The sequence below is a fragment of the Pseudomonas sp. JV414 genome (assembly GCF_032424305.1).
Lineage (GTDB): Bacteria > Pseudomonadota > Gammaproteobacteria > Pseudomonadales > Pseudomonadaceae > Aquipseudomonas > Aquipseudomonas lini.
Genome location: NZ_VYKC01000002.1, coordinates 343,671 through 459,013, shown reverse-complemented (window position 1 = coordinate 459,013; position 115,343 = coordinate 343,671). Strand labels below are relative to the sequence as shown.

The window sequence follows — 115,343 nt, the reverse complement described above, 5'->3', positions numbered from 1 at the left end:
CCAAATCGAAGCCGTGGGTAGCTAGGTCCAAAGGATGGTCGCTGATCTCTAGCTGAATCTCCACTTCCGGGTACAGGGCGTAGAAGGCGGCCAAGGCGGGTCCGATGTGGCGACGGCCGAAACCGAGCGATGCATTCACCCGTATCAGGCCCTTGGGCGTAGCGCGACGGCTGCTGACGAGCTGTTCTACCTCGTCGATCTGGGTCAGGATGCGGGCGATGTGGGTGTAATACAGTTCACCTTCTGCGGTAAGGCTCATCGAGCGGGTAGTTCGATTAACCAGCCTCACCCCTAACCTTTTCTCCAGCGCGGAAAGTCTTTTACTAATTGCGGGAGGGGTAACGCCAAGCTCTCTGGCGGTTGCGACAAGGCTGCCTTGTTTGGCTAGCAAGTGAAAAAAAGCCAAGTCTTGAGCATTGTTCATGCTTGATTCCAAAGTGTTTTCTGATAAAGAACGGCCGCCACGTTGCCAGGTCGCGGCCGATCTACCAGGTCACTTGATGAAGCGAACCTGAGCGTTGATTTTATCGATGATTGCACCTTTGCGTTCGTTAAATCGCGCTTTGTTTTGTTCGAAAAGGTTATTGCCTTTGGTGTCGATGGAGATGATCAGCGGACCGAACTCCCGGACCCGGTTAACCCAAAGGGTTTCCGGCATTCCAAGATCCTGCCATTCAGCGCGTTCGATCTCCTCCACCTTGGTGGCCGCAAGGACCGCACAACCGCCAGGGAATACGGCATGTACGGCCTTGTTCTCCAGGCAGCCTGCGGTGGTTTCGGGCCCCATGCCACCTTTGCCAATAATCATCTTGACGCCGGTTTCCTCGATGAACTGCTTTTCGAATTTCTCCATTCGCATGCTGGTAGTTGGGCCAATGGACACCATCTCAAAGCTGCCATCATCTTTTTTACGCACAATGGGGCCCGCATGGAAGATTGCCCCGCCGCGCAAATCTACCGGTAGTTCACGTTTGAGCTCGATGAGGCGTCGGTGAGCCACGTCGCGGCAGGTGACCAATTGCCCAGTCAGGTAAACCACGTCGCCGACATTGAGCTCTGCGAGATCTTCGTCCTTGATAGGTGTGTTGAGGACTTTAATCACAGGACTACTCCTTCATGGGAGAGGATGTCGTAGGACAGGTCGGCATTGATGCGGATTTTGCCGCGGCGATGTGCCCAGCAACCGGTGGAGACGGCAACGCCGATGGTCGATGGATGGCGCGCTGAAGACTCGATGTTCACACCCATCACACTGCTGTTGCCGGTCAGGCCCTGTGGGCCGATGCCGACCTCATTGAGGCCTTCCTCAAGAAGCCGTTCCATCAAGGCTGCATTTTCGTTGGGATGGCTGGAGTCGACTGGTCGCAGGATGGCCCGCTTGGATAAACGGGCGGCTGTCTCTACGGAGGTGGACACGCCGACGCCCACCAGCAACGGCGGACAAGCGTTCACGCCGCGGGAGGTAATGACGTCGAAAACAAATTCCGTTACGCCCTCGTAGCCTTGACCAGGCATCAAAACCTTAGCGGAGCCCGGTAGTGTGCAACCGCCGCCAGCCATGTAAACATCGATCATTGCGTAATCGGCGTCCGGGATAATCTCCCAGTCAAGCCACGGAATTTTGGAGCCCGTGTTGGTCCCTGTGTTCTTTTCGACGAAGGTCTCTACGGCGTTATGACGTAGCGGGCCTTTGATGGTTGCTTCCAGAGTTGCATTTTCCAGAATGTTTTCAAGTTCCCCCAATAGCGGGAACTTAGCACCTGCTGCGATGAAGTACTGAATCACGCCGGTGTCCTGGCAGCTCGGTCTGTCGAGCTTGTCAGCATAGTCCTGGTTTTCCGCCATGGAGTCGTAGACGGCGATGGCCAGCGGATTGGTTTCCGCTGCGCGCAGTTGGGCGGTCTTCTTTTTTACGTCGGTCGGCAAGCGCTTACCAATATAGGCAGTAAACTTGGCCATGACGTCAGTCAACGATTCAACGGCTGCTTCTTTATCCACTTCTATTTTCCTCATCGCATCACTAGGCTTATTGGTTTGTATGGCTGGTGGGCCTGTTGAAGAATTTCTAATTATCGTCGGCTGCCTAATCGAGAGTTAAACCAGCGCGTTGTGCTGGTTTAACTCTTTCATCTGGGTTCAGATTTGGATTACAAGCTGGTCTCAAACTTCAAACCTGCGACCCACGCGTCCTTGACTTCACTGACACCGCCGGGGTTACCAACAAACTGGATGTTGGGGCGCACGGTCAGCCATTTGGTGACGCCGAACCCGTAGTAGATTTCCATGTTGGTTTCCGAACCTTGCGTCGGCGTGTAGCGAGGATCGTCATAGTCGCTGACGCCCGCCAGGTCGTTCATTTGTTGCTGGTTATCCTTGTAACGTTCATTTACATGGATATTGGAGATGGCGACGCCGATCTCGTCATTTGGACGGGATTTGAACGGCGCGGTATAGAAGACGCCTGCTTGCACAGAGCGATCAATCATACTGGCGGCTTTGTCATGCACTGTGGCATAGGCAAACACCGACACCCCGCGAGCGGCGAAGTCTGGGTCTTTCCAGACTTGCTGTTGCGCAGCAATCCATGCGCCGTGTTTGCTATCGCGGGATTTGGGCGCGCCATTTTCTTCAGTGTTGACGTCGTTTGCGTTACGGCTGCTGTAATAGGCCCCCACGCGGTATTCCCCTGGCAGCCGCCCGGCCCCCAGCGACGTGGTATGGACCAGCTCGATGGGTATCAGGGCTCCTTCGTTGCCGCTACTGTTGAGTTTGAAACCGTTGCCTATTTCCAGATAGGACGGGTTTTGCTCGTATGCACCAATTTGCGCATAAGTGTTATCGCTCAATGCAACCTTGACCCGGCCCGCCCATTGAGTGATTGGCCAGTTGTAAATGATATCGCCGGCCCAGTTACCCGGCTGCGCGCCGCAGAACGCCAAGTTCTGGAACTTGCAGGGAAAGCTGCCGAAGTCCTCGCCAAAGTTCATGCGGCCCAGTTTGATATCCAGCCCGCCGTCAAAGAATTTCTGACGATACCAGAGTTGCGTGAGGCGCCAGGTCTGGCCGCGTCCGTATACCTCTTGAACCTGACTGATGCCGCCTACCCGAGGATCGGTGATGACATCATTGGTGAGATTGCGCCCGTTACGATCCGATATCGTGAATTGAAAATCAGCGCCTTCCCAACCGAGTATTTTCTCAAGGTCAAAATTGCTCATCAGTGCAAGTTGGTCGGTATACCGCGCCGTGGTGTGCGAGTCGTAGCCACCGGCCAGATTCGTCGCGGCGTCGCCCGTGTAGAGCACGTTAAAGGTATAACCCTTTTCCAGTAATTCTGAGCGTAGGCCGCCCCAGTCTCCCAACATCCAGGGGGACTCGGGATTGAAGGCTTCTTGCGCCTGACTGCTGGTCGCTCCGCAAAGCAGCAGCAGTGCCATTGATATCTTGTTCCGGGTAATGCGGTTCGAGTGGGTAATCATCTTGATCTCTGCTTTTGTTTTTGTTGGTCAGATAATTGAGCGCACCCCGCTGTCGACCGAATACTGAGTATCGGCCTAAGGGTGTTGTGCAATGGCATTGAGTGGTACGACGCGTCTAGTGTTTTTCGGCGATAGCGACCTCTAGGGTTATTAATTGGATATTTGGGGGGCGAAACGCTTAGCTAAGCGGGCTTGGGAAGACAGGCAGAAGATTTTAGAAGTGGCTTTGATGGGGCTGGGCGCAACAGCTCATAGGGGGCAAGAGAACGTGTGCTCATATTTACCTTGGCCATGGAGCGACTCTCCGATTCTGATTGTTATGGAGAAGATTCATTCGTGACTTCGTTATAAATACCTATGAACTTTCACGCTGTGCTGGCTAGCGTTATCGAAAATTCTCAGGTCGGCGTCCTACAGCCGAGTTCTGCTGGATTCGCGCTCATGGGCCCTTGATGGTCGGTCAAGAACGGAATTGATCAGTCAGCATTGGGCATGCGCCCAAGCAGCAATGCTTGCTTTGCTCGACATCAGGCTGTCACCTGCCATTCGCTTGCGTCGTTGTGGCAAATATGCACATGGTGGGATTTTTAGTCAACAGGCTGTTTTTTGTCTGGTTTCCGTTTTTAGCGAAGAGTCTGATGTTTTTACTGACCATATAGACAAATAAATCTCTTAAATTATTGAATTAGTTATATATTTTATAATATGTAAAATATCTGGCTGATGCCTAAAAGCTAATGCTTGTGCATTTATTTTTTTGAAAAAATCTTATTGTGGGATTTATTTGATGAAATTGAAGTATGAATTCATGAGCTGGACCACAGTGAGCTCGTCGTGGCGCGTCTAACCCAAGGCGCTCATTCGTTGGAGATGCGTTGTCAGCGCAGAGCGCAGCCTGGCATGCAGTGGCTGACACCTGGCCGAAACGGATTTTTCAATGATGCGCAAGAGTGCTAGATGTGCGGCAGCCATACGCTGCCGCCTCTTGGAGAAGGGAAGGGGAGGAGCAGAGCCGCGGACGCTGGCTTCTGCGCTGGAGATCGTTGCGGTGAGGCTCAAGCCTATAACGTTATCCGACGGTAACTGCCCAAGCGAATAATCAGTCGCGCCACAAAAGCTCCCGTCAGGATGACCGCAAACAGTCGTAGGGTCTGCATGGCCAATACCAGTCCTACATCGGAGTGCGTGTCCACCGCGATGATTGCCATCGTATCGAGCCCTCCTGGGCTCGTGGCCAGGTAAATCGAGAGGAAGTCCTTGTTCAACACTGCTGCCAACAGCCATGCGGACAATGCGCACAAAGCGATCATCAGGAGCGCTCCCAGTATCATTGCCGGCAATCGCCGCCAGACGTATTTGACGGTCATTCGATCAAAGCGCAAGCCAACGTAGCAACCAATAGCGCCGTAGGCGATAGCGAGTAACCAACTGGGCAGGGTGATATGCAACAGGCCACTGATCTGTAACGCTCCGCCCAACATTAGCGGCATCAGCAGCGCACCGGCCGGCAATCGATTTCCCAACGCCACACCGATTAGTAGAGTGACGATTGTGAGGCCCAGATGCAGCAGGCCGAAGCTTTGCAACGCGACGTCTGCAGCATGCACCTCGCTTCCTCCGACCGGTGCTTCCAGCAAGTTGCTCACCAACGCACCGATCATTACCACGCACACCACGCGCACATATTGCATAGTGGCGACTACTCGGGAATCGGCACCGTATTCGTCAGCCATCAAGACTATGGCAGAAGCTGCGCCTGGCGATGTACCCCAAGCTGCGGTACTGGCCGGGATGCCCATCCACACCAACGCAAGCCCCACCAGCGCGCTAAGGCTGACCGTCACCACGGTCGCAAACAGCATCATTGGCCAGGACTGTGCTATCGAAACGAGTACGGCGAGTGTCATCGAATGAGCGACAAGAATGCCGATGCAGCCCTGGCCAAGCTTGAAGGCGTAGCGGTGCAGTCGAATGCTCGCACCGCATACGCCGAACATGATGGCAACCAGCATAGGCCCCAGGAATTGGCCTGCGGGCACCTCTAGAAACCTCAGCAACTGACCGCCCGCTCCAGCCAACAGTGCAAGCGCCAACCATTGAAGCGGCGCGGGGTAGATATGCAGGGAAAATCTGGCAGAAGAAGACAAGAGTCGTACTCCAAAACGCTGGTCGCCGCGGGGGCGTGGCATCGCTATCGATGTGCTGATAATTATTGATACCTGGTTTGATAAAGTCTATTTTCTAATATCGATTGATTGATAACTTTGGTTGATGGATATGGATCTGCGTGATCTTGCCTATTTTGAAATCATCGCCGAGTTGGGGCACCTGGGCCGGGCTGCGCAAAAGCTCAACCGCAGTCAGCCTGCGCTGTCTAAAAGCATCCAGCGGCTTGAGGAGTCTCTAGGGACCCGGCTGTTCGAGCGCGATGGGCGGCGGATTAAGCTCACCCCAGTGGGAGAGTTGCTAAAAGTGCGTGGCAAACAGCTGCAGCAGAGCGTTGCCGAAACCCAGCGAGAAATACGTGATTTTGCAAACGGTGTGATGGGAAACATTCGCTTGGGCTGCGCTGCCTCCATGGCTGATCACCTGCTCCCACACCTGACCGCGACACTGCTTTCGCGTGCGCCGCAGATCACCTTGAACTTGGTGATCGGCCAAGACGATTTACTGCGCGAATCACTGTTCTCCGGGAGGCTGGATATGGTGATTTGCCCACAATACGAAGCGGATCCGCTATTGCAGTTTCATGCCTTGTTTGACGACGAGGCGGTGGTGGTCGCCAGCCGTCATCATCCATTATTCAGCGCCGGCTATGAGTTACGCGATTTGTGTCAGTACCAATGGGTGTTGCCGGCCTCCACTGTGCCGGCGCGGCGCTGGATAGACAATGCGTTCCAGTCCAGGGATCTGCCTTTACCTCAGGTACAGATCGAAACCACCTCAATCTCTTTGTTACCACGCCTGATTGGCGAAACCAACCTGCTGAGCTTTCTAGCCAGGGAGACCCTCGAAGACGTCAAGGGGGTCACGCACCTTCGTGAGGTGAGACTGAAGGAAACCACGATGAAACGTACTATCGTCGTGTTCGTCCGCGCGGGCGCCTATTTATCGCCGGCCGCACAAATGTTGCTGAGCGTCCTTAAAGACGATGGAACCATTTTATTGGGCTAGCGGATGCTCTTGGCAGCCGCTTGCATCGATCGGGCCTATCAAGCCGGCGAGGACTGGGTGAGCCGCTCACCGTTTCCAACCACCAGTGCTGCCAGGATGAGCAGTGCGCTGCCGCCGATTAGAGGGGCAGCCACCGACACATGATCCAATAGGCTCCCGCCGAACGCGCCGCCGATCATGATCGCCATCTGAATAGCTGCAACCATCAACCCACCGCCGGTTTCTGGCTCATCGCTCACTTCTTTGGCCAGCCAGGTCGACCAGCATACCGGGATGGCTGAGTACAGCATCCCCCAGCCAAACATCATGATGGCGGCGGCAGCGAAGATGTATCCGAGCTCGGCCAAAGCTACCGTCATGACAGCCAGGGCCACTGGCAACCAGCGCAACAGTTGAAAGAGAAACTGTTTTTCCAGCAGCCGACTGACGAGGTATGTACCTCCGAAACCGGCGATACCCAGGCTTAAGAGCAAAACCGACAGTTGGGTCGAGTCAACGCCAGTGACTTGTTCCAGAAATGGGCGCAAGTAGGTGAAGGCGGTAAACGTACCACCGAAAGTCAGCATGGCGGCCAGCAGACCGAACATTACATTTCTGCGTTTCAGTACGCCGAACAGCCTGGAAAGGGGAATGGTTTTTTCTGGCTGCATCTTGGGCAAGCTTTTGTATTGCCAGATCACGTTAATGATGACAATCGGCACCAGCGCAGCGAACACGAAGCGCCATCCCAAATGGCCTCCCACGTAAGCCCCAATCGGCGCGGCAAATGCAGCGGCCACCGAATGCCCCATGTAAATCATGCCTAAGGCTTTAGGCACCGAATCCTCGGGGACTATTCGCAGGACAGTGGCAGTGGATAAAGCCCAGAAGCCGCCGATGGCGACCCCCAAGAAGGCTCGGGCAATCATCAACCAAGTGAAGCCAGGCGCCAGAGCGATGACTACCAGCGAAACAAGCATCAGCACGGTCATTGAAATCAGGACATGACGTCTATCGAAGCGTCCGGCGATAGAGGCGATGCAGAGGCTTGCCACCACCGCAAAGAAACCGGAAATGGAAATCGCCTGTCCAGCCATCCCTTGAGAAGTATGAAGGTCGTTGGCGATTGGAGTCAGCAGACTCACGGGCATGAACTCTGCCGCGATCAACAGAGCGACGCAGAGTGTCAAAGACCCCACGGCGCTCCAGATCCGGCTATCGGCCTGGGCCGAAGTAAAAGTTGAGGTAGTCATCGTTGTTCCCATGAAATAGCCAATACACAACGCCCCCAAACGTTTGGGGCACTGCGCAAATGGACGAATGAATGCAAGGAAATTGAGAACGCCAGGGATTGACCCGGCGGGCGATGGGTCACTGCCTCATCGCGAATTGTTTGAGGTGGAATGATAGGGTGCTAAGGATGATCTGTAATGATCTGAAATCCGAAAGCACCTATGAATGCTGGCGAATAATTCAGCTGCGTAAAGGACGCATATTCAGCAATCAGTTCGGCTTCGATTTCCCTCTGTCGGGGTTCTACAGATTGAAGCAGACGTTCCCAGTCTCTGTGATGGAAACACTGCGGTTCGTTCGTGTGAGAAGGCGAACGCTAACCCAGGCTTCCTTCTCTGGATGCTACGACTGAGCGCCGACTGAGTTATTCCTGTGATTATCGCGTTGGGCATTTCGGGAGGTTGTTCAAGACACTTCCAGGATTGGGAGCATCACTTGCACCTACCGGAACCCAGTTAAGATTCTGATTCGTAACTCAAGGTTATGTATGTAGTGATTTTGAGTCGACTCTGCTTCTTTTTGCGCTCCATATAATTGGCTCACGACCCCGCCTGGCCAGTCCGGTATGGCGGGTTGCAAGAGCCAAAACAAGAGCGGAGATGAAAATGAGCGCGTACAAAATTGCTGCAGTTCCCGGTGATGGCATTGGTGTTGAAGTCATTGCAGCGGGCGTCGAGGTGCTCGAGGCACTGTCAAAAAAATCCGGTTTCGATTTGCAGTTCAAACACTTCGATTGGAATTCGGACAATTACCTGAAAAACGGTTACTACATCCCTGAGAACGGCCTTGAGGAACTGAAAACATTCGACGCCATCTTCTTTGGCGCTGTCGGTGCGCTTAATGTGCCTGACCACATTTCTCTCTGGGGCCTGCGCCTGCCGATTTGCCAGGGCTTTGACCAATACGCCAATGTGCGTCCAGCCCGTGTGTTGCCAGGGGTAAAAAGCCCGCTGATCAACGGCGACCAAATTGATTGGGTGGTGGTCCGGGAAAATTCCGAAGGCGAGTACTCCGGCAATGGCGGTCGTGTCCACCGTGGTCTGCCAGAAGAAGTGGCGACTGAAGTGTCTGTCTTCACGCGGGCCGGTGTTGAGCGTATCCATCGCTTTGCTTTTCAGTTGGCCCAGAGCCGTCCACGCAAGCACCTGACGATGGTCACCAAGTCGAATGCCCAACGCCACGGTATGGTGTTGTGGGACGAGATTTTTTACGAAGTGGCCAAGGATTTTCCGGACGTAAAAATCGACAAAGAGTTGGTCGATGCGGTGACGACTCGCATGGTTCTCAAACCTTCGACCTTGGACGTCATCGTGGCGACCAATCTGCACGCCGACATCCTGTCCGATCTGGCTGCGGCGTTGTCCGGTAGCCTGGGCATCGCTCCGACGGCTAACCTTAATCCTTCACGCAAGTTTCCATCGATGTTCGAGCCGATCCATGGCTCTGCCTTCGACATCACTGGCAAAGGCGTGGCCAACCCGATTGCAACGTTCTGGACGGCAGCGATGATGCTCGAACATCTGGGTGAAGTGGACGCCGCAAACCGCTTGATGTCGGCCATCGAAGCGGTGACTGAAAGCGGCCTGCATACACCTGATCTCGGTGGTAAAGCCACTACTCGGCAGATCACCGACGCGGTACTTGAACTGATCAATCGCTGATTTCACTACTGGTAAAACTGCAGCCGGAAGCCAAGGGCGGATCATCGATCCGCCCTTGGCTTATCCGCAGTTTGATTTATATGCTCCTCGCTCAAGTCTCCACTCGCGTCCCTCTTCAGACAAAACGCAAATGCGAAGTCAGCCCGTGGCATCGACGAGTTCTATATCGGCAAAAACCGCTGGGACGCGTTGATAAGCTCAGAGATATATGCGGCGGTTTCGGTTTCGGTTTCGGTTTCGGTTTCGGACGAAACGGGGCGGCGGCCAGGGGCGGTTTGGGGCGGGCGTCATTTGGGTTCTGGCGAACGTGACGCTGGGCCATGAATGGCGTCGCTGCCGAACCATAAGGCCCGGCAGCGAAATCTCAATGCGACGATGTGTGGGCTTCAGATTCCCGCAGTCTGACCACCGTCAATGACCATGGCATGGCCGGTGACGAAACCTGCCTGTTCGGAGCAGAGCCACAGGACGGTATTGGCAATTTCCTCGGGGCGACCCATACGACCAATCGGTTCCTGTGCAATCACGCGAGCGCGGCCTTGTTCGGTATCACCAGTGAAGCGAGAGATCATATCGGTATCGATAATTCCAGGGCACAGGGCATTCACTCGAATACCTTGGGAGGCATGTTCCAGAGCTGCGCATTTACTGATGGCGGTGACGCCGTACTTTGAAGCGCAGTAAGCCGATTGCCCTTGGATCGCCAATACTCCGGCCCCAGAGGAGGTGTTAACGATCGCACCGCCTCCATTCGTCAACATGATATCGATCTGGTGCTTCATGCACAGATAGACACTCTTCAGGTTGACCGCGAGCACGCGGTCCCAGAGGTCTTCGTCGATGTCTTTGAGCTTGTTCACGGGTTGCTCGATGCCGGCGTTATTGAAAGCGCAGTCGAGCCCTCCAAAAGTCGCCACGGTTTTATCCAGAGCCGCTTTGATACCCTTGCTGCTCGTCACATCGCAGGGGATGGTGAGGACCCGACCACCAAACGCTTCGATGAGTGCGGCGGTTTCTTGTAGACCTTTTTCTGAAATGTCTACAGCCGTAACGCTGGCACCGGCTTTGGCGAATGCGATGGCCGTGGCGCGGCCGATGCCGCTACCGGCGCCGGTAACAAATGCAACTTTGCCGGTATAGGTCCCTGCGGTAGATAGGGTCATGGTGCTGTCCTCTTGATTTGTTTTTTACTGAAGGGTTCGAGCAGAGATTGGGGCCAGTGCCTCGCCTTCTGTTACAGCGGCGGGGCTCCGGTCTCGGTCATAGGGTCACTTGGATTTGGCTTTGCTTCGGCTGTTGCCAACGGTGTATAGCGCGGCAGCACCAATGAGCACGATGCCCTCGATCAACCCCTGATAATTCGCCCCCAGATTCAAGATGTTGAAGCCGTTGGTGAGCGAGTAAAGCAGCAGTGCCCCAGCCAGGGTTTTAATAACACTGCCGGCGCCGCCAAACAGCGAAGTGCCGCCCAGAATTGCCGCCGCGATAACAGCCAATTCAGCACCACTCAGGGCTGCGGGGTTGATGGAGCGCAGGCGGCTCGCAAAAAGGATCCCGGCAAAGCCCGCCGCGGCGCTGCACAACACGAAGGCAACCAACTTGTAACGGACAACATTGATACCGGAGAGGCGGGCGGCTTCGGCATTGCCGCCGACGGCGTAAAGGCGACGGCCTACCATGGTGAAACTCAGCGTCACCCAAACGATGGTGGTGAAAATCGCCATGTAGATGACCGGTTTCGGCAGCATGATTTTGCCCCCGGCGCCCCAGCTCATTGCTAGCAGGCAGAGGCCGCCCAGAGCCATTCCGAGCATGGCTGGTGTCAAGGGTCTCGCCGCTTTTCGTGCCCGCACCGCTTGCAGGGTGCTGATGCCGAGCAGTACCGCACCCAGGAGGATTGCAACCACGCCAGCGTCCAGGCGACCCGACTCGAACGCTTTCATGGCTTCGATGACTTCGGGTTTTTGCACAGACAGAGATTGGCCGTCAGTGAAAATCAAAACCGCGCCGCGTAGCGCAGTCATGGTGCCGAGGGTAACAATAAAAGCATTGATACCCACGAATTGCACGATGGACCCGTTCAGCAAGCCGGCGCAAATGGCGACCGTCATCGAAAAGGCGCATGCGGGCCAGAAGCCCAGCTGATCGGCGAAACCGATAAGAATCGCGGCCGAAAGCGCCGCGACCGACGCGACTGACAAATCGAAATTACCGCTGATCAATATGACCGTCATGGCCACGGCCATAATGGCGATGAGTGAGGACTGATAGACGATATTGGTAATGTTCAAAACGCTGAGATAGTTGGATTTCCCCAGGTAAGTCGTGATACACGATAGGCCAACCAGCAATAGCAGCAATGCATAATAGACACCCATTTCACGCAGGCTGAAGAGGCGTCGCCAATCAACCTGACGATAGACAGGCGCGGGCGGTGGCGGTGTTACATTTTGACTGGCGAGCCGCACCGGTTCGATTTTTGGTTGAGTTGTTGTACTCATTGTTTTTATCTCTATAGCTAGATTGTCCATTGCTCAGTGACCTCTGCTTTCAGGAGTAACGCATTTACCGCCAGCGAGCAGGAGCAGTTCATGTTCCGATGTTTCATGGACGGGGCGCTCCGCGACACAGCATCCATCGCGCATGACGATGATGCGATCACTGACGGCGAGCAGTTCTTCAAACTCTGACGACACGACGATGATGGCTTTGCCTTCTGCGGCAAGCCGACGGATCAGGAAGATGATCTCGGTCTTTGCACCGATATCGATGCCGGCGGTTGGCTCGTCCAAAAGAAGCACCTTGACGTCGCTGAATAACCACTTCGCGATCGTCACCTTCTGGGCATTGCCGCCACTGAGTTCGCTGACGAGAATGTCAGGCGAACTGGCCTTGATGGAGAGTTGTTGGATGGCATCCCAGCCACGGTTCAGTTCACGTTGCTCGTTGGGAAGGCAATTGAATGCCGACACGGAATTCAAGGCGGGCAGGGAAGTGTTACGCCAGATCTCGAAATCCGGTACCAGGCCCTGCTTTATACGATCTTCCGGCACCAGGCCTATGCCTGCTTTCACGGAAGCCCCGGTGCTGCGCCCAATCTCCCGGCCATTGAGTATGACCTTGCCTGAGGCATGCGGGTCGGCGCCGAATGCTGCGTGCAGCAGTTCGCTTCGACCTGAGCCCAGAAGACCAGCTATCCCTATGACCTCGCCTGCTGCGAGTTTCAGCGATATCGGGTGCAGCTTGCCCGAGGAAGAGACGTTCTGCAGTTCCAGCACGGTTCGGGATGGATCGGCGCAACTGTTGCGTTGAGCGGTCGCACGCGCTTGTTTGGCAATGGGTTTGCCGACAATGGCTTCGGCTAAAAGATTTTCGTCCAGATCGCAGGTGTTGGCTCGCATGGCTGCGACCCCATCACGCAGGACCGTGACGCAGTCTGTCAGAGCTATGACTTCGTCCAGGAAGTGCGAGACGAAGAGAATCGCTTTGTTTTCTACTTTTGACAGGCGGCGGACAGTGTCATAGACAATTTCCCGCTCCTCTGTAGCCAGAGAGGCGGTTGGCTCGTCCATGACAATCAAGTCCGCACCCGTGGCAAAGGCTTGGTAAATCGCTGCCATCTGGCGCTGACCTATCGAGAGGTCGCACACCTTGCTATCGGCATCCAGTCTGTAGCCGACGCGCTGGCAGAGCTCATCAAAGCGCTCGCGCATCGAATTGGGATAGCGCCACGTGCCGTTCTTTCCGAGAAAGACGTTTTCGATCACGGAGAGGGTGGGCACGAGCGGTATATGTTGGTGGATGGTGGCTACGCCCATGTCGTTGGCCACCTTTGGACTCGCCCACGTCACTGGCTTGCCGCGCCAGACAATTTCACCGCTCGTGGGAGCATTCGCGCCGGACAGGATCTTTATCAGGGTCGACTTGCCAGCGCCGTTGGCGCCAAGCAATCCGTGAACCTTGCCCCTCGCAATGTCGAGATCGACGCCGCGCAGTGCGACAGTCCCGTTTGGGTATTCTTTCGCAACCCCTTGGAGCCGCATGAGAAGCGTTTCTTGATGAGTCATCTCGATAATCCGTTTTTGTTCTTTGTTATCGGCTTATATAAAGCGGCTTACCACTTGTCGGGGCAGGCGTTGAGCGTGTCTTTGGTCAGCAATGGCAGGTCGTAGGTCACGTACTTGCCTTTCGGTGTTTCCGGATGGGTCACAGACTCATAAAGAGACTTGAAGAGAAGTTCGCCGAGCAGCTTGGGACGCACACAGACCGATGCATTGATTTCGCCAGCCGCGATCCCGGTAGACCCGACCTTGGAACCGCCCCCTGTTGCGACCAGGGCGATTTCTGAACCTTGGGCAGCCAAGGCGCGTGCGCAACCAATGGCCATGTCCTCGGCCTGACTAAAGATGAGGTCGAGGTCTGGATGGGCAGTCAGCATGTTCTGGCAAACGCGCTCGCCCTGCTCAGGCGTCCAGTCGGTGGGCTGAGACGCAACAATTTCATATTTCGCGCCGGCTTTTTTCAGGCCCGTCTTGAAGCCCTCGGTGAGCTGCTTGACCACGGCGTAGCCAGGTACGCCTTCGACGACTGCGATTTTTGCGACACGGTCTTTAGGCAACAGCGTCGCTGCGTGCTCACCGGCCACTTCGCCAGCGCGGATGTCATCGGTGGTAACCAAGGCAACAAGTTGTTCGTAGGGCTTGTTGATCGCCCGTTCCTGAGGGTCACCTACCATCACGGCAACCGCAGCCACGGGAATGTCGTGGTCTACGATCTTGTCGACGAAAGATTGCGCCACCACCGAATCCAGGGGCAGAAAACCGATAGCGTCGACGCGCTGCGCGATCATGTCGTCGAGCGCATTGCCCTGCTTCTCGACGCTGCCTCGCGGGTCGATGATGACTGCTTTTACGCCGGCAGCTTTGGCTGCGGCTTCGAAGCCCTTAGCGGTCGCTACGTTGTAGGGATAGGCGAGGTTGCCTGGAACATAGCCGAAGGTCAGCTCGGCAGCGTTACTGACGGTGGCAGTCACTGCCAGGACGGCGGGGATCATGTGTTTGAAAAGCGCACGGATAGCGTGGTTTTGGCGCACGCTGAAATTCTTATTCGGCATTTATAGCTCCCTGAAACTTGTCGAAACGTTGTTGTTTTTGTGTTTTGCGTCAGGTCTTTCTTGGTTTTGCCTTGGTAAAGCACGCATTTCCAATCACGAAACTCAGAGGGCGAACCGCCGTGATGCGCACGACACATTCATCCGATCTGCAGGCGCTTTTGCGTGAATACCTGCCCTACCGGTTGGAGGGTGGATTTCTCGCTAGGCACATTCGAGTCAATTTTGCGTTGCTCAAAATCAACATATCCCTGATTGTGGGATTGCGCAACAGATTTTGATTCGATCATTTCCTGGTTCGGGTCTACCGTCTGGCGGGGCACAGCGCCGCGCCGAATCGCTGCACCATCGGAGCGCTCGCTATTTGTAAGAGGCGGTTGGCGTCGGGAGTCCTACAGTCATTCCCAACGATTAAGGTGCCAAGCCTTGGGAACAGGCAACCCAATCATGTTTTACGATCACACCGAAGCACGAGTGATGTGTGGCTTCAGGCGTCTCGCCGGGCCTTTGAGGACAATGATAATGAGCCGTCCACGATGCCGATAACCTACGCAGAACTCACCTGTTTGCCGGATTTACAGGCCAGCTTTGGATGTCTGTAAATTAATTAATCCCATTTATTGACACAATTTTTATTGTTCGATAGGGTTTGTGACAGCAGGTGGTTTTCATTGGGCTTCGCTCGGTGGTCTGCACAGATCGCATTCGCTCTACCGTTTTTCATCTAAAAATAAAAGAAAGGGCAGGCAGAACATGCAAGAGCTAAAGGCGCATCGCTTCGCTGATGATTTCGTCTTCCTTGAGGCTCCTCGGTGGTACGACGGTTGCCTGTGGGTGCCAGACGTCTTTGACTCGATTCTCTACCAAGTCGACGTGAGCGGGCGCCGGCTTGTGCTGAAAGACAATTTGCCACCGCGGCCTAATAGTCTCGGATTCCTGTCTGATGGAACTCCTCTTATCGTGTCATCCGTCGCTCGCCAGATATTGAAGCTGGTGGATGGAGAGTTGCTTGTACACGCTGACCTCTCGAAGTGGGCCACTGGTGATTTGAATGATTTCGCGGTGGCCGACAATGGCTGTCTCTATGTCGGCAATTTTGGCTATGACCTGTTCATGGGCGAAGAGAAGCGCGAAACCTCTCTCCATATCGTCGAGCTGGATGGCACCGTCAGCCACGGTAGCGATGGCGTCGAATTCCCCAATGGCGCGGTAATTCTTAATCATGGGCGAACGCTGGTGGTCGCAGAAACCTGGCGCGGCCGGCTGACGGCATTTGATCGTGCGCTGGATGGATCTTTGTCCAATCGCCGGCTATTTGCCGACATCGCAGGACGAGAGCCGGACGGTATGTGCGCCGATGCAGAAGGCGGTGTTTGGGTTTGCTCGTTCAATACAGGGGAAGTTTTGCGGGTCTTGGAGGGAGGGGAAATCACACATCGTTTGCATTTCCCAGGTAGCGCCGTTGCCTGCGAACTGGGCGGTGAGGACGGCCATACCCTCTTTATTACTACCTATGATGGCACGATCCCTGACCAGCAAGCGCGCAAGCGACTTGGGGCGCTTAACCAAGTGCAAGTCGACATTCCTCGTGCTGGATCCTGAACAACGAAGCCAGATCGGCTGCTGATAACAACGGTTTGCGGTTAGGGCATCCCATGGTTGAGCCCGGGCAGGCATCGCCTGTTCGTTGCTACCAGGTTTGAAAGAGCGAGGAATAGGGTCAATGCAGATTTATGATTACATCGTTGTCGGTGCTGGATCTTCCGGCTGTCCGGTTGCGCGCGGCTTGTCTGACGACCCACAGAACAGCGTCCTGCTAATCGAGGCGGGTCCCGCGGCAGATCGTTTCTGGGTCAACACGCCGGCAGGAATGGGCAAGCTGTATTTTAACAAGCTGTTGAACTGGAACTTTCGCACCGCGCCGATGGACAAGCTCCAAGGGCGCGAAATGTACTGGCCTCGAGGCAAATTGCTCGGTGGATCCAGCTCCATCAACGGCATGGTATTCATTCGCGGGCATCAGAAAGATTTTGACGGCTGGCGTGCCCTGGGCAACCCAGGCTGGGGCTATGAAGATGTTTTGCCCTACTTCAAAAAAATGGAGAATTTCGAGCGGGGCGGCGACCGATACCGGGGAGCGAATGGTCCGCTATGGATCAGCGATCCGATCGTCAAGGAAAAGAGTAGCTACGACTTTATAGAGGCCGCGAACCGTATCGGCATCCCGGTGACCGAGGACATGAACGGCGCTGTGCATGATGGCGTGGGTTTCATGCAGCATAACATCCAGGACGGACAGCGGATGTCGACTTACCGGGCATTTATCGAGCCGGTCATTGAACGACCGAACCTGACGGTTCGAACCGGATGCGAACTGCAGCGCGTTTTATTCGATGGACGCACCGCCGTCGGCGTAGAGGTTTTGAAGGGCGGTCGTTTGGAAAGGATCTATGCGGCGCGTGAGGTGATCTTGTCAGCGGGTTCACTGAAGACTCCGCAGATGCTCATGCTATCGGGTGTTGGCCCACGGGCTGAACTGGAAAAGCACGCGATACCTGTGGTCCTGGATTCCCCGGGGGTGGGGCAGAACCTGCAGGATCACTTCTATATTCACACAGGTTGGCGTTGCACCCCAGACAGTTCGTACAACGCCAACCTCGTAGGCCTGCGAAAGTACTGGGAAGGCTTTCGTTACCTGATGACCCGCAAAGGTTATCTTGCCCTCGGCTCTTCCCAGGTAGCGGCGTTCGTTAAAAGTAGCCCGGACGAGGACTATGCTGATCTCCAAATCAGCTTCAGGCCCATGACCTTTCAATACTTCCCTGACGGCACGGTTGACGTTGAAAAGCATCCTGGCCTCGGGGTGTCGGTCTATCAGTTGCGTCCCAGCACCACGGGAACAGTGACGTTGCGTTCGACCAACCCGTCGGACCCGGCCGATTACACACCCAATTTCCTGAGCAGCGATTACGACGTCAATGCCGTGATCAGTGGTGTGCGCTGGATACGCAAAATCATGAACAGCGAGCCCATCAAGTCCCGGGTGGTCGCCGAAGAACTGCCGGGGCCCCATGTCCGTACGGATGAAGATATTTATAACTACCTGGTCGAAACCGGCAACTCGGCCCACCACCAGGGCGGCACCTGCAAGATGGGTAACGACGCCATGGCGGTGGTGGACGAACGACTGCGTGTCCGTGGTATCGAGCGACTGCGGGTGGTAGATGCTTCGATCATGCCATTCATCACGTCGGGCAACACCAATGCGCCGTCCATCATGATAGGTGTGAAAGCCGCCGACCTGATTCGTGAAGATGCGCTGGCGCGCCGCGCAAGCAGCTCCCTGGCCGAAACTAATTGAGCGAGTCGGTGAACACCGTGTCGCCACTTGCAGAGGAAAATCCCATGTCCACAGAAACTCAAAGTCACGTCGCCGATGCTACGCATCCGCAAGTTGGCTTGTTCATCGATGGTGAATGGATTTTTGATCGTCCATCATGTTTCGAAGTCCGCAATCCAAGCACCGAAGCCGTGCTCACTACGGTACCCGGCGCCAACTCCGAAGATTTGAAGCGCGTATTGGTCGCTGCGGAGCGGGGGTTTAAGGTATGGCGAGCGACGCCACCGGTTGAGCGCAACCTTATTATTGCTCGTGCCATCGCTGGCGTGCGTGAGCGCGCCGAGGAAATCGCACAGATCATTACCCGTGAGAATGGCAAGTTGATCGCAGATGCGCGGGCCGAAGTTGAACGCTCGGCGAGCTTCTTTGATTGGGACATGGCGCAGGCGTTACGTGCTTACGGCACCATTGTTCCGGGCGAAGCGCAGATGCAAAAGCTGATTCTACGCCAACCGATCGGGCCGGTAGCTGCCTTCACCCCTTGGAATGTGCCGCTTAGCGCGCCAGGTCGAAAAATCAGCGGCGCGTTATGTTCGGGTTGCTCGATTATCCTGAAGGCTCCGGAAGAAACGCCTGGGGCGGCTGTCGCCATGGTTCAATGTTTCGAGCAGGCCGGCTTGCCCAAGGGAGTCCTGAATCTGGTGTTTGGTAACCCCGCCGAGGTTTCCCTGGCGCTGATTGACTCTCCAGTGACTCGCATGGTCACGCTGACTGGCTCGGTCGGCGTGGGGAAACACCTCAGCGCCTTGGCGGGAGCCGCTATGAAACCGGTGCTGATGGAGCTTGGTGGTCATGCGCCGGTGATTGTCTGTGCTGGGGTTGATGCGAGCGAAATCGGCAAGATGGCGCTCAAAAGCAAGATCCGTATCAATTCTCAGTGGTGCGCCGCGCCGGGACGTTTCCTGGTTCACGAAAGTCTTTACGAGGAATTTGTCGCTGGGTTCGTTGCAGCGGCGCAGCAGGTGCGTGTCGCTGATGGGCTAGACCTCAAGGCAGATATGGGACCCGTCACCAGCGGGCGACGGCTGGCGGCAATGCAGCATTTCGTCGATGACGCGCTCGAGCGCGGTGGCAAGGCTGCCGTGGGTGGTCATCGCGTCGGTGATCGTGGCTACTTTTTTGCGCCAACGCTGCTGGTCGATACCCCGCTCGATTGCGAAATCATGCGCGAAGAGCCGTTTGGTCCGGTCGCGGTGGCCGTCCCGTTCAAGACCCTTGATGAGGCGATCGAAATCTCCAACAGCCTTTCCGTGGGCTTAGCCGCGTTTGCTTTCACCAATACTCTCGAGGAGGCCGAGCGGCTGAGTCGCGAATTGGACCTGGGAGTTCTGTCGATCAACCATTTCGGTGCGCCGGATCCCGATACGCCGTTCGGGGGTATGAGGGACAGTGGGATTGGTCGAGAAGGGGGGCCGTGGAGTCTTGAGTCCTACATGGTCAGCAAGACAGTGCTGCAAAAGACGGTCCGCGTCTAAGCAAGGGGCCCCAGCTTGTGATCAGCGTACGGGGCCGTGATTTTGGTTGCAGCGACGGGAGACCGTTTCATGTCAGAACAGATATTCAATGCGAAACACGTGGCCATAAGCGCCGACATCGTCCATCACTTCTCTGCATTGGCGGCCGGGCTGCGTTACGAAGACTTGCCTGAGGCCGCACGCGAAGCCGCGAAGAAAAGCATTCTCGATACCTTTGGGGTAATGCTCGCCGCGAGCGGGATGGAGCCTGCGGTATTGGGGGTCATCGAGGTGGTCAAGGAGTCTGCAGGTACCCCCCAGGCGTCGATTCTGGGCTTTGGGGGGCGCGTCCCAGCGACGATGGCGGCCCTGGCCAACGGGGCGCTGGCGCACTGCCTGGACTACGACGATCAAACACCTTGGGGGCAGCACGCGGCGAGCTCGATCATTCCAGCGGTGTTTGCCTTGGCCGAACGTAAGGGGGGCGTGACTGGCAAGGACATGATTGCCGCCGTGGCTGCCGGGCAGGACATCTTTGCGCGACTGCGGTGCAATGTCGGTTGGAAGAAAGACTGGAACCTGTCCACTGTTATGGGGGTGTTTGCTGCCACCGCGGCTGCCGGGCGCGTCATGGGCTTCAATGCGAAGCAGACCGCCAACGCCCTGGGCATCGCCAGTATGCAGTGTTCGGGCATCATGGAGATGGTGTGTGGTACGGGTAGCGACCTGCGCGGCTTATATGCCGGCTTTTCGGCCAAAGGCGCAGTGCTAGCAGCGCTCATGGCGGAAAAAGGCGTGCCTGGTATCGATTGTCTTTTTGAAGGCGGGTACGGGTTTTTCAACACCTATTTCGACGGCCGTTACGATCGAGACAAAATCCTTGAGGATATCGGTGTCGACTACAAGGGTAGCGTCACCTTGTACAAGCGCTGGCCCTCGGTGGGTACCGCGCACAGTCATATGAAAGCAATTATCGACATTGTTTCGGACAACGATCTTGCGCCCGACGATATCGCCGAAATCCGGTTGTTCGTGGGCGACTATCACGCGCTCATGTGCGAGCCGCTGGACGTACGCAAGGCGCCGGCGACGTTGGCGGATGCGAAGTTCAGCCTACCTTTTCTCGTCGCGGTTGCAGCTGTGCGTCGTGGCATGAGTGTGCTGGATTTCACCGAGTCGGGCCTGCGTGATACGAAGGTCCTGGCCACCGCCAACAAAATTTCCTTGGTCGCCGATGCGTCACTGGACTGGAAGCTGGAACTGCCACTAGGGCGTGTCGAAGTGGTAGCAGCGGATGGTCGTCGCTGGGAAAGGTCCGGTACCCATATTCCCGGTAATGCGGACAACCCAATGACCTGGGCCGATCTCTGTTCGAAATTCGCCGAATGCGCAGCGGTGGCGGTGAGTCCGTTGAGCTCTCACAGGATTGCAGAAGTCCAGCGGCTGGTGCAGTTACTGGAAGACGTCGAGGATGTTGCCGAGTTGATGCGCACGTTGCAATGACGGGTTGATACCTGCGCAGCCTATTTTGAAGAACCACAAAAATGAGGTCCGTACGATGGAAAGAGTGCACTGCGTAGCTGTAACGCTGGCCAAGCCTGAACATCTGGATGCGGTAAAGGCGGCGCTTGAAGCGTTGATCGAGCCTGTTCATCAGGAAAAGGGCATGATCCAGTATGAAATGTACTGTGATCGCACTGAGCCGAGACGCTTCGTGTTCATCGAGGAATGGGAAACCTACGAGGATTTCGAGGCTCATGTGCACGCACCGCATGTGAAAGAGTTTCTGCGAAAAACAGAAGGTTTGATCGAAGAAAACTTCTTTCATCCTTTGTCCTTCCACAAATAGGCAACAGGTCAAACGAGCCGTTAAGGGCAAGCCCGATGACGTTCAATCGTCACTTCGGGCTTTTCCTGTGTATCTCGAATTTTATTCATATTATGGGATTAAAGTTTTTGTTGTTTGTCTGTTTCTTGCTCGATCCTACAATTTGAGACTATGATCAAAAGCCAGCGCACTCCGAATTGCGCGCAACGCAATCATGGTTTTCACGGGGGCCTGAGGTATTCCGAGGGACCCTTTAACGTAGGATAGAGTGGGTAATGGACATAGAAGCGCTTCAGGGGGAAAACCCGGCCATTGAAGACGAGAGAGAAGAGCATGCTCGCGACGGCGCGAGCAGTCTTACAAAGATGCTCAGCATCCTCGATCTGTTCAGTTCCAATCAGGCTGTGTTATCGACCACTGCCATCATCGAAGCACTCGAAACCTCTCGGTCTACAGGGTATCGCTACATCAAGGCGCTGCACTCTGCAGGTTTGCTAAGTACCGTTGGAAATGGCAACTACGTATTGGGTTCGCGCATTATCGAGCTGGACTTACAAATCCGTAATACCGATCCGCTGCTGCAGGCCAGTAAGGGTGTGCTGGAGGAATTGGTCGATACGATCGGTCACTCGGCGCTCTTGTGTACGGCGTTCAGGGACTCGGTGCTATGTATTCGGGAGCATCGTGCGCCTCTGAGTCCCGAAAATCGCTTTCGACGTGGGCAGCGCAGGCCACTGTTCCAAGGCGCCGTGTCCAAGGTCATCCTTGCTTATTTCCCTCATCATCGGCTCAAAAGCCTTTATAGCCGTGCGCAACCCGATATACAGCGAGCGGGCCTAGGCGACACATGGGAGGAGTTCCGGAGCACGCTCAGCAAAATCAAAAAAGACGGCTATCTCATCACCAAGGGCGAATTCAATCCCGGTGTCTATGGTGTGGCGGCGCCTATTATCAATGAGAGCAATATCGTCTTGGGCAGTATTGGCGTTGCTTGGGATGAAAAGGAGCGGCGCGATGTCGACGTCAAGCGTGCGGTGGTATCTGTCAAGCGCGCGGCGCGAGAGATCTCCAGTCGCCTTGCCCAGGCAGAAGTAAACATCTAGCCGTTCCAACTCAGAGTGAATGGTCTCTCCGACCAGCCAAGGTCATCCTTCTTACGTGAATCCAGGCGCCTGATTCTGGCCGCCTGGATGGGTCGTTACCACTAAGAGAGTTTTGCTCGTAAGCCACCGTCTATCGGTTTACTTCCCTCCCACTGATCGCTTTTCCCGCCCTCCGGAACACCGAGTCTTCGGTGCGCCATTGCGTGCTTGCACCTGTTTTTAACGTAGTCAGACAGGATCGTTCCTGTCTGATCCTACGATATTGAACTCGACGGCAATAAAGTCAGCTATAGATTTATTGTTGATTTATCCCACTATGCGAGATAGTTTTATTTTGCTGTGCGGCATTTTCGCGCACCTTTGCAAGGGCGCAAACCAGCAGAAAGGAGAATGGCAGTTGAAGACCTACGCACATTGGATTGATGGAGCTTACCAAGAGCCGGCGGGGCGCGAATGGATGGACACCCTGGACCCTTATCTGGGCGAGGCATGGGCAAGAATTCCCCTGGGAGTGGCAGTTGATGCCGACGCGGCGGTGTCTGCGGCCAAACGCGCGATGACGTCCGGGCCCTGGGCAAGCATGAGCGCAACCCAGCGTGGAAAAATCATGCGGCGTATCGGTGACCTGACCTTGGAGAATGCTGATCGTCTGGCCGAACTTGAGGTGCGCGACAACGGCAAGTTGCTGGCGGAAATGCGCGGCGCGATCAGCAACGTGGCGGAGATTTGGTATTACTACGCGGGCCTTGCCGACAAGATCCAAGGCTCCGTGATGCCGATCGAGAAAGAAGGCATCGTTGCGATGACTACCCGGGAACCGGTTGGGGTGGTGCTTGCGTTGACTGCTTGGAATGCGCCCTTGAATTTTTTGGCGCTTAAGTGTGCCCCCGCATTAGCCGCAGGTTGCGCAGTGGTGGTTAAACCCTCGGAGTTTTCTTCGGTCAGTTCGCTGGAGTTCGCAGCGCTGACCAAGGAAGCCGGTCTGCCGGACGGCGTCCTGAATGTGGTCACAGGCTTGGGCCTTGGCATTGGCGCTCCGCTCGTTGAGCACCCCGACGTTGCGATGGTCACCTTTACCGGATCTGACGCAACGGGCGCCAAAGTTTACGAAACCGCGGCTCGCCACATGAAACGAGTCGCTCTGGAGCTGGGCGGCAAATCACCCAATATCGTTTTCGCCGATGCGGACCTGGAGCTAGCTGTGGCCGGAGCTGTCTCCGGTATCTTCGGCGGCGGCGGCCAGATGTGCACGGCCGGCTCCCGGCTATTGGTTCAAAATTCTATCTTGGAGGCTTTTACCGAGCAGTTAATTGCCGGTGCGCGTTCGGTAAAATTGGGCAATCCGATGGACCCGGCCACCCAGATGGGACCCATGTCCACCGCTCCGCAATATCAGAAAGTGCTCAATTACATCGAGATAGCCAAGGCAGAAGGAGCGCGCTGCGTATTCGGCGGTCAGCCTGCCAGTGGGCCGGGCATTCGCGGCGGTCAGTTCGTCGAACCGACGATTTTTACCCACGTATCCAATTCGATGCGCATTGCTCAGGAAGAGGTATTCGGCCCGGTGCTGTCCGTCATCGGCTTTGAGGACGAGGCTGAAGCTGTCTCCATCGCCAATGACATTGCTTATGGGCTGACAGCTGGGGTGTGGACCCGTGACATTGGTCGCGTGTTTCGCATGGCCAAGGCGCTCGAGGTCGGAACGGTCTGGGGCAACACATACCGCACCTACAGCTACACGATGCCCTTCGGCGGCATGAAAAAGTCCGGCATAGGACGGGAGATGGGCATCGAGGCGGTGGATGAGTTCCTCGAAACCAAAAGCCTGATGATTTCCATCGCAGATGCACGCCCGCAAAACAACTTCATTCCGCGTTGAGCCGGCTGATAGCAGCATGAGCGAGTGACGACATCAGCGCTCATGACTGTTTGTCCTTACAGAACAAAAAAGGAAAACAAGAAAATGACCGATAAGGCTTCTCATCAATCCAGCCACGCCCGTCTGGACGGACGGCGAATCGTAATCACTGGCGCTGCATCGGGTATCGGGCGAGCGACAGCGGAGCGCTTTCTAGTGGAAGGGGCCAGCGTCGCGTTGCTTGACAGGAATGGCGAGGCATTGAACTCGGCGTTCAAGGGCAGGGGCCATTGCTTCGCTGTCGATATCAGCGACGAGAAGGCTGTAGCGCAAGTCACTGAGCAAGCGGCGCGGGACATGGGCGGTATCGACGGCGTCGTCAACGCCGCCGGGATCATGGGCAAGGGCTCCATCCTTGAAGTACCTGCCGATGAGTTTCGTCAACAGATCGAGATCAACCTGGTGGGCACCTACATCGTTTCGCGCAACTGTCTGCGATGGATGACGGATGAGCCCTTTGCAACGATCGTGAACATTGCCTCAGCGGCGGGCCTGCTACCCAATGCGCCGGGCCTTACCGCCTATGCGGCATCCAAAGGTGGAGTGATCAACCTGACACGATGCATGGCAGCGGAGTTGGCGCCACGGGTGCGGGTCAACAGCGTCTGCCCAGGCATGGTGGACACGCCGATGGCGGACGGCTACCGGGCCAACGTCAGCAATTACGCACTCAAGCGTTTGGCCGATGCATCGGAGATCGCCGCGGCCATCCTCTTCTTGACCTCTACGGAATCTTCCTACGTCACCGGTACGGCGTTGGCCGTTGACGGTGGTCGTTCCTTTCATTGAGAGGTAGCGACATCAGGGCACGTGGGTGCCGGCTGGCAACGTGCCCGCCAGCTGGATCGATCATCAGTGAGTGAAGTATCCCTGGATGCCGTCTTTCGCGATGGAAGGCGGCCGTCTTACGGTCATCACAAGGACAATAAAAATGGCAGGTACAGACTCCTTTGGCCAGACGGCCGACTCATCTCCGCGTTACGCAAAACCTATTGAAGAACAACATCCGATCCGCCCCTCGGACGCAACCTTGTCGGCTGAAAAGGCTCGTCGAAAATCGCTGATTCGAGGCGTGCTGGGGGTTTCGTTCGAGTATTACGATTTCGTCGTCTATGCGACGTTCGCTCCTTATTTTTCCAGGTTGTTTTTCCCTCAGGACAGCGCGCTTGCCGCGTCGCTCAATGTGCTCGGCATTTTCGCCATCGGCTTTCTCGCGCGGCCGGTTGGAGCGATGCTGGCCGGCAGACTGGCGGACCGTTTCGGACGCAAGCCGATCATGCTGTGCGCCTTGATGCTTGCCACCCTGGGCAGCTTGGTCATCGCCTGCGCCCCGACCTACGGTTCCATCGGGGCCACTGCGGCGTTTGTGCTTGTGGCGGCTCGGCTGATGCAGGGGCTTGCCCATGGGATGGAGAGTATCTCGGCGTTCGTCTATGTGGGCGAAATGGCCGACCCTAAATGGCGAACGCTGCAGAGCTGCGCTTATCCGATCGGACTGATTCTTGGCATCATCCAAGGAACGCTGTTCGGCGCGATCCTCAGCTCGGTCCTCAGTGCAGAAGACATGCAGGGCTGGGGCTGGCGCATTCCCTTCGCGATTGGCGTTCTGTATGGGCTTTTGACGGTATTCCTGCGCCACGGAATGGACGAATCGTCCACCTACGAGGATGCCAAGCACCAGGCGAATCTCGAGGATAACGGCTATTGGCGAAATGTCTGGCGATACAGAAAGACGGTGCTGATCTTGTTCCTGATCTGGCCCGCCAATTATGTCGCTTCATACACCATGCTCGTAACCTTTGGCGATTACGCCATCACCATGCTTGGGGCCAAGCCAAAGGATGCCTATTGGGCGGTCCTCGTCGCGCAGGTCATGTACCTGTTCATGTTGCCCGTCTGGGCTTATATCTCTGACCGTCGCGGGCGGCGCTTCAACTACACAGTTGGATTCGGGGCCATTTTCCTGCTCGTTTACCCGCTACAACATTTTTTACTGGGTCCAAGCTTTCTGCAGATTCTGCTGCCCATGGCGATCGGCTTGTTCTTCTTCGCGGCGGTGGCCTCCACTGAGGTCGCCTTTATGAGTGAACTGGTCCCCAACCGGGTCCGGGCCCAGGTGATCAGCATTCCCTCGTCTGTTTCAGCCGTCATATTCGGCGGAACCGCGCCCTACATGAAGTCATGGCTGACGGCATATGTTTCGCCCAATGCCTTTATTTTCTACTTCATGACGCTGGCACTTATCGCGGTGTTGGCTGTGCGGTTTCTGGTGAAAGAAACCCGCGGGCGGGATTTGGCAAGCTGAACGAAGAGGAAAATTCTTGGGACCGTGGTGTATGTCAAAAGCGCTTACGTCCCTGTGTTTTATTCACTCATATCCAAAGTACGCAGGCCCAGGCACTCCACTCCAAAAATAAGTACAGAGGTGTTGTTCCATGCAGAAATCGACCTTAGTAGCCCTTGCCATAGCGCTGACTTCCAGATTGTCACTGGCAGATAATTCGGACACCTTACCCACGTTGAACTACCCGACCCAGGGCCAACAGTTCTACGCCACAGCCGCAGCAGAAAAGGATCTGCTTACAATCACCGCGCAGCCTTGGTTCAAAGTGACGGACGAGGCATGGCAACTGGAAGGACCCGCCTTCGATCGCCAAGGCAATCTGTTATTTGTGGAAGTATTAGGCGGACAGGTACTGAAGGTCGACACTCAAGGCCAGCTTCAGGTGGTGGTGGCGAAAAACGCGCGTGGTTCTGCGGGCCTCGCCATACACAAGGACGGGCGCTTGTTTGTCGCCGGGCTGGGGAATTACGTCGATACAGGCAATCTTACGGTCTACGATGCCAACGGTAAAAAACCTGAGGTGATTATCGACGCGAATAAGGGTTTCCTGGTCGATGATCTGGTATTCGATGCTCACGGCGGCTTCTACTTTACCGACCTTAAGGGCACCTCCACGGAGCCCACTGGCGGCGTATATTACGTGCCAGCCGATCACAAGAGCATTGTGCCAATCCTGCCTAATATGGCGAACGCCAACGGCATAGCTCTCTCTCCGGATGGGAAGAGATTGTGGGTCACAGAGTTTGGTACGGGGTTGCTGCACCGCGTTGAGCTAAAGGACGCACAGTCAATTGCGCCGTTCGGGGCGGTGGTGGTTTACCGCTTCCATGGGCCGTCGCCTGACTCGATGAGGGTGGATGCAGACGGCAACGTCTATGTCGCGCAATACAGTCAGGGGCGCGTACTGGTACTTAATCCCAACGGTCTACCAATCGGACAGATTCTGCTACCGGGTAGAGAAACGGGGCATTTCCTGTTCTCTACCAGCATGGCTCTCAAGCCAGGCACCCGGGAAGTGTATCTTGTGGCGAACGACGGTGATCGGGGGCAAGGGTCGATGATTTTCCGGGCGCGAGGGTTTGCGCAGGCACTTCCACTGTTTTCCCATCAGTAAAGGGGGGCATGAGCTGGAAGCGGCTTTGTTGAGTGCCCGCTTCCAGTTTGACTAGCGCCCAAGTGAGTGGGTAAACAGCAACTTGGTCATGCTTTAGCGTGGGATGAAATTGTTACCCGGACGCGCATCTGCAATCGAGATCATGAGACTTTTCGTCTCCAGGAACTCGTCGACGGCTTCGATCCCCATTTCGCGACCGATGCCTGAACGCTTCATGCCTCCAAACGGCATCATGTAGCTGTAGGTGCGGTAAGTGTTACCCCAGACGGTTCCAACCTCCAGTGCTTTGGACATCCTGAACAATCGTCCAGTATCGCGCGTCCAAACGCCTGCAGCCAATCCGTAAGGGATGTCGTTCGCGATCGAAATAGCTTCGGCTTCGTCTTCGAAGGCAATGACGGACAAGACTGGACCGAATACTTCTTCCTGGGCGATACGCATACCGTTTGAAACGCCGACAAATATTGTGGGCTCGACAAATTGGCCGCCCGTGAGGCCGGGTCCGGTTGCGGGCTTGCCACCCAGAATGCAATGCGCCCCTTCGCCCAGGGCGATCTCGATGTATTCCAGTACTTTTCGGTATTGTGGTGCGGTGGACATGGGACCCATTTGGGTGGCTGGATCCATGGGGTTACCGAGCCTCACGGACCGAGCGCTTTCGAGCAACCGCTCAGTGAAGGTTTCAAGAATCGAACTCTGCACCAACAGGCGTGAGCCTGCCGTGCACATTTGACCTCCGCCACCGAAGATACCGGAAACCGCCCCGGCAACGGCCAGCTCCAGGTCAGCGTCTTCGAAGACAATATTAGGCGATTTACCGCCCAGCTCCAGGGCGACTCGTTTCATATGGCGAGCAGCAGTTTCGTATACCTTTGTCCCGGTCAGATCAGAGCCGGTGAAGGTGACCATCGCAACGTCCGGGTGCTCGACGAGGGGCGCGCCGATATCCGAACCAAGTCCGGTTACCACATTGAGGACGCCATCCGGCAATTAAGGCACGGCAGAAATTAATCCGGTCTGCAGATCGCCAAGGCCAAATTCCTTGATGATCCTGGGAAGGAAAAAGCTTACGCCATAGGCGCCTACGACGATCGCGAAGTTGGCCAGCCCCAGCAGCAGAACCCGTGCGCTGGTCAATGCACGAAACAGGCTGTCATGGGGCAAAGGAGGGCAGGCGTCGGCATCCTCGGCCAGACGTGCAGCCAACGCTTGTTTCTCTTGAGGAGATAGCCAGGTTGCGTCGTGGGGGCGATCGGTCAAATACCGAAGAACGACGAACGAAAGAACAATCGCCGGCAGCGCCTCGAGAAAGAACATCCAGCGCCAGCCTGGAATGCCGAGGGTTCCGTCGAGCTCCAGAAGCACACCGGAGACCGGCCCCCCGAGTGATAGCGATATTGGAGCTGCGCACAGAAACGTTCCCATAACCCGGGCGCGATAACGGGCGGGGAACCAGAGTGTCACGAAGTAAGTGATTCCTGGGAAAAATCCTGCCTCTGCTGCGCCTAATAACAGGCGCAGAGCATAGAACTCCGTATCCGTGGTAACGAAGGCCATGGCCCCGGACATCAGGCCCCAGGTAAATAATATTCTCGCTATCCAACGTCGTGCACCATAGCGGGCCAGCATCAGATTGGAGGGGATCTCGAATAAAAAATAAGTCAGGAAAAACAGCCCGGCACCCAGCCCAAACGCGGCAGCGGTGAGGCCGATGTCTTTGCTCATGTGAAGTGCGGCGAATCCTACGTTTGCGCGATCCAGATAAGCGACGAAATAGCAGACAATCATTAACGGCATCAGTCGCCGAAATGCCTTTTTTGCCGCGGTGTCATCGGCAGTTGTCATGGTGTTCTCCCTTATTATTATTCAGCGTTGTTCTGCGCAGCGCCTGGATTGCTTAGGTCTTCTAAGGCTCTTTTTGGGGCCGCGATTCGCATGCGTATTGTTCGCCGGGCTGACGGCACTCTCCCTGCGTTTCTGATAGATAAACGCCATCGGGAGGTGCCGGTTTTAGCCCGGCGTTACACCGGCGGAATGCAGGCGGTCTGGCCTCCGTCGACGCTGACCACCGCTCCAGTCATGAAGCTTGCGTCATCGGTCAGCAGGAACGCGGCGACTGCTGCGATCTCTTCTGGTTCGCCTTCGCGACCGATCGCGTGCGCTGCTCGAATGCGCTTGGTCTTCTCGGGGTCTTCGAACATATAGGCGGTGAACGGAGTGCGGATCATCCCAGGTGCAATGGCATTCACGCGGATTCCGAAGGCTCCGAGTTCCGCGCCCATGGTGCGGGTGATGCCGGAAACGCCAAACTTCGACGCGACATAGGGCAAACGATTCGGAACGCCGAGGATGCCGGCACCTGAGGAAATGTTGACGATCGCGCGCGGGCTCTTGTCGTCTCGGACCGCGCGTGCGAAGGCTTGGCACATCAAGAACGTGCCATCCAGATTCACCGCCATCACTCTCTTCCAGTTTTCCAGATCGCAGTCGAGAACGTTGCCGACACCTTTGATCCCGGCACAATTGATCAGCCCATGCAGGTTGCCCAACTTGTTTTGAGCTTCAGCGACAAATGTTTTCGCCTGCTCGGGATCAGATACATCGAGTGCTGCTGCGTAAACCCGCTCGGGTTCATCGAACCGAGCCGCTATATCGTTGATTCGAGCCTGATCGATGTCCGCGATTGCGACGCTTGCACCTTCGTCGTACAAGCGTTGCACGCAAGCCGCGCCAATCCCGCTGGCTGCGCCCGTTATCAGAACTGCTCTGCCTTCGAACCGTTTCATGAATGCACCTCTTATTGTTGGATGAGTGACTAGATTTCAACGTTGGGAAAAGCAGTCGAACGTCCGGCTGCCGAGGAGGAAGCCTTTGCGGTTAGCTCAGTGCGTTCAGCAATTTGGCGCAGTCGTCCAAAGACTCCAGATTTCGCGCCATCTGCACAGCCGCATCGATGGCATCCGGTGCCACAGGATGTGCAGCGACCGAAGCGCAGTCCCGGAATTTTGAAATCAGTCGATCCCAGGGCAATGGCGTTTCCGGGCTGCCCGGGACGTTGTCGCCCTTGCGTTGCAGCCGTCGGCCGTCGCGCATGAGGATTTCCAGGCGGCCATCGGGGATCGTCACTTTCCAGTCCAGATCACTGTCCTCAATCGGAACGATTTTTTGCGCTAAAGCGAGCACTTCCGGATCGGCCAAGGCTGCCGAATTGAAATCGCTGATTCGGATTTCCCCGCGTGCCAGGGCCAAGGCAACGCAGTAAGGAAGACTGAATTTCGCATCCACGAGAGTTTTCGGGGCGCGGCGCACGTCGAGGGGAGTGCACATGCGCATATGGAAGTCGCCCACGTAGGCGTAGATCTGCTCGATCTCGCTGGCCTTGAGGGAATGTTCACGCATCATTTCAATCGCTGCGTGAATATAGGTATGCACGTTGCCGACCGCAGGCCAGGCTTTGTAGATCATCGAAGCGCCAAAAAATGTCTTGCCCAGTCCTTCAACCATTTTGGCGCGATCATATTCGCCGCCGAAGTAGACGTTGAAAATGCCGGCCTTGCCTTCGAACAGATCGTTGATTCCAGTTATCCCTCGCTCCGCCATCAGCGCTGCAAGCACTGCGCCTTGGGCTGTGAACCCTGCGTACATGCCGCGCAGATCACTGCCGATACCGAAGATGACTTCCATTGTCCCGGCAGACTGCATGCTCGCAATGCCGAGGGCATGAGCAAGTTGTTTTGCATTCAGTCCCAGAATCTGGCCCGCAGCTGCGGCGGCGGAAAACACTCCGAGGACAGAGGAGAGGTTCCAATCCTGCTTCCAGCGCACGTTGCATCGCAGCCGGACGAAAAGGTCCTCGCCCAGGGCTACCGCAGTGATCAGGTCCATGCCGCTGACACCGCCCTTGTGCTGTGCGATGGCGAGAACGGCAGGTACCACGGAACTGTCAGGGTGCGCACCCCATGGGGTCTGGTTGTCGTAATCCAAGCAGTGGGCCATTACCCCGTTGGCGAAGGCGGCCATCGGGGCAGGAACTTTGCTGTTGAATCCCAGGACGGAGCAGTCTGGACGTCCGCCGCCGTTCAGCACGATATCGGCTACGCCTTGGACTGCAGGCTCCATTCCGCTGCCGGCAAGGATGACGCCCAAGGTGTCCAGAATGGATTTTTTGGCCGCCTCAATGGCTTCAGCAGGTAGATTTTCATAGCGGGTATTAGCGACATGACGCGCAATTTCATGGCTTAAATCGATCGTTGACATAGTGGCGCTTTCACTCGGGGAAATTGTTATTGGGACCTTCCTTGAGCACCTGTGCAGCCCGTCCGTGGGCTTAGTGAGCGCCTTCAATCTGCCGGTGAGACTTACAATCAACAAGCAATGAATTACGGACTATCATTAAGCAAAACTGGATAATCAAAGGGCCGCCCGATGCCGCATCCACGTTTCACCCCGCGTCAGCTGGCTGCGTTCGTTGCTGTGGCGCAGGCAAGAAGTTTTCGCAAAGCTGGTGAGCAACTGAGTCTTTCAAGTTCTGCGGTCAGCCAGTTGGTAGGTGATCTGGAGTTGGCTCTAGAGCTTCGTTTATTTGATCGAACGACGCGCAGCGTCGTCCTTTCCCCGGCAGGTAGGGAGTTTCTTCCTTCAGCCACGAGCGTTCTCAAACACATGCAATTGGCACAGAACGCCGCTGACGACATCTGCAACAGGGCTTCAGGTGTCGTTCGGATTGCAGCTCCACTGATCATGGCCAGTTCGGTGCTTCCAGCGTTGATCAAGGAGTACACCCGGACGCGGCCTAAGCTTGTAATTCGTATACGCGACGCACCCGTGGATGGCCTGGTAGATAGGGTGAGCAATGCAGACGCCGATTTTGCTATCGGCGCAGATCAGCCGGTGGGAGATGACATTGTGCGCAAGGATCTTTTCAAGAGTCCCTGGGTGCTGTGGTGCTCGGCAAGCCATCCGCTCGCGGGATATCAAAGCATTCCGTGGAGCCAGTTAAGGCATCAACCGCTTGTTGTCGCGGGTCGCGACTATGAACGCACCGTCGCGCTCACTCACGGGGGACAGTTCGAGCAAGGACGAATCATCCCCGTGGACATTGTTGAGAATGTCAGTACGGCGTTGGGGATTGCAGCACAGGGCATGGCAGCCACACTGGGCCCGGCATACGTGGGATTACTGGCCCGACTACTCGGGTTGACGATGCGGCCGATTGTTCAGCCGGAAGTCACCAGGCAGGTGTGTATTTACCATTCAAGCACACGTGCGATGTCTCCGGCAGCACAAGGTTTCTGTGAGTTTTTGGAGGAGCAGCTCAAAGGCAACGACGAGCTGGGGGTAGGAGGCGTTTGGCGATTGAGGTGACGCGTTTTCGAGGCGAACATGAGCCTTCGCGCATCACGAATTGGCAGGGTTGATATGTGGTCAGCAAAATAGCCGTCGTAGGGCTTCGGGCGCATAACGCGCCCGCGCTTTTAGAGAATGGCGAGGCCTATTGGCTTACAGGCCGCCCAGCGCCATGTATTTAATTTCGAGGTATTCCTCGATACCGTTATGGCCGCCTTCCCGACCCAGGCCGCTTTCCTTGACACCACCAAAAGGTACTTCAGGGGTGGAGATCAAGCCTTCGTTGATACCGACGATGCCGTACTCCAAAGCTTCCGCCACACGGAAAACGCGGCCCAGGTCTCGGGCGTAAAAGTAGCTCGCCAGGCCAAACGGTGTGTCGTTTGCTAGATCGATCGCTTCTTTTTCAGTCGAGAAGCGGAACAGCGGGGCGACCGGGCCAAAGGTCTCATCGCGGAAGATCAACGCATCTTTCGGCACATTGGCCAGCACAGTAGGTTGGAAGAAGTTGCCACCCCTTGCGTGTCGGGCACCACCAGTGATGACCGATGCACCTTTGGCCAGGGCATCGTTGATGTGCTGTTCGACCTTGAGCACTGATGCCTGGTTGATCAGCGGTCCTTGGGTGGCTCCCTCTTCCATGCCATCCGCCACGAACAAGGCTTCCACGGCGACTTTCAATTTTTCGGTGAAGGCATCGTAGACGCCATCCTGAACCAGAATGCGGTTCGCACATACACAGGTTTGGCCGGTGTTACGGAACTTGGACGCCATGACGCCTTTGACCGCCTCATCCAGGTTCGCATCGTCGAAAACGATGAAAGGCGCATTGCCCCCGAGCTCCATGGATGTTTTCTTGATGGTCTTGGCGCATTGCTCCAGCAGCACACGGCCCACTTCGGTCGATCCGGTGAAAGACAGCTTGCGTACGATCGGGTTGCCGGTCAGTTCGCCACCGGTCGCACCTGAAGGGCCGGTGATGACATTACAAACGCCTTTGGGCATGCCGGCGCGCTCGGCGAGCACTGCAATGGCAAGGGCAGAAAAAGGCGTCTGCGAGGCGGGGCGAATAATCCCGGTGCAGCCTGCCGACCAGCCGGGGCCAGCTTTACGGGTGATCATCGCTGACGGGAAATTCCATGGTGTGATCGCAGCGAAAACCCCGATCGGCTCTTTGGTGATCAAGACACGCCGGCCCGGCACGTGCCCAGGCATGGTTTCGCCATACACGCGGCGCCCTTGCTCGGCAAACCACTCCAGGAAACCAGCCGAATATTCGATCTCTCCCTTGGCTTCCGCCCAGGGTTTGCCTTGCTCGGCCGTCATGATGGTAGCCAGGTCGTCTTTGTGGATCAGCATCAGTTCGCCGATTCGACGAATGATTGCGCCACGAGCCTTGGCAGTCATGGCGCGCCAGGCCGGGAGCGCTGCTCCGGCGGCCTCGATTGCCCGGCGGGTTTCTTCCGCGCCCATGGATGGGACAGTGCCTACGAGCTCACCTGTCGAAGGATTGCGTACCTCAATCACGGCACCGCTATCGGCGGACACCCACTGACCGTTGATGTAGTTCTGGTTTCTCAGCAGCTCAGGGTCGTTGAGGGTGATCTTATTGTTTGCATTAGACATTGGAGTATCCCTTGAATAATTATTTGCAGTCCTATCCGACCGCAGCGCTGTTTACGAGCTGCTCACAGCACAAGCCGCGCGGCTATCGTCTTTAGAATTGCGGGAAGACCACACAAAGCAGCTCGGTTGGTTCGAGCGCGCGCATGGCGACGGGACCTTCGTTTGCCAGCAATTCAAAGCCGGTCTCAGGGCCATATTCATCATTGCCAACGGCGAGTCGGCCTTTTGTGAGATAGAGAACCTGGAGGGAAGGGTGCTGGCCGGCCCCGAACACAGCGTTTGCGTCCAGTCGAACAAAACCGATGCGCATGTTTCGTTCGGTAAAGGTGCCGAGCCACTTGACCGAGACACCTTCCGAACCTTCTGGCAGCCAGTCAAAGGCATCGGGGTTCATTGCGATCACATCGGTATAGCGAGGCTCGGCGAACTGCAATTTGCGCCCGGTCGCATGTTCGAAGCAGGCATCGGAGCCGTCCATGCTTTGCTCGTTGCCGTTCTCATCCTTCCAGTAGTAAAGGCCTTTCCTGAACTCGCCTTTCTCGTTGAGGATCGCATTTGTCGCTTCACGCTGGGCGACGCTCAGGTAGCCGAAGCCGCTGGCGCCGCCGAGTTGCAGCACGAGCGTCTCAAGCCCCTCGGAACGATCTTGAGGACCGTAGGGAACGCTTTCCGGGAAGTAACCCACCCAGCCTTGTTTGAGAAACTGGTTCTCGCCGTAAGGCAGGACGCCTTTGATGACGTAGCGGATCTGATCGAAATTATGACGATGGCGTGGCGTTCTCCAGCCCCCGGAGCCAGCCCGACCCATGTTCAAGTCGTAGTTGTTGGGTGAACCGTCTTCGCCAAACAGCAGATGCTTTTGCGCGAGCTTGCCTTCACGCATGGTTCCAACCATTTCACTGTTCGTGTCTGCAGCCTTGCCTACTCGCATTTTTCATTCCTCGTTTAACTGAATGTTGGTCGTGGCTGGATTATTCAATCCTGTCAGCGGGATGTTTTTCGGCGCCCGTGTAGTGATGGGAACCCCAAGATCGATTTGTGATCACGGATTAAATATATCCCGCACTGTGAGATATGGTCAAATTTTGAATTGGGCGGGATGACAAGCTGGCGTTGTCGGCTTTTTCATTGGTGCTTCAGGGTAGAGATGAGCTCTATAAAGGCGGTATGAGCGGGAGTAGGGGCGTTAATAAAGCTTTTTTAGTCGGAATCCAAGGATGTCGATTGGCTTGACAAATCCCACAATTCGACATAATTCTATTCGCAGGTTGGTGGTTTCATCGTTTTGCATCAATCGTCGATGACCGGGACTTTTGGGGGGAGGGCGGGCAGTTGCCGGTCAGCCCCCTTGATCAGCGGTTGAGGGCGAGCAGGATGTTTGGGTTCTGCCAGGGCCAAGCGTGACTCACAACAACTTAAAAAAAGGTCCCTGTGGCCTCACAAAAAATTCAATCCAGGAATAGACATGAGCGAATCATCCATTACCCACGCCCCCGCCGACTCCGGCGTTCCGCTGCAGGCCCGTGATTTCAGCGTCAAGGAACTGGTTGTGATCATCACCGGTGCGGGCCAGGGCATTGGCCGAGAACTGGCCCGGCAGTACGCGGCGGCAGGTGCCTTTCCGGTTATCGCTGATCTGAATCTCGACAAGGCGGCTTCGGTCGTGCAAGAAATTGAGGTCGCGGGTGGTCAGGCCTTGGCAGTGCAAGTCGACGTGGGTGACAAGGCCTCGGTTGACGCCATGGTCGCGCAGGTCCTGAAGGTTCATGGGCGTATCGACGTCTTGATCAACAATGCATCCATTTTCGCAGCCTTGGAAAAATGCGCGTTCGATCAAATTCCATATCAACAATGGCAGAAGGTCCTGCACGTCAATATCACTGGGACCTATCTGTGCGTATGCGCCGTTGCTCAGGCCATGCGTGACGCGAAATTCGGCCGAATCATCAATATTTCCTCAGACGCCGTGCCCCGCGGCACGATGAATTACCTGCACTACGTCACGTCGAAATCGGCGCTGATCGGCATGACCAACTCGCTTGCTCGAGAGCTCGGACCACACGGCATCACTGTGAACTGCATTCGTCCCGGTAGCGTTGCCACGGAAGTGGAGCGGGTCGCCAATCCCACAGTTGAGCTGCGTCAGCGCGCGGCAGCCTTGCAGTGCATTCCCCGTGGAATGCTGCCCACCGACCTTGTCGGAATCATGTTGTTCCTGGCCACCCCGGCGGCGTCGTTCATCACCGGCCAGACCATTGCCTGTGATGGCGGCTACACCCACAGCAGCTGATTCCAGACGCTCGCCGCATACCAGTTGGAGGCACCCGCAAGATGAAGGATTACGCCAAGTTCTATATCGACGGTGAATGGGTAGAGTCCGCAACGCCCCATCGGCAGGAGTTGATTGACCCGACCACTGAAGAGGTGTTTGCGACAGTCGCCATGGCGACCGTTGAGGAGGTGGACACCGCGGTTGCCGCGGCTCGACGGGCATTCAAAAGCTACTCGCAGTCTTCCCTCGATGAGCGTTACGACCTGATCAACCGCATCATCGAAGCCTACGAACTGCGCGTCGATGATTTTGTCCTGGCCATTGCGCAAGAGGTGGGTATTCCTCGTAGCGCTCGGGCTCAGGTCATGGGGCCAATCGAACACATGAAGGTGGCTCGGGACCTGCTGAAAACCTATGAGTTCGAAGCTCGGATTGGCAACACGATCGTTCGCCGCGAACCCCTGGGCGTGTGTGCGCTGATCTCACCGTGGAACTGGCCAATTCAGACAACCGTCATCAAGTTGATCTATGCGTTGGCCGCTGGTTGCACGGTCGTGTCCAAGTCCAGTATCAATTCTCCGGTCAGCGCTATTTTGCTGACAGAGGTGCTGGATGCCGCGGGCGTACCCAAGGGCGTTTTCAACATGCTCAACGGCTCGGGGCGAGTGATTGGCGAGGCGATGTCGAGGCATCCCGATGTCGACATGGTTTCCTTCACGGGCTCGACCGGTGCCGGTGCGCAGGTAGGCGAGGCAGCTGCACGCACCATCAAGCGCGTGTGTCTGGAGCTGGGCGGGAAGTCGGCGAATATCGTGCTGCGAGACGCCGATCTCGAAAAGGCCGCACGTTGGAACGTACAGCGTTGCTTCTTCAATACGGGGCAATCGTGCCACGCACCGAGCCGCATGCTGGTGCATGAAAGCCAAGTGGAGCAGATCATTCCGTTCCTGGCTGACGAAGCAAACCAGTTCCGTCTAGGGGATCCGCGTGATCCTTCCACAACGATGGGCCCGATTGTCAGCCAGGCTCAATTCAATAGCATTCAGCGTCACATCCAGGCGGGAATCGATGAAGGTGCACGGTTGATCGCTGGCGGTCCGGGACGCCCCGAAGGCTTTGAGCGTGGCTTCTTCACTCGCCCTACCGTGTTTGTCGACGTGACGCCGGACATGAGTATTTGCCGCGAAGAGATTTTCGGACCGGTCCTGGTGGTGGTGCCCTATTCCTCCGAGGCGCAGGCACTGGAAATCGCCAATGACTCGCCTTATGGATTGGGTGGCTATGTATTTGGCGGGGACCGGCGCAAAGCCTATGAGTTTGCCAGCGGCCTGCGGGCCGGGCGTGTTTGCTTCAATGGCGCGGCGACTAACTCTTTGACCCCAATGGGGGGTTACAAGCAATCCGGAATCGGTCGCTCGATGGGGGTATTTGGGTTGGAAGAGTACCTGGAAATCAAGTCGGTCTATGGCTTTGAAGAAGAGGCCGCGACGCTACCGTCATTGAAGGCCTGATACCCATGCTCCATCCAGGGCCACGGCACTACTGTGCACAGCCCTGGCAATAGTGCAGTGCTTGCCTATGAATCTTTTCAGAGAACAAAAACATGAATGCTTCGAATGCGTCACTCAGAAACGGGGTCAAAGAAAAGCTCGCCAGGGGCGAGACGGTGTATTCGATGACATCTCGGCTCGTCAGAACCTTTGACATCGCCAGCATTGCCTATACGGCAGGTTTCGATTCGATCTACATCGACATGGAACACAGCAGCTATTCCCTGGAAGCTGCTGGGCAAGTATGCATGGCGTGTCTCGGTCTGGACGTAACTCCATTCGTGCGCGTGCCCAGCACAGACCCGCACTTCATCGCGCGCGTGCTTGACTCCGGCGCCTTGGGCATCATTGTTCCAAGTGTGCAGTCGGCGGAAGATGCCAGGGCTATCGTACGAGCGGCCAAGCATGCCCCGCTGGGCGAACGGTCGGTGGCCGGCGCGCCGCCGCAATTTCACTATCGATCCCTGCCCGCAGTAGACGCTACGCAGCAACTCGACGACGCGACGATGATTATTGCCATGATCGAATCGTTGGAAGGTCTTGAAGCGGTTGAGGAAATCGCAGCAGTAGAAGGCGTCGACATCCTGCTGGTGGGGGCCAACGACCTCAGCAGCGCCCTCGGTGTGTCTGGCGAGATGGACCATGAACTGGTGCGTAACGCCTACAGGCGCGTGTTGAATGCCTGTCTGGCGAACAATAAGGTTCTCGGTGTAGGAGGGTTGGGCAGCCGGCCCGACTTGATCAAAGAGCTCGTGGCGTTGGGCGCACGATATGTTTCAACCGGCAACGACATCTCATTTCTTCTCGCGGCGGCGATACAGAAACGCCAACAGTTTGCATAACCCGGCTGATCTGCAGCTAAGCCTCAACAACTATCGGTACTGCACGAACGTAGGGTGACTCAAGGCGTCCGTGCGTGATGCCTTGATTCGCCCGCTGGAGTGCGTGCAGCGGAGCAGAAGAATGAAAGTTTGCATTTACGGAGCCGGCGCTGTCGGCGGGCATATTGCAGCGAGACTTGCTGAGGGGGGAGCCGAGGTTTCTCTGGTCGCTCGGGGAGAGCATTTGGCTGCTATCCGCGCAAATGGATTGCGCGTGGAAACAAAGGATGGCGTTTTCGTGAGTCAGCCAGTGGCCACCGATGATCCCTCATCGCTGGGTCGACAGGACGTCGTGGTTGTATCGGTCAAGGCACCAGCGCTTCCCGGGATTGTGGCAGGTATCAAGCCATTATTGGGCGATGAAACGTTGGTGTTGTTCGCCTTGAATGGCATTCCCTGGTGGTACCTGCAAGGCCAAGGAGGAATGCTTGAGGGGGCATCACTTCCTCGGATCGATCCGCAATCGCTCCTGACGGCTGCCATTGCCCCCGAGCGCGTAGTGGGTGCGGTCGCTTATACCGCTTGCACGGTTACCGCGCCGGGAGTGATCAAGGCGGAAAATCCACGTAACCGGCTCATTCTCGGGCGCCCGGATGGGAAATCGGATGCGCGCCTGGATGCTTTGGCCGAGTGTTTGATCAGAGGGGGGCTGGAAATTGAAGTCACCGACAGGATACGGGACGCTATCTGGACTAAGCTGGTCATCAATCTGACGGGTGGATCGCTGGCCATTCTGACTGCGTCGACGATGAAGCAAGCCCTGGCTAGCCCAGCAATTTCGAAAACTGCCCAGGCTATGGCAAACGAGGCTGCCTCGATTGCTCGGAAGCTGGGATGCGACCCGGGAGATGTCGAGGAGGGGCTTCGTCGATTGGCCGTTTCGATGCATAAACAAAGCATTCTTCAAGACCTCGAGCTGGGGCGCTCAATGGAAGTCGACACGATACTCAGGGCCCCGCTGGAGCTCGCACGGCTGGCTGATGTCGAGACGCCTGCGCTTGATCTGGTGGTTGACCTGGCTGTGCAGCGGGCGAAAGCCGCCGGTCTGTACGACAACTAAGTTCGGTAAAGCCCGCGCCGATGCCCGGCGCGGCAACCTCATTAGTGATTGGTATGAGTCGGTCTCTACTGATCGGGACCTGCCCCTGAGTGCCCCTGCATGGCACTTTCAGATGCGAAGAAGGAAGAGGCTCAGAGCGTCGGTGACTATCCGGGGTACCGTAACTCATCGATTAGAACCTGCATCGCCCGAGACTTCTCGCGCTCGCTTGAGTAGTAAAGGTGCAGTCCCGGAAATGTTCTCCACCAGGCTTCCATGACAGGGACCAGGGTGCCATCAACCAGATGGGGATGGGCGATGTCCTCGGGAACATAGGCCAGTCCGAAACCCGATACAGCGGCATCCAAAATCTGATTGATGCCATTGAATACGAGCCTGCCTTTGACTCTCGTATTGATTTCCTGGCCGTCTTTTTCCAGCTCCCACGCGTACAGGCCTCCACGTGTTGGCAGGCGCATATTTATACATTCATGTTCCATGAGGTCCTGAGGTCTGGTGGGCATGGCACGAGACTCCATGTAGGACGGCGCGCCCACCATTACAAAACGCATGTCGGGAGCGATACGAACGGCTTCGATCCCGTTTGCCAATCCGTCCCCGAGCCGGATGCCAAAGTCGAAATGGTCGGCCACGATGTCCGTCAAGCCATAGTCGATAACGACTTCTACACTTATTTGTGGGTATTTCGGCAGGGCTTGCGCCAATTTCGGCCAAAGAACCGTTTCGATGACATGGTCGGTTGCGGTGATGCGAATGTTACCGGCGGGGGTGTCGCCAAGTTCGGCCACGGCGATCAGTTCGGTTTCGATTTCCCGTAACCGCGGTTCAACGGTATTGAGCAGACGTTCACCGGCCTCGGTAACGGATACGCTGCGGGTCGTTCGAGTGAGCAGACGTACCCCGACCCGAGCTTCCAGTCTCTGGATGCTATGACTGAGCATCGATTGAGAGATTCCCAGCTGGGAGGCCGCTCGCGTGAAACTTTGCTCTCGTGCAACTGCAATGAGCGCGAGCAGGTCGCTGTAGTGTTCCTTTGCCATTCATCATTCTCTGCGTGGGGGCGAATACTGTATCAGCTCAAGCGCCCGCGCCAAGGATCTATGTTCATGAGCTGGCCATGCCGATCGTGTAGGGGATTAATCAATTTGGATCATACCTCTATTCGCCGTCGAGCCTTTCACCCGAACGCCATCCGTGTTTTTAATCGAAAAAATAGCAAGAGGCCTTTCATGAGAATCGGAATCCTGGGCTCCGGCCGAATGGGCAGTCATCTGGGCACCATGTTCGCCCGGGTTGGCCATGAGGTCTCCTTCAGTTACTCGCGTAATCAGCAGAAACTTTCCGATCTGGCTGCGTCGGCAGGTAAAAATGCACAGGCCAGCACACCGGCAGACGCGGCATTAAATGCTGACTTGGTCCTCCTGGCTGTGCATTGGCTTCAAGTGCCTGACGTCCTCAGCCAGGTGGATGACTTGAGCGGCAAAATCGTCATGACCTGCTGCAATCCTTTAAACGAAGAGGACACCGAGCTTGTCATCGGCCACACGATTTCCGGTGCGGAAACGCTGGCACAGATGATACCTGGGGCCCATGTCGTTGCGGCCTTCCAGTCGACGCCCAGTGAAGTTCTGTTCGATGTGTTCGCGGCCAGGGGCGAGGCGTTACGTCCCAGTTTGATCTTCTGTGGCGAGGACGAAGCCAGTAAAGCCACAGTTTCGGATCTTATCAGTCAGGTGGGCTTTGATCCGGTGGACGCTGGGGCTCTGAAGGTTGCCCGTTATATAGAGCCTTTCGCGATGCTCTCCGCAGTGTTGGCTTACGAAACGGACCAGGGGCCCGAATGGGCTTATCGCTTCGAGCGTTTTGACAGGTTGTTCAAAGGCACTTCCCGCGTCGGGAAATAGCGGGAGGAGCGGGTACATGCAGATTTATGATTACATCGTTGTCGGTGCCGGTTCTTCGGGCTGTCCGGTTGCGCGCGGTTTGTCTGACGATCCCCGGAACAACGTCCTGCTTATTGAGGCGGGACCTGCTTCAGATCGTTTCTGGGTCAATACGCCCGCGGGAATGGGCAAGCTCTATTTCAATAAGTCATTGAACTGGAATTTCCGCACCTCGCCAATGGAGAAGCTTCAAGGGCGTCGGATGTACTGGCCTAGGGGCAAATTGCTCGGTGGATCCAGCTCCATCAACGGCATGGTATTCATCCGAGGTCACCAAAAAGATTTTGACGGCTGGCGTGCCTTGGGCAACCCAGGCTGGGGGTATGAAGATGTCTTGCCGTATTTCAAAAAGATGGAGCACTTTGAGCGGGGCGGCGATGAATATCGCGGAGCGAATGGTCCGCTATGGATCAGTGATCCGGTCGTCAAAGAAAAGAGTAGCTACGATTTTATAGAGGCCGCTAACCGTATCGGTATCCCGGTGACCGAGGACATGAACGGCGCCTTGCACGATGGCGTAGGTTTCATGCAGCACAACATCCAGGACGGGCAACGGATGTCGACTTACCGGGCATTTATCGAGCCTGTCATTGAACGGCCGAACCTGACGGTTCGAACCGGATGCGAGCTGCAGCGCGTTTTATTCGAGGGGCGTACCGCTGTCGGTATAGAGGTTTTGAAGAGTGGCCGTTTGGAGCGTATCTATGCGGCGCGCGAAGTGATTCTGTCAGCAGGCTCGCTGAAGACACCGCAGATGCTGATGTTGTCCGGCATCGGCCCAAGGGCTGAACTGGAAAAACACGCAATTCCCGAAGTTCTGAATTCCCCAGGAGTAGGGCAAAACCTGCAGGATCATTTTTATATTCACACAGCCTTCCGTTGCACCCCAGACAGTTCGTACAACGCCAACCTCGTAGGCCTGCGAAAGTACTGGGAAGGCTTCCGTTACCTGATGACCCGCAAAGGGTATCTTGCCCTTGGCTCTTCCCAGGTCGCGGCGTTTGTTAAAAGTAGCCCGGACGAGGACTACGCTGATCTCCAAATCAGCTTTCGGCCCATGACCTTTCAATACTTCCCTGACGGCACGGTTGACGTTGAAAAGCATCCCGGGCTCGGGGTGTCGGTCTATCAGTTGCGTCCCAGCACCACGGGAACAGTGACGCTGCGCTCAACCAACCCGTCTGACCCGGCCGATTACACACCAAATTTCCTGAGCAGCGATTACGACATCAATGCCGTGATCAGTGGTGTGCGCTGGATACGCAAAATCATGAACAGCGAGCCCATCAAGTCTCGCGTGGTTTCGGAAGAATTGCCGGGGCCCCACATTCGTACCGATGAAGATATCTACAACTATCTGGTCGAAACCGGCAATTCGGCCCACCACCAGGGCGGCACCTGCAAGATGGGTAACGACGCGATGGCGGTGGTGGACGAACGACTGCGTGTCCGCGGTATCGAGCGACTGCGGGTGGTGGATGCCTCGATCATGCCATTCATCACGTCGGGCAACACCAATGCGCCGTCCATCATGATTGGTGTGAAAGCCGCCGACCTGATTCGTGAAGATGCAATGGCTCGCCGGGCAAGCAGTTCGCCGGTCGAAACTGTTGGTTGAATCGGCGGGTACCGTGTTGCCACCTGTCACGAAAATCCTCACCGAATAACAACAACTGGAGGCACCAGCAAGATGCACGATTACGCGAAGTTTTATATCGACGGTGAATGGGTAGAGGCCGCGACCTCCCAGCGCCAGGAATTGATTGATCCGACTACCGAAGAAGCGTTTGCCACGGTCGCCATGGCGACCGTTGAAGAGGTGGACACTGCCGTGGCCGCAGCTCGGCGTGCATTCAAAAGCTATTCGCAGTCTTCCCTCGATGAGCGTTACGACCTGATCAACCGTATCATCGAAGCCTACGAATTGCGCGCCGATGATTTTGTACAGGCCATTGCGCAAGAGGTGGGTATTCCCTGCAGCGCCCGTGCTCAGGTCATGGGGCCAATCGAACATATGAAGGTCGCTCGCGACCTGTTGAAGACGTACGAGTTCGAGGCGCGAATTGGCAATACGATCGTTCGCCGTGAACCCCTGGGTGTCTGCGCACTGATCTCGCCTTGGAACTGGCCGATCCAGACAACCGTCATCAAGCTGATCTATGCGCTGGCCGCCGGTTGTACAGTCGTATCCAAGTCCAGTATCAACTCTCCGGTCAGCGCTATTTTGCTGACAGAGGTGCTGGATGCCGCGGGCGTACCCAAGGGCGTTTTCAACATGCTCAACGGCTCGGGGCGAGTGATTGGCGAGGCGATGTCGAGGCATCCCGATGTCGACATGGTTTCCTTCACGGGCTCGACCGGTGCCGGTGCGCAGGTAGGCGAGGCAGCGGCACGCACCATCAAGCGCGTGTGTCTGGAGCTGGGCGGGAAGTCGGCGAATATCGTGCTGCGAGACGCCGATCTGGAAAAGGCCGCGCGCTGGAACATTCAGCGCGGCTTCTTCAATACTGGACAATCCTGCCACGCGCCGAGTCGCATGCTGGTGCATGAAAGCCAGGTGGAGCAGATCATTCCGTTTCTGGTCGACGAAGCAAACCGATTCCGTCTCGGAGACCCGCGAGATCCCGCCACGACCATGGGGCCGATTGTCAGCCGGGCACAATTCAACAGCATCCAGCGTCACATACAGTCGGGCATCGATGAGGGGGCACGGCTGATTGTTGGCGGACTGGGGCGCCCCGACGGCTTCGAACGTGGCTTTTTCACCCGTCCGACCGTGTTCGTCGATGTGACGCCGGAGATGACTATTTGCCGGGAAGAGATTTTCGGGCCGGTCTTGGTGGTGGTGCCTTATTCCACCGAGGCGCAGGCATTGGAAATAGCCAATGACTCGCCTTATGGGTTGGGTGGCTATGTATTCGGTGGGGACCGGCGCAAGGCGTATGAGTTCGCCAGCGGCCTGCGTGCCGGGCGTGTTTGTTTTAACGGTGCGCCGACTAACTCGCTGACGCCTATGGGGGGTTACAAGGAATCCGGCATTGGCCGCTCGATGGGTGTTTTCGGGTTGCAAGAGTATCTGGAAATCAAATCGGTCTATGGCTTTGACGAGGAAGCCGCAGCACTGCCGTCGTTGAAGGCCTGATACGACTATCCAAGACCAAACGCTGCCGCACCGATGATTGGCGCGGCACGCCTGCTGTTTGAAGAGAGTATTTATTCATCTGATTAATAGCACCTTGCGAGCTTGCTCACGTGGTTCGCTTGCTGTGCCACGGACGAGCCCAGTAGGGTAAGGCTCGTCTAAAAAAACGACGTTGCAGTTGTTGTTATTGCGAATGGTCAGTTGCCAAAGATTATCCGCAGGTCGTGCTCGGCCAGGTTTTTCACACTGTTTTCAATCGAGGCATTCTTACAATGGAACTCAACGTAAATGGCACTGTGTATGAGGTTGAGGCGGATGCGGATACACCATTGTTATGGGTGATTCGCGACGATATCGGCCTGACCGGAACCAAGTACGGGTGCGGTTTGGCGCAATGCGGCGCCTGTTCGGTCATGGTGGACGGCGTGCTGCTTCGCTCATGCGTTACACCGGTTGAAGGTGTAAAGGGCAAACAGATTCGCACAATCGAAGCCATTGAAGACGACGAGTTGGGCAAACGCGTAGTGGCCGCCTGGGTCAAGCATCAAGTCGCCCAGTGTGGCTATTGCCAGTCTGGCCAGGTAATGGCCGCCACTGCGCTGTTGCAGCGCATTCCCAAACCTTCCCAAGCCGATATTGCTGCCGCCATGACGAATCTCTGCCGTTGCGGCACTTATAACGCGATCAAGACTGCTGTCGATGAGCTTGCTGGTGCTTGAGCACGCGCAATTCGACTGAGCTGCGACGTGCCTGGTGACAATGCCGACGGCTAATCCTGACCACCTTTAATGGAGCAGGGATTGGTCTGCTGCCAGGCCGAGCATTGAATGCAAACACAGGGGAACACTATGTCAAAACTGGATGATTCAATCGCCGAGCGCGGCGTACTCTCCGACGCGCAACCTGTGAACGTCTCTCGCCGCCGTTTTTTGCAGGCATCGGCTGGCGTCACGGCGGGTGCGCTTGTTATCAGCTTCGGAATTCCCCTTGGCCCGTTGCGTGCTGCCGAGCGTGCCCAGGCATTGCCGCCTGGCGCCCGTGTACCGGCGTTCCTGGAGATTCGTCCGGATAATACCGTTCGCCTGCAGAGCCCCTTTATCGAGGGTGGGCAGGGTATTTTCACGGGCATGGCACAGGTCGTGGGTGAGGAGCTCGATATAGATCCAGCCAGCTTTCTGGTGGAGAACGCGGCGCCCGGGAGTGACTTCAAAGTCATGGAAGGTGGCATGCGCTTCACGGGTGGTAGCCGGTCGATGCGCGCGAGCTACATGACCATGCGCCGACTGGGCGCATCGGCGCGCCTGATGCTATTGCAGGCCGCGTCTTCCCACTGGAAGGTGCCTCTGGCGCAGCTAACTACCGAGCCAGGGCGGGTCATTCATGCCGCTTCCAATCGATCGATCACCTACGGTGAACTCGCGCCGCTAACGCTCGATTTGCCCATTCCCGATCCGCAAACCGTTACTCTGCGCGACCCTGCCACATTCCGCTGGATCGGTAAGCCGGTCCAGCGAATAGACGTCTACGACAAATCCACTGGTAAGGCGCAATACACCATCGATACTCGTGTCGAAGGCATGCTCCACGCCGCGGTACAGCATGCGCCGCGCCTGGGTCTGCAAGTGGGGCTGGTGCGCAACGAGGATCAGATCAGAAACCTCAAAGGCGTGCATTCGGTGCACCGTCTTGAAGGGGCAGTGGCGGTGGTTGCGCAACGCTGGTGGGTGGCCAAGCGTGCCGTCGAGGCTCTGCAAGTGGAGTGGACGGAGCCGGGTGGCGATTCAACCGTGCGCTACATGCCGGCTAATTTCGACACCCAGGCCTATGCGGAGCAACTGAGTAAAACCACCGACGCTGGGGATGAGGCCGAACGTGAGGGCGACCTGCAGCAAGGGCTGGCCGGCGCCAAGAAAATCGTCAGCGCGACTTATCATACCCAATACCTCAACCACGCCCAGTTGGAGCCGCCCTCGGCCCTGGCGCGCTTCGGGGCTGAAGGCAATCTCGATTTGTGGCTGCCGAACCAGGCCCCGGATTTGTTTTTGGCCGACGTCGCCAAGCGCACCGGTCTGGACCCTTCCAAAATCACTCTCCACTCTCCGCTGCTGGGTGGCTTTTTCGGCCGGCATTTTTTATACCCGAATGCATCACCTTACCCTCAGGCTATCCAGCTGGCTCAATCCACAGGTCGACCGATCAAGGTGATCTGGAGTCGCGAGGAAGAATTTTTGCGTGACGTGCTTCGTCCTTCCGCCGTAGTGCGCTTTCGCGCCGGCCTGGATGAACAGGGCATACCGGTGGCCTTTGAAGCAATTAGTGCCACGGAAGGGCCAACCGAGGGTATCGCTAACAAACAAGGAGACAAAATCGACCCGACCGCCGTCGAGGGCCTGGCCGGTAAAAAATACGCCATTGCGCATCGTCGGATCGCTCAACTGTACTCGCAGACCCCCGTGATGCTGGGCTACTGGCGTTCAGTCGGGAACTCCATCAATGACTTTATGTATGAAGCTTTTCTGGATGAAGTGGCGGATGCCGGCGGTCAAGACCCCTATGAGCTGCGGGCCAAGCTGCTGCAGGGCAACGATCGGTTAAGCCACCTGCTCAAGACAGTGGCCGACCTGTCCGGGGGGTGGAAACGAGGGCCGTTCACGGCGCAAGACGGCACCAAGCGAGCGAGAGGCGTTGCAATGGCATCGCCATTTGGTACCGAAACGGCGGTGATCGCAGAGGTTTCCATCAGCAACGGAGCCGTGAAGGTTCACGATATCTGGCAGGCAATCGATCCGGGTAGCATCGTCAATCCCGCCATCATCGAGGCTCAGGTCAACTCAGCCGTGGCCCTCGGTTTGTCTCAAACCCTGATCGAACAAGCCATCTACAAAGGTGGCACGCCGGTAGCGCGCAATTACGACCTCTACCGCATTCTCACACCGGAGATGATGGCCAGGGTCCATGTCCGCGTGGTTGAAAGTGGCGCGCCAATGGGCGGAATCGGCGAACCGCCTCTGCCTGCGGTGGCACCGGCGGTTGCTAACGCCGTCTCGCGACTGACCGGTCAACGAATTCGCAGCATGCCTCTATCGCAGTACCGCTTCGACACCTGATGAGGAATGGCTCGTGAATAAAACTATAAAGTATCTGCTGCCAGCAGGCATCGTCGTGGCAGCTGGCTTGGGCTGGTTTGTCAATCGCACGCCATCTTCGCCTTTTGCTGATGAGACAGCTCCCCCGTCGACAGATGCACAACTTGTCCAACGCGGTGAATATGTTGCCAGGCTGAGCGACTGTGTGGCCTGCCATAGCACGCCAAAAAGTGCGCCGTTTGCCGGTGGGTTAGAGATGGCGACCCCGATGGGGTCGATCTATGCCACCAACATTACCCCGGACAAACAAACGGGCATCGGCAACTACAGCCTGGCCGACTTCGATCGCGCAGTACGCAGCGGAGTCGCGGCTGACGGACACAGGCTGTATCCGGCTATGCCGTATCCATCCTATGCCAAGCTCAGCGATGATGATGTGCGGGCGCTTTATGCGTTCTTCATGGCCGGCGTTAAGCCGGCGCAGCAGCAGAATCAGCAAAGCCACATCCCCTGGCCGCTCAACATGCGCTGGCCGCTGGCTTTGTGGAATACCGCGTTTGTCGATGACGATGCCTATCAGGCCAAGCCGTCAGAGGATGCGCTGTGGAACCGCGGCGCCTACATCGTCCAGGGCGCGGGGCATTGCGGTAGTTGCCATACCCCACGAAGCTTGACGATGAACGAGAAGTCGCTGGATGAAAGCAGCGCTACTTTCCTCAGCGGTTCGCTGCTCGATGGGTGGTACGCGCCGAGCCTGCGCCAGGATCCGAACACTGGATTGGGTCGCTGGAGTGAGCAGCAAATCGTCGACTACCTGAAGACCGGACGTAACGCTCACAGCGTGGTCGTGGGCACTATGGCGGAAGTCTTCAACAACTCGACGCAATACATGTCCGACCCGGACCTGAAAGCCATTGCGCATTACCTGGTGTCGTTGCCGGGCGACCCAAAGCGTGACGGGCCGCCATGGAAGCCATCGGCCACACTGGCGGCTGAACAATCACCACCCTTGTCGACACCTGGGGCAGCCAACTATATGGCCAAGTGCAGCAGTTGCCACGGCAGTGACGGCAGCGGGCAGGCGCCATGGATACCTCCTTTGGCAGGCGCATCTTCGTCGATGGTGAAGGAAAGCGCTACGAGCATCAATGCCACCTTGAACGGTTCCGAACGTGTCGTTGCCAATGGCATTCCGGATTCGTATCGCATGCCCCCGTACCGCAACCAACTCTCTGATCAGGAAGTCGCCGATGTACTGACTTTCGTTCGCACGTCATGGGGTAATCAGGGAGGCGCAGTGAAGGCTGACGAGGTGAAGGAACTGCGTGAGCGAACCAATCCGGCCAGCAGCAACCCGATCATCCTGCAGATGCGTTGAGAGAGTAGGGCGAGGGTCCCGCCAAGACCCTCGCTATAGAAACGGAGTGAGTCGGCTATGAGTTACGAGTTTGTGTTCGTTCGTTCGATTGTGTTGACGATCATCATAGGCTTGTTTCTCCTGGTGACTGGTCGCGCCGCCCGCAAGCGGGGTTGCATCGTGGCGTTCTGCGTATTGGCTGCCGCGGTACACCTTATTTGGTGGTGTCTACCCGAACTCAAAGGTGGATGGAGCGAAGCCGGTCGCTGGCTGGTCAGTGCGTGGGTCGGTGCGGTGCTGACGGCCTTGTTCCTGACTCTGCCCGTCGGGCTGTTTCTTGTTGCGCGTGGCCTTCTTGGACGGCGCTCGACCGTCGGCATGCGCGTTCCTCTGACTTTCGTCGCAGTTTCACTGATCGTTGGGATTGGTGTGAGCTTCGGCACCGTCGGAGGCCCAGTGGTTCGCGAAGAAGTGGTCCATGTGAACGGTCTGCCCGAAGGTTTGGACGGACTGCGGGTCGCTAACATAGGTGATGTCCACATCGGGCCTTTCATCGTGCCCGAGGACTTTGCCCAGGCCATCGACATCGTCAATTCGCGTAAGGTGGACTTGCTGGCGATTACGGGTGATCTCATCGACGATCTCAGCCAGCTGGAGCCGACGCTGGACGCTTTGGAGAGAAGTGACGCGCTGCCTGTGCTCTCCATCCTGGGAAATCATGACAAGTACCCTAACGAAGCCGCCGTAGTCGCCGCTTTGCGTGCGCGCGACCCTCGTATCCAGGTACTCATCAACAACAGTGTCGTAGTGCACCCGCGCGGCGTGCCGTTGCGCATTGCTGGCGTAGATTACCCGCTCGCCTCGGATGGACGTCACATGCTTCCGCGGGACGAGCAGGATGCTGCCATGCGCAGGTTCGCAGACCTGGCGTTCGCCGAGGCGTCGCCTGGCGATACGCTCATTGCGCTGTCGCACCATCCTGAGTTCTTTCCCATTGCTGCCTCGCGTGGTGCGGTATTGACCCTGTCCAGCCATACACACGGCGGACAGGTACGACTTTTCGGGCGGCCAGTAATCGTCGCTTACGACTATATGCATGGAATCTATCGTGATGGCGCAGCGTCTCTTGATGTGACCTCGGGACTCGGCCACTGGCTACCCTTGCGTATCGGTGTGCCGCGGGAAATTTCGATCATTACGCTTCGTCGGGCATGATCCAAGCGGAACTCGAGTCAGGAGAGGCGAGAGGCTCGCATCAGGAGACGGGCGCCGCTTTCGACGGCCGGGCAGTTCAGGGAACGTTGTGACCAGCCGCTCGGATAAGCCCGTACCATTCGGGGCGGGTGAGCGGGATATTCGAGCCCGCGGCTGCCTCGACGAGGCGCTCGGGTCTCGTGGTACCCAGCACTACTTGGATGCCGGCGGGGTGACGGGTGATCCAGGCTGTTGCGATTGCGGTCGGAGTGACGTCGTACTTCTCAGCCAATCGTTTGAGTTCGGCATTCAGCTGCGGGTAGTCGGGAGAGTCGAAGAACACCCCATCCTGAAAAGCTTTCTGGAATGGAGACCACGCCTGCAGTGTGATCTTGTTGATCCTCGCATAGTCGACGATGCCGCCGCCGTCACGAGTGATTGAGTCGTCGAAGCCGGTCATGTTCGACGACAGGCCCTGAGCGACGATCGTCGAATGCGTCACCGAAAGCTGGACCTGGTTCGCCAGGATCGGCTGAGTCACGGCCGTCTTGAGCAAATCGATCTGACGGGGAGTATGGTTGGAAACGCCGAACGCGCGAACCTTGCCGGTGGACTCCAGATGGTCGAACGCGCGGGCGACTTCTTCCGGCTCTACGAGTGCGTCGGGACGGTGCAGCAGCAGCACATCCAGGTAGTCGGTACCTAACGCTTTCAGCGACCTCACGGCCGATTCCACGATGTGCTCGTACGACTGATCATAGTGCCACGGGTCGTCAACGATACTGGTCTTGGACTGGAGGAAGATCTGCTCGCGCTCAGCGCTGCTTAGTCGCAGCGCCTCGCCGAACCGGCGCTCGCACAAATGCGGGCCACCGCCGGGATGGTTGAATCCGTAGAGGTCCGCGTGATCGAAAAAATTGATGCCCGATTCGCGCGCCGTGGTGTAGAGCGCGCGGATCTGGTCATCGGTGCTGCCGGCGATGCGCATCATGCCCGCGACGACGTTGGGAACCCGAGTGTCGGTTGATCCTAGTGCTACGGTCTTCATGAGAGCTCCTTATCAGGGCAGTGGTGGGCTGTCGGACGCCTTGCGTGACTGCAATGCATTCACCAAGGCTGGTTCGCGGGGCCAACTGTGAACTCGTTGATTGTCGTGTCATCGGGCTGGTCGATTGCGAAGGCGACAACGTTGGCGATCCGGTCTGGAGAAATGCCGTACTTGTCATAGATGCCCTGCATCTGGTCTAGCGCCTGCTTATCGCTGATTGTCGCCAGCAGTTCAGTGTTGACTGCGGCCGGGTAGATCGTCGCGGTGCGAATGTTATTGCCCTCCATGGCGGACTCCATGCGCAAGACTTCCATGAAGTCGCGCACGAACCACTTCGTACCGCCATAGACGGCGCCGCCCGGATAGGCCTTGAGCCCCGCCACCGACGAGGTGGTGATCACGTGCCCGGACTTCTGTGCCAGGAACACGGGCAGCACGGCCGCTACGCCATTCAGAACACCTTTCACGTTGACATCGATCATCTGGTGCCAGTCTTCGGTCTTCAGGGCGGACAGCGGCGAGTTCGGCATCAGCCCTGCGTTCAGGAAAATGACGTCCACACGGCCGAATGTTTCTTTGGCCAGTTGAACGATGCGGTCGTTTTCCTCTTGCTTTGTCACGTCCAGCATCTGATAAACCACCTGTCCACCGCTCAGGAGAATCTCGTCCGCGATCTGCTTGAGCTTGTCTTCGCGTCGCGCACCGAGCACGATTTTGGCGCCTTTGCTCGCGAGCAGCTTGGCGGTTGCCTCGCCGATTCCGGACGATGCGCCGGTGATGATGACTACTTTGCCTTTGATCATGATTTCTCTCTCTGGATTCTGGCTGCGAAGGAGACGCAGCAGATGATGAGGCGGTATCTCAGGTCGGTGTTGAGCGTGGGGCGACTACTTTGTCAGCGCACGCTGCTCTTGGGAGAACACCACCCGAACATCGCCACGGCCGAGCGCCTGGGCCAGGCCAGTCGGATCGTCCACGCGGCCTAGACGGGTGTATGAGTAAGCTGAGTCGAAGGTCTTGTAAAAGATGACCACGGTGCGCGATCCCCAAAGCATAAGGTCTCCGTTGCGGATCGTGCCGGGCCGGCTCTCACTGGTGGGCAGCGCGTCAGGCAGCTCTTTTTTCTTCTCGTTTCCGTGGAGGTCCTCCATGTCCAGTGTCAGCGGCAGCGTGGCGGCGAATGCGCGAGTGGCCTCGTTGTCGGCCAGTGTGATGGCGAAGCGACGTTCCCCGACGGTCATCCACAGGCGTGATTCATCCGATTTCTTGGGTGCTTGAGTGACATCCTGCTCAGCGGCCACGGGCAGCGCAGTGCTGGCGGCGTGGGCAGGATGGCCGCTGCACAGTGCAAGGAGAAGCAACGGCATTCCAAGCTGTTGCATGGCCCGCCGGTGCCAGGAATGCCTACGGCTTGCAGCGCCAAGAGAGGAGAGAGCGCCGCCTGTACCGACGTCAACGGTTTTGCCCTGCATGTTGTTCTCCTTTGCAATGCGAAAAATGGGCCAGACGCGTTGCCGCGCCTGCACTTGAATTCGTAGGTTTCGAGCGCGAATTAGCGCAGCAATATGGCGCAGATGCTCCTCAGCGAGTGGCCTATTGCCAGTTCTGGTTGCGATCCTCACTGGAAAGTCAGAAGTGCTGAGTGGCATGAATCCATACCGTAGGGCGCGTCATCCCGCTCAGTCGCATCCAGATGCATTGTCCGCCTGGATGCGACTGCCTCAAGACGTCAAGCGGCGCGTGCCGCCGTGGCCAGGTGCTGCGTGAAGAAGGTCGTCAGCTTGTCGAAAGGAATCACGTCCACACGGTCATACAGATCGGTGTGGCTGGCCTCTGGAATGATCATCAGCTCCTTCGGCTGCGCCGCGGCCGCGTAAGCGGTTTCGCTGAAGTAGCGCGAGTGGGCGTTTTCACCGTGGATGAACAGGACCGGGCGTGGAGAAATTTCCGCGATGTAGGTCAGGATCGGCATGTTCATGAACGACAGGGGTGTAGTGATCGTCCACGAGTTGCCCGAGTTGACCGCGCGCGGATGGTGTCCGCGGGTCGTGCTGTAGTAATCGTGATAATCGACCATGAACTGCGCTTCCCCACCCCTCAGTTCGTTGTAGGGGGGCTGGTAAGCAGGGGCACCATTTTCCGCGTCGACCCAACGTTGTGCGCTCAGTTGTTCGAGCCCTTGCGTGCGCTGTTCGAGGGTTACGCTATCGTTGTAGCCCTTGGACATGACGCGGGTCATGTCGTACATGGTGCTGGCGACAACCGCCTTGACGCGCTTATCCAAGGCCACGGCATTCAGCACCATGCCACCCCAACCGCAGATGCCGATGACGCCAATCCGCTCGCGATCAACGGAGGGTTGCAGGCCAAGAGCATCAACTGCCGCGCTCACATCCTCGGTGTTGATGTCTGGCGAGGCGACGTTGCGCGGCTCACCGCTGCTTTCCCCGGTGTAGGATGCATCGAAGGCCAGCGTGACAAAACCGCGCTCGGCCATGGTTTGCGCATAAAGCCCGGAGGCCTGCTCCTTCACCGCGCCAAACGGGCCACAGACGACAATAGCTGCCAGCTTTGCGCTGGCGTTCTTCGGTTGGTACAGGTCGCCCGCCAGGGTGATGCCATAGCGGTTCGTGAAGGTGATCTTCTTATGGTCCACCTTGTCGCTCTTGGCGAAAGTCTTGTCCCATTCCTGTGTCAGTTGCATGTGCGTGCCTTACATGTAGTTGAGATTGTTCCTGCCAGCCTGAATACCCGTCGAGCAGCGGGGGGCTTGTCGTCAGCGTCATAGGCTTTTAGAACCATGGGGAACATGTTTCGTGAATGACGTCGCCCGTCGGGATCGGCTTTGCCAGCTAATGTATGCCTGTCACTGCCCCAAAACATCCCATGAAATTGCAAGCATCTATGCACGCTATTGGATAATCGCGCCCCCAAGTCCCAGGCGGTTCGAAATGGAAAACTACCCCGATGAGTTCATGCTTGTTCGAATGACATATCACCACGCTGCGATGACCATTGATCATCGAGTCCCGTACATGGAAGTATTCGGTCCGCCTGCATCAGCTCAGCCTCGCTATATGACCGGCGGAAAACCCGCCGCAGGCTGCGTTGGTAGCCGATTCGAGTGACTCGGTCTGGGACAGGCGATGGACGAGACCTTGTAGAGGAAATCGGCCAAGTGCTTAACGGACGTGAAAGCTTGTTTGGTCAAGGCTTGTTGGGCTGCGTCGAAAGAGAGATCACAACCTCTGTTTCCGTTCCGGCAGCTTCCTGCTGAAGCTGCTTCTAAACCCGTTCTTCAGGTCTGTAGGGGCAAGAGACCATTTGAAAAATTAGCCGCTGACCGAAAAGTAATACTTCATCCAGGTTGTGGGCTGGTAGGTTTTTCCAAAAGAAAAAATGCAAAGCCCTGAATCGGTAACGGTATTCGTCTCAAGCATGTTGCTTAGTTGTGAGTCGTGCTCGCTCGTAGTTGAGCGGGCACTAAATCACTGTGTTGATGTGCCATCGATGCGCGGTGATTTCTTGTATTGCGTACTTTTATTCATAAGGCCTAGCACGTGGCTGCATGATTGAGCCCACTAAGCTCGTGATACTTTCAAACCATGTATAGATAGCGATTACGCGACGCCTCGCTAATAGCGCTTTTTAGAGCCAAGATGGCTGGAGAGTTATGGAGCTTCAGATTAACGATAAGACCTATCAGGTCGAAGCTGAGGGCGACACAGCCGCTGCTGTGGGTGATTCGTGACGAAATCGGTATGACGGGAACAAACTATACCTGCAATGGGGATTACGGGTGTGGTCTCGCTCAGTGCGTCGCTTGTTCCGTCTTGATCGACGGCGTTGTGGCGCGTTCCTGTGTCATCCTCATTGCAGGTATATACGGCCGCAAGATCACCACGATTGAGGCGATAGAGCAGGATGATGTTGGCCAACGCGTCGTCGCCTCTTGGGGCAAACACCAAGTGGCACAGTGCGGTTATTGCCAGTCTGGCAAAGTGATTGCAACCCCGCAATCGTTGGGCAATGCGCTGATCCCCAGATCGGGATGAGCGGGAAGGGCATACGCAGGTACTTTTCGGCGCTTCGACAGGCAAGCCCTGATCTACGAGCATAAACGTCGCCAGCGTTTGGAAGGCATGACTGACACTCGGCATTTGCCGCAGTATGTCTTGCCCATTAAGCGCCAAGCTATCTCCGGCCAGCGTACTTTCAGGTCGGCACGGTAGAAATCAAAGAAGCCGGCACCCCGTTGAGGGGGTGCAGACAAAACGCGTCGCAGAGCATCACTCTGGAGCCCGGATGCAGATTCACCATCACCTCGCTGTGCAGTTTTGCCTGGGGGAATAGGATCGTCGCCACCTGTACTGCTTCTTCGCCGAGCCGCGCGGCCGGCGGCAACGTAATGTTGCTGGTCGGTGCGTATAGAAGTCTTCAGCGCCGTAGCGACTTCGCACAAGGTTTAGAGTAAAGCGTTAAATTCGTTACAGAACTCTCCACCCCGCACTCCGGAAGAAATTTCGATGAACGAGCGACATCCTCACTCCAATAAGTCTTTTCTCGGGCCGCTCGTACTGATCGCGGCGGTGGTTGTCGCCGTCGGCGCCGCGTTCGCATACACAGCCGGTTGGTTGACACCCGCACGCCTCACGCCGACCAAGATCGTCGAGGTGCTGGCGCCGCCCGCCGGACCGGCGCTCGGCTTCCGCCGCGCCCATGCCAAGGGTATCTGCTTCACTGGTACCTTCGAGGCCAACGGCACTGGCAGCGATTTGTCCAAGGCACAGATGTTCGCCGCCGGCACCTATCCTGTGACCGGCCGCTTCAACCTCGCCTCGCCCGACCTCAAGGCGCCCGATGGCAGCGCGCGCGTGCGCTCCCTGAGCCTGCGCATCCGAACGCCCGACGGCCAGGAGTGGCGTTCCGCAATGATCAATGCGCCGTTCTTCCCAGTCGCGACGCCGCAGGCCTTCTACGACTTGCAGGTGGCTTCCGCCGACAAGAGCCATCCGGATGCGTTGAAGAGCTTCGCCGCTGTGCACCCCGAGATCGGCGCGTTTAGCCAGTGGGCCGGCAGCGCGCCGTTCACCAGCTCGTACGCGGAAGACCGCTACAACGGCATCAACAGCTTCGTCTTCACCAACGCGCAGGGCCAAGACCAGGCCGTGCGCTGGTCCTTTAAGCCGGCCGCCAAACCTGTGTTGGTCTCGGGCGACGAACTCAAGAAGCGCGAGCCCGATTTCCTGCTGGCAGACATCACCGAGCGCGTCGCGAAGGCGACGCAGCGCTGGGCTATGACGGTCATGGTCGCCGACCCGGGCGACCCGACCGCCGACCCGAGCAAGGTTTGGCCGGAAGATCGCCGCAGCGTCGGCGTCGGCACCCTGTCGGTGACGAAAATTGAGCCCGAGGCCGATGGCTCATGCCGCGACATCAACTTCGATCCCACCGTGCTGCCGGCCGGCATGCGCACATCCGACGACCCTTTCCCCGCCGCACGTTCGGCCGCTTATTCGGTCTCGTACAACCGCCGGACCGCCGAAGAAAAAGACTATCCGCGCACCCCGTCCACCACCACCGCCGGAGCCAAGCCATGAGCCAAGTCAACCAGCAATTCGCGCCGTTACAGCGGGCGCTTCATTGGGGCATGGCGATCTGCATCCTCGTGATGCTGTTCATCGGCGTCGGCATGGTCTCGACGATCACGCCCGCGTACCTGATGCTGGTCTCGATCCACAAGCCGTTGGGCATTGCGATCCTCGTGCTCGCGGTGCTGCGCCTGATCGTCCGCTGGCGCCTTGGTGCGCCGCCGCTGCCGCGTGACATGCCCGAGCCGATGAAGCTCGCCGCCAAACTCTCGCATGTCGCGTTCTATGTGCTGATGCTCGCGATGCCCTTGCTTGGCTGGGCCATGTTGTCGGCGGCGGACTACCCGGTGCTCGTCGCCGGGCTGCGTCTGCCCGCCATCGTGTCGCCCGACGCCGGCCTGCACAGCTGGCTGTGGAACGCTCACAAGTTCCTCTCGTTCTGCTTCTTCGCGCTGATCCTGCTGCACCTCGGGGCCGCTCTGTTCCACGCGCTGGTGCGACGCGACGGCGTGTTCGAGACCATGGCGCCATTTCCGGTACATCCGTCGGTCGACGGCAGGGTCGTGACCAAGTGCGCTGACTGACGCAGGCTCCGTTACCACGGGCGCCGTGGCGCGCGCGTTCTCGGTGGGGCGAGATGAAATACCTCAGTGGGCATGTACTGTGGGACCACGACCTGCAGTGACCGTCGGGCTGGGAGGCTGGCACGAAGTGACGCTGACCCTCGCCGGATCACCGAGCTTCATAGAGATGTTCGTCGCCAAGTTCAGCGAGCCGCCGACTTAAGGTGCCGTGCCTAAACACCTGGCGTCGAAGCCTCCCGCCATTGGCGTTCGGACGCAGGGGGGCGCCTTCACGATACAGAAACTTCGGCGCATGAACGGGATCGCAAAAGCAGAGAAATATCTGGATGCACATGCGTAGCGCAAAGATTTACTAATTTATATCTTTCTTCGTAGGGTGTGCTAGCGGCTGTCAAATCAACCATCGGAACAGACATGAATCTGAAACTTGAGTGGGTTCTGGTCCCAGCATTTCTTGCCATGGGTTTTGCTGTCAGCGCGCTGGCCGCCGAGGTGCGGGCTGAGCGGGTGGCAACCGGATTGGAGAATCCCTGGGCAGTGGCCTTTCTGCCGGCAAATCGCTACTTGGTGACAGAACGGCCGGGCCGGCTTCGGGTGGTTGGTGCCGATGGGAGCATCGGCCCGCCGGTTGAGGGGCTGCCGGCGATCGCGGCAGGCGGGCAGGGCGGGCTGCTGGATGTCGTGACCGACAGTGCTTTCGACGTGAATCGCATGGTCTACTTCTGCTTTTCCGAACCGGCCGCTGGTGGCGCGGGCAATAGCACGGCAGTGGCACGCGCGACGCTGTCGAGCAACATGGTGCGCCTCGACAACCTGCAGGTGATTTTCAGTCAGCGACCGAAGGTGAGCAGCTCCGCGCATTTCGGCTGCCGCATCGTCGAGGCGAAGGACGGGACGCTTTTCGTCACGTTGGGCGAGCGTTACAGCCGGAAGGAGGATGCGCAGGAACTCGATAACCACTTGGGCAAAGTGGTGCGCATCCAGAAGGACGGCGCGGTACCGGCCGACAACCCTTTCGTCGACCGCGCCGGTGCCTTGCCGGAGATCTGGAGCTATGGCCATCGCAATAGCCAGGGCGCTACGCTCGGTCCGGACGGCCGCTTCTGGATGAACGATCACGGTCCGCAGGGCGGCGACGAGATCAACGTTCCGCTGGCGGGGCGCAACTACGGCTGGCCGGTCATCACCTACGGCGAAAACTATGGCGGCGGGAAGATTGGCGACGGCCTGACCGCCAAGGACGGCATGGAGCAGCCGCTGCATTACTGGGTGCCCTCGATCGCGCCGTCCGGCATGGCCTTCCTGACTAGCGACCGTTATGGGCCGGCATGGAAGGGCAATCTCTTCGTCGGTTCGCTCAAGTTCGGTTACCTCGACCGTATCGAACTGAAAGACGGTAAGGTCGTGGCCGAGCACAAGTTGCTGGAGGACGGGCATGCCCGCATTCGGGATGTCAGGCAGGGCCCTGACGGCCTGCTCTACGTGCTCACCGACGAACAGGATGGCAAACTGCTGCGTCTTCAGCCGCGCTGAGCGCCATCAGGGCAGGCATTGCGCAGCTGCAGCGTCGGCAAGCCGCGACGCCTGCCCGCAACCTCTTCGACGGCTTGCGCTCGCCGCCTCCCAAGGAGGAACTCGGCGATATCAAGCTGATCGTCGAGAACGATACCAGCCAGGTCGGTTCTGTGGGGAAATGTGTTTCAGGATCTCGACACCAGCGCTGGAAACAGAAGCGAGAAGCCCATTCAGGGTAACAGAGAGGCCGTCAACTCACATTTTCGAACCAGGCGGGAGCGTCCCAGGCCTTGTATTGATCACTCCAACCGCCAACCGTTCAGGTCAAGACCTCCTCTGGAATAACCTCATCGAAGAAATCAGCTGGGTTTGCGCTTGCTCTGATACGAATGCAGGAGCTCATGGAGCATTCCATTGACGGTGCTTTCAGGGGGTAAGACTGTACCGGCAGAAGGTGACAACCGCCGATAGGTCTGCCAAGAGGAGGATCATCCTGCGATAACGCTCCCTGACCTATGTCCCTTAGAAGTCCATGGTCAGCCCCGCGTAAACGGCGCGGGCATCGAATGCGGCGTGCAGTGATTGATCCACTCCAACGCTGGTGTCATACCAGACTTGGATCTTGAAATACTTCAAAAACAAGTCCAGAATTAAGTTTTTTCCTGCTTCGGCAAGAAAAGAAACCCGTTAGATTTCAATGGGTCGGACGCCAGATACGAGTCTCGTTTCCCGCTCCAAGCATTAAAAAATGGATCTCTGAAAAGAGGTCCATTTTTTTTCGTCCAAAGAAAAGTCTTTCTTTGACTTTTTGCCGCGCCCACCCCGAAAACACTCAGATCCAGCCCCAATAGGCGCATTTTCCAGTACATCAGTCCGGTTGGGTCATGCGCTAGCCCCTATGATGACCTCGCTTATCGACTGGGCCGAACTGCGTCACGTCACGATGCCAAACGGGTCGAAACCAAGGCCTTATAGTGCCTTTGAGGCAACACGCGCCCCTGAGTCGTCTCGCTGCCAACCGCCACCCAATGCTTTGAACGTGGCCACTGCAGCGCGAGCCGATTCAGTTTGTGCCTGGGCTCTGCCATCAGATGCCGCTAGGAGATGTTCATCTGCATCCAGCACTTCGATCAAGCTGACCACGCCTTTTTCATAGGCGGCAAACGACGTCGCTCTGGCTTTCGCATACGCCGACTCGCCCTGGGCGAGTCGGGTCGATTGTTGCTCGCGGTTGATCCGTGCCGAAACAGCGCTTTCCACATCTTCGCAGGCCCGCAGAACGGACTGGCGGTAAGCGGCCAGGGCTTCGGCTTCCTGGCCCTGTGCCAAATCAATCTGGGCGTTGATGCGGCCAAAATCGAACAGCCGCCAGCGTAATCCCAGTGCCGCCGAAGCCTGACTGGCGCCGTTGCTGAACAGGTTTGCGCTGGATACCGAGGTAGCACTGCCGAGCAGCGCAGCCACAGACAGTTTGGGGTAGTACTCGGACATGGCTTCGCCGATGCGCGCGCTGGATGCCGCAAGACGGCGCTCAGCGACGATCAAGTCTGGACGCCGACGCAGCAGGTCGGCCGGAGAGCCCATGTAGGCGAGGCCTGGCACATCAGGGATGGGCGCCAGCTTAGTCAACTGCGCGCTATAAGTGCCCGGTGCCTTGCCCAGCATGACATCCAGCGCGTTCATTGCCGAGTCAAGGCCAGCTTGCAGTACCGGCACGGTTGCCTGCGCTTGATTCAGCGCTCCTTGGGTCTGGTTCAACTGCAGTTCAGCTGCCAGTCCTTTTGCATAGAGGTGTTCGATGGTGGTGAGCAGTTGTTGTCGCGTGTCTACTTGATGCCGGGCAATTTCCAGGCGTGCTTGAAGGCCACGGATGCTGATGTAAAGATCGGCTGTCTGCGCGACCACCGCCAGGCGTGTGGCAATCGCTCCGGCTTGCGAGGCCTGATAATCGGCGAAGGCGGCTTCTTTACCTCGGCGCAGCCCGCCAAACACATCCAGCTCCCAGCCGGCATTCAAGTTCGCATCATAGGCACTGCCGTAGCGATTATAGGAAGGGTCTGAATTCAGCAATTGGCCCAACGGAGTCTCCAATGACTGACGGGCGCGGGCCGCTTGACCGTTGACGGTGGCCGACGGCAGGAGGGCTGCGTTAGCTGCTCCCAAACCGGCGCGAGCCTGCTCGATCCTTGCGTTTGCCTGGGCTAAATCGAGGTTCTGTTCAAGTGCTCGATTTATCAGCTGACTGAGTATTGGGTCATTAAATGCGTTCCACCAAGCGGCGAGATCGGCATTTGCGGCGGCCAGTTGTCGTGCCTTGGACGTTTGCGCCGAGAAATGCTCGGGCAATTCCACGCTGGGTTTTGAGTAGTCGGGGCCCACTGCGCAACCTGCAACCATGCCCAAACACAGTAAGACGGCGAAACGAGGAGGAGGGTGCATGCGATACCTGCGAAAGGGTCGGTTTGTGACGATATTACAATTTGGTCACAAGTTGTCAACCACCTTTAGGATGAGTAAGCTGCTCGCATGAATCAGCCATCCGTTTCTTCGCCCAGCGCCCGTGGCCCAGCCGATCACGACATTCGAGACCAGATTGTCGCGGCGGCCAACGAGCATTTCAGTCAGTACGGTTACGGCAAGACAACGGTTTCTGACCTAGCCAAGGCCATCGGTTTTTCCAAGGCTTACATCTACAAGTTTTTTGAATCCAAGCAGGCGATTGGTAACGCTATCTGTACCAATTGCCTGACGGAAATCGTTGCAGCTGTGGAGCAAGCCATCAATGCAGACGGCATCTCGCAGACTGAGCGTTTTCGGCGATTGGTCAAAACCCTGATCGCCACAGGTGTGAGCCTGTTCTTTAATGACCGTAAACTCTATGACATCGCGGCGTTCTCCGCCTCGGAGCGCTGGCCGAGCTCGCAAGTCTATGACGCTCAGATCAAGAGCTTCGTGTTGCAAATCGTGCGTGAGGGGCGAGAACTCGGCGAGTTTGAACGCAAGACACCGCTGGACGAGACGGTAGAGGCGATTCATCTCGCTCTGCGACCCTTCATCAATCCTCTGCTATTGCAGTACAACCTCGATTTTGTTGAAGAAGCCCCTTCGCTCATCTCCAATCTTGTTCTGCGCAGCCTGATGCCTTGAACCTCTGCTGACGGATGCGCTGCGCATCCGTATCAGCGTGTGCGCCTAAAAAAACTGGATATCAAGCCTCTTTGCCTTGCTCTGATCAAGTGGGCGATGTTCATTCGTCTTGGTAGTGACTATTGACATAATTGGTCACTTGAATAAGCATGGGGCATCCGCTACTGAGAGGTCTCTATGATCCCGCGCCCCCACCTGTCATTCATTTTCATTGGCTTGTTGCCGTTTGCCCTAGCGGCCTGCAACGCGGCCACGCCTGCCGATCCTCGCCTTCAAGTGCCCTTGGTGCGCATCGGCGTGGTTCAACCCTCAGCGCCTGCGGCACGGGTATTCACCGGTGTCGTCGCGGCTCGAGTTCAGAGCGATCTCGGTTTTCGGGTACCTGGGAAGGTCTTGGAGCGTTTGGTGGATGCTGGGCAGAGTGTCAAGCGCGGGCAGCCCCTCATGCGCATCGATGCCAACGACCTGACGCTGACCGCGAGGGCGCAACAGGAATCGGTGCTGGCCGCTATGGCCCGAGCCCGGCAGGCCTCCGATGATGAGCGTCGCTACCGTGATCTGGTGTCCGTCGGAGCGGTATCTGCTTCAGCTTACGCAGGGTTTAAAGCGGCTGCCGACTCGGCGAAAGCCCAACTCAACGCTGCCCAGGCCCAGGCTGATGTGGCGAAAAACGCGACCGGTTATTCGACGTTGCTGGCGGATGCTGACGGGGTGGTAGTGGATACCTTGGCGGAGCCGGGGCAGGTGGTTGGTGCAGGTCAGGTGGTGGTGCGTGTTGCCCACTCAGGGCAGCGCGAAGCCGTTATCCAGTTACCCGAGACGCTACGTCCTGCGCTGGGCTCGGCGGCGACGGTTGAGCTATACGGCCAGCACCAGACTGCAGGTAAAGCGCGTTTACGCCAGTTGTCCGACTCTGCCGACCGACAGACCCGAACGTTTGAAGCGCGTTATGTGCTGGAGGGGGGGCTCTCCAACGCCACCCTGGGTTCGACGATCTCGGTGGTTATCGCTGACACGGATGTTGCTGATGCCAAGGAATTACAGGTGCCCATGGGGGCCCTCTACGACGCCGGTAAAGGCCCGGGGGTCTGGGTGGTGGGCGGGGAACCTGAGCAGGTGGCATGGCGCCCGGTCAAGGTTCGCAGCCTGAGTAACGAGGCCAGCGTGCGCGTGACGGGTGATCTGCAGGTGGGTGATCGTGTCGTCGCATTGGGTGCGCACCTATTGAATGAGGGAGAGAAAGTCAGGACAGAACTTGCCGGTGCCACGCAAAAAACGGTGGTTGAGGTGAGTCGATGAGCGGCTTCAATCTTTCGGCGCTGGCCGTACGCGAGCGCTCGATCACCCTGTTTTTGATCCTGCTGATTTCTGTGGGTGGGTTGTACGCCTTCTTCAAATTGGGGCGTGCGGAAGACCCCGCATTCACCATTAAACAAATGACGGTGGTCACCGCCTGGCCTGGGGCGACGGCCCAGGAGATGCAAGATCAGGTGGTAGAAAAGCTGGAAAAACGCATGCAAGAGCTGCGTTGGTACGATCGGACCGAGACCTTTACCCGGCCCGGCTTGGCATTCACTACGGTGTACCTGCTCGACAGCACGCCGCCCTCAGCCGTCCAGGAGGAGTTTTACCAGGCGCGCAAGAAAATCCTGGATGAGCAGAAGGGGTTGCCGTCCGGGGTGATCGGCCCGATGGTCAATGATGAGTATTCCGATGTCACCTTCGCGCTCTATGCGCTCAAGGCCAAGGGCGAGCCGCAACGTCTGTTGGTGCGCGAAGCCGAGAGCTTACGCCAGCGTCTGCTGCATGTGGCGGGTGTGAAGAAGGTCAACATCATCGGTGAACAGGCCGAGCGCATTTTTGTCGAGCTGTCCTACGAGCGTTTGGCGACACTGGGCATTTCCGCACGAGACATCTTCAGTGCGTTGAACACGCAAAACATGATAACGCCGGCCGGCTCAGTTGAAGCGAAGGGCCCACAGGTTTTCATCCGCCTGGATGGCGCGTTTGATGACCTGCAGAAGATTCGCAATACCCCACTGACGGTGCAGGGCAGAACCCTCAAGTTGTCCGATGTGGCTGAGGTCAAGCGCGGTTATGAGGACCCTGCGACGTTCCTGGTACGCAACAATGGCGAGCCCGCATTGTTGCTCGGCGTGGTTATGCGCGATGGCTGGAACGGTCTGGATTTGGGGAAATCGCTGGAGGCTGAGGCGACAGCGATCAACGAGCAAATGCCTTTGGGCATGAGCTTGACCAAGGTCACGGATCAGGCGGTGAATATTGGCGCATCCGTCAACGAGTTCATGGTGAAGTTTTTTGCTGCCTTGGGCGTGGTGCTGCTGGTGTGTTTTCTCAGCATGGGCTGGCGTGTTGGCGTTGTGGTTGCCGCGGCGGTGCCGCTGACCCTGGCGGCCGTGTTCATTGTCATGGCGGCCACGGGCAAGGACTTCGATCGAATTACCCTTGGCTCGTTGATTCTGGCGCTGGGGCTGCTGGTGGACGATGCAATCATTGCCATTGAAATGATGGTGGTGAAGATGGAGGAGGGCTACGACCGAATCAAGGCCTCCGCTTATGCCTGGAGCCACACGGCCGCGCCGATGTTGTCGGGGACGTTGGTGACGGCGATCGGCTTTATGCCCAACGGTTTTGCCAAGTCGACCGCTGGTGAGTACACCGCGAACATGTTCTGGATCGTTGGCATTGCGCTGATCACTTCCTGGGTGGTGGCCGTGGTGTTTACCCCTTACCTGGGCGTCAAACTGCTGCCGCAGATCAAGGTGCCTGAAGGCGGGCATACGGCGATTTACGGTACGCCGAACTACCAGCGTTTCAGGCGCCTGCTGGGCGGTGTGATCCGCCGCAAAGGCCTGGTGGCGACATCCGTCGTGGGCTTGTTCGTTGTTGCGATTCTGGGCATGGGCGTGGTCAACAAGCAGTTCTTCCCAACGTCCGACCGACCTGAGGTGTTGGTTGAGGTGCAGATGCCTTACGGCACCTCTATCGAACAGACTGATGTGGCGGCGGCCAAGGTCGAGGCGTGGTTGGCTCAGCAGCCGGAGGCCAGGATCGTCACCGCTTACATTGGCCAGGGCGCGCCGCGCTTCTACTTGGCGATGGCCCCTGAACTACCCGATCCATCCTTCGCCAAAATCGTCGTCCTGACCGCGAATCAGCAAGAGCGTGAAGCGCTCAAGCTCCGCCTCAGACAAGCCGCGGCCGATGGCTTGGCGCCTGAAGCTCGGGTGCGGGTAACGCAGTTGGTATTTGGTCCTTATTCACCGTATCCGGTGGCCTTCCGGGTGATGGGCGCCGACCCCGCGGTGTTACGAGATATCGCCGCGCAGGTGCGTGCTGTCATGAGCGCCAGCCCCCTGATGAGGACCGTCAACACCGACTTGGGCGAGCGCGCACCGGCACTTCATCTCACGCTGGATCAGGATCGCCTGCAAGCATTCGGCTTGACCTCGAGCGATGTCGCGCAACAGTTGCAATTCCTGATAACGGGGGTGCCTGTCACCGAGGTGCGTGAGGACATTCGTGCTGTTCAGGTGGTGGCTCGCTCCGCTGGGGAGACGCGTCTGGATCCGTCGAAAATTGCCGCCTTCACGCTGACCGGCGCTCAAGGCCAGCGCGTGTCGCTGTCCCAGGTAGGGGCGGTGGATGTGCGCATGGAGGAGCCCATCCTGCGGCGTCGTGATCGGACGCCGACCATCACCGTGCGCGGTGACGTGGCTGAAGGTCTTCAGCCCCCCGATGTCTCCAACGCCTTGATAACGCAGTTGCAGCCGATCATCGAAAAACTGCCGGCGGGCTACCGCATTGAGTTTGCTGGCGCGATCGAGGAGTCGGGTAAAGCAAACAAGGCATTGCTGCCGTTGTTCCCGATCATGATCGCGCTGATGTTGCTGACCATCATCATTCAGGTGCGCTCGATGTCGGCAATGATGATGGTGTTCGCCACCGCGCCTTTGGGCCTGATTGGAGTGGTGCCAATTCTGCTGTTGTTCCAGCAGCCGTTCGGGATCAACGCCTTGGTGGGATTGATTGCCTTGTCAGGGATTCTGATGCGCAACACGCTGATCCTCATTGGCCAGATTCACTCCAATGAGCAAGCCGGCCTGTCGCCTTATGACGCAGTGGTCGAAGCCACTGTGCAGCGCGCGAGGCCCGTGATTCTCACGGCGTTGGCGGCGATGCTGGCGTTCATTCCGCTGACCCATTCGGTGTTCTGGGGAACGCTGGCGTACACCCTGATTGGCGGTACGTTTGCCGGCACCGTGCTGACCCTGGTGTTCCTGCCAGCGATGTACGCCCTCTGGTTCAAGATCAAGTCTGAAGCCTCACAGGAACTCTCGACACATGTACGTCCTGCCTGATTGAGCGGGCAAACGTTCGCGAGGGCGAGCGTTACGCCTTCTCAAGGCTGGCCGAAGACAACGCGAAATCATGGCCCTGATAAGCGGGGTCATGACGAAGAGCGGCCGATGTGCCTGCGCCCGCTAACGTACTTGGCCGTTATGGATCGCCGGAGGAAGATATTGCGCCGGTGGTGCTGTTCCTCGCCAGCAAGGATGGGCAATTTCTGACGGGATACAGCCTGACGCCGGACAGTGGCCAAATCATCGACAGCGCACGCTGATTTACCGTCCAGCCTGTGAACGATTGCTCCACCGGAACCACAAGAAACGCCTTGGCGTGTCTTGTGGTTTTTTCATGCGATGTTCACCGATGCAACCGGCTCCCGCGTGGCTGCGCGTGCAGCCAGGAAGGCAAGAGCAGCCGCCACGCCCAGCAACGCGGCGCTCAACTCGAAGGTGGCTCGATAGCCGCTCGAGTCAAACACCAGCCCGCCAACGGTTGCACCCGAGGCAATGGCCAGTTGAATGATCGCCACCATTAAGCCGCCTCCCGCTTCAGCAGCCTCTGGCAATGTTCTGGCCAGCCATGTCCACCATCCCACCGGGGCCGCCGTTGCAACCAGTCCCCAGAGACCCAACAAGACAGTAGTGGTCGCCGCCGAGCTGCCGAATGAAACGAGCGCCAGTGCGATCGTTGCCATCAAGATCGGTATGACGATGAGGGTGCGATGCAGGCCATTTTTCAAGAAGGCTTCAATCAGGAAGGTTCCCGCGAGGCCCGCCAGACCGAGGACGAGCAACATCAGCGAGAGCATGGAAACACTGGCGTGCGTGACCGTTTCAAGGAACGGGCGCAGGTAGGTAAACAGCATGAACTGACCCATGAAAAAGACACTGACCGCCACCATGCCTAACGCGACCGGTAGGCTTTTCATCAGCCTGAAGACATTCCCAGTGCCTGAACCACTTTGCGACTTCATCGCCGGGAGGCTAAACAGAAGCCAGACAGAGGCGATTACCGCGACCGGGATGACGCACAAGAAGGCACCGCGCCAGCCGATCAACTCGCCAAGGAAACTGCCCAACGGCGCTGCAATCACTGTTGCCAGAGCGTTGCCGCCGTTGACGATTGCCATGGCGCGAGTGATCTGGTCTTCAGGCACCAGGCGCATGGCGGTTGCCGCCGACAGCGACCAGAAGCCGCCTATCGCTACCCCGATCAACGCGCGGCCGATCATGAATACCCAGTAATTCGGCGCGAAAGCGACCACTGTTCCCGAGACGATCATCAGCACAGTCAGAGACAACAGCAGAGGTTTGCGGTCGACCCGCGCCGCCACCGAAGCGATCAGGAGGCTGGCGAACAGCGCAAACAGCCCAGAGACAGAAATGCCCTGGCCCGCTTGCCCCTCGGTGATATGCAGATCGGCGGCAATCGGCGTCAGCAGGCTGACGGGCATGAATTCCGACGCCACCAGCACGAAGGCTGCAAGTGACATGGCGAATACGGCGCCCCACGACTGTTCGGCTTTCCGGGGGACGGGAGAGTGGTTGGTCATTGATTGAATCCTGTCATGCGCGAAGCGTCGCGGCCCCGTGAACGAGGCCGCGAGAGAGAGCCGGTGCCCGGCCAGGGCGCCGATCAGGCTACTTCAGGTTGCTTTTGAAGAACGAGGTCAACTTGGCGAATGGAATGAGGTTGACTCGGTCGTAGAGATCCACATGCCCGGCATCAGGAATGATGAGCAGTTCTTTGGGTTCGGCAGCGCGTTTGTAGGCGTCCTCACTGAACTCGAGTGAGTGGGCCTGGGCGCCAGCAATGAACAGCAGCGGGCGAGGGGAGATCGTCTCGATGTCGTTGAACGGATAGAAGTTCATGAATTTCACGTTGCTGGTCAGCGTCGGCATGGTGGTTGTCTGCGCCGACGCACCGGCAGGCGTAACCTCTCCTCGTGGAGTGCGGTAGAAGTCGTAAAACTCGTCACCCACGGCGTTTCCGGTCAGTTTGAGTGGTGAGCCGCTGGTATAGCGGGTCTGGCCACCCTGGAACTCCACGTCGCGCTGCTGCGCCGCCTCGCGAATGATCTGCTGGCGCTGTTCAGCCGTTACACCGTGCTTGAGACCATTACGATTGGCCGCGCCCATGTCGTACATGCTGACGGTGGCGATGGCCCTGAGACGCGGATCAATCTTGGCCGCGCTGATGGCGAAGCTGCCGCTGCCACAGATGCCGATAACACCGATACGCTCACGATCAACAATGGGTCGAGTGCCGAGAAAGTCCACGGCGGCACTGAAGTCTTCGGCGTAGATATCAGGCGAGACTGCCTGACGAGGCGTGCCCTCGCTTTCACCCCAGAAGGATAAATCCAGCGACAGCGTGACAAATCCCTGCTCGGCCATTTTGGTGGCGTACAGGTTTGCACTCTGTTCCTTTACCGCGCCCATGGGGTGACCGACGATGATGGCGGCATTTTTTGATTTCGGGTCGAGGCCCTTCGGAGTGAACAGATTGCCCGCCACGTTCATACCGTACTGATTCTTAAAGGTGACCTTCTCCACCGTCACTTTTTCGCTTTTGTAGAAATTCTCTGCGCCGTTCGACCTATCGGCGCCCATTGAAGAAAAAGAGGTAACAAGCAGCCCGAGGGCAAGCAAAATGCCTTTCACTGGATAGTCCTTTCGATTGAGTGGTTATTCGCTGGCGTCTTTCGCTTGGCCAGCCAATGTGGCGTTGTCGATCACGGGGAACGGCGAATGATCTGCAAAGGCTCAAGGGGTTTGTCGCCCGCATGAGCACCATAGGCTTGTACAAGAATGGGAGAGTCCTCGATGGTGTGTCGGATGAACATTCTCCCGCTCTGCCCAGAGGCTCTGTAGTGCAATCCGCTGGATTACTTGCCTGATTCTATGAGTCTGCGTTCTATTGCAGGACGCTTGCGTGTGGGCGAGTTAGAGTTCAGCGAAGAGGTACGAGACGAACATGATGACCCAACACGAAACCGCCGCATCGCCCCAGGAGGCGCTCGCCCAGATCATTGGCTCGCGGGTCTTGAAACCCGGTGACTACGCAACCTCGATTGCGGGCCTCGGCTTCTTCAGGCGCGAACACCCGTCGCCGCCCGTTGTTTGCATGGTCGAACCGAGCATCATTCTTGTCGCCCAAGGCGAGAAACAGCTGTGGGTAGGCGGTGAGGGTTATCCGTATGACACCTCGCGTTTTCTGGTCACCTCACTGGATTTGCCGGCCAACTCGCAGGTGCTAGCGGCGAGCCCGGAGCAACCGTGCCTGGGGCTGACGTTCAAGCTCGATTTGCGCATGCTGGCAGAGCTGATTGCGCAGAGTGACCTGCCGCCCACCCGTGAACGTTCAGTCGCGAAAGGGGTAGGCATCGGTTCAGTGACCGCAGCCATGCTGGCGCCGTTCGAGCGCTTGTTGGCGCTGCTCGATGAGCCGGAAGCTATTCCTGTTCTCGCCCCTTTGATCCAGCGTGAAATTCACTACCGTCTCTTGAAAAGTGATCAGGCGGGCAGGTTGCGACAAATCACTTCTGTCGACGGCCAGGGCTATCGAATCGCCAAAGCCATTGATTGGCTGAAGTTGAATTACACCTTGGCCCTTCGCGTCGACGACCTTGCCGCCCGGGTACAGATGAGCACGCCGACCTTTCACCACCATTTCCGTCAGCTCACCGCGATGAGCCCATTGCAGTACCAGAAATGGCTACGGTTGAACGAGGCGAGGCGCTTGATGCTCAACGAGCATCAGGATGTATCGAGCGCGGCGTTCAAAGTCGGCTATGAGAGCCCTTCGCAGTTCAGCCGCGAATACAGCCGACTGTTTGGAGTCGCGCCTAAACGAGATATCGCAGTGTTGCGAGGGGCAGGCTAGCGACAGGGTGAGGTCATTCAAAAATGGTGGTGGGTTCACGGCAAACACGTTGCGCTGCGTTTTATGGATGACCGCCAAACCATGGAGGTCGGCATGAGCCAACTCCAGACCTCCATGCGTCGCGTCTTTTTCCGCCCGAACATATTGTTTTTCTCAGGTTGGAAAGAGATGTAGTGGTCAGGCGCATTGTTTACGTGACTTTGTCCCGGTTCGATGCCATCCACGCAGCCCGACGCCAACCCGCGAGCTTGAAACATTTCTAAACACACTTGTATAAGAAATGTTGTACGACGTCTTATCTGTTGTGTTCGACTGCGCTCGTTCTCACAAAAAAAATAAATGGAGATACCCTCTATGACGAGCATTCCTTCCGTCGAAGGCCAGGCTGCGGCGCCCGCTCAAAACCGATTTTCCCGAATTCTCAAACTGCTGGGCCCCGGAATCATCGCCGTACTGTCCTGGCTGGGCGCTGGTGACCTGATCACGTCGTCCGTGGCCGGTGCCAATTACGGTTACGCAATGATGTGGGTGCTGGCGGTCTCTCTGCTCTTGAGATACCTGATCGTCAACATCATCGCTCGCTTCCAGTTGTGCAATAACCAGGGCATGACCATCCTGCAAGGCTATGCGCAGCTGAATCCCTTTTTCGCCTGGTTCATGCTCGTCTATGCCCTGCTGATGGGGCACTTGATGAACGCCTACATGATCAAGGGGGCGGGTGAGTCGCTGGCGATGCTGTTGAAAATCGACCAGCCACTGCTGTGTTCACTGGCGGTGGTACTCGCGGTGTGGATGCTGGTGGGTCGAAATATTTATTCGATGATCGAAGGCGTGATGAAGGTGCTGCTGGCGATCATGACCCTGGCCTTTATTGCCTTGGCCGTGATGTCCGGTCCCGATGTCGTCGGCATCGTCAAAGGCACCATCGGCTTCAGCATCCCGCCGGATGAGGGCGTGCATGGCGCGCTGCTGGTGGCGGTATCGGTTATCGGCGCGGTTGCAGGCTCCATTGCCAATTTCGTGCATCCGTATGTCATGCGCCAAAAGGGCTGGACAGGGCCGCAGCACAAGCGTGTTCAACGTAACGATTTGCTGTTTGCAGTGTTCGTCGGGATCGTCATCAACCTGGCCATCTGGATCGTCGGCGCGGAAATCCTGCGGCCCAACGGCATTGAGGTGAAGACCTTGGGTGACTTGGGCAAGGCGCTGGAAATTTTCTTCGGCCCGATGGGTTGGTACGTGTTCTTTATCGGCGTGTTCGCGACACTGTTTGCCAGTATTTCCGGCAAGACCACTGCATTCCCGATGCTGATTACCGATGCTTTCCAACACGTTCTCCCCAAGCGTCGCGAGAAGTACGGCAAAGAGTTTCACCATGATCCGATGCATAAATGGTTCATGCTGTTCATCCTCGTGACGCCATTGATCTGGTCACTGCCAGGCATGCCGGACTTCGTGACCCTGACCATTGGTGTCAGCGCGTTGAACATCATTGGCTTGCCGGTCATTTCCCTGGGCCTGCTGATCATGTCCAACCAGAAGAAGCTGCTGGACAAGAAATATCGCAACAACCTGTTTGAAAACATCGCGCTGCTTTTTGCTACAGGCCTCGCGCTGTGGGTCGCCTTCCAGTTGGGCGTCGATCTGTTTACCTGACACCCTGCCGCCGAGGGGACGCAACGTCTCCTCGACGGCCAACGTTCAGTCAGAAAACACGGCTATGCCTAACATTTCCTGAAAATAAAGCATCCGGTGTTCCTTTCTCGACTTTCTGGCTGGTCAATTACGGCGACGAGAGTAATCCGTCGTATGCCGATCTTGAAACATCCTCGCTTTTGGGTTGAAAGCGCGCCTGAAAAGATTCGGTTAATTGCGAAGTAATCGAGCGGTCGCACTAACAAAAACCAGCAGAACACTCACGCAACCCAGAGCGAATGACAAGGTGCTTAGATGGGCGACCGCTCCGATAAATACGGGACCGATCAGAATGCCCGCGTAGCCCATCGAGATGACAGCGGGGATGGCTACCGCCTGTGGCATCCGTTGCTGGCGGCCTACAGCGGTAAAGAGCACTGGGACAATGTTTGAGCATCCAGCACCGACCAGAGCGTAGCCAATCAAGGACGCGACCCAACCTTCGATCCCAAGCGACACCACCATGCCTGCGGCTGCGCAGAGTCCGCCAAGTGCAACGACGCGCACACCGCCAAGTTTGCTGACGATGGCATCTCCTGTCAGGCGGCCCACCGTCATCGCAGCGGCGAAGGATGCGTAGCCCAAACCGGCGATGCTCGGCTCTAACCCTCGGCTCGAGACCAGGAAAACCGCGCTCCAGTCGAGGATTGCGCCTTCAGTGAGGAAGACGATGAAACAGAGCGCTCCCAAAAACAGCACGATACCCCTGGGCACCGCGAACATGGGTCCACCCCGTTCAGTGCCATAAGTCAGAAAAGCAGGCGCAGCCTTGTAAAGCGCTCCCAATACTGTGGCAACGATGCAGAGCGCAGCAATCAACGGATGCAGGCCCAAGGTCAGCAGAGCGGTCATCGCCCCGGCGCCCAATATGCCTCCGACGCTGTAAAGGCCATGGAAGCCGGACTGAAGTGCCTGCCCGCTGTTTTTCTCGACGATGACGGACTGTATATTCATGGCGCAATCAAGCATGCCCATGCTGGCACCGAAGATAACGACAGCGATGACCAGGCCAGGCAGCCACGCCACGGTGCTCAACAGCGGAAAAACGGCACACAAGACAATCGTCGCCCAGATTACGACCGGTCGGCATCCATAGTGTGCAGTGAGATACCCAGCGAAGGGCATGGCCACAATAGATCCACCGCCCAGGCCAAGCAGCAGCAACCCCAGGCCACCATCGTCCAGACCAGCGCGGGCTTTAACCAATGGGACCAGAGGCGCCCATGCGGACATGAGTAAGCCCGCGATAAGGAAGGCGATGCGTGTAGACATCCGCTCGCTGTGGTTAGCCGTGGGTACCAATATCGGCGATGGAGCATTCATAATTCTAGGTAATCCTTATCGATGACGCTCGCCATCGTTTACTCGGCTTAGACGGTGCGGGTTTCGTATGTTTGTCGCGTGCCCGGGTTTCGGAAAACTTAGCGCCTGCGCTCATACGTTGCTCTATAACTGCTTGGCGCAACGCCAAAGAAGTCACGAAAGCGCATATGGAAGTTGGCGAAACTACAGAAGCCGGTCGCAATCGCGATATCGGTGATCGGCCGATTGCTCTGCAGAATAAGCTGCCGCGCTCGAGTCAAGCGCAGCTCAAGGTAGTAGCGTGTGGGCGTCGCACCCACAAAACGGCAGAAGCGACGCTCCAATTGTCGTCGGGAAATGTTCACACACTCAGCCAGTTCGTCGATCGATAGCGGCTCTTCGATGTTCTTTTGCATCAGTTCTAAAGCGAGCTTCAGGGTTTGTGGCAAGGTGGGATCAGAGTCAACTATGACGGTCGATATCCCTGAGACTTCAGAGGTTTGATCGCAACTGAGTATTTCCTCGACAGCATGGGTCAGCGACACGTCTTGTTTAGCGGTGATGAGCTCCAGCATCATGCGTAACGAGCTGCTGGCGCCGGCGCACGTGATACGGTTTTTGTCTATTACGTGAGTTCGACAAGAGACCAGCACCTTGGGAAAAACATCCTCCATCATCGCTCGCCCGTCTGGATGGAAAGCACACTCGACACCATCCATAAGCTGAGCTTCCGCCAGGAAAAATGCACCGTTCCACAAACCGCCCATGGTCGCGCCAAGAGAGGCGACGTTACGTAGCTTGCGACGTAATAGCGGGTCGCTGATCAGTTTGACCCGTAAACCCCCGGCGACAATCAGAACGTCGATACGATCCGGTAGTTGTGAAAGCTCCAAGTCTGCTGAAATCGCAATACCCAGATCGCTCATCACCAGACGGCTCCTGATGCCGACAGTCAACACCTCAAACGCTGGTGTCTCGCTAATCAGGTTGGCGGTCACCAGCGCATCGATAGCGCCGGTGAACGACATCATCGAGAAATTGTTCAAAAGCACGAAAGCTACACGAGTCACTGCCTGCGGCTTTACTGGTTTCTCCGCCGTATAGGAGTACCCCATGTTTTTGTCTTTGAGCACGCTCTCGAATACGAATGGCATAAATCCTCTTTGACACCTGAACGACTAGCCAAGAAACCGTTGCGGAATCCAGGGAGCGGTTTTTGGAGCGGACAGCAACAAATCAAAGAACGATTGGCAGTCATCACTACCGGGCAATGCTTCAACACTGTTCTTGATGGCATTGCTGAGTGTGGATCCCAGACTGTCATCAGCCAGTAAATGGTATTTAGCAGCGAATTCGTCGCTCGACATAGGGTTGCCGGGGTCGCCCTTGGCTGTCGCGGTTGGGCTCGTAAGACACGTGCCGTCTTTCAGGGTAACCGTGACGCGGGACAGAATTTCCTCCGGGAACCTGGTGGACAGGTCAGGCGCCTCATGAAGGGTTATTTTCGCGCTGATACTCAAGATGTCTGGCGCATGAATGGAATCCCCGGTGACCTCTTTAGGCCCCAGCTTGCCGCGAACGATCAAGGCAGCCAGCGGGAACGCTAGCGCATACTGGGCCTCGTCCGCATTCTTCGGAAAATGCCCCTGCAAACACACAGACTCGTGGAACGTTTCGACATCAATGGTCTCGATCAACTCCGCAGTGATGGCTGGATGTGCTCGCATCAAATCGGTCATGGCCGTGAGTGCCGGTTGCGCCCAGCGACATACCGGCCACGGTTTGAAATATTGCTCGTCGATTTCCCAGCGGGTTCCAATGTCCTGCCAGAAAGTGGAAATCTCCAAAGGTTCAACGGTGGCGGCAGGAGCGCCAGTGACACCGAGCTGCGCCATCAGTAGTGCGTTCAGTCCGGCATACGCCCCGGCGCCGTGAGCATCACGCAACATCGTCGGAAAGCTCACCAGGCGCATCATCGGGCACCTGGGGCCAAAGTATTCCGCGATACCCAGCGCATGACGGAACGTCGTTTCATCAAGCTTCAGCAAGCGGGCGCCAGCGCAAACGACCCCGATCCCGGAAAAGGCGCCTGAGGCATGATATTCAGGGGCAGTGGCCATCAATGCCTGGCCCGCCCGTAAGGCGGTCTCGTAACCGATGCACAGTGCGCTGAGGAATTCTTCGCCACTGATGTCTTTGCCCTGACTGCGATACGCGTCAACCAATGCAACAATGGCCGGGACAACGGTTGCACCCGCATGCCCCTTGGAGGTGAAGTGACCTTCATGTGCATCCAGGCTATCAACGCAGAAACCGCCTGCATACGCGGCGCCCAATGGATGTACGGCTCTGCCGTCGAACCAAAGGCGGCTGGACAGCTTGTTGGCAGAGTAGTGGGTGTCCGCGTAGGTTTTGAGCATCACGCTGGTTTGATTGTCGCGAGCACCGGCGGCCACACCAATGATGTCGAGCAGGCAAGTTTTAACCAACTCGCGTGTATGCAGGGGCGCGTCCTTGTAACTGAAATTCTGGACGAATGAATACAACTGCATTTCATGATTCCTGAATGATGAACGCCGAAACGGATAAAAAGTTGCCCGGGGCAGGGCAACCTTTTATGCAGATTTAAATGAAGGGACTATTTTTTTGCGGTGGCGGTATTAGCCGCGGCTCGTGCGTCTGCCAGCCAGCTGTCGTATTTCGCGCGATGGGCCGCGATCCATTCTTTGGCGTGACGAGTAATGTCAGCTGCACTTTTTTCACCATTGTGCATTTTGAGATTTTGCGCGCTTTCATCGTCGGTAGTGATCTGCATTTCAGACAGGAACTTCACGGCAGCCGGATTTTTCTCGGCGAACTCTTTGTTAATAACCGCTTTGACACTGTCTACGGCGAAACCAAGGTTTTTACCATTAAAGGTAGTGTTGACATCGTTTTTGCCACCGGGAAGATCCGTACGCGGCACGGTTAACCAGACAACATCTTTGCCTTCGACCAGAACACCGGAGATCCACTGAGGTACCCAGGTGTAGTAGAGAATCGACTTACCTTGTTTATAACGAGCGATGGTGTCCGCCATCAGGGCAAAATAGGAACCCTGGTTATTTGTGACGGTTTTTTCCAGGCCATAGGCTTTCATATGGTGCGCAATGATGAGCTCACAGCCCCAACCGGGATTGCAACCTGTCAGGTCGGCTTTACCGTCGCCATTACTATCGAACAGCTTGGCAATTTCTGGTTTTTTCAAATCATCGATAGTGGTGATGTGATACTCATCAGCCGTTTTCTTATCGATCATATAGCCCTGCAACACACCCGGCATAATGTCGCCGGTTTTCACCATCGTCTCATCGCCGCCGGCCTTCTGGTAGAAAGATTTGTGCAGTTCTTCCCACAAATGCACTGAGAAATCCGCGTCACCATTGGCAAGCGCAACCATCATGGTGGAGTACTCGGTTTCCTTTGGTGTTTCAACGTCGTAGCCCAACTCCTTGAGACCCGCCATTGCAATCTCTCCGCGAAACCGCTCCTCGGCGATTGACGGAAAGATCGGGGTGATGGATACCCCTTTTCCGGGCTCCTGCGCCGTTGCGGCCGATGCAAACACAGGTGATACCGCTAAAACTAAAAGCGCCACAGAATGAATGAATTTCTGTTTTATTCCGAAGGTTGTGAAGTTCATTATCGTTTACCTTGGCTGGGTTACTAAGTTGGCATTTCTTTTTGTTCACAACGCGCCGCTAAGCGGGTTAACTTTCTTTGGGACTAACTTCTATTTTTGTAACAGTGTTTTTTCTCTTCAGGCGATAAATGACACCCGCCGGGCCGGTCTGGTACCAGTGTTCACCTTTGGTCGCCCTGTTACTGCGTTCGCCCATTGCCTGAGTCAGGCGGTCAAGGAAAATCGCCAGCAATACCAGCCCCAATCCACCGACGGTTGCCAAGCCCATATCAAGGCGACCAATCCCGCGAAGCACCATCATCCCCAACCCGCCCACCGAAATCATTGATGCGATCACCACCATGGAAAGTGACAACATTAATGCCTGATTCAGGCCCGCCATGATCGTCGGTGCAGCTAAAGGAAGTTGAACCCGCCTCAGCATCTGGCGTGGGGTGCATCCGAATGCCCGGGCGGCCTCAACCTTGTCTTCCGGTACCTGGCGAATTCCCAGATTGGTGAGCCGCACGAGTGGTGCTACCGAAAAGATGATCGTGACCAGTACGCCCGGTACGTTGCCGATACCAAACAGCATCACGACGGGTACCAGGTAAACAAATGCGGGCAGCGTTTGCATGGCGTCGAGTACCGGACGCAGAAGCATCTCCAGTCGGTCACTACGGGCACACAAGACACCTAGTGGTATGCCAATAACTGCGCAGAAAAACAGTGAAGTGAGCACCAGAGCAAGGGTAATCATGGCGTCATTCCACACGCCGATCACGCCTAATAGCGTAAGAGTAACAAAGCAAAGAATACCTATTCTTTTTCCGCCTACCTGCCAGCCAAAGAGCGTGGCGATAATAATGAATATTGACGGAGGAATGGCCAGTAGTCCGTACTGAATACCATTAAGTACCTGGTCGATTGGCCATCTTATCGAGCGGAATACCTCGCGGAAATTCTGAACCATATAATTAAGGGCAACTTCTACCCATTGGCCCAAAGGGACGTTGATGGATTGAAACGGGTCTAGAAAGCTGAATTCGTTCATGCTAATCACCTGAATGTCCGAGCCTGGCAAGCCAGCGAGTAGAGCCTATTAGTGACGGCTCATTGTCTGGAGCAGTAGGCTCTTGGAGATCGTGCCTTTGAACACACCCTGGCGATCCAGCACGGCAACCGGATTAACTGCATCGGCAACGATGTGGAAGACGTCCTGCAGGAGTACATCGTCGCGTAGCGTAGGAGTGGATTGATCCATGGCGTACGGATGCTCTGCGCAAATTTTGGCAACATCACCCGCCTTGAGGATCTTCGAGGCATCAAAGCCTTTGAAGAAAGCCCTGACGTAATCGTTCGCGGGGTTGCAAAGCAACTCTTGCGGGGTACCGATCTGAACTACCCGACCACCCTCCATGATCGCAATGCGATGGCCGATGCGAATCGCCTCGTCAATGTCATGGGAGATGAAGATGATGGTGCGATGCTGTTCTGCCTGCAGGCGGATCAGTTCGCCCTGCATTTCGTGGCGAATCAACGGGTCAAGTGCCGAGAAGGCTTCGTCCATCAGCAGGATGGCGGGGTCGTTGGCCAGCGCTCGGGCCAGGCCTACCCGCTGTTGCATACCGCCGGACAGTTGGTGCGGATAGCTGTAGGCGTGGCCATCGAGCCCCACCTGTTTAAGTGCCTCGAGAGCACGCTTATGCCGTTCACTTTCCTCGACGCCCGAGATTTCCAGGCCGAAAGCAACGTTGTCGATAACACTCATGTGGGGCATCAGGGCAAACGACTGAAACACCATGCTCATGTCTTTGCGACGAACGCTGAGAAGATCGGCGTCCGACAGACCAGTGATTTCTTGTCCGTTAAGATGGATCGTTCCGGAGGTTGGCTCGATCAGTCGATTGAACAACCGCACCATCGTCGACTTCCCGGAACCGGAAAGCCCCATGATGACGAAAATCTCTCCACGTTTTACGGAGAAACTGGCATCAAAAACGCCAACGACTTGACCGGTTTTGCTGAAAATTTCACTTTTATCAGCACCGCGAGCCAGCATCTCCATCGCGAGCTTTGGCTGAGTACCAAAGACTTTGTAAATGTTTTTTACCGAGAGTATCTCGTCACCAAGACTCATAACCCCTCCTGCTGCAAATACGACGTAAGATCAAGAGTTTAGATACACGTATCTTAATCAGTTAAGACGGTGCTTATAAGGGCAGTCAAGCTGGGAGAAAGGTTGGGAGTTAGTCATTGTGACCATCCTCTTTATTATGTGATGTTTATTATTCTTGTTTTATCGACGCTGAATTGGGCAGTGCCTTGAGTGACAAGTTATTACCTAATAGAGTCAGCGTCTAACAACATTTCTTCCGGCCAATCAATAACGTCATGTTATCAATTAATTAGTCGTATCAATTTACGACTGCGACAGTGCTGGTTGCGAAGGGGACTGCCGCTGGCCCTGTCTTAGACCCTCTGTTTCAGCTACGCTCCAGCATAGGTTCTAGGTGGAAACCCTCTTGCCGATCTCGTCCCTAACGGCCCTCCCAAGGGCCCCGAACCGGATATTCAATACTCTAGGTTATGGTTAAGCACATCGATCCAGACATGACGCTGCTGAAAATGCCGTCTCTGAAAGCAGTGAAGTCATTCGTAGCCGCCGCCAAATATCAGAGTTTTACGCGTGCGGCTGAAGCGCTGTGCGTTACTCAAGCGGCAATTAGCCGTCAGATTCGGGAGCTTGAGGCGTACCTTGGGGTGGATCTCTTCAAGAGGGTGGGGCGAGCAGTCGAGTTGACGGAAGCCGGATCCATCTTTTTTGATGCGGCACAGTTATCTTTCGTCAACATTTCCCAGGCGGCGGAGCGCATTCGCACCAACAATGCAGGCAAACGCACGTTGACGCTTTGCTGTTCTCCCGCGTTTTCAGCCCTCTGGCTCGCAGCGAAGCTACCGGGGTTTTTTACCAAGAACGCAGACATCGACCTCAATCTGGTAACCACTCAAAACTTTTTATCGATGGAGCCGGGTGTAACTCCGGACATCTTCATCACCAAAATGGCTAGGATTCAGGATGGCTACCGCAGTTATCCGTTGTTTCATGACGTCATCTACCCGGTGTGCACACCTCGTTACAAAGAGGAGCACCCTGAACTGTCCAGCCTGGAAGGATTACGCGACGGGGTTTTGCTAAACCTCAGCCCCTATGGCAGATCCCAGGTAGCGGAGCACGTTGACTGGGGCGTTTGGCTGGCTTATCACGATGTTGATATCGAGAAACGTCCCCACGACAGCCCTCACGTCTTCAACGCGAACGACTACAACCTGGTAATCAGCATGGTGTTAACCCACCAAGGCGTAGCGCTGGGATGGAATCACCTGGTCGAAAACCTGATCGAAAACGGCACGCTGATTCGTCCGATCGAAGAAGAAGTGGTTCTCCATGAAAGTCAGCACTATCTGACATTTCGTGAAGACCGGATCAATGACGACGCCTGTTGCCGGCTACGCGACTGGATCCTCGCCCAGTTTTCCTGAGCTGTTTAGAAGATAGGAGCACTGGCGGAGCAGTGACTCGGATGGCGTGGATGTACCGGTGGTGATCATTCGTGGTTCTCACCACCGGCAGTGTTGCCCTTAGCCGACAGATCTTAACGGGATCGTGTCATTGAGCTGCTCAAGCATCGTTTTGCAGTACCAATCATCAAACTGACATACACCAATTTCGCTGGCCACCGACAATGGACCCGGCTCGTAAGCAGGAGAGCTGACGCCGACCTGTGCGCCTTCAACCAAGGTGCGATCCTGGTCATTGGTTGCAAGCCAAACCTTGGTCAGGCGATCGATGTCGTAGTCGACACCTTCCTGCGCGTCCTTCTTGACGATCCATTTTGTAGTGACCATTGTCTCGCCCGGACCAAGGGGCAGGACGCGGAAGCTCAGCGCGTGATCGCCCAGAAAGTGGTTCCAGGTGGATGGGTAGTTGAAATAAAGCAGGGCACCGATGTTGGCTTCACCGGTTGTGTCCAACCGGCCAGCGACCGCAGGCTTGCCATCCATGGTGTAGCTGACGGCCCCGGAAAACAGGGGGATGCGCGTCATTCGGAAACGACCTTCATCATCCATGACCAATCGGCTAGGCAGACCTGCCGCCTCGCAGCGATCCCAGTGCTCTTTGAGTTCGAGATCTTCATCGCCGCCGGCGCCGCCCACTGATGGGTTGTCCACGAATGAGTGCATCAATTCCGGGTGAGTGCAGTCGCAGTGGTAGCACTCACGGTTGTTCTCGAAAACCAGTTTCCAGTTGCCTTTCTCGATGATGTTCGACTCAAACGCGACTTTGCAGTCGTCCAGGTTATGAGGCGCAACGAAAGGGGTGACGGATTTTCTGAACGAAGAAAAGTCTGGGGCGACGTCAGCAACACACACATAGATGTATGTTTCGACGACCTCACAATGCACGGACTTCAACCCATGCTGAGACTTGTCGAAATCGTCCCCCATGTTCCCGGCGAACAGCAGGCGGCCATCCAGTTCGAATGTCCATTTGTGGTAAGGGCACACCAGCTTGGCGACCTTGCCGCTTGCTTCCGGGCACACCTTGGAACCGCGATGACGGCAGGAGTTGTGGAAGGCCCGAATCTGTTTGTCTGCGCCACGGACGACCGCGACGGGGTAGTCGCCGACTTGCAGCGACAGGTACTGACCCGACTTCTCCAGCTCAAATGTGTGCCCTGCGAAGATCCAGCTTTTGTGCCAGATCTGTTCCAGATCCTGCCTGTAAACATCTGGGTCGCTATAGAGGGCACCTGGCAGCGCATGGTCAGGCTTGCGCTGCGCAATAAGATTTGAAACTGCCGATTTAGTGCTCACGGTCAACACACTCCAAAATACCAAAGGGACGACAAAAGACCATTGTTTGCATCAATCTCGATATTAGGTAACGCCATTTCGCCAATAAAATATCGCTGTTGTAAAGACTACGTCTGCAATCACACCCCAACAAGAAACTTTTACGCTTATCAATACATAAACAAATGTTATCGATCGATAGCGTAGCGTTAAGATGCTATTCGTAACCAATTGAATTTAAAGGATAAATATTTTTCGACTCTATGCGCTATATCGCTTTAAAGATGTCTGCGCGGGGAAGACACGCTATTGACCACTCTATTGCCCCATGCCAGTCTGGATTCAACAGCTAACGGTACTTAGTCAGTAAAACAACCTCTGGCGATCTCGTGTTTGAGCATTGGCAACTGTCCCGTGAAAACATGGAGATTTTTATCGCGCCTCAAGGCATCAAAGCTGACGCGCTCGTTGATCTTCCACCTAACTCGCATTCGGAGCATTTATCTTGAAATTTGAAGGTATCTATACGCCAGCAGTAACGCCTTATAACTCTGATGGGGAGATTGACTGGAATGTGTACTCGGAAGTTTTGGAGTCGCTGATTGAGGCGAAGGTGCACGGCATTGTTATCGGCGGGTCGACCGGCGAGTATTATGCGCAGACTTCGGAAGAACGCACCGAGTTGGCGGCCTACGCCAAAGATGTGATTGGCACTCGGGTGCAACTGATCGTCAGTACCGGGGCGATTCGCACCGAAGATGCGGTTCAGTACGCCAAGGATGCGAAATCGATCAAAGCGGACGCGATTCTCGTCACGTCCCCACCTTACGCGCTGCCAACCTCACAGGAAAACGCGATTCACGCGCTCACTATCGATCGCGCAGCGGACTTGCCGATCATGCTTTACAACTATCCGGGGCGCATGTGCGTTTCGATGGATGAAGAATATTTCACCCGTGTCGGTCAATCGAAAAACGTCATCGCCATCAAGGAAAGTTCCGGCGACATGGGCCAGGTGCATAGGCTGGCCCGGCAGTTCCCCAACATCGCCTTGTCCTGCGGATGGGACGACCAGGCCCTCGAGTTTTTTGCCTGGGGCGCCCGCAGTTGGGTGTGCGCAGGTTCCAACTTCCTGCCCAAGGAACACGTTGCGCTTTATGAAGCCTGCGTGATCGAAAAGAACTTCGACAAAGGCCGTCAAATCATGTCGGCAATGATGCCGCTGATGAATGCGTTGGACGGTGGCAAGTTCGTGCAATCGATCAAGTACGGCTGCGAAGTTGCCGGATTGAAAGTCGGTAACGTGCGCCTGCCATTGCAGCCACTTGAAGCGGACGAAAAGCTGAGTTTCGCGTCGGTCATTACTGAACTCAAACGTAACGTAGCCAACATTGCTTCGGGAGCCAGCCATGGGTGATCTTCTGAGCAAGGCCGAATATGCCGCTTTGGCCAAAGACATTTCGTTGCCATCCAAGGCGTTCATCAATGGCGCGTTTAAACCCGCGATCTCGGGCAAAACCTTCGCCACGAACAATCCGGCGACCGGTGAGTTTTTGACCGACGTCGCAGCTTGTTCGTCCGAGGATGTCGACTTCGCGGTGAGCAATGCCAAGGAGGCCTTTGAGGATGGACGCTGGAGATCTATTTCTCCTCGGGAGCGCAAAGCTGTTCTGTTGAAGTTTGCAAACCTGCTCGAAAGCCATCAACACGAACTGGCCGTCCTCGAAAGCCTCGATAGCGGCAAACCGGTCAGTGAATGTCAGTTGGTCGACATCCCGGACACCATCCACACGATCCGCTGGCACGCAGAACTGATTGACAAGATTTATGACAACACCGCCCCGGTGGGCAGCGACGCGCTGACCATGGTAGTTCGGGAGCCGATCGGCGTGGTGGGCTGCGTGTTGCCCTGGAACTTCCCGCTGCTGATGCTGGCCTGGAAAATCGGCCCGGCGCTCGCTGCGGGCTGTTCGGTCATCGTCAAACCTGCCGAACAAACTTCGCTGACCACGTTGCGTGTCGCTCAGCTGGCGTTTGAAGCCGGTATACCCGCTGGTGTACTGAACATTGTGACCGGCACAGGCAAAGAGGTCGGTGAGCCGATTGGCTTGCACAACGACGTCGATATGGTGAGCTTTACCGGCTCCACCGCGACCGGCCGCCGCTTCCTGCATTACGCCGCCGATTCGAACCTGAAACGCATCGTGCTTGAGTGCGGTGGGAAAAATCCGGCCGTAGTGATGGACGATGCTCAAGACCTGGATCTCGTCGCTCAGCATGTCGTCAACGGCGCGTTCTGGAACATGGGCGAAAACTGCTCTGCAACGTCACGTCTGATCGTCCACGCGTCTGTTAAAGATGAGCTGCTAGAGCGCATGGGCGCCTACATCCGCGAATGGAAGATGGGCGACCCACTCGATCCGGAAAACCGCGTAGGGTCGCTGGTCAGCCCTGAGCATTTTGCCAAAGTGAAGTCGTACCTTGAGCACGCCGCCGCCGGAAAGCTTGAAGTTGTTTACGGTGGCGCGACCAAAGATGGTGCCTTTGTAGAGCCAACGGTGATTGACGGTGTCGGTCGAGACAACCGGCTGTTCCAGGAAGAGATCTTCGGCCCGATTCTCTCGGTCACCACCTTCAACACGATCTCCGAAGCCATTGCCCTGGCCAATGACACGGTATACGGCCTGGCGGCCTCGGTTTATACCAGCAGTCTGCGTCGGGCGATCAAGTTGTCGCGTGAAATTCGCGCCGGCATCGTCACCGTGAACTGCTTTGGTGAGGGCGACGCATCGACACCATTCGGTGGCTACAAGGAGTCGGGCTTCGGCGGTCGGGACAAATCCATTTTTGCCCATGACCAGTACACCGAAATCAAAACCATCTGGATCGATGTGTCTGATCGGTCGGATGAAGAGACCGAAAAATGAGCACCCATACCATCAAGCGCCTGCCGGTAGACACCGGGGTTTCAGGTTGGGAGGCGATTTCCGCACGCACTGCGCCTGTCCGCATGCTTGATGGAAACGTGACGGCGGACTGGCTGATTATCGGGGCCGGTTTTGCCGGCCTGTCCGCCGCTCGCAGACTTTCACAGCTGCACCCGGGTGACAGCATTGTCGTGGTCGATGCTCATGAAGTCGCTAAGGGGCCGTCGGGCAGAAACTCTGGCTTCATGATCGATGTGCCGCACAGTCTGTCGTCCGGGGAATACTCCGTGGCGAGTGAGTCTGCAACGGCGCTGGAGATTACGCAAAATCGTTTTGCGATTGCTTTTGCCGCTGAAGCCGCGCGGGAGTACGGCATGTCTGCCGACACGTTCGACCCTTCCGGGAAGATCAACGCGGCCGCCACTGAGCGGGGATTGAAGCTGAACGTCAATTACGCTCAATCCCTTGAACGCATTGGCGAGAAGTTCGAGATGTTAGATGCCGCGCAAATGCGCGAAATCACCGGGTCCACCTATTACCACGGTGGGATCTACACCCCCGGCGCAGTGATGATTCAACCCGCGCAATACATTAGAGACCTGGCAGCAGGGCTCGAAGGGAAAATCACGCTGTTCGAACGCTCTCCGATTATTGAATTGACCAAGCAGGGAAGTGGTTGGATCGCTCGATCTCATAACGGGACGGTGCAAGCACCCAAGGTCATTCTTGGGGTCAACGGCCACATTGAAGACTTTGGCCATTATCAAGGACGCCTGTTGCACGTCTTCACTTACGCCTCCATGACAGCGGCGTACAGTGATGATGCATTCAGGAAAGAGGTGCCGGGCAAAGCCAGGTGGGCGTTGTTGCCGGCGGATCCAATGGGCGCGACCGTTCGCAAGATATCTTCAGACGGTCTCTCGCGTATTGTCATTCGGACAAAGTTCACCTATGACCCGAGTATCCAGGTCACTCCAGAGCGGGTAGCTGCGGTGGCCAAAGAACAGCGACATTCCTTGGATGCCCGCTTTCCCGAATTGAAATCCACTGCGTTGGAGTTCAGCTGGGCCGGCCGCCTGTGTTTGAGCCGTAACAGCGCCGCTGCATTTGGCGAGATCGAAGAAAACCTGTATTCGGCTTGCTGCGAAAATGGGCTGGGAACGGTCAAGAGCACCCTGGCAGGTGTAATGGCGGCGGAATTGGCTTCGGGTGTACGTTCTGATTTTCTGGACAGTTTCAGTCACGCGCCAGGACCCAGCAGGCTACCCCCCAAGATAATAACGAAGCTGGGTGTCAGTTCGGTTATTCGCTGGCATGAGTTTTGGGCCGGGCGAGAAGGTTAACAAGTTAAGTCGTCGGCTTTTCCAATAAAGGCCGTTTAACAAGTCACTACTAAGGGATGGCAAAGGCCGTATAGCCCAAGGGTTCCAGCTCGCATAAACAGTTTGGTCACGGCGTCAGCGGTTGGTTCTTCGATGCGCAGATTCAACCGTGGTTTGCACAAAGGCTGCTTTTTTTAGTGTAAGCGAGGCGTAAAGTGATCGAACGGCGAGATTTCAGCGGGTGTATGAAAGGTAAAAACCTGCGCTATCTGGAAGAGACTCGGAGTGAGCCGACAGCTCATGCCCGGGCAGGATTTTTACTGCTCGAACACTTCTCGTTGCCTGCATTTACGCAAGCGCTCGATACGATTGTCACCGCCAACCTTTTGCATCCCACGTCGTTCTCCTCACGAACCTTTGGGTTGCAAGACGGTGAGGTAACCAGCGACCTCGGCTTGGTCATTCGACCGGATGCGCGTCTGGAGGTCGCAGCACTTAAAGACCTCAATTTGTTGGTCATATGCGGCGGCTACCGCACGGCACTCAAAGTCAATCACGAGCTGATCAGCCTCCTCAAAACAGCATCAGAGTTTGGTATCACACTGGCCGGACTGTGGAATGGGGCGTGGTTTTTGGGCGTGTCAGGTTTGCTTGAAGGGTATCGTTGTGCGATTCATCCCGAGCACCGACCCGCGCTCGCAGAAATTTCAAAAGTCACGCATGTCACCAGTGAAGCATTTGTCGTGGATCGAGACAGGCTCACGGCTTCCAGTCCAGCGGGTGCTTTTCACATGGCTCTGGAGTGGATCAAGGGGCTGCACGGCAAGGCGCTCGTCGAAGGCATCGAAGACATTCTTTCTTTCGAAGAGTCGCGGTATCGGCGTATCAAACCGACACAGAACATCTCGTTGAGCGCCCCCCTTAAAGAGGTGGTCAAGCTGATGGACGCCAACCTGGAAGAGCCGTTGCAAATGGACCAACTGGCGGTATATGCCGGACGTTCCCGTCGACAAATAGAGCGTTTGTTCAAAGAACAACTGGGTAGCACACCGCAACGGTATTACCTGGAATTACGCATTACCGAAGCACGGCGATTGCTTCAGCACACAGAGTTGTCTCAGGTTGATGTGCTGGTCGCATGCGGCTTTGTTTCACCGAGCCATTTCAGCAAATGCTACAGCTCGTATTTTGGTTACCGGCCTTCGAGAGAAACGCGGCTGGTGAAGTAAAGAACGCCTGTTCACACGCTAAGGAGGAGGGCATGACCGAGGTGCGATTGAAGAGCGATCAAACAAAAAACACGGCGTACTTAACTACGCCCACCGTTGCCGTTAGTCCTGGGGTCGCAAGGCCCCAACTCGGGATTTTTTTATGCCTGCTTTCAATGCTTATCTTTGCGAGCCAGGACGGACTAACCAAGGTGCTTGTCAAAGACTTCCCGGTTGCCCAACTGGTCATGATGCGCTATTGGGTGTTTGTCGTTTTTGCCCTCGGATATGCCGCCTACCAAGGTAGGGGCAAAGAGTCATTTCGCAGTAAGCACCCTTGGCTCCAAATCATTCGAGCGCTGTTAGCCGTGGGTGAAACCATACTGTTTGCAGTGGGGCTACGATATTTGGGCCTGGCCGAAATGCATGCGCTCTATGCCGTATTTCCGCTGATGGCACTGGCATTGGCGGGGGCCGTGCTTGGGGAGTTCATAGGTCTGCGGCGCTGGATTGCCGCCGCCATAGGGTTCACCGGAACACTGATCATCCTTCGACCAGGCGCGGGCGTTTTTGAACTCGCGGCGCTGATTCCCCTGGTGGCTGCTTTGGCGTTCGCGGTGTTCAACGTACTGACGCGCCGGATCAGCCAGCACGACTCCTTTGCGACGAACATGCTCTTTATGGCAGGAGTGGGTGCGCTGACGATCACATTTGCGGGGCTGCCCGCCTGGGTTGCTCCGACTCCGGTCCAGGGCCTCTTGTTGGGGATCCTGTCATTGACGGGCGTAGTCGCTCAGATTCTTTTCATTCAAGCACTGAAATACGCGACCGCTTCTACCCTGCAGCCTTTCAACTATGCGCTTCTGGTGTTCGCCACTTTGATTGGGGTGATCGTCTTTGCCGAGCGCCCGGATACCTGGGTGGTTGTCGGCGCAGCGTTGGTGATTGTTGGGGGGCTGTACGCGATTAAAGCGAAGGCGTGAACAGATGGTGCAACGGAAGTGGGGGAGTGACTCCTCCGTCGCAAGTCGGGCTGATTCGATCAAAACGGCAGTGGCAGTTTCGCCGTGCGCCCCCCATCCACCACCAGTACTTGCCCGGTGATAAAGGTAGCCGTGCCCCGCAGACCCCAGGATTGGGCATCACGATCAATCGGGACGTCGTCGGTGAACCCGTAACGGTATATCGCTGAGTTGATCTCCAGCAGCGCGGGGCATGAAGTACTTCGTGCGCCGCGTTTTTTTGTGTGGAGTCCGTGCCTTTTCTGCCAAGGGATCGACTCGGGTGCTCGCAAAAGCACAGCAGCCACAAAATATGTTAATCCGAATAAATGTTTTATTGACTAAAAAATAATATCGGGTAATTATTTTCCTGCATCTGCTCTCACGCAGAGTCATTTTCAGGGTCAACCCGATGAGTCAGAACACCGTGCCTTCACTGGCCAGTCTTTACGTCGAGACTAATGGATCGTCATTCGACGCGCGCCAGGCGCCTTTGCTTATGCAGGGCTTCCCGGCAGAGCCGCAACGCCGCGTCACCTGGAACAACTGGATGCGCCCACCGTTCAACCAGTGGGGTTTCCGTAATCTGGCGCGCCTGCGTCCCTCGATTGATGTGCAGGCGGGTTCCGGGCCAGTCAGTACTTTGCAGGAAGCACCACAAGCGTTGGATGAGCTGCACTTCGACAGTGAGTGTGGCCTGAGTGTCAATGTCATCGATCACTTGGTGGCCAGTCAGACCGATGCCTTTTTGGTGATGCAAGGCGATACCGTGCTGTTCGAGCGCTACTTCAATGGTCAGCGTCCCCGGGACCGGCACATCATGTTCTCGGTGACCAAGTCACTGATCGGCACCCTCGGTGAGCAACTGGTCTGTGACGGTGTACTCAACCCAACGTTGCCCGCAGCGTATTACGTGCCTGAATTGGTGGGCAGCGCGTTTGGTGATGCCACCGTACGCCAGTTGTTCGACATGGCGGTGGGCATCGATTACAGCGAGGTCTATGACGACCCCAACTCGGAGAGTTCGCAATACGGCTATGCCTGCGGTTTTCAGCCCGCACCTGCGCAGTACGCCCAGTTCGAGTCGCTGTACCAATACCTGCCGTCTCTAAAGAAACGCGGCACCCACGGTGGCTTTTTTCATTACGTGACCGCTACCACCGAAGCCTTGGCCTGGGTCATGGAGCGCGCCTCGGGCAAGGCCTGCGATCAGTTACTGCAAGACATCTGGAGCCAGTTGGGGTGTGAGCGCGACGGCTACTTCATGGCTGACCCTTGGGGACGTAGCGTTGCCGGCGCCGGTTTCAGCACGACCTTGCGAGACATGGCGCGATTCGGTCGGCTGATGGCCAACGATGGCCGACATAATGGTCTGCAACTGCTATCCACCGAGACTGTCGCACGCCTCTTCGCTGGCGCCGATCCGGCGATCTACGCCAAAGACTCCGACTTCTCGCAATGGACCCCCGGCGCTTCCTACCGCAGCCAGTGGTACGTCTTCAACGACCACAGCCAGGCGATCATGGCGGGTGGTATTCACGGCCAATACCTGTTCGTCGATAAGCCGTCCGGTGTGGTGATCGTCAAGCAGTCATCGCTGACCGACGCCGTCAGCCAGTTCGATGCTGACAGCGTGCGCATGCTGCGTGCCATCGCCGCGCAACTTAGCCACTGAAACGCCCCATAAATACAAGAAGTTTGCGTCCTGTTCGCCTGGCTCGGCCAGGTGTTGGCGGCGCTCTGCGCCGCCATTTCACTGCCCTGTAACAACAATAATCACACAGGAGCTTCATATGGTTTCGATGACGCGTTTCTCTCGAGCGCTCTTAGCGTTCGGCTTACCCCTGACTACCCACGTGGCGCTGGCGGGCTACACCTTCGAGGACGGCCAACTCAAGGGTGAGGTCAACTTCACCGCCGGCGGTGCGACCCTTTCCACTCGTAACGTCAACTTCGGCAGCGGCCGCGTCGATGTGCGCAGCGGCAAAAATGGCGGAACGAAAATCGACTGGCAGGAGTTCTACGTAAAGCCAGGTATCAAGCTGGACTATTCGCTGCAGCCTGACTTCAGTCTGCTGGCCGGCGGCTCGCTCGTGGCGGCGACCACCTTTGGCGATGGCGATGCCGGCGGCTTTACGCGCAGCTCTGATGGTGATGTGGCCGCCGAAGAACTCTATGGCGGTTTCCGGGCCGGGGAGTGGACGCTGACTGCCGGACGCCAGAACTACATGATCGGTACTGGCTTCATCGTCATGGACGGCAACCTTGACCAGCTCGACGACGGCGCCTACTGGCTTGGCCCAAGAACCGCCTTCAAGGATTCTGCGATCCTGGCCTGGGATCATGGTGCGTTGAAGGCCCAGGCTTTCAGCTTGCGTACCGACGATGATCTGGGTGACTTCCGCATGACGGGTGCCAACCTGGATTACAACCTCGACGACCAGGTGACGCTGGGTGCCATGGCGATGAAGGTCAATGCGCTGGGGCCCAAGGGCAGTACGGCCCCTCGATTCCGGGATGGGATGCTGGTGTACAACGTAAGGGCACTCAATGCCAAGGTGCCGGGGGTTTCCGCCCTGACGCTCAACGCCGAATACGCGCTGGAGAAAGGCAGCGGCGAGGGCGTCGATTACGATGCCAAGGCTTGGTATGGTCAGGCGGACTATGCCTTCAATACCTTGCCCCTGACGCCGGTCATCGGCTATCGCTACGCCAGTTTTTCCGGCGATGACAACCTCACCGACAACCGCCAGAAAGCCTGGGACCCGTTGAGCAAAGGCTTCATCGATTGGAGCACCTGGCTGGTGGGGGACGTTGTCGGCAACTACCTGCTGTTCAACAGCAACGAAAACGTCCAACAGTTTTCCCTCAAGACCCACCTGAACGAAACCGTGACCCTCGGCGCGATTCACTATCAGTTCTGGCTGGACGAGAAAAACTACATGGGGGCACCCGTCAGCGATCGGCGTTTTGCCGATGAGAGTGTGGTTTTCCTCGACTGGACCCCGACGCCGTCGTTCTATACATCGCTCTCCTATAACTGGGTCAAGCCGCTGGCCGCTGCCAAGCAGGTGTTCGGCGATGATAAAAAATTCAGTGCACTCGAACTTTATTTCACCTACCGCTATTAAGTGTCGCGAGCCAACGCGGCCGCGTAGGAGTGTTTCACCATGAACAAGAATGTACGCAATGCCCTGTTGTCCGTTGCGCTGTCGTTGCTGACGGCGGGTGTTTCCCAGGCTGAAGAACGCACGGTGCGGATCTATAACTGGATCGAGTACTTGCCACCGGAGATCCTCAAGAGCTTCCAGGAGGAAACCGGGATCCGTCCGATCTACGACGTGTTCGACAGCGTCGAGACGCTGGAGTCAAAATTGCTCACCGGCAACTCTGGCTATGACGTGGTCTACCCCGGCAGCGCCAACCTGAGCCACCTGATCAAGGCGGGTGCCGTCCAGCCTCTGGACCGCAGTCAGTTGCCGAACTGGCAGCATCTGGATCCGGAGTTCATGAAATCCCTGGAGACGGTGGGTGATACGGGCAACCGCTATGCTGCGCCATACCTTTGGGGCACCACGCTGATCGGCTACAACGTCGACAAGGTTCAGCAGGTCCTGGGCGCCAATGTGCAGATGAATACGTGGGACATGATCTTCAAGGAAGAGAACCTCGCCAAGCTAGCCAGTTGTGGTGTCGGTTTTCTCGATGCGGCCAACGAAATCGTGCCCATCGCCTTGCACTACAAAGGCCTCGATCCCAACAGCCAGAAACGCGAGGACTACCCGCAGGCTCAGGCGGCGATGATGAAGATTCGTCCTTACGTCACCTACTTCAACTCGTCGCGCTATGGCATGGACCTGGCCAACGGTGACATCTGCGTCGCCGTGGGCTGGTCGGGAGGCGTGGCGCTGGCCAAACAACTGGCCGATGCCGCCGGCAAGGGTGTCCGGGTGGAAATGGCGTTGCCCAAGGAAGGTGCGCCGATGTGGTCAGACGTGATGATGGTGCCGACTAACGCCCCCCACACCAAGGAGGCCCACGAGTTCATCAACTACATCCTGCGCCCGGATGTGATCGCCCGGATCAGCAACAAGATCGGTTACCCCAACCCGAACAAGGATGCCACCGCGCTGGTGAACGCCGACATCCGTAATAACCCCAACATGTATGTGCCGGACGAAGCGCGCAAAACCCTGTTCGCTTTGCAGCCCATGCCGTCAGCCGTGGAGCGGATTCGTACCCGCACCTGGACCAGTATCAAGACAAATCGCTGATCATCGTGGCCCGGCGCTTTTTGTGCCGGGCTCGACAGGAATCTTCGGAGCTGCGCCAACCTGTAACGTGTGCTGACTCTGCGCGTCGATGGGGCGCTTTTCTCAGGCCCGCATACCGTAAAAGAGCAGCTCGGTGATATGCCGAACCTGAGCGGAATGTGACTCGATATCCGGCTGCTCCTGGTTGACCAGCCTGAACAACTGCAGGTGTGAATAGTCGTTCAACAGGAAAGCGGCCAGGTCGACGTTGAGATCGGCGCGTAGCTTGCCGGCCTGCTGCAACTCTCTGAGCAATCCGCTGATTTCAGCCCTGAGCGCATCGTTCATGGCGCGATAGCCTTCGGGCAGCCCTTTGTCGCCGCCAAACAGGATCAATGGCAGCAGTTCACGCCAGAGGCTGGGGTGCATGACTTCCAGGGCGTAACCGGTCAGCAAGCGTTCCAGATAGCACAGAGTGTCGACTGGATCCTCCATTTCAGGGATCTGACTGCGGGTGTCCTTGAGTGCACGCTGGTCGGCGTCGTGCAGGATTTCCAGGATGATTTCCTGCTTGTTGCCGAAGTACTTGAACACGGTGGGCGCCGACACCCCAGCCTGGTTGGCGATCTGTTCGATGGTGGTGTTCTGGAAGCCCTGAAGCTCAAACAGTTCGATGGCTGCCTTGCTGATGGCTTGGCGTCGTTCGACTTTCTGACGTTCACGTAGTCCGCTCACGGGAGATCCTGTCGCTATGAAAAAGGAGGGGCGGATGTCGCCCAATCATCCATGCAAAATACTTAATCGAGTAAAACTTTTAAAGCGCTAATTTCTGTAGTGCGTTCTTTCGTGGTACGAAAACTTTGGAGAACATTCGGTGAAATTATTTGTTACCTGGATACCGTTTTTCCCCTGTTTGGGGCGCGCTGAGCCATTTCGTAGCACTCGGTGAGTACTACGCCGATCTCAAGATCATCGGTTTTTGAATCGAAACTCCTTCCTGATTAATAACTTGAGGCAGTTCCAAACAGACTGGCACGGATTCTGCCTTTTTGAATATATGGATAATTGGATACAAAACTGCAAAAGGTGACTTTATGCAATTCGCTCCCACCTATGTTGAACGCCAGCCCCTGACTGCCGAGGAGGAGGCTTATAACTTTCTGCTGGAAGCGATCTGTGGGGGCCGTTATCGCAAAGGCGACCGGCTGATCGCTGAGGACATTGCCAGCGAAATCGGCATGAGCCGAATGCCGGTGCGCGAAGCCTTTCGCCGTCTCGATGCTCAAGGCCTGGTGACATTGCGGCCTAACCGCGGGGCCATTGTCAGTGGTCTGGATTTCGACGAACTGCATGAGGTTTTCGAGATGCGCAGCGCCCTCGAGGGCCTGGCCATCCGCGTAGCCGTGGCCAAGATCGGTGAGCGTCAGCTGGCGGCGCTGGAACGCATGTTGGATGAAATGGATGACTACCGCGACGAAAGCGCCGAGTGGGTCAGGCTTCATCGTGCCTTCCATGAATACCTGTGCAGCCTCAGCGGCCGTCCTCGGTTGATGAAGCAGATCTCGGCGCTGTATTCGCTGATCGAAGCGCCTATGCGCCTGTGGTTGCAACACAGCGAAAAACCCCTGAGCGCTCGCCAGGAGCACGCGGTGATCCTTGACGCCATCCGCTCAGGTGATGCCGACCGGGCCGAGGCCGTGGTGCGCGAGCACATCGAGGGCACAGTGCCGGCGCTGACCCAGTTTCTGCAATCGGAAAAATAGAATCGGGCTCGAGCCCGACCGTGTTTTGACTTTGAGTACTGCCCCGTTACTAAACAACTGGAGTGTCTCGTCATGCATAAACGCCGTGTGTTGCTCGCTGCTGTATCCCTGGGACTCTGCGCACAGTGGGCGGTCGCCACGCCCCAGGTGCCGGAGCGACTGCAAAAGGCCGACAAACTCACGTATTGCTCGGGCATGGATTCACCGCCCTTGGTGTCTTTCGATGAGGCGCAAAAACCCAGGGGCCTGACGGTCGATCTGGGGCTGGAAATCGCCAAGCGCCTGGGGGACAAACCGGTGCAATGGCGGGTCATTCCGTTCTCCGGGTTGCTGCCGGCACTGCTCGCCCAGCAGTGCGACATGATCGTTGATCAGCTGTTCGACAAGCCCGAACGGCGGGAGGTGATCGACATCGTCAACTACATGTATTCCAGCCAGTCAGTGGTAGTCCCCAAAGGCAATCCCAAGGGCATCAAGACCCTCGATGGACTGTCCGGGCACAAGGTGGCAGTACTCAACGGCTCAACGATCAAAACCTTACTGGACGCCGAGAACGAAAAGCTGACCAAGGCTGGCAAGACGCCGATGAAGCTGGTGGTTTACAACAGCGACACGGACGCCTTTCAGGCGCTGCGCATCAGTCAAGTGGACGCCTACGGCACTACCGTGGAAACCGCTGGTTACTACGCAACCATGGCGCCCGATATGTTTGAGGAAGGGGTGCCGGCCTTCAGCCGGATTCTCACCGGTCTAGGGATTCGCAAGGATGATCCGCAGCTCACCGCGGCGGTACAACAGGTCATCAGTGACATGCGCAGCGACGGCAGTTACGTGCAGTTGCTGAGCAAATGGCATGTTTCCAGCGACACACTCGACTGAGGCGAACGCTCGATGAACTTCAATTGGGATGTGTTCTGGCAATACCTGTTGCAGCCCAGCGGGGTGTACCTCACCGGACTCTGGCTGACCTGTCTGATCAGTGTGCTGGCGATGGCGCTGGGCTGTGTACTGGGGTTGGCGGCGGCGTTGATGCGTCTTTCGCACAACCCGTTACTCAACCTGCCGGTGCGTTTTTACGTGTGGCTGATGCGCGGTACGCCGCTGTTGGTGCAGATCGTCTTTCTATACACCGCATTGGCAGCCGGCGGGATCTTCCGCTTCGAAGACGTGGAACTGTTTGGTTTGGTGGTGCCGGGCAACATCCAGGCCGCGATCATCGCCCTGGGCCTGAACGAAGGCGCCTACATGGCCGAGATTATCCGTGCGGGGATCGGCGCCGTGGACAAGGGGCAGTACGAGGCCGGGCGTTCGCTGGGCATGACCTTCGCCAAACTGATGCGGCGAATCGTTCTGCCTCAGGCGTTCCGGGTCATCGTTCCGCCGTTGGGCAACGAGTTCAACGTGATGCTCAAGAATACGACCCTGGTCAGTGTGATTGGCGTGCAGGAGTTATTGCTGAGTACGCAAATGGTCACGTCGGCGACATTCCGGGTATTTGAACTGTATCTGGTGGTGGCGATTTATTTCCTGCTGCTGACTACCCTCTGGGGTTTCTTCCAGCGTTGGTTGGAAGCGCGTTTCGGACAGTCCGATCGACCCGTGCCGCCGGCGGCTGGCAGCCGCATGTTCGGCCGCGGCACGCTCAAATTGCTGAGGGGGCGTTAAGCATGGCGCACAAAAGTGAAGAACTGATCATCGAGGCCCTGGACATTCACAAGTCCTTTGGTGACCTGGAGATTCTCAAAGGGATTTCCTTGCAGGTGCGGCGCGGTGAAGTGGTGGTATTGATCGGCGCCTCGGGTTCGGGCAAGACCACCTTTATCCGCTGCATCAATCTGCTGGAGGACATTCAGGGCGGGCGCATTCGCGTCAACGGCCGTGCCATGGGGTATCGCGAGCGCGCCGACGGCAGCCTGGTGCGCGACTCCGAGCGCAACATCGCTCGCCAGCGTAGGGACATCGGCATGGTCTTCCAGCGTTTCAATCTGTTCCCCCACATGACCGCGCTGGAAAACATCATTGAGGCACCGATCCAGGTGCTGGGTGTGCCGCGCGCCGCAGCCTTGGAACAGGCCCGGGCATTGCTCGCCCGGGTCGGTCTGGCGGACAAAGCCATGCATTACCCGTCGATGTTGTCTGGTGGACAGCAGCAGCGCGTGGCAATCGCCCGGGCGCTGGCGATGAAGCCTCAGGCCATGTTGTTCGACGAGCCCACCAGCGCCCTCGATCCGGAAACCGTCGGCGAGGTGCTGCAGGTGATGAAGCAGTTGGCCGATGACGGCATGACCATGGTGGTGGTCACCCATGAAATGGGTTTTGCCCGAGAAGTCGCTGACCGCGTGGTGGTCCTCGATCAGGGCGAATTGATCGAACAGGGGCCGCCGGAGCAGATCTTCAGTCGCCCGACACACCCGCGAACCCAAGCCTTTCTCAGCCGCGTGCTGTGACCTTCTCAGTCGGGTCGTTTTTCACCCGGCAATGGAACCGGACACCTGCGACCAATGAATCTTTGTTTGGAAGAACTTTTGCCATGTTGAAATTTTCTGCCCACGAGTATCCCTATCCGTCGCAACGTCAGAGTGTGTTTGCCCGCCGCGGCATGGTCGCGGCTTCCCAGCCACTGGCCGCCGAAGCTGGCATCGAGATCATGCGCAACGGCGGTAATGCCATTGATGCAGCGATCGCCACGGCGGCAGCGCTTACTGTGGTGGAACCCACCGGCTGCGGCTTGGGCGGTGACGCCTTTGCCCTGGTCTGGAGCAAAGGCCAATTGCACGGACTCAACGGCAACGGCCACGCACCGGCGGCACTGACGATCGATGCCGTCAAAGCGAGTGGTCACGAGCAGATGCCGCTTTATGGCTGGACGCCGGTCACGGTGCCGGGTTGCCCTTCGGCCTGGGCGGAGCTGTCCAGACGTTTCGGCAAGCTGCCCTTTGCCGAACTGCTGCAGCCTGCCATCAGTCTGGCCCGGGATGGCTTTCCACTGTCACCGGTGGTCGCCCAACAATGGCAGACTGCTCTGGATGAATTCAGCTCCCATCGAGACCCAGTGCTCGACGTCTGGTTCGACACGTTCCTGATTGATGGCCGTGCGCCCAAGGCCGGTGAATTATTCCGCAACCCGGCGCAAGCCCGAACGCTGGAAGAACTGGCGGACAGCGCTTGCGAAAGCCTCTATCGCGGCGATCTCGCTCAGCGTCTGGATGCCCATTCTCGCGCCACCGGCGGCTACTTGCGAGCCAGCGACCTGCAGGATTATCGCGCCCAATGGGTGGACCCGATCAGCATCAACTACCGCGGCTACGATGTGTGGGAAATTCCCCCAAGCGGGCAGGGATTGGTGGCCCTGATGACCCTGAAAATCCTTGAGGGCTTTGACTTCGATCACCGAGACAGCCAGCAGACATGGCATCGTCAGTTGGAAGCCATGAAGCTGGCCTACAGCGACGGCCTGCATTACATCACCGATCCGCTGCACATGCGTGTGGCCGTGGCTGACCTTCTCAGCGATGCCTATAGCAGCCAACGTCGCGAACAGATCACCGATCAGGCGCGTGAACCCAATCCGGGCGATCCCCACGCCAGCGGTACGGTGTATCTGGCCACGGCGGATGCGGAGGGCAATATGGTGTCCTTCATCCAGAGCAACTACCACGGTTTTGGCTCCGGTGTGGTACTGCCAGACAGCGGCATCGCCTTGCAGAACCGCGGACAGGAATTCAGTCTCGACCCTGACCACGCCAACTGCCTGGCACCGGGCAAAAAAACCTTTCACACCATCATTCCCGGTTTCATCAGTAAAGGTGACGCACCGGTGGGACCGTTCGGCGTCATGGGTGGCTACATGCAGCCCCAAGGCCATGTGCAGATGGTTATGAATCTGGTGGATTTTGGCCTCAACCCCCAAGCCGCGCTGGACGCTCCGCGGTGGCAATGGTTGGGCGATCTGAAGGTCGGCATCGAACACGGGGCGTCTCGGGACTTGGCCGCTTCGCTGGCACGGCGCGGACACCAGATTCAGGTTGATTGCGACCTGATCAACTATGGCCGAGGGCAGATCATCATCCGTGACCCGGACACCGGTGTGCTGTGCGGCGGCACCGAGCCGCGAGCCGATTCCCATATCGCCGTTTGGTAGCCGTCAGTTCGGCTGCTCGAAAACAGTTTCCCATCGAAGCGTCTCGAAAATGTACGTTTATGTACATGCCGTGTACGCCACAGATCCTGAGGTGTACAGTGGGGAAGAATTTTTAATAAAGGTACAACCCGAATGTCACAGACAGGAAGGGCGAAAACCAAAGCGCAGGACGCAGGCTGGCGAGGCTCCGTAGATGGTTGGCTGGACGCCGCCTACGATGCTCTTAAAGAGTCGGGTGTGGATGCTGTGCGGGTGATGCCGCTGGCCAAACGCTTGAATTTGTCTCGTACCAGCTTCTACTGGTTCTATGAGGATCGGGAGCAGCTGCTCGCGGCACTCTTGGCTCGATGGCGGGACAAGAACACCGGCGGTATGGTCAGCCAATGTGAGAGTTACGCAGAGAGTATTTCCGAAGCGATTCTCAACGTCTTCGAGTGTTGGGTGAACCCTGAGCTGTTCGACTCGCAATTCGAATTTGCCGTGCGCAGTTGGGCGCTGCAATCGGACGAGGTCACGGCTGAAATCGCTCTGGCCGATGAGGCGCGGATGAATGCCTTGGCCGCGATGTTCCGACGGTTTGGCTACGACGCAGAGGGGGCCGATGTTCGGGCCAGGACGATCTACCTCACGCAAATCGGCTACATCTCCATGAAAACCAATGAAGATATCGTCGTTCGATTTCGACGGATTCCTCAGTACGTGAGCGTGTTTACCGGCAAGGTACCGAAGCGGCGCGAGCTGGACCGCTTTTATGGAAAGTTCGGCTACGCAGAAAAAGAGCCCGGCGTTTTCGTTCCTTTGGTTGATACCTTCGAGGAGTCCACTGCCGATGGAGAATAGAACTCTGGGCATCATTGGGGGCACCGGCTGGCTCGGGCGCGCAATCGCCGAGGCGGTGCTCGATAGCGGGTTCATCGGGCCTGACCGTTTGTTGATCTCGAACCGCTCCGGCGTCAGCACCTTCGAGCCTGGCGTGAGACTGCTGGCCGACAACCAACAGTTGGTGGACCTCAGCGATATTGTCGTGCTGTCTATCCGGCCGGAGCAGTTTCGCGAACTGCTGATCAACGCCCGCGGCAAGGTAGTGATTTCTCTGATGGCCGGCGTTCCGGCGGCAGCCATCAGCGCGGCAACCGGTGCGGATGTAATAGTGCGGGCCATGCCGAATGCGGCCGTGGAAATCAGGCAGTCGTTCACGCCCTGGTACAGTGTCGGAAAGCTAGTTGAACACGACCGCCAGTGGGTGCAGCGGCTGTTCGAGTGCGTAGGTTCGGCGGACGAAGTGCCTGAAGAAGACTGTATTGATTACCTCAGCGCGTTGTCCGGGACTGGGCCGGCCTTCCCGGCAATGTTGCAAATGGCACTGACTAATCAGGCGGTGGCTGCGGGAATTCCTCTTGTCATCGCGCAGCGTGCTGCACAAGGCGTGGTGGTGGGGGGTGGCCAGATGCTTGCCAGTCGCGATCCGCGGCAAATGATTGAGTCGTTGATGGCTTACCGTGGCGTGACGGCAGCAGCGCTGCAGTCGATGGCCGATCAGAACATCGAGTCGATTGTGGGGCGGGCAATAAAGGCAGGCGCTGAGGTTGCGCGGCGGGGAATGTAGCCAGGGCAGGGGATGTACAGTGAAGGCCCGCTGAAGGGCCTTCACTGTAAAAGGCGTCCATGGTTTCCCTCTTGTTCATGGTGAGCCTCCGTTCCAACAAGAATGGAGGTTCGGATTCAGATTTCTTTCACCAGGCGCAAAGCGTCATAGATGGCCGCGTGGGTATTACGGGCCGACACCGCATCGCCGATCCGGAACAGCTGGAAGCGTCCTTCGGGGTTGGTGACGATGTTCTGCGCCGTACCGGCGATCAGGTCATGCTGCTCTACCGCGCCGCCATTGGTGGAGAGAGGACGCAGGTCGAAGTACAAGTCGTCCAGGGGAAGGGTGCCGTGATTGACGACCACCTGATCGACCACGCGCTGCTTGTGGACCTGTCCGTAATCACTGCCAAAGGTTGCAACGAGCCCGCCATCACGTTTTTCCACGGTATCGACCCGGTAGGTGACGGTGAAGGTGACGTCCAGGTCCTGCAGGCTGCGCATGTAGGGCACCAGGTTCATGGCCATGACTTCAGGTGCAAACGAGCGGTCAGGTGTGACGATCTCCACGGTCGCACCGCTTTGCGCGATGACCTCGGCAGCCTGCAGGGCGGCATGATCCCCAGCATCGTCGAAGATCAGTACGTTGCGACCGGGCTTGATGTCACCGGAAATGATGTCCCAGGTTGAAACCACGAGTTCGTTGCCTTCGCGGAGCACCTCGGTATCAGGGAGGCCGCCGGTCGCAACGATGACCACGTCAGGCTCGAAGGCTTGCACGGTGTCAGCTTCGGCCCAGGTGTTGAAGTGAAACTTCACCCCGAGCCGTTCGCATTGCGCCATGCGCCAATCAATGATGCTGATCATCTCGCGACGACGCTCGCTCAGCGCAGTCAGACGAATCTGCCCGCCAGGTTGGTCAGCCGCCTCAAGCACCGTTACATCATGGCCGCGCTCACCGGCGACCCGCGCCGCTTCCAGCCCGGCAGGGCCGGTACCGACCACCAGCACCTTGCGCTTGACGGCGGCTTTGGGGATGTCATGGGGCATGGTGGTTTCGCGGCCGGTCGCCGCGTTGTGAATGCAGTAGGCCGCGCCGCCCTGGTAGATGCGATCCAGGCAATAGTTGGCGCCCACGCACGGGCGAATGTCTTCTTCGCGCTTCTCGATGATTTTGCGCACGATGTGCGGATCGGTCATGTGCGCACGGGTCATGCCCACCATGTCCACTTTGCCCGAGGCGATCGCGTAGCGCGCGGTGGCGACATCGGGAATCTTCGCAGCGTGGAAGGTCGGGAAGCCTGTTGCCGAACGGATCTCGCCAGCGAAGTCGAGGTGGGGTGAGTTGCGCATACCCTGAATCGGGATGACATCGGTCAGCCCCGCATCCGTATCGATGTGGCCGCGCACGACGTTCAGGAAGTCGACCAGTCCGCTGTCCTTGAGCATGTGAGAAATCTGCATGCCCTCGCTGGCAGTGAAGCCCCCGGGTAATTCTTCGTCACCGGTGTAGCGAACCCCGAGCAGAAAATCTTCTCCGACCCGCTGGCGGATGCCACGCAGGATGTCGAAGGTAAAGCGCATGCGGTTTTCCAGCGAGCCGCCGTAAGGGCCGTCGAGGTCATTGGTCAGCGGCGACCAGAACTGGTCCATCAAGTGCCCGTAGGCCTGAAGCTCCAGACCATCGAGACCTGCCGCCTTCATGCGTTCCGCGGCGTCCACATAGTCCTTGATGATCCGCTCAATGTCCCATTCCTCCATTTTCTTCGGGAAGGAGCGGTGCGAAGCCTCGCGACGGTGTGACGGCGACACCACCGGTAACCAATCGGCCTTGTCCCAGCGGGTGCGACGGCCCAGGTGAGTCAACTGGATCATCACTGCCGCGCCATGTTCGTGGCACTCATCGGTCAGGTCCTTCAACCAACCGACCACTTCGTCCTTGTAGGCCAGCACGTTGTTGAACACCGGCGGGCTGTCTCGGGAAACGGCAGCGGAACCGGCAGTCATAGTCAGTGCGACACCGGCTTTGGCGCGCTCCACGTGGTAGGCGCGGTAGAGATCCTTGGGCATGCCGTCCACAGGGTAGGCCGGTTCATGGGAGGTGGTCATGATCCGGTTTCTGAGGGTCAGATTCTTGATTTTATAGGGTTGCAGCAAGGGATCGCTGGACATCGTGGTGCGCTCCAAAGTGGGCTTCATCAGACTCGATGACTTAAAATTAGGATAAATGTACACCTGTGTCAACGGTTGATGACATAGGTGTACATTTTGCTTGCATGCCAGAAAATCCAGGATTAACATCCGTCAAAACCCGGGCTGATTTGATTCGTACGCGCCTGGTTGCCATCGCATTGAGCGGTCAGTGCCCGCGGAGTGATGAACGTGCGCGCAGCGGCAAACCGCACTCGTTGAGGCGGACGTAAAAGTGGGTGTTATAGGTGACGGTTCAGGTGTGATTCAGTGGAATTGAAGAGGGCACAGTCGTGCTTTCCAAATTTTCTGCCTTATTGATATTTCGGAAAGGAGAGCATAGGTGACAGAGTTATTTGATATTCGTCTGGCTAGCAAACAAACAGCGTTCACTGAAATTCCAGTCATAGATATATCGCTGCTCATAAACGGCGAAAATCCGCTGAGTGTGGCAAGCCAAATAGGTGACGCATGCGAAAAGGTGGGTTTTTTTTATATAAAAAACCATGGCATTGACCAGCAGTTAATAGATGAGATGTATGCGCTTACCAAAAGCTTTTTCAAGCTTCCTTTTGAGGAGAAGAACAAGCTTAATGTCGTGAATTCCGGGCTCACGCTACGTGGCTATATTCCGATGTACGCGGAAAACGTAGACCCTGCTAATACCCGAGATTTCAAAGAGTGTTTTGATTGCGGAGCTCATTACGATGAGGTCTCTCCATTTTTTGGTCCTAATCAAATGCCGTCTGTACTGCCGCAATTTGAGAAGGTTGCCGAAGATTACCATTCCTCTGTGTTGGCGCTCGCGCGAATGCTTATTGGCGGGATCGCGCTGAGTTTGGGTTTACCACAAGATTACTTTGAGCATCTTCAGCGCAAGCCCATCACTATTCAGCGAATTTTGCGTTACCCGCCCCAGATCGGAAGGGTTTCTCAAGAGGAGATTGGTATTGGGGCGCACACGGACTACGGTTTCTTGACTGTCCTGTCTCAAGACGCAGTTGGCGGTTTGCAAGTCAGGAACCGTGCAGGGGAGTGGGTTACCGCCCCACCCGTTGAGGGCACTTTTATCGTCAACATTGGTGATCTGGTTCAAACCCTCACCAACGATCGCTACACCTCGACAATGCATCGCGTCATAAATACCAGCGGCCTGGAGCGTTATTCAATACCGTTCTTTATTGATTTGGATTTCGATGCGCTAGTTGAGCCCGTGCCAACCTGCGTGAGTGAGGCTCTACCCGCAAAGTATGAAGCGTACACTTGTGGCAAACACAAATTTAAGCGTTTCGTAGATAGCTATGCGCATCTGAAAGGCGAATAGGGAGTTTTCAATGTGCATCCTATACATGGCCGACCCTGCCGATGCGCAGAAATGGCGAGATTGCCTGTCCCTTTTTACCAATCCCCCGATGTCATGAAGAGGAGAAAACGACCCAAAGCAGACACTTGCTGATCATCCCCGGGTCGTTCACGCTCATACCTGATCCATAGCCTCGGTCACCCCCCGATCCTCACCCAGGAACCCGCCACTCTGATGGTGCCACAGCCGCGCATAGATGCCGTTCCTGGCGAGCAATTCGGTGTGGGTGCCCTGTTCGATGATGCGTCCATCGTCCATGACAATAAGTCGATCCATCGCCGCAATCGTGGACAGTCGATGGGCGATGGCGATGACGGTTTTGCCCTCCATCATTTCATCGAGGCTTTCCTGAATGGCCACTTCGACTTCCGAATCCAGCGCGCTGGTAGCCTCGTCAAGTAGCAGGATCGGGGCGTTCTTGAGCATCACTCGGGCAATCGCGACGCGCTGGCGCTGGCCGCCCGAAAGCTTGATGCCGCGCTCGCCCACCAAGGTGTCGTAGCCGGTGTGCCCTTGCCGGTCGCTCAGTTGGCTGATGAACTCATCGGCCTGGGCATTGGCCGCGGCGCTGCGGATTTGCGCGTCGGTCGCGTCGGGACGGCCGTAGGCGATGTTGTCGCGAATGGAGCGGTGCAGCAGGGAAGTGTCTTGGGTGACCATGCCGATGGCGCCGCGCAGGCTGTCTTGCGTCACGTGCGCAATGTCTTGCCCGTCAATGCGAATCTGCCCGCTGTCGACGTCATAGAAGCGCAGCAGCAAGTTGATGAGCGTGGATTTGCCCGCGCCGGAGCGGCCCACCAGGCCGATTTTTTCGCCCGGACGAATGTTCAGGCTCAGGCCATCGAGCACTTGGCGTTCGCCATTGTAGTTGAAGCTCACGTTGTCGAAGGTTACCGCCCCGCCGGAGGTCACCAGCACGCCCGCGTCCGGCGCATCCTGCACCTTGGGGCCGCGGGTAAGGGTTGCCATGCCATCCTGCACGGTGCCGATGCTCTCGAACAGCGAGGTCATTTGCCACATGATCCAGTGCGACATGCCATTGATACGCAACGCCATGGCGGTGATTGCCGCCACGGCGCCTGCGCCGACCTCACCCTGGTGCCATAGCCACAGCGCATAACCACCTGCTGCCATGATCAACGCCACCACTAATGCCTGGTTGACGATCTCGAACTGGCTGACCAGGCGCATCTGACGGAAGCCGGTTTGCTTGAAGTCCTCCATCGCTGCACGCGCGAAGTGCGCTTCTCGATTGGAGTGGGAAAACAGCTTCACCGTAGTGATGTTGGTGTAGGCGTCCGAGATACGCCCGGTCATCATCGACCGCGCATTGGCCTGTTCCTGTCCGACTTTCCCCAAGCGGGGGACGAAGTAGAGCATGGCCAGCCCGAACAACACGATCCAGGCAACGAAAGGCAGCATCAGTTTCAGTGCGAAGCCGCCGGCCAGTGCGATGATCGCGATGAAATACACCCCGATTCCGGGTGCGATCTCGATAAGGGTGAACAGCACGTCGCGCACGGCCAGCGCAGTCTGCATCACCTTGGTGGTGACCCGGCCGGAGAACTCATCGGAAAAGAACGAAAGGCTTTGCCGCAGCATCAGGCGGTGGAAGTCCCAACGCAATCGCAACGGCAGATTGATCGCCAATATCTGGTGCTGCACCATGGTACGCAACGCCACCAGCCCGATGCTGGCCAGCATTACGATGCCCATGCCCCACAACACGCGACTTTCCTGCGCCGCCGCATCACCACCAGCCTGCCAGGTCGAGAGCAGATCCACGACCTGACCAAGGAAAGAAAACAGCCAGGCTTCGTAGATCGACACTCCGGCACTGAGCAGCGCAAACGCAAGAATATAGCCGCGGGCGCCCCGTGTGCACGCCCAAAGGAACCGAGCCAGGCCTTCGGGGGGCGGTGGTACCTCGTCGGGCGGGAAGGGGTCGAGTCTTTGTTCAAATACGCGAAGCATGGTGGTCTCCGAAACGATCAAGTTAAGGAGATTCTGCCATTTAAAGGTTGCTTTGAGGGTTATGTAGAGTGGAGGGACTCAGACAATGTTTAAACTCCCGGTATCTATGGTAACTACCGCATCCTTGTCCGAGCGATTGGCCTACCGCAACGAGCGATAGGCAATGGGGTCGATGTAAGCCGACTGCAGGTCCCGCTCCGGGATCTCCCAGATGATTTGCTTTGGCGGCGTTTCTTTGGAGGCCGGGTTGTTGAGGTAGCTGTTTGCCGCGCCAGAGAACGCTCCGCCGTCTTTGGCGAAGTTACCCACGGGGGCACCCAGTGCCTGCTGCAGAAATCCTGCGAAGTTGGAGTTGCGTGAGAATGAAGTGCCGATGAGCACGGTGTTGGGGAGGTCGGCATCGCCGAAGAGGTCTGCCTCAGCATCAGGGCTGTCGGCTGAAGCAACGGGAAGTTCGTGGGTGCTGGTTTGGGCGACCATTTCGGGTGCGGGTTGCCATTTGAGCGGCAGCCAGTCGATGCCCGCCAGATGGACCAGATCGCCAGGTCGTACCGCGAGCGGGGCATGACTTTCGTTGAACGATCTGCGTGGCGTTGCGCTGATGCCCAGGGTCTTCAGGCGCTGGGTGATGGCCTCGGCCGCCGCCTTCGCGCCGGATTCACTCCAGTGCGTATCGGTGCGCAAAAAGGCATTGGCCCCCAGTGGCGTCAGCGCACCGGTGAGGTCCAGACTCGACACGCCAGCCACATCCAGCTTCGAGGTCCAGGCCTGGATGCGCCCTTCGAGAGCGGCTGGGCGGTGCAGTGCACAACGCTGCTCAGCAGCGATGCGGCTCTTGTCTGGAACGATGACCACCAGCAAGCTGATGTCACGTTGGGAGAGCTGCTGTTTCAGATCAATCACCGCTTGGACTTTGGCATCGGCATTGCGCTGCGCTAGATGATCGACCTTGAGCTCATCGGCCAAAAACAACCAGTCAGGACAACCCGAGCGAACCCTCGGCCCGGTGTCACCGAGGAGCAGCCAACTGACACCGCGCTCCAGCTTGGCGAACGTGGTGGGAAAGGCGGCTTTCGACAGCGACTTGGTGATTTTATGGGTGATAGCTCCGTCAAGAGTCTGCGTCACCGATAATCCCGGTGGTAGCGGCGCTATTTGCCCTGACCCGATCAGCCAGCCAGAGGACAGCAGCCCGACGAACAGGAGTATCAGCAGAGATGCGCCTGCCAATGGACTGGTGCGTGCGACCGGATCGTCCGGTTGAGCAAGCGTAATGGTGTGCTCTGGCGTCTTCATCAGAATTGAAAGTACAGAAAGGGTACGGTTTCGCGACTGGCGGTCAGCGCGAACGACAGCATGAAACCGACAATGGGCCAAAGGGCGAGCGCTACGCCGACCCGGTGTTTTTCAGCGTAAGGGCGTAGCAGCGGTGCGACGATACTCAGCACACCCAACAACCCCGCGAGGCCATGGATCGGGCGCAGGGTCGCGGACAGTTCCTCACTGAGGGCAATGCCCTGCAGCCCGAACTGTCCGGCATACAGGTTCAGTGCACTGTGAAAGTCAGGGGCGCGGAACAGTGTCCATGCCAGGCAGACGAACAGCAGTGTCAGCCCATGGGAGAGCACGGGAGGTACAGGGGGCAGGGAGGAGCGGTTCCAGGCACGATCAACACACAACGCAATGCCATGGGCGCAGCCCCACAGTAGATAATTCCAATTGTCGCCACCGTGCCAGAGGCCGGCGATGGCCATGATCAGGAACAGGTTGCGATAGGTTTTCCAGGGGCCGTGGCGATTGCCACCCAGCGGGATATACAGATAGTCACGCAACCAACTGGACAACGACATGTGCCAGCGGCGCCAGAAATCCTGGATGCTGTTGGCCAGATAAGGATGGTTGAAGTTCTCTGGAAAGTGGAAGCCCAGCATCAGTCCCAGACCAATGGCCATGGAACTGTAGCCAGCGAAGTCAAAGAACAGCTGCAGGGAGTAGGCCAGGCAGCCCAGCCAGGCGTCAGAAAAACTGGGGGTCTGCACATTGAACGCCACGTCGACGACGGGCGACAGGGTGTCGGCCACCAGTACCTTCATACACATCCCGACCATGAACCGGCGTGCACCCAGCGAAAAGTTCTGCGCGTTGAAGGAACGCCGATGCAACTCGCGCCGGACCCAGTCATAGCGAATGATGGGGCCGGCGACCGAATGGCCGAACATCGAAATATAGGTCGCGTAATGGATGAAGCTGCGCTCGACCGGCACGGTGCGACGATGCACATCCACCAGGTAGGAAATCGCCTGCAGCACGACAAACGACAATCCGGCCGGCATGATGACCCGTTGCCAGGACAGGGGCGCGGCTCCGGACCAGACCATCGCTTCGTTCAATGTGCCAGCGACAATGTTGGCGTACTTGTACCAGCAGAGCATTGCTGTGTTGAGCACGATCAGGGCGACAAGTATTCGCACACGGCCCTTGCTCTCCTGTCGCCAGGCATCGATCAATAAGCCACCCACCCACGCCGTGATCGTCAGCATCACATGCACAGCGAGGAATCGTGGGCTCAACCAGCCATAGAACAGCCAGCTGCCGATCAGTAGCGTGACGTTGCGCCAGGCGGCTGGGCACACTGCATAAGTGCACAAGAACAGCGGCAGGAACAACGTCAGAAACTCGAGAGAGGCAAAAACCATGGTGGTGGCGAGATCCGATCAGTGGGCCAGGACGTCAGTCGCGAGCAACAGGTAAGGACCATTTGCGCCAGGCAGCAGCACAACGCTGTAGCGCTCGCCGGCCTTGAGCTGGCCCAAGTCAAGTGGGGCGCCGACGTTGGTTTGGGCGCAGACCAATTGAACCGACAGGCTGACCGGGTTGATGGCGCGGCGTTGCACGCTGCCGTCGGCCACCTCCTTGAACAGGTCGGCATTCTTCCCCGCTGCGCGTAAACCGGCCTGGGGGCACGCTGGATCGGCGCTGATAAACGCCAGCGAGGCTCTCAGGCTATTGAAGTCGTCGGGTTGCTCACGGATGACGACCTGGCGGAAACCTTGAGCGTTGTCTGGCAAAGCGATCACGCTGGCGAATTCGCCTGCTGCCACCTGGATGTCCAGCGGCTGGCTTTTACCGTTGCGTTCCAGGATTCCCTTGATCGGCTGGTTGGCGGGCACGGGCAGGTAGTCGGACACGGCATTCGAGCCATCCAGTTTGAGGCTGGCCCGCGAGCCTTCGGCCAGCAGCTGCAAGGGGCGGTCGGCGGCGTTGATAAAGCGCAGGAAGGCCGAGTCCTGATCCGGGCCCGTCGGGTACAAGGCAATGTCGGCGGCCTGGGCGTGCAGGCTCAACAACAAGGACAGGGCAGCGGCCAGCTTTGCTCGATTCATTTTCCGGCTCCTTTGCTGGCGAGGCTGGCGGCGGGCAGTTTGGCCAATGCAGTGCCGATGGCGGTGCCCCATGCTTGATATCCGGCGACGGTGAAGTGCTGCCCATCGGTGGTCATCCACTGCCCGGGTTTGGAGAACGCCAGCGAATCGATGTAGGTGCAAGGCGCAACGTTGGCGGCCAGAAATTGGGACATCAAATGGGTGCGCAGATCATTTTTTTGGTACATGCCACCGGCTTTGCCCCAGGCCGGGCCCACCCAGGCGCAACGGGTGCCGGTAGCCGCGATGGCCTTGGCCAGGCCGGTGACGCTTTGCCAGGCCCAAGCCTTCGGAAACACTGGCTTGTCATAGGACGCCATGGTGTCGCCGATGACGAGTACCACCAGGTCGGGCTTCTCGGCGGCGATCAGGTCCTGAATCGGTGTGGTGGTTGCCTCGCGCCCTTTGATCACGATCTTGTCGTTGCCTTTGCGCTCGGCGCCGCAGTCGACCTTCTTGCTGATCAGCCAATCGCCGGCGCTGGCACCGCAGGCACCGATGGAATGAACCTGGGCGCCTTGGCGAGTCAGGTTGTCGTGCAGCGGCTCCAGCAAATGGTCCGCGAGGCTCATATGGCTCTCCCCAAGAACAAGGAGGGACAGGCCGGCAAGGGCAGAAGTGGGCATCGAAAACTCCAGAATGATCAGTTGGAATAAGGCGAGGTGTACGGGCTGACCGGCAGGCTCATGGGGCCGCTGATGTCTTCGAACTGGTAGCGCAAAGACAGGGCACCGCTGAGTTGTTGGTAGTCATGGGCGTTGTCCAGGCCCAGATTGGCGCCCAGCAGGAAGTTCGAAGCGACCTTGTATTCAGCCGCCGCGGCGATGCTGTAGCCGATCCCGGTTTTGTTTTGCCCTTCGTAGCGCAGGCCAGAGGCCGCTTGCAGGGCTTTGTCGTTGGGGAAATAGTCGGCGCTGTCCTGCTCGAAATGCTGCACGCCGACCGAGCCCTTGACTTGATACGTCAAGCGCCCGGTGCGTTGTGCCCAGGTCACTGGCACGCCCAGGGCGAAGAACGTCTGCGGGCTGAAATAGCCGCCGTGGCCATAAGTGAAATAGTCCTGGTTGTTGGCGTAGCTGATGCCGGTCATGCTCAGGCCGACGGTCAGCTTGCTGTCCGTTGCGTTTTGCAGGTACCAGTACACACCGCTGCCCAGTTCACTGCGGCTGTTGGACTGGACATGATTGCCCAGCAGTTGGTGCCAGGAGGCGTAGCCATAGGCGCCGACTTCGTTGTCGTCAAAGCTCAACTGGCCACGCCCGCCATTGGCGGTCACGCCGCCCCAGGACTGCCCGCTGCGTTTGTCCGTGGTGCCGGCAAACGAGGTGACGCTGTCAGTCACCGGACGCCGGGAAACGCTCACGCCGTAACGGACATTAGAGGAGTCGCTCACCGGGCGATCAATGCTGATGCCGCCAGTGGCGGTGGTGTATTTGAAGCCGAGCGGGGTGGTGCCGAGATCAGCTTTGAACCCATCCGCGGGCCGTTGAATCGCGACGGAAAGGCCGACCCCCTCGGCTTTTTGCGAGCCGACGCCGTCGCTCTGCGCACCGCTACCAAAACGCGACAGCGCGTCGCTGCTGACGCTGCCGGCGTTCAGCGAGACCGGCGTCACGCGCAGGGCGACGCGGCTTTCATCCAATGGGATATTGATTTCCAGCGGTGTCTCAATATCAGTCAGTTTGCTCAGCCCCGACTCACTGTTGTTGCTGCGAATGCTCACGCCCTGGGTGACGTAGGCACTGCGCTCCTGAAGGATTTTATTCAGCGCCAGTTGCGCGGGGCTGATGTCCTCGCTCACCCGTGCTGCGCGCGGCAGCTGCGACTCGAATCGATTGCTCGCCTGCTGCGGACTTGGCAGGGCGTCGATGCCAAAGGGGCTGTGAGATCTCACGCTGCCCGGCATCTCCTGAACCGGTGGCGGGATCGCTGCCAGCAAGGTGTCGCGACTGACTTCGTTACGTGAACCCGACACCCCGGCAAAAGGGTTGGGCGCCACCGTCGAACCGGCCAGTTGGCCGCTCTGGCTTCTGCGTTTCTCGCTCTGTTCAATGGCCACCGCTTTGCGCAGCAGATCGGTCGCCGTGCCGGTCTTGCCCATGTTCTGGTAGAGGCGGGCGGCCTCTGTCAGCGTTTGAGGGTTGCCGGATTCAGTCTTGAGCAGCTGTTGCAGTGCCTGTTCGGCAAAGGCACTGTCATGTGCCAATACCGCGGCGTCGGCGGCACCCAATAGCAGTTGCGGGTCGTTCGGCTGACGTTGTAACAGCGGTTTGTAGAGTTCGAGGGCTTTTGCCGTGTCGCCGTTGGCCGAGTACATTCGCGCCAGCGCCGCGATGGCAGCGCTGTCACCGGGACGTTGCGCCAGTGCAGGCGCTAGCGTGTCATAAGCGCTGGCCAGATTGCCTCGTTCACGCAGCTGGTCAGCCTGGCGGATGCGATAGAGATAGAGCAGGTCGTCAAAGCGCTTGCGAGCCGGCGCGTTCAAGGGCCTGTTCTGAAGGTCGCGCAGAATCTCGTTGACCTGTACGTCTTCTCCGGTTTTAAGCAGGACAGCGGCGTATTGCAGGATGAAGTCCGCCGAGGGCGCCGTGGTGTTTTGCAACTGGCTGCGCATGAGGGCCAGCGCACGGGTTGGCTCGCCGATGTCGACATACGCCGAGGCCAGGCTCGCCGTGCGATCTGGACTGTTGTTGGCCATCGGCTGGATACGATCGAGCAAGGTCAGGGCTTCCTGGCGCTGTCCGCGCTTGCCCAACTCGATCGCCTGGCTGAGTTGCAGGTTGAGGCTGACATCAGCGGCCAGCGCTTCCATGTCCGGGGTGCGCTGGTCGGGGCGCAAGCGTCCCAAGGTTGTCTGGGCGGCTTTCCACTCACCCATTTGCACCGACAGCAAGGCGCTGACGTAAAGCGCATCGGCATTGTCGGGATGGGCCTGGAGCATGGCGCTGATCAGGTCCCGAGCCTTTTGCGGTTCGCCCATCGCCAGGTTCAGGCGGGCCAGGGCGAAACGTGTCCAGATGTTGTCCGGTTCGTAGCGCAGCGCGTCTTGCAAGGCGTTGCGCGCAGCGGGCAGGTCGTTGCGTTGTTCGGCGAGTGCGGCCAGTTGCGTCGCGCGCAAGGCTTGCAGGCGCGCGGACTGGCCGATCTTTGCCTGACCGGTGGCGGGCAGGCTGTTGATCAGTTGCAGGGCTTCATCGTTCTTGCCGCTCTTGAGCAGCACATTGACCAGCCCTTCCAGTGCCTGAGGGTCGTCGCGGCGCTGGATCAAAATCTGCCGATAGTTGCGCTGAGCATCATCGAACTGGCCCGCGCTGGCCTGAATATCCGCCAGGGTGAGGCGAGCATCGACCCCGTTTGGATTCAGCCGCAGCGCCTGGTTGACCAAAACCTGTGCCTGGGCTGTCTGGCCTTTGGCCTGGGCGTCGCGGGCCTGCTGCAACGCCGACCAGTAGCGCACTTCGTTCAGCGCAACTTGCCAGCGGCTGCCGTCGTTTTGTCGCGTGGCCTGACCCAGGAGTTTTTCCGCTTCGGCCAGTCGGCGTTGCTGCTGGCGAATAACCCCAAGGCCGCCCAGCGCGTCAGCATCCTCGGGCCGGGTTTTCAAGCGCGCTTGAAAAGCCTGTTCGGCGGTGGCTTGATCGCCTTCTTTGAGCGCCTTCAGACCGCGCGCGACTTCGGCGGGCGGTTGCCATTCCTTGCTGGCCGTCGTTGCCACCTGTTGCTTGCCCTTGTTCATCTGCGCGCGGATTTCCACGTCATCCGGATGCGTCTTGAGGTACGCCTCGAACAACGGCACTTGTGCCGGATTGGGCGGACCGATCCAGGTCAACGCCAGGCGCCAGCTTTCGTCGGCATCACCGGCAATGTCGGCACGCTGGGTCAGCGCGGCCAGGGCGCGGATGCCCTCGGCACGGCTGTCTTCACGGCGGACCAGATGCTTGGCGTAAAACAGCGCGACGATCGAGTCGTTGGGCATCTCACGTTGCAGGCGCTGAAATCCGCCGCGTGCTTCAGACCAGTCCGCCTGATTGAAGGCAAGGTTGTTGTAATACTCGCGGCCGATCGTACCTTGGGGTGGACGGCCATCGAACAGCGAGCGAAACACGGCGCTCGCCTTGTCACGCTCACCGGCATCGACGAGGCGCCGAGCCTCTTCCAGGCGCTGCTGGTTCTGCGGTTGGGTCACGCTGATGTCCTGCGCCAATTGCAGTGCCTGCCGAGGCGGTGGCTGGATGGCCTGCAAGCGGGCGAGGTATTGCTGCGCCTGTTGTGGCTTGCCCTGTTGCACGCCGATCAAGCCCAGGCCATACAGTGCGTCAACCTGGACCGGGTCCAGCAGCAAGACTTTCAGCCAGACTTCCGCAGCGCGTTGTGGGTTGTTGTGCTGCTGCCAGTACTGCCCTTGCTCGACGAGTAACGTCTGTGGCGTCGGACTTTGAGCGTGGGCAGCAGCGGCCGTCCATGCGCTCATGACGGCGATGGCTAGCGTGCGGTGGTGCGCGTGCATGCGGTCTCCCAGGAGAGTTTCAGCGTTCCGTCTTCCCGGAATCGGTAATGTTTATCTGCCCATCCGAGGGCGAACAGGCTGAGCATGAAGTTGTAGTAACGCGGCGGACCGGCGTCGGCATCAGGCCTGGCCAGTGCTTCGTGCAAGGCGAGTTCCACGCGGCGCCGCTGCTGATCGGCCAACCCGGGTTGGCCTTTGGCCTCAAGGTAGGGAATCAGTGCAGCCCAGAATCCGAACGGGCTCTGACCCTGAACACTGCCGTGGAGAATCTGGACTGTTTCTGGGGGGGAACCCGTCGCGACAGTGCTGCGGGCCATGCCGTCCAGCCGTTTGAGCAGGAGCGCTGTCAGCGGTTCGGAGGTATCACTCATGCCCAGCCAGAGGTACACGCGAATAGCATCGTAGCTGCCCGTGTCGCCGTGGATCGGGTCGCTTACGAAGGCGCCCGATTGCGCTGAAGTGCCTCGATAATCGACCCAGTCAGCGACGAAGCCGTGGCGGCTTGATTGGGCAATCATCGTCGCGGTGTTGTTGGCAATCGCTTGCCAGGGCCCCGAGGGTGCCTCCTTGGCCAGCCGTCGTAACAGTGGCAGTGGCAGGTAGCTGGGGTTCAGGCGCCAGAGAGCGTCCGGCTGGACGAAGCCCTGTGGTCCAGGCAACACCATCGGGCCCAGCCCGGGGAGCCTGACGACCAATTGCGCTTCAATCGTCGCCA

Annotated in this window: 90 protein-coding genes and 2 pseudogenes (2 of these 92 cut by a window edge); 52 read left to right on the top strand and 40 right to left on the bottom strand. The window is 57.3% G+C overall.

Annotated features, from left to right (window positions below):
• The 5 genes from F6R97_RS02995 to F6R97_RS02975 form a co-directional block, all read right to left on the bottom strand.
• Window positions 1-424: the 5' end (the start) of a LysR family transcriptional regulator gene (locus tag F6R97_RS02995; RefSeq protein WP_095058162.1), read on the bottom strand. The gene continues 488 nt to the left of window position 1, outside the view; the window shows 424 of its 912 coding nt (coding positions 1-424); it begins with the start codon at window positions 422-424; the stop codon falls past the left edge of the window.
• 69 nt (window positions 425-493) lie between these two features.
• On the bottom strand, window positions 494-1,102 hold the full coding sequence (gene ttdB / locus F6R97_RS02990; protein WP_048392943.1) for a L(+)-tartrate dehydratase subunit beta: 609 nt from the start codon (window positions 1,100-1,102) through the stop codon (window positions 494-496).
• On the bottom strand, window positions 1,099-1,998 hold the full coding sequence (ttdA, locus tag F6R97_RS02985) for a L(+)-tartrate dehydratase subunit alpha (protein WP_172898744.1): 900 nt from the start codon (window positions 1,996-1,998) through the stop codon (window positions 1,099-1,101). The genes ttdB and ttdA overlap by 4 nt, the downstream gene beginning before the upstream one ends.
• A gap of 149 nt (window positions 1,999-2,147) precedes the next feature.
• Window positions 2,148-3,479 carry a carbohydrate porin gene (locus F6R97_RS02980; protein ID WP_095973882.1) on the bottom strand — a complete coding sequence of 444 codons (1,332 nt, stop codon included), beginning with the start codon at window positions 3,477-3,479 and terminating at the stop codon, window positions 2,148-2,150.
• A gap of 1,061 nt (window positions 3,480-4,540) precedes the next feature.
• Window positions 4,541-5,626 carry an AbrB family transcriptional regulator gene (locus tag F6R97_RS02975; protein WP_095973883.1) on the bottom strand — a complete coding sequence of 362 codons (1,086 nt, stop codon included), beginning with the start codon at window positions 5,624-5,626 and terminating at the stop codon, window positions 4,541-4,543.
• Window positions 5,627-5,756: 130 nt separating this feature from the next.
• On the opposite strand from F6R97_RS02975, the gene F6R97_RS02970 reads away from it, so the two are divergent.
• Window positions 5,757-6,653, top strand: a complete 897-nt coding sequence (locus tag F6R97_RS02970; RefSeq protein WP_304575827.1) for a LysR family transcriptional regulator — start codon at window positions 5,757-5,759, stop codon at window positions 6,651-6,653.
• A gap of 38 nt (window positions 6,654-6,691) precedes the next feature.
• On the opposite strand, the gene F6R97_RS02965 is transcribed toward F6R97_RS02970, so the two are convergent.
• Window positions 6,692-7,885 carry an MFS transporter gene (locus F6R97_RS02965; RefSeq protein ID WP_304575828.1) on the bottom strand — a complete coding sequence of 398 codons (1,194 nt, stop codon included), beginning with the start codon at window positions 7,883-7,885 and terminating at the stop codon, window positions 6,692-6,694.
• Between the two features lie 645 nt (window positions 7,886-8,530).
• Here F6R97_RS02965 and F6R97_RS02960 point away from each other — a divergent pair.
• Window positions 8,531-9,586: a tartrate dehydrogenase gene (locus tag F6R97_RS02960; RefSeq protein ID WP_048393611.1), complete on the top strand. Its 1,056-nt coding sequence runs from the start codon at window positions 8,531-8,533 to the stop codon at window positions 9,584-9,586.
• A gap of 386 nt (window positions 9,587-9,972) precedes the next feature.
• On the opposite strand, the gene F6R97_RS02955 is transcribed toward F6R97_RS02960, so the two are convergent.
• The 4 genes from F6R97_RS02955 to F6R97_RS02940 all read right to left on the bottom strand — a co-directional run bounded on the left by F6R97_RS02955 (window position 9,973) and on the right by F6R97_RS02940 (window position 14,699).
• Window positions 9,973-10,749 (bottom strand): glucose 1-dehydrogenase, encoded by a 777-nt coding sequence (locus F6R97_RS02955; protein ID WP_048392950.1) that lies wholly within the window; start codon window positions 10,747-10,749, stop codon window positions 9,973-9,975.
• 105 nt (window positions 10,750-10,854) lie between these two features.
• On the bottom strand, window positions 10,855-12,117 hold the full coding sequence (locus F6R97_RS02950; protein ID WP_218232077.1) for an ABC transporter permease: 1,263 nt from the start codon (window positions 12,115-12,117) through the stop codon (window positions 10,855-10,857).
• A gap of 3 nt (window positions 12,118-12,120) precedes the next feature.
• Window positions 12,121-13,653: a sugar ABC transporter ATP-binding protein gene (locus F6R97_RS02945; protein WP_048392955.1), complete on the bottom strand. Its 1,533-nt coding sequence runs from the start codon at window positions 13,651-13,653 to the stop codon at window positions 12,121-12,123.
• 47 nt (window positions 13,654-13,700) lie between these two features.
• Window positions 13,701-14,699, bottom strand: a complete 999-nt coding sequence (locus F6R97_RS02940) for a sugar ABC transporter substrate-binding protein (protein WP_082157790.1) — start codon at window positions 14,697-14,699, stop codon at window positions 13,701-13,703.
• Window positions 14,700-15,449: 750 nt separating this feature from the next.
• On the opposite strand from F6R97_RS02940, the gene F6R97_RS02935 reads away from it, so the two are divergent.
• The 10 genes from F6R97_RS02935 to F6R97_RS02890 all read left to right on the top strand — a co-directional run bounded on the left by F6R97_RS02935 (window position 15,450) and on the right by F6R97_RS02890 (window position 27,857).
• Window positions 15,450-16,298 (top strand): SMP-30/gluconolactonase/LRE family protein, encoded by an 849-nt coding sequence (locus tag F6R97_RS02935; RefSeq protein WP_048392957.1) that lies wholly within the window; start codon window positions 15,450-15,452, stop codon window positions 16,296-16,298.
• 121 nt (window positions 16,299-16,419) lie between these two features.
• Window positions 16,420-18,057, top strand: coding sequence for a GMC family oxidoreductase (locus F6R97_RS02930; RefSeq protein ID WP_048392960.1), 1,638 nt, complete (start codon window positions 16,420-16,422; stop codon window positions 18,055-18,057).
• Between the two features lie 44 nt (window positions 18,058-18,101).
• Complete coding sequence (locus F6R97_RS02925; RefSeq protein WP_048392963.1) at window positions 18,102-19,571, top strand: NAD-dependent succinate-semialdehyde dehydrogenase; 1,470 nt, start codon at window positions 18,102-18,104, stop codon at window positions 19,569-19,571.
• A 36-nt stretch (window positions 19,572-19,607) separates the two neighbouring features.
• Entirely contained in the window at window positions 19,608-21,053 is a 1,446-nt protein-coding gene (locus tag F6R97_RS02920) for an MmgE/PrpD family protein (RefSeq protein ID WP_218232079.1), read from the top strand.
• A 55-nt stretch (window positions 21,054-21,108) separates the two neighbouring features.
• Entirely contained in the window at window positions 21,109-21,399 is a 291-nt protein-coding gene (locus F6R97_RS02915; RefSeq protein ID WP_048392967.1) for a putative quinol monooxygenase, read from the top strand.
• A 254-nt stretch (window positions 21,400-21,653) separates the two neighbouring features.
• Window positions 21,654-22,481 carry an IclR family transcriptional regulator gene (locus F6R97_RS02910; protein WP_053078266.1) on the top strand — a complete coding sequence of 276 codons (828 nt, stop codon included), beginning with the start codon at window positions 21,654-21,656 and terminating at the stop codon, window positions 22,479-22,481.
• Window positions 22,482-22,782: 301 nt separating this feature from the next.
• Window positions 22,783-24,360 carry an aldehyde dehydrogenase gene (locus F6R97_RS02905; protein WP_304575831.1) on the top strand — a complete coding sequence of 526 codons (1,578 nt, stop codon included), beginning with the start codon at window positions 22,783-22,785 and terminating at the stop codon, window positions 24,358-24,360.
• Window positions 24,361-24,444: 84 nt separating this feature from the next.
• Window positions 24,445-25,188, top strand: coding sequence for an SDR family NAD(P)-dependent oxidoreductase (locus tag F6R97_RS02900; RefSeq protein ID WP_304575832.1), 744 nt, complete (start codon window positions 24,445-24,447; stop codon window positions 25,186-25,188).
• Between the two features lie 142 nt (window positions 25,189-25,330).
• Complete coding sequence (locus tag F6R97_RS02895; RefSeq protein WP_048392973.1) at window positions 25,331-26,704, top strand: MFS transporter; 1,374 nt, start codon at window positions 25,331-25,333, stop codon at window positions 26,702-26,704.
• A 130-nt stretch (window positions 26,705-26,834) separates the two neighbouring features.
• The gene (locus F6R97_RS02890; protein WP_315865999.1) at window positions 26,835-27,857 is read left to right on the top strand and encodes an SMP-30/gluconolactonase/LRE family protein; all 1,023 of its coding nucleotides are present in this window, start codon (window positions 26,835-26,837) and stop codon (window positions 27,855-27,857) included.
• Between the two features lie 93 nt (window positions 27,858-27,950).
• On the opposite strand, the gene F6R97_RS02885 is transcribed toward F6R97_RS02890, so the two are convergent.
• The 4 genes from F6R97_RS02885 to F6R97_RS02870 all read right to left on the bottom strand — a co-directional run bounded on the left by F6R97_RS02885 (window position 27,951) and on the right by F6R97_RS02870 (window position 32,114).
• On the bottom strand, window positions 27,951-28,847 hold the full coding sequence (locus tag F6R97_RS02885) for an aldehyde dehydrogenase family protein (protein ID WP_304575834.1): 897 nt from the start codon (window positions 28,845-28,847) through the stop codon (window positions 27,951-27,953).
• A complete protein-coding gene (locus F6R97_RS02880; protein ID WP_304575835.1) occupies window positions 28,848-29,702 on the bottom strand; it encodes an MFS transporter in 855 nt (284 codons plus the stop codon).
• A 176-nt stretch (window positions 29,703-29,878) separates the two neighbouring features.
• Window positions 29,879-30,643: an SDR family NAD(P)-dependent oxidoreductase gene (locus F6R97_RS02875; RefSeq protein ID WP_048392982.1), complete on the bottom strand. Its 765-nt coding sequence runs from the start codon at window positions 30,641-30,643 to the stop codon at window positions 29,879-29,881.
• Between the two features lie 91 nt (window positions 30,644-30,734).
• Window positions 30,735-32,114, bottom strand: a complete 1,380-nt coding sequence (locus F6R97_RS02870) for an MmgE/PrpD family protein (protein WP_315865998.1) — start codon at window positions 32,112-32,114, stop codon at window positions 30,735-30,737.
• Between the two features lie 168 nt (window positions 32,115-32,282).
• Here F6R97_RS02870 and F6R97_RS02865 point away from each other — a divergent pair, with 168 nt between their 5' ends.
• Complete coding sequence (locus F6R97_RS02865; RefSeq protein WP_095058170.1) at window positions 32,283-33,221, top strand: LysR family transcriptional regulator; 939 nt, start codon at window positions 32,283-32,285, stop codon at window positions 33,219-33,221.
• A gap of 135 nt (window positions 33,222-33,356) precedes the next feature.
• Here the strand turns inward: F6R97_RS02865 and F6R97_RS02860 are convergent, their stop codons facing one another.
• Both F6R97_RS02860 and F6R97_RS02855 read right to left on the bottom strand, forming a co-directional pair.
• Complete coding sequence (locus F6R97_RS02860; protein WP_235868230.1) at window positions 33,357-34,808, bottom strand: NAD-dependent succinate-semialdehyde dehydrogenase; 1,452 nt, start codon at window positions 34,806-34,808, stop codon at window positions 33,357-33,359.
• Between the two features lie 112 nt (window positions 34,809-34,920).
• Window positions 34,921-35,712 (bottom strand): hypothetical protein, encoded by a 792-nt coding sequence (locus tag F6R97_RS02855; RefSeq protein ID WP_197679442.1) that lies wholly within the window; start codon window positions 35,710-35,712, stop codon window positions 34,921-34,923.
• A gap of 582 nt (window positions 35,713-36,294) precedes the next feature.
• Here F6R97_RS02855 and F6R97_RS02850 point away from each other — a divergent pair.
• The 4 genes from F6R97_RS02850 to F6R97_RS02835 all read left to right on the top strand — a co-directional run bounded on the left by F6R97_RS02850 (window position 36,295) and on the right by F6R97_RS02835 (window position 40,592).
• Window positions 36,295-37,119, top strand: coding sequence for an SDR family NAD(P)-dependent oxidoreductase (locus F6R97_RS02850; protein WP_048392992.1), 825 nt, complete (start codon window positions 36,295-36,297; stop codon window positions 37,117-37,119).
• Between the two features lie 41 nt (window positions 37,120-37,160).
• Window positions 37,161-38,612: an aldehyde dehydrogenase family protein gene (locus F6R97_RS02845; RefSeq protein ID WP_304575838.1), complete on the top strand. Its 1,452-nt coding sequence runs from the start codon at window positions 37,161-37,163 to the stop codon at window positions 38,610-38,612.
• 92 nt (window positions 38,613-38,704) lie between these two features.
• Window positions 38,705-39,493, top strand: coding sequence for an HpcH/HpaI aldolase family protein (locus tag F6R97_RS02840; protein ID WP_048392996.1), 789 nt, complete (start codon window positions 38,705-38,707; stop codon window positions 39,491-39,493).
• A 121-nt stretch (window positions 39,494-39,614) separates the two neighbouring features.
• The gene (locus F6R97_RS02835; protein WP_315865997.1) at window positions 39,615-40,592 is read left to right on the top strand and encodes a 2-dehydropantoate 2-reductase; all 978 of its coding nucleotides are present in this window, start codon (window positions 39,615-39,617) and stop codon (window positions 40,590-40,592) included.
• Between the two features lie 146 nt (window positions 40,593-40,738).
• Here the strand turns inward: F6R97_RS02835 and F6R97_RS02830 are convergent, their stop codons facing one another.
• On the bottom strand, window positions 40,739-41,632 hold the full coding sequence (locus F6R97_RS02830) for a LysR family transcriptional regulator (protein WP_048392999.1): 894 nt from the start codon (window positions 41,630-41,632) through the stop codon (window positions 40,739-40,741).
• A 189-nt stretch (window positions 41,633-41,821) separates the two neighbouring features.
• Here F6R97_RS02830 and F6R97_RS02825 point away from each other — a divergent pair, with 189 nt between their 5' ends.
• The 7 genes from F6R97_RS02825 to F6R97_RS02795 all read left to right on the top strand — a co-directional run bounded on the left by F6R97_RS02825 (window position 41,822) and on the right by F6R97_RS02795 (window position 51,335).
• Window positions 41,822-42,496 carry an NADPH-dependent F420 reductase gene (locus F6R97_RS02825; RefSeq protein WP_048393001.1) on the top strand — a complete coding sequence of 225 codons (675 nt, stop codon included), beginning with the start codon at window positions 41,822-41,824 and terminating at the stop codon, window positions 42,494-42,496.
• Between the two features lie 16 nt (window positions 42,497-42,512).
• A complete protein-coding gene (locus F6R97_RS02820; RefSeq protein ID WP_095058174.1) occupies window positions 42,513-44,153 on the top strand; it encodes a GMC family oxidoreductase in 1,641 nt (546 codons plus the stop codon).
• Window positions 44,154-44,225: 72 nt separating this feature from the next.
• On the top strand, window positions 44,226-45,677 hold the full coding sequence (locus F6R97_RS02815; RefSeq protein ID WP_095973902.1) for an aldehyde dehydrogenase family protein: 1,452 nt from the start codon (window positions 44,226-44,228) through the stop codon (window positions 45,675-45,677).
• A gap of 272 nt (window positions 45,678-45,949) precedes the next feature.
• Window positions 45,950-46,396, top strand: a complete 447-nt coding sequence (locus F6R97_RS02810) for a (2Fe-2S)-binding protein (protein WP_013692840.1) — start codon at window positions 45,950-45,952, stop codon at window positions 46,394-46,396.
• 129 nt (window positions 46,397-46,525) lie between these two features.
• A complete protein-coding gene (locus F6R97_RS02805; RefSeq protein ID WP_095973903.1) occupies window positions 46,526-48,784 on the top strand; it encodes a xanthine dehydrogenase family protein molybdopterin-binding subunit in 2,259 nt (752 codons plus the stop codon).
• 13 nt (window positions 48,785-48,797) lie between these two features.
• The gene (locus F6R97_RS02800) at window positions 48,798-50,141 is read left to right on the top strand and encodes a c-type cytochrome (protein ID WP_048393010.1); all 1,344 of its coding nucleotides are present in this window, start codon (window positions 48,798-48,800) and stop codon (window positions 50,139-50,141) included.
• Between the two features lie 57 nt (window positions 50,142-50,198).
• The gene (locus F6R97_RS02795) at window positions 50,199-51,335 is read left to right on the top strand and encodes a metallophosphoesterase (protein WP_095058176.1); all 1,137 of its coding nucleotides are present in this window, start codon (window positions 50,199-50,201) and stop codon (window positions 51,333-51,335) included.
• A gap of 76 nt (window positions 51,336-51,411) precedes the next feature.
• On the opposite strand, the gene F6R97_RS02790 is transcribed toward F6R97_RS02795, so the two are convergent.
• From F6R97_RS02790 to F6R97_RS02775, 4 genes are all read right to left on the bottom strand, one after another.
• On the bottom strand, window positions 51,412-52,362 hold the full coding sequence (locus F6R97_RS02790; protein ID WP_048393012.1) for an aldo/keto reductase family oxidoreductase: 951 nt from the start codon (window positions 52,360-52,362) through the stop codon (window positions 51,412-51,414).
• Window positions 52,363-52,421: 59 nt separating this feature from the next.
• The gene (locus tag F6R97_RS02785) at window positions 52,422-53,165 is read right to left on the bottom strand and encodes an SDR family oxidoreductase (protein ID WP_304576085.1); all 744 of its coding nucleotides are present in this window, start codon (window positions 53,163-53,165) and stop codon (window positions 52,422-52,424) included.
• A gap of 84 nt (window positions 53,166-53,249) precedes the next feature.
• Complete coding sequence (locus tag F6R97_RS02780; RefSeq protein ID WP_231983783.1) at window positions 53,250-53,834, bottom strand: cyclophilin-like fold protein; 585 nt, start codon at window positions 53,832-53,834, stop codon at window positions 53,250-53,252.
• A 257-nt stretch (window positions 53,835-54,091) separates the two neighbouring features.
• Window positions 54,092-55,066: an alpha/beta hydrolase gene (locus F6R97_RS02775; protein WP_095058178.1), complete on the bottom strand. Its 975-nt coding sequence runs from the start codon at window positions 55,064-55,066 to the stop codon at window positions 54,092-54,094.
• 969 nt (window positions 55,067-56,035) lie between these two features.
• Here F6R97_RS02775 and F6R97_RS02770 point away from each other — a divergent pair.
• The 4 genes and pseudogenes from F6R97_RS02770 to F6R97_RS02755 form a co-directional block, all read left to right on the top strand.
• A pseudogene (locus F6R97_RS02770) lies at window positions 56,036-56,372 on the top strand ((2Fe-2S)-binding protein); the annotation flags it as partial.
• 516 nt (window positions 56,373-56,888) lie between these two features.
• Complete coding sequence (locus tag F6R97_RS02765; protein WP_048393018.1) at window positions 56,889-57,962, top strand: catalase family peroxidase; 1,074 nt, start codon at window positions 56,889-56,891, stop codon at window positions 57,960-57,962.
• Window positions 57,959-58,537: a cytochrome b gene (locus tag F6R97_RS02760; RefSeq protein ID WP_095058179.1), complete on the top strand. Its 579-nt coding sequence runs from the start codon at window positions 57,959-57,961 to the stop codon at window positions 58,535-58,537. The genes F6R97_RS02765 and F6R97_RS02760 overlap by 4 nt, the downstream gene beginning before the upstream one ends.
• A 414-nt stretch (window positions 58,538-58,951) precedes the next feature.
• The gene (locus F6R97_RS02755) at window positions 58,952-60,070 is read left to right on the top strand and encodes a PQQ-dependent sugar dehydrogenase (RefSeq protein WP_304576086.1); all 1,119 of its coding nucleotides are present in this window, start codon (window positions 58,952-58,954) and stop codon (window positions 60,068-60,070) included.
• A gap of 951 nt (window positions 60,071-61,021) precedes the next feature.
• Here the strand turns inward: F6R97_RS02755 and F6R97_RS02750 are convergent.
• On the bottom strand, window positions 61,022-62,491 hold the full coding sequence (locus tag F6R97_RS02750) for an efflux transporter outer membrane subunit (RefSeq protein WP_315865995.1): 1,470 nt from the start codon (window positions 62,489-62,491) through the stop codon (window positions 61,022-61,024).
• Between the two features lie 87 nt (window positions 62,492-62,578).
• Here F6R97_RS02750 and F6R97_RS02745 point away from each other — a divergent pair, with 87 nt between their 5' ends.
• From F6R97_RS02745 to F6R97_RS02730, 4 genes are all read left to right on the top strand, one after another.
• Window positions 62,579-63,199 carry a TetR/AcrR family transcriptional regulator gene (locus F6R97_RS02745; protein ID WP_038982986.1) on the top strand — a complete coding sequence of 207 codons (621 nt, stop codon included), beginning with the start codon at window positions 62,579-62,581 and terminating at the stop codon, window positions 63,197-63,199.
• A gap of 177 nt (window positions 63,200-63,376) precedes the next feature.
• Window positions 63,377-64,498 (top strand): efflux RND transporter periplasmic adaptor subunit, encoded by a 1,122-nt coding sequence (locus F6R97_RS02740; RefSeq protein ID WP_038982987.1) that lies wholly within the window; start codon window positions 63,377-63,379, stop codon window positions 64,496-64,498.
• Complete coding sequence (locus F6R97_RS02735; protein WP_315865994.1) at window positions 64,495-67,581, top strand: efflux RND transporter permease subunit; 3,087 nt, start codon at window positions 64,495-64,497, stop codon at window positions 67,579-67,581. Before F6R97_RS02740 ends, F6R97_RS02735 begins: the two co-directional genes overlap by 4 nt.
• A 110-nt stretch (window positions 67,582-67,691) precedes the next feature.
• On the top strand, window positions 67,692-67,844 hold the full coding sequence (locus F6R97_RS02730; RefSeq protein ID WP_080772123.1) for a short-chain dehydrogenase/reductase: 153 nt from the start codon (window positions 67,692-67,694) through the stop codon (window positions 67,842-67,844).
• 72 nt (window positions 67,845-67,916) lie between these two features.
• Here F6R97_RS02730 and F6R97_RS02725 read toward each other — a convergent pair whose 3' ends face one another.
• Both F6R97_RS02725 and F6R97_RS02720 read right to left on the bottom strand, forming a co-directional pair.
• Window positions 67,917-69,122 (bottom strand): MFS transporter, encoded by a 1,206-nt coding sequence (locus F6R97_RS02725; protein ID WP_315865993.1) that lies wholly within the window; start codon window positions 69,120-69,122, stop codon window positions 67,917-67,919.
• Between the two features lie 88 nt (window positions 69,123-69,210).
• Window positions 69,211-70,233: an alpha/beta hydrolase gene (locus tag F6R97_RS02720; protein WP_038982990.1), complete on the bottom strand. Its 1,023-nt coding sequence runs from the start codon at window positions 70,231-70,233 to the stop codon at window positions 69,211-69,213.
• Between the two features lie 313 nt (window positions 70,234-70,546).
• On the opposite strand from F6R97_RS02720, the gene F6R97_RS02715 reads away from it, so the two are divergent.
• Window positions 70,547-71,455 carry an AraC family transcriptional regulator gene (locus F6R97_RS02715; RefSeq protein WP_315865992.1) on the top strand — a complete coding sequence of 303 codons (909 nt, stop codon included), beginning with the start codon at window positions 70,547-70,549 and terminating at the stop codon, window positions 71,453-71,455.
• A 354-nt stretch (window positions 71,456-71,809) separates the two neighbouring features.
• Window positions 71,810-73,111 carry an Nramp family divalent metal transporter gene (locus tag F6R97_RS02710; protein ID WP_038982991.1) on the top strand — a complete coding sequence of 434 codons (1,302 nt, stop codon included), beginning with the start codon at window positions 71,810-71,812 and terminating at the stop codon, window positions 73,109-73,111.
• A 210-nt stretch (window positions 73,112-73,321) separates the two neighbouring features.
• Here the strand turns inward: F6R97_RS02710 and F6R97_RS02705 are convergent, their stop codons facing one another.
• From F6R97_RS02705 to F6R97_RS02680, 6 genes are all read right to left on the bottom strand, one after another.
• Complete coding sequence (locus F6R97_RS02705; protein ID WP_048393028.1) at window positions 73,322-74,473, bottom strand: MFS transporter; 1,152 nt, start codon at window positions 74,471-74,473, stop codon at window positions 73,322-73,324.
• Between the two features lie 98 nt (window positions 74,474-74,571).
• The gene (locus F6R97_RS02700; RefSeq protein WP_048393030.1) at window positions 74,572-75,606 is read right to left on the bottom strand and encodes a GlxA family transcriptional regulator; all 1,035 of its coding nucleotides are present in this window, start codon (window positions 75,604-75,606) and stop codon (window positions 74,572-74,574) included.
• 24 nt (window positions 75,607-75,630) lie between these two features.
• Entirely contained in the window at window positions 75,631-77,004 is a 1,374-nt protein-coding gene (locus F6R97_RS02695) for an MmgE/PrpD family protein (protein WP_315865991.1), read from the bottom strand.
• A gap of 86 nt (window positions 77,005-77,090) precedes the next feature.
• Complete coding sequence (gene proX / locus F6R97_RS02690; protein WP_080772124.1) at window positions 77,091-78,134, bottom strand: glycine betaine/L-proline ABC transporter substrate-binding protein ProX; 1,044 nt, start codon at window positions 78,132-78,134, stop codon at window positions 77,091-77,093.
• Between the two features lie 67 nt (window positions 78,135-78,201).
• Window positions 78,202-79,167, bottom strand: coding sequence for a glycine betaine/L-proline ABC transporter permease ProW (gene proW / locus F6R97_RS02685; protein ID WP_038982995.1), 966 nt, complete (start codon window positions 79,165-79,167; stop codon window positions 78,202-78,204).
• Between the two features lie 48 nt (window positions 79,168-79,215).
• On the bottom strand, window positions 79,216-80,253 hold the full coding sequence (locus F6R97_RS02680; RefSeq protein WP_038982996.1) for a glycine betaine/L-proline ABC transporter ATP-binding protein: 1,038 nt from the start codon (window positions 80,251-80,253) through the stop codon (window positions 79,216-79,218).
• 449 nt (window positions 80,254-80,702) lie between these two features.
• Here F6R97_RS02680 and F6R97_RS02675 point away from each other — a divergent pair, with 449 nt between their 5' ends.
• Window positions 80,703-81,656 (top strand): LysR family transcriptional regulator, encoded by a 954-nt coding sequence (locus tag F6R97_RS02675; protein WP_048393034.1) that lies wholly within the window; start codon window positions 80,703-80,705, stop codon window positions 81,654-81,656.
• 99 nt (window positions 81,657-81,755) lie between these two features.
• On the opposite strand, the gene F6R97_RS02670 is transcribed toward F6R97_RS02675, so the two are convergent.
• Complete coding sequence (locus F6R97_RS02670; RefSeq protein ID WP_038982998.1) at window positions 81,756-82,991, bottom strand: aromatic ring-hydroxylating oxygenase subunit alpha; 1,236 nt, start codon at window positions 82,989-82,991, stop codon at window positions 81,756-81,758.
• A 362-nt stretch (window positions 82,992-83,353) separates the two neighbouring features.
• On the opposite strand from F6R97_RS02670, the pseudogene F6R97_RS02665 reads away from it, so the two are divergent.
• The 9 genes and pseudogenes from F6R97_RS02665 to F6R97_RS02625 form a co-directional block, all read left to right on the top strand.
• Window positions 83,354-83,479 (top strand): annotated as a pseudogene (locus tag F6R97_RS02665) (GntR family transcriptional regulator); the annotation flags it as partial.
• The gene (locus F6R97_RS02660) at window positions 83,476-84,387 is read left to right on the top strand and encodes a dihydrodipicolinate synthase family protein (RefSeq protein ID WP_315865990.1); all 912 of its coding nucleotides are present in this window, start codon (window positions 83,476-83,478) and stop codon (window positions 84,385-84,387) included. The pseudogene F6R97_RS02665 and the gene F6R97_RS02660, both read left to right, overlap by 4 nt.
• Complete coding sequence (locus F6R97_RS02655; RefSeq protein ID WP_315865989.1) at window positions 84,380-85,897, top strand: aldehyde dehydrogenase; 1,518 nt, start codon at window positions 84,380-84,382, stop codon at window positions 85,895-85,897. Before F6R97_RS02660 ends, F6R97_RS02655 begins: the two co-directional genes overlap by 8 nt.
• Complete coding sequence (locus tag F6R97_RS02650) at window positions 85,894-87,240, top strand: NAD(P)/FAD-dependent oxidoreductase (protein WP_038983001.1); 1,347 nt, start codon at window positions 85,894-85,896, stop codon at window positions 87,238-87,240. The genes F6R97_RS02655 and F6R97_RS02650 overlap by 4 nt, the downstream gene beginning before the upstream one ends.
• Before the next feature lie 194 nt (window positions 87,241-87,434).
• A complete protein-coding gene (locus F6R97_RS02645; RefSeq protein ID WP_315865988.1) occupies window positions 87,435-88,448 on the top strand; it encodes a GlxA family transcriptional regulator in 1,014 nt (337 codons plus the stop codon).
• Window positions 88,449-88,480: 32 nt separating this feature from the next.
• On the top strand, window positions 88,481-89,410 hold the full coding sequence (locus tag F6R97_RS02640) for a DMT family transporter (protein ID WP_038983003.1): 930 nt from the start codon (window positions 88,481-88,483) through the stop codon (window positions 89,408-89,410).
• Between the two features lie 430 nt (window positions 89,411-89,840).
• Window positions 89,841-91,103 carry a serine hydrolase gene (locus F6R97_RS02635; RefSeq protein ID WP_315865987.1) on the top strand — a complete coding sequence of 421 codons (1,263 nt, stop codon included), beginning with the start codon at window positions 89,841-89,843 and terminating at the stop codon, window positions 91,101-91,103.
• A 118-nt stretch (window positions 91,104-91,221) separates the two neighbouring features.
• Window positions 91,222-92,559 (top strand): alginate export family protein, encoded by a 1,338-nt coding sequence (locus F6R97_RS02630; RefSeq protein WP_038983005.1) that lies wholly within the window; start codon window positions 91,222-91,224, stop codon window positions 92,557-92,559.
• A gap of 39 nt (window positions 92,560-92,598) precedes the next feature.
• Window positions 92,599-93,702, top strand: a complete 1,104-nt coding sequence (locus F6R97_RS02625; RefSeq protein WP_038983006.1) for a polyamine ABC transporter substrate-binding protein — start codon at window positions 92,599-92,601, stop codon at window positions 93,700-93,702.
• 102 nt (window positions 93,703-93,804) lie between these two features.
• On the opposite strand, the gene F6R97_RS02620 is transcribed toward F6R97_RS02625, so the two are convergent.
• Window positions 93,805-94,416 (bottom strand): TetR/AcrR family transcriptional regulator, encoded by a 612-nt coding sequence (locus F6R97_RS02620; RefSeq protein ID WP_315865986.1) that lies wholly within the window; start codon window positions 94,414-94,416, stop codon window positions 93,805-93,807.
• 359 nt (window positions 94,417-94,775) lie between these two features.
• On the opposite strand from F6R97_RS02620, the gene F6R97_RS02615 reads away from it, so the two are divergent.
• The 7 genes from F6R97_RS02615 to F6R97_RS02585 all read left to right on the top strand — a co-directional run bounded on the left by F6R97_RS02615 (window position 94,776) and on the right by F6R97_RS02585 (window position 101,191).
• Window positions 94,776-95,444, top strand: coding sequence for a GntR family transcriptional regulator (locus tag F6R97_RS02615; RefSeq protein ID WP_038983008.1), 669 nt, complete (start codon window positions 94,776-94,778; stop codon window positions 95,442-95,444).
• Window positions 95,445-95,516: 72 nt separating this feature from the next.
• Window positions 95,517-96,323, top strand: a complete 807-nt coding sequence (locus tag F6R97_RS02610; protein ID WP_038983009.1) for an ABC transporter substrate-binding protein — start codon at window positions 95,517-95,519, stop codon at window positions 96,321-96,323.
• A gap of 12 nt (window positions 96,324-96,335) precedes the next feature.
• Complete coding sequence (locus tag F6R97_RS02605) at window positions 96,336-97,109, top strand: amino acid ABC transporter permease (RefSeq protein ID WP_038983010.1); 774 nt, start codon at window positions 96,336-96,338, stop codon at window positions 97,107-97,109.
• Window positions 97,110-97,111: 2 nt separating this feature from the next.
• The gene (locus tag F6R97_RS02600) at window positions 97,112-97,891 is read left to right on the top strand and encodes an amino acid ABC transporter ATP-binding protein (protein ID WP_038983011.1); all 780 of its coding nucleotides are present in this window, start codon (window positions 97,112-97,114) and stop codon (window positions 97,889-97,891) included.
• Window positions 97,892-97,974: 83 nt separating this feature from the next.
• Window positions 97,975-99,585, top strand: a complete 1,611-nt coding sequence (locus F6R97_RS02595; RefSeq protein ID WP_038983012.1) for a gamma-glutamyltransferase family protein — start codon at window positions 97,975-97,977, stop codon at window positions 99,583-99,585.
• A gap of 132 nt (window positions 99,586-99,717) precedes the next feature.
• Window positions 99,718-100,425, top strand: a complete 708-nt coding sequence (locus F6R97_RS02590; protein ID WP_038983013.1) for a TetR/AcrR family transcriptional regulator — start codon at window positions 99,718-99,720, stop codon at window positions 100,423-100,425.
• The gene (locus F6R97_RS02585; protein ID WP_315865985.1) at window positions 100,415-101,191 is read left to right on the top strand and encodes a pyrroline-5-carboxylate reductase family protein; all 777 of its coding nucleotides are present in this window, start codon (window positions 100,415-100,417) and stop codon (window positions 101,189-101,191) included. The genes F6R97_RS02590 and F6R97_RS02585 overlap by 11 nt, the downstream gene beginning before the upstream one ends.
• A 116-nt stretch (window positions 101,192-101,307) precedes the next feature.
• Here F6R97_RS02585 and F6R97_RS02580 read toward each other — a convergent pair whose 3' ends face one another.
• Window positions 101,308-103,344: an NADH:flavin oxidoreductase gene (locus F6R97_RS02580; RefSeq protein ID WP_038983015.1), complete on the bottom strand. Its 2,037-nt coding sequence runs from the start codon at window positions 103,342-103,344 to the stop codon at window positions 101,308-101,310.
• Between the two features lie 361 nt (window positions 103,345-103,705).
• On the opposite strand from F6R97_RS02580, the gene F6R97_RS02575 reads away from it, so the two are divergent.
• The gene (locus tag F6R97_RS02575) at window positions 103,706-104,686 is read left to right on the top strand and encodes an isopenicillin N synthase family dioxygenase (protein ID WP_048393051.1); all 981 of its coding nucleotides are present in this window, start codon (window positions 103,706-103,708) and stop codon (window positions 104,684-104,686) included.
• Between the two features lie 153 nt (window positions 104,687-104,839).
• Here F6R97_RS02575 and F6R97_RS02570 read toward each other — a convergent pair whose 3' ends face one another.
• The 7 genes from F6R97_RS02570 to bcsZ all read right to left on the bottom strand — a co-directional run.
• Window positions 104,840-106,699 carry an ABC transporter ATP-binding protein gene (locus F6R97_RS02570; protein WP_038983016.1) on the bottom strand — a complete coding sequence of 620 codons (1,860 nt, stop codon included), beginning with the start codon at window positions 106,697-106,699 and terminating at the stop codon, window positions 104,840-104,842.
• A 141-nt stretch (window positions 106,700-106,840) separates the two neighbouring features.
• Window positions 106,841-107,995 carry an alginate O-acetyltransferase AlgX-related protein gene (locus F6R97_RS02565; protein ID WP_315865984.1) on the bottom strand — a complete coding sequence of 385 codons (1,155 nt, stop codon included), beginning with the start codon at window positions 107,993-107,995 and terminating at the stop codon, window positions 106,841-106,843.
• A complete protein-coding gene (locus F6R97_RS02560; protein WP_038983017.1) occupies window positions 107,995-109,395 on the bottom strand; it encodes an MBOAT family O-acyltransferase in 1,401 nt (466 codons plus the stop codon). Before F6R97_RS02560 ends, F6R97_RS02565 begins: the two co-directional genes overlap by 1 nt.
• An 18-nt stretch (window positions 109,396-109,413) precedes the next feature.
• The gene (locus F6R97_RS02555; RefSeq protein WP_038983018.1) at window positions 109,414-110,082 is read right to left on the bottom strand and encodes an alginate O-acetyltransferase AlgF; all 669 of its coding nucleotides are present in this window, start codon (window positions 110,080-110,082) and stop codon (window positions 109,414-109,416) included.
• Window positions 110,079-110,747 (bottom strand): SGNH/GDSL hydrolase family protein, encoded by a 669-nt coding sequence (locus F6R97_RS02550; RefSeq protein ID WP_038983019.1) that lies wholly within the window; start codon window positions 110,745-110,747, stop codon window positions 110,079-110,081. Before F6R97_RS02550 ends, F6R97_RS02555 begins: the two co-directional genes overlap by 4 nt.
• A gap of 17 nt (window positions 110,748-110,764) precedes the next feature.
• Complete coding sequence (locus F6R97_RS02545; RefSeq protein WP_315865983.1) at window positions 110,765-114,628, bottom strand: cellulose biosynthesis protein BcsC; 3,864 nt, start codon at window positions 114,626-114,628, stop codon at window positions 110,765-110,767.
• On the bottom strand, window positions 114,604-115,343 hold the 3' portion of the coding sequence (gene bcsZ / locus F6R97_RS02540; protein ID WP_315865982.1) for a cellulose synthase complex periplasmic endoglucanase BcsZ. It continues 502 nt past the right edge of the window; 740 of the gene's 1,242 nt are visible here — the last part of the coding sequence; the start codon falls outside the window, past its right edge; the stop codon is at window positions 114,604-114,606. Before bcsZ ends, F6R97_RS02545 begins: the two co-directional genes overlap by 25 nt.

What these genes read in the sequence shown, in the direction of transcription:
- F6R97_RS02925 (WP_048392963.1), top strand. Translation starts at nt 18,102, where the DNA reads ATGTCCACAGAAACTCAAAGTCACGTCGCCGATGCTACGCATCCGCAA.
- F6R97_RS02890 (WP_315865999.1), top strand. Translation starts at nt 26,835, where the DNA reads ATGCAGAAATCGACCTTAGTAGCCCTTGCCATAGCGCTGACTTCCAGA.
- F6R97_RS02810 (WP_013692840.1), top strand. Translation starts at nt 45,950, where the DNA reads ATGGAACTCAACGTAAATGGCACTGTGTATGAGGTTGAGGCGGATGCG.
- F6R97_RS02585 (WP_315865985.1), top strand. Translation starts at nt 100,415, where the DNA reads ATGGAGAATAGAACTCTGGGCATCATTGGGGGCACCGGCTGGCTCGGG.
- F6R97_RS02775 (WP_095058178.1), bottom strand. Translation starts at nt 55,066, where the DNA reads ATGCAACTGACACAGGAATGGGACAAGACTTTCGCCAAGAGCGACAAG.
- F6R97_RS02965 (WP_304575828.1), bottom strand. Translation starts at nt 7,885, where the DNA reads ATGACTACCTCAACTTTTACTTCGGCCCAGGCCGATAGCCGGATCTGG.
- F6R97_RS02865 (WP_095058170.1), top strand. Translation starts at nt 32,283, where the DNA reads ATGCCGCATCCACGTTTCACCCCGCGTCAGCTGGCTGCGTTCGTTGCT.
- F6R97_RS02840 (WP_048392996.1), top strand. Translation starts at nt 38,705, where the DNA reads ATGAATGCTTCGAATGCGTCACTCAGAAACGGGGTCAAAGAAAAGCTC.
- F6R97_RS02600 (WP_038983011.1), top strand. Translation starts at nt 97,112, where the DNA reads ATGGCGCACAAAAGTGAAGAACTGATCATCGAGGCCCTGGACATTCAC.
- F6R97_RS02830 (WP_048392999.1), bottom strand. Translation starts at nt 41,632, where the DNA reads ATGGCAAAGGAACACTACAGCGACCTGCTCGCGCTCATTGCAGTTGCA.
- F6R97_RS02675 (WP_048393034.1), top strand. Translation starts at nt 80,703, where the DNA reads ATGGTTAAGCACATCGATCCAGACATGACGCTGCTGAAAATGCCGTCT.
- F6R97_RS02550 (WP_038983019.1), bottom strand. Translation starts at nt 110,747, where the DNA reads ATGCCCACTTCTGCCCTTGCCGGCCTGTCCCTCCTTGTTCTTGGGGAG.
- F6R97_RS02555 (WP_038983018.1), bottom strand. Translation starts at nt 110,082, where the DNA reads ATGAATCGAGCAAAGCTGGCCGCTGCCCTGTCCTTGTTGTTGAGCCTG.
- F6R97_RS02855 (WP_197679442.1), bottom strand. Translation starts at nt 35,712, where the DNA reads ATGCGTGAAGGCAAGCTCGCGCAAAAGCATCTGCTGTTTGGCGAAGAC.
- F6R97_RS02715 (WP_315865992.1), top strand. Translation starts at nt 70,547, where the DNA reads ATGATGACCCAACACGAAACCGCCGCATCGCCCCAGGAGGCGCTCGCC.
- proW (WP_038982995.1), bottom strand. Translation starts at nt 79,167, where the DNA reads ATGAACGAATTCAGCTTTCTAGACCCGTTTCAATCCATCAACGTCCCT.
- F6R97_RS02970 (WP_304575827.1), top strand. Translation starts at nt 5,757, where the DNA reads ATGGATCTGCGTGATCTTGCCTATTTTGAAATCATCGCCGAGTTGGGG.
- F6R97_RS02910 (WP_053078266.1), top strand. Translation starts at nt 21,654, where the DNA reads ATGGACATAGAAGCGCTTCAGGGGGAAAACCCGGCCATTGAAGACGAG.
- F6R97_RS02870 (WP_315865998.1), bottom strand. Translation starts at nt 32,114, where the DNA reads ATGTCAACGATCGATTTAAGCCATGAAATTGCGCGTCATGTCGCTAAT.
- F6R97_RS02780 (WP_231983783.1), bottom strand. Translation starts at nt 53,834, where the DNA reads ATGCAGGGCAAAACCGTTGACGTCGGTACAGGCGGCGCTCTCTCCTCT.
- F6R97_RS02945 (WP_048392955.1), bottom strand. Translation starts at nt 13,653, where the DNA reads ATGACTCATCAAGAAACGCTTCTCATGCGGCTCCAAGGGGTTGCGAAA.
- F6R97_RS02630 (WP_038983005.1), top strand. Translation starts at nt 91,222, where the DNA reads ATGGTTTCGATGACGCGTTTCTCTCGAGCGCTCTTAGCGTTCGGCTTA.
- F6R97_RS02850 (WP_048392992.1), top strand. Translation starts at nt 36,295, where the DNA reads ATGAGCGAATCATCCATTACCCACGCCCCCGCCGACTCCGGCGTTCCG.
- F6R97_RS02740 (WP_038982987.1), top strand. Translation starts at nt 63,377, where the DNA reads ATGATCCCGCGCCCCCACCTGTCATTCATTTTCATTGGCTTGTTGCCG.
- F6R97_RS02570 (WP_038983016.1), bottom strand. Translation starts at nt 106,699, where the DNA reads ATGCTTCGCGTATTTGAACAAAGACTCGACCCCTTCCCGCCCGACGAG.
- proX (WP_080772124.1), bottom strand. Translation starts at nt 78,134, where the DNA reads ATGAACTTCACAACCTTCGGAATAAAACAGAAATTCATTCATTCTGTG.
- F6R97_RS02625 (WP_038983006.1), top strand. Translation starts at nt 92,599, where the DNA reads ATGAACAAGAATGTACGCAATGCCCTGTTGTCCGTTGCGCTGTCGTTG.
- F6R97_RS02695 (WP_315865991.1), bottom strand. Translation starts at nt 77,004, where the DNA reads ATGCAGTTGTATTCATTCGTCCAGAATTTCAGTTACAAGGACGCGCCC.
- F6R97_RS02825 (WP_048393001.1), top strand. Translation starts at nt 41,822, where the DNA reads ATGAGAATCGGAATCCTGGGCTCCGGCCGAATGGGCAGTCATCTGGGC.
- F6R97_RS02750 (WP_315865995.1), bottom strand. Translation starts at nt 62,491, where the DNA reads ATGCACCCTCCTCCTCGTTTCGCCGTCTTACTGTGTTTGGGCATGGTT.
- F6R97_RS02545 (WP_315865983.1), bottom strand. Translation starts at nt 114,628, where the DNA reads ATGCACGCGCACCACCGCACGCTAGCCATCGCCGTCATGAGCGCATGG.
- F6R97_RS02655 (WP_315865989.1), top strand. Translation starts at nt 84,380, where the DNA reads ATGGGTGATCTTCTGAGCAAGGCCGAATATGCCGCTTTGGCCAAAGAC.
- F6R97_RS02790 (WP_048393012.1), bottom strand. Translation starts at nt 52,362, where the DNA reads ATGAAGACCGTAGCACTAGGATCAACCGACACTCGGGTTCCCAACGTC.
- F6R97_RS02745 (WP_038982986.1), top strand. Translation starts at nt 62,579, where the DNA reads ATGAATCAGCCATCCGTTTCTTCGCCCAGCGCCCGTGGCCCAGCCGAT.
- F6R97_RS02725 (WP_315865993.1), bottom strand. Translation starts at nt 69,122, where the DNA reads ATGACCAACCACTCTCCCGTCCCCCGGAAAGCCGAACAGTCGTGGGGC.
- F6R97_RS02635 (WP_315865987.1), top strand. Translation starts at nt 89,841, where the DNA reads ATGAGTCAGAACACCGTGCCTTCACTGGCCAGTCTTTACGTCGAGACT.
- F6R97_RS02650 (WP_038983001.1), top strand. Translation starts at nt 85,894, where the DNA reads ATGAGCACCCATACCATCAAGCGCCTGCCGGTAGACACCGGGGTTTCA.
- F6R97_RS02755 (WP_304576086.1), top strand. Translation starts at nt 58,952, where the DNA reads ATGAATCTGAAACTTGAGTGGGTTCTGGTCCCAGCATTTCTTGCCATG.
- F6R97_RS02710 (WP_038982991.1), top strand. Translation starts at nt 71,810, where the DNA reads ATGACGAGCATTCCTTCCGTCGAAGGCCAGGCTGCGGCGCCCGCTCAA.
- F6R97_RS02895 (WP_048392973.1), top strand. Translation starts at nt 25,331, where the DNA reads ATGGCAGGTACAGACTCCTTTGGCCAGACGGCCGACTCATCTCCGCGT.
- F6R97_RS02955 (WP_048392950.1), bottom strand. Translation starts at nt 10,749, where the DNA reads ATGACCCTATCTACCGCAGGGACCTATACCGGCAAAGTTGCATTTGTT.
- F6R97_RS02595 (WP_038983012.1), top strand. Translation starts at nt 97,975, where the DNA reads ATGTTGAAATTTTCTGCCCACGAGTATCCCTATCCGTCGCAACGTCAG.
- F6R97_RS02835 (WP_315865997.1), top strand. Translation starts at nt 39,615, where the DNA reads ATGAAAGTTTGCATTTACGGAGCCGGCGCTGTCGGCGGGCATATTGCA.
- F6R97_RS02950 (WP_218232077.1), bottom strand. Translation starts at nt 12,117, where the DNA reads ATGGACAATCTAGCTATAGAGATAAAAACAATGAGTACAACAACTCAA.
- F6R97_RS02940 (WP_082157790.1), bottom strand. Translation starts at nt 14,699, where the DNA reads ATGCCGAATAAGAATTTCAGCGTGCGCCAAAACCACGCTATCCGTGCG.
- F6R97_RS02605 (WP_038983010.1), top strand. Translation starts at nt 96,336, where the DNA reads ATGAACTTCAATTGGGATGTGTTCTGGCAATACCTGTTGCAGCCCAGC.
- F6R97_RS02845 (WP_304575838.1), top strand. Translation starts at nt 37,161, where the DNA reads ATGAAGGATTACGCCAAGTTCTATATCGACGGTGAATGGGTAGAGTCC.
- F6R97_RS02980 (WP_095973882.1), bottom strand. Translation starts at nt 3,479, where the DNA reads ATGATTACCCACTCGAACCGCATTACCCGGAACAAGATATCAATGGCA.
- F6R97_RS02880 (WP_304575835.1), bottom strand. Translation starts at nt 29,702, where the DNA reads ATGACAACTGCCGATGACACCGCGGCAAAAAAGGCATTTCGGCGACTG.
- F6R97_RS02610 (WP_038983009.1), top strand. Translation starts at nt 95,517, where the DNA reads ATGCATAAACGCCGTGTGTTGCTCGCTGCTGTATCCCTGGGACTCTGC.
- F6R97_RS02765 (WP_048393018.1), top strand. Translation starts at nt 56,889, where the DNA reads ATGAACGAGCGACATCCTCACTCCAATAAGTCTTTTCTCGGGCCGCTC.
- F6R97_RS02580 (WP_038983015.1), bottom strand. Translation starts at nt 103,344, where the DNA reads ATGTCCAGCGATCCCTTGCTGCAACCCTATAAAATCAAGAATCTGACC.
- F6R97_RS02960 (WP_048393611.1), top strand. Translation starts at nt 8,531, where the DNA reads ATGAGCGCGTACAAAATTGCTGCAGTTCCCGGTGATGGCATTGGTGTT.
- F6R97_RS02705 (WP_048393028.1), bottom strand. Translation starts at nt 74,473, where the DNA reads ATGAATGCTCCATCGCCGATATTGGTACCCACGGCTAACCACAGCGAG.
- F6R97_RS02615 (WP_038983008.1), top strand. Translation starts at nt 94,776, where the DNA reads ATGCAATTCGCTCCCACCTATGTTGAACGCCAGCCCCTGACTGCCGAG.
- F6R97_RS02565 (WP_315865984.1), bottom strand. Translation starts at nt 107,995, where the DNA reads ATGAAGACGCCAGAGCACACCATTACGCTTGCTCAACCGGACGATCCG.
- F6R97_RS02875 (WP_048392982.1), bottom strand. Translation starts at nt 30,643, where the DNA reads ATGAAACGGTTCGAAGGCAGAGCAGTTCTGATAACGGGCGCAGCCAGC.
- F6R97_RS02700 (WP_048393030.1), bottom strand. Translation starts at nt 75,606, where the DNA reads ATGCCATTCGTATTCGAGAGCGTGCTCAAAGACAAAAACATGGGGTAC.
- F6R97_RS02900 (WP_304575832.1), top strand. Translation starts at nt 24,445, where the DNA reads ATGACCGATAAGGCTTCTCATCAATCCAGCCACGCCCGTCTGGACGGA.
- F6R97_RS02930 (WP_048392960.1), top strand. Translation starts at nt 16,420, where the DNA reads ATGCAGATTTATGATTACATCGTTGTCGGTGCTGGATCTTCCGGCTGT.
- F6R97_RS02760 (WP_095058179.1), top strand. Translation starts at nt 57,959, where the DNA reads ATGAGCCAAGTCAACCAGCAATTCGCGCCGTTACAGCGGGCGCTTCAT.
- F6R97_RS02935 (WP_048392957.1), top strand. Translation starts at nt 15,450, where the DNA reads ATGCAAGAGCTAAAGGCGCATCGCTTCGCTGATGATTTCGTCTTCCTT.
- F6R97_RS02805 (WP_095973903.1), top strand. Translation starts at nt 46,526, where the DNA reads ATGTCAAAACTGGATGATTCAATCGCCGAGCGCGGCGTACTCTCCGAC.
- F6R97_RS02735 (WP_315865994.1), top strand. Translation starts at nt 64,495, where the DNA reads ATGAGCGGCTTCAATCTTTCGGCGCTGGCCGTACGCGAGCGCTCGATC.
- F6R97_RS02795 (WP_095058176.1), top strand. Translation starts at nt 50,199, where the DNA reads ATGAGTTACGAGTTTGTGTTCGTTCGTTCGATTGTGTTGACGATCATC.
- F6R97_RS02820 (WP_095058174.1), top strand. Translation starts at nt 42,513, where the DNA reads ATGCAGATTTATGATTACATCGTTGTCGGTGCCGGTTCTTCGGGCTGT.
- F6R97_RS02590 (WP_038983013.1), top strand. Translation starts at nt 99,718, where the DNA reads ATGTCACAGACAGGAAGGGCGAAAACCAAAGCGCAGGACGCAGGCTGG.
- F6R97_RS02785 (WP_304576085.1), bottom strand. Translation starts at nt 53,165, where the DNA reads ATGATCAAAGGCAAAGTAGTCATCATCACCGGCGCATCGTCCGGAATC.
- F6R97_RS02915 (WP_048392967.1), top strand. Translation starts at nt 21,109, where the DNA reads ATGGAAAGAGTGCACTGCGTAGCTGTAACGCTGGCCAAGCCTGAACAT.
- F6R97_RS02560 (WP_038983017.1), bottom strand. Translation starts at nt 109,395, where the DNA reads ATGGTTTTTGCCTCTCTCGAGTTTCTGACGTTGTTCCTGCCGCTGTTC.
- F6R97_RS02815 (WP_095973902.1), top strand. Translation starts at nt 44,226, where the DNA reads ATGCACGATTACGCGAAGTTTTATATCGACGGTGAATGGGTAGAGGCC.
- F6R97_RS02640 (WP_038983003.1), top strand. Translation starts at nt 88,481, where the DNA reads ATGACCGAGGTGCGATTGAAGAGCGATCAAACAAAAAACACGGCGTAC.
- F6R97_RS02680 (WP_038982996.1), bottom strand. Translation starts at nt 80,253, where the DNA reads ATGAGTCTTGGTGACGAGATACTCTCGGTAAAAAACATTTACAAAGTC.